General features: G+C 37.8%; 119 protein-coding genes, 1 other RNA gene and 1 pseudogene (1 of these 121 running past the window's edge). 39 read left to right on the top strand and 82 right to left on the bottom strand.

Annotated elements, in window-relative coordinates; genetic code table 11:
* The 9 genes from AC5KOD_RS21795 to AC5KOD_RS21755 all read right to left on the bottom strand — a co-directional run.
* Positions 1 to 905, bottom strand: partial view of an anti-CBASS protein Acb1 family protein gene (locus AC5KOD_RS21795; RefSeq protein WP_496916698.1) — the 5' portion only. The gene continues 481 nt to the left of window position 1, outside the view; the window shows 905 of its 1,386 coding nt (coding positions 1–905); it begins with the start codon at positions 903 to 905; the stop codon falls past the left edge of the window.
* Between the two features lie 28 nt (positions 906 to 933).
* Positions 934 to 1,827, bottom strand: coding sequence for a hypothetical protein (locus tag AC5KOD_RS21790; protein ID WP_496916697.1), 894 nt, complete (start codon positions 1,825 to 1,827; stop codon positions 934 to 936).
* 10 nt (positions 1,828 to 1,837) lie between these two features.
* Complete coding sequence (locus tag AC5KOD_RS21785; RefSeq protein ID WP_496916696.1) at positions 1,838 to 1,990, bottom strand: hypothetical protein; 153 nt, start codon at positions 1,988 to 1,990, stop codon at positions 1,838 to 1,840.
* Between the two features lie 12 nt (positions 1,991 to 2,002).
* Positions 2,003 to 3,442 (bottom strand): phage terminase large subunit, encoded by a 1,440-nt coding sequence (gene terL / locus AC5KOD_RS21780; protein ID WP_496916695.1) that lies wholly within the window; start codon positions 3,440 to 3,442, stop codon positions 2,003 to 2,005.
* On the bottom strand, positions 3,423 to 4,031 hold the full coding sequence (locus AC5KOD_RS21775) for a helix-turn-helix domain-containing protein (protein ID WP_496916694.1): 609 nt from the start codon (positions 4,029 to 4,031) through the stop codon (positions 3,423 to 3,425). The genes terL and AC5KOD_RS21775 overlap by 20 nt, the downstream gene beginning before the upstream one ends.
* A 142-nt stretch (positions 4,032 to 4,173) precedes the next feature.
* Positions 4,174 to 4,440, bottom strand: a complete 267-nt coding sequence (locus tag AC5KOD_RS21770; protein WP_496916693.1) for a hypothetical protein — start codon at positions 4,438 to 4,440, stop codon at positions 4,174 to 4,176.
* An 85-nt stretch (positions 4,441 to 4,525) separates the two neighbouring features.
* Entirely contained in the window at positions 4,526 to 4,771 is a 246-nt protein-coding gene (locus AC5KOD_RS21765) for a hypothetical protein (protein WP_496916692.1), read from the bottom strand.
* 110 nt (positions 4,772 to 4,881) lie between these two features.
* Positions 4,882 to 5,646 carry a Rha family transcriptional regulator gene (locus AC5KOD_RS21760; RefSeq protein WP_496916691.1) on the bottom strand — a complete coding sequence of 255 codons (765 nt, stop codon included), beginning with the start codon at positions 5,644 to 5,646 and terminating at the stop codon, positions 4,882 to 4,884.
* A 3-nt stretch (positions 5,647 to 5,649) separates the two neighbouring features.
* On the bottom strand, positions 5,650 to 5,838 hold the full coding sequence (locus AC5KOD_RS21755) for a helix-turn-helix domain-containing protein (protein WP_496916784.1): 189 nt from the start codon (positions 5,836 to 5,838) through the stop codon (positions 5,650 to 5,652).
* Between the two features lie 156 nt (positions 5,839 to 5,994).
* On the opposite strand from AC5KOD_RS21755, the gene AC5KOD_RS21750 reads away from it, so the two are divergent.
* A complete protein-coding gene (locus tag AC5KOD_RS21750; RefSeq protein WP_496916690.1) occupies positions 5,995 to 6,357 on the top strand; it encodes a helix-turn-helix domain-containing protein in 363 nt (120 codons plus the stop codon).
* 65 nt (positions 6,358 to 6,422) lie between these two features.
* On the opposite strand, the gene AC5KOD_RS21745 is transcribed toward AC5KOD_RS21750, so the two are convergent.
* The 4 genes from AC5KOD_RS21745 to AC5KOD_RS21730 all read right to left on the bottom strand — a co-directional run bounded on the left by AC5KOD_RS21745 (position 6,423) and on the right by AC5KOD_RS21730 (position 7,764).
* Entirely contained in the window at positions 6,423 to 7,007 is a 585-nt protein-coding gene (locus AC5KOD_RS21745) for a sigma factor-like helix-turn-helix DNA-binding protein (protein ID WP_496916689.1), read from the bottom strand.
* A gap of 98 nt (positions 7,008 to 7,105) precedes the next feature.
* Positions 7,106 to 7,294 (bottom strand): XtrA/YqaO family protein, encoded by a 189-nt coding sequence (locus AC5KOD_RS21740; protein ID WP_496916688.1) that lies wholly within the window; start codon positions 7,292 to 7,294, stop codon positions 7,106 to 7,108.
* Between the two features lie 72 nt (positions 7,295 to 7,366).
* Positions 7,367 to 7,600: a helix-turn-helix domain-containing protein gene (locus tag AC5KOD_RS21735; RefSeq protein WP_496916687.1), complete on the bottom strand. Its 234-nt coding sequence runs from the start codon at positions 7,598 to 7,600 to the stop codon at positions 7,367 to 7,369.
* 11 nt (positions 7,601 to 7,611) lie between these two features.
* A complete protein-coding gene (locus AC5KOD_RS21730) occupies positions 7,612 to 7,764 on the bottom strand; it encodes a hypothetical protein (protein WP_496916686.1) in 153 nt (50 codons plus the stop codon).
* Between the two features lie 119 nt (positions 7,765 to 7,883).
* Between AC5KOD_RS21730 and AC5KOD_RS21725 the strand changes: the two genes are divergently transcribed.
* Positions 7,884 to 8,396 (top strand): hypothetical protein, encoded by a 513-nt coding sequence (locus tag AC5KOD_RS21725; protein ID WP_496916685.1) that lies wholly within the window; start codon positions 7,884 to 7,886, stop codon positions 8,394 to 8,396.
* A 68-nt stretch (positions 8,397 to 8,464) separates the two neighbouring features.
* Here AC5KOD_RS21725 and AC5KOD_RS21720 read toward each other — a convergent pair whose 3' ends face one another.
* The 7 genes from AC5KOD_RS21720 to AC5KOD_RS21690 form a co-directional block, all read right to left on the bottom strand.
* Positions 8,465 to 8,830: a hypothetical protein gene (locus AC5KOD_RS21720; RefSeq protein ID WP_496916684.1), complete on the bottom strand. Its 366-nt coding sequence runs from the start codon at positions 8,828 to 8,830 to the stop codon at positions 8,465 to 8,467.
* Positions 8,831 to 8,885: 55 nt separating this feature from the next.
* Positions 8,886 to 9,200, bottom strand: coding sequence for a hypothetical protein (locus AC5KOD_RS21715; RefSeq protein ID WP_496916683.1), 315 nt, complete (start codon positions 9,198 to 9,200; stop codon positions 8,886 to 8,888).
* Complete coding sequence (locus tag AC5KOD_RS21710; RefSeq protein WP_496916682.1) at positions 9,200 to 9,373, bottom strand: hypothetical protein; 174 nt, start codon at positions 9,371 to 9,373, stop codon at positions 9,200 to 9,202. Before AC5KOD_RS21710 ends, AC5KOD_RS21715 begins: the two co-directional genes overlap by 1 nt.
* Positions 9,374 to 9,401: 28 nt before the next feature.
* Positions 9,402 to 9,695, bottom strand: a complete 294-nt coding sequence (locus AC5KOD_RS21705) for a hypothetical protein (protein ID WP_496916681.1) — start codon at positions 9,693 to 9,695, stop codon at positions 9,402 to 9,404.
* Positions 9,696 to 9,867: 172 nt separating this feature from the next.
* The gene (locus tag AC5KOD_RS21700) at positions 9,868 to 10,098 is read right to left on the bottom strand and encodes a hypothetical protein (protein WP_496916680.1); all 231 of its coding nucleotides are present in this window, start codon (positions 10,096 to 10,098) and stop codon (positions 9,868 to 9,870) included.
* Complete coding sequence (locus AC5KOD_RS21695; RefSeq protein ID WP_496916679.1) at positions 10,095 to 10,313, bottom strand: hypothetical protein; 219 nt, start codon at positions 10,311 to 10,313, stop codon at positions 10,095 to 10,097. The genes AC5KOD_RS21700 and AC5KOD_RS21695 overlap by 4 nt, the downstream gene beginning before the upstream one ends.
* Before the next feature lie 32 nt (positions 10,314 to 10,345).
* The gene (locus tag AC5KOD_RS21690; protein ID WP_496916678.1) at positions 10,346 to 10,531 is read right to left on the bottom strand and encodes a hypothetical protein; all 186 of its coding nucleotides are present in this window, start codon (positions 10,529 to 10,531) and stop codon (positions 10,346 to 10,348) included.
* Positions 10,532 to 10,647: 116 nt separating this feature from the next.
* On the opposite strand from AC5KOD_RS21690, the gene AC5KOD_RS21685 reads away from it, so the two are divergent.
* Complete coding sequence (locus tag AC5KOD_RS21685) at positions 10,648 to 11,064, top strand: Imm51 family immunity protein (protein WP_496916677.1); 417 nt, start codon at positions 10,648 to 10,650, stop codon at positions 11,062 to 11,064.
* 67 nt (positions 11,065 to 11,131) lie between these two features.
* Here AC5KOD_RS21685 and AC5KOD_RS21680 read toward each other — a convergent pair whose 3' ends face one another.
* The 16 genes from AC5KOD_RS21680 to AC5KOD_RS21605 all read right to left on the bottom strand — a co-directional run bounded on the left by AC5KOD_RS21680 (position 11,132) and on the right by AC5KOD_RS21605 (position 19,306).
* The gene (locus tag AC5KOD_RS21680) at positions 11,132 to 11,659 is read right to left on the bottom strand and encodes a hypothetical protein (RefSeq protein WP_496916676.1); all 528 of its coding nucleotides are present in this window, start codon (positions 11,657 to 11,659) and stop codon (positions 11,132 to 11,134) included.
* A gap of 48 nt (positions 11,660 to 11,707) precedes the next feature.
* The gene (locus AC5KOD_RS21675; RefSeq protein WP_496916675.1) at positions 11,708 to 12,181 is read right to left on the bottom strand and encodes a hypothetical protein; all 474 of its coding nucleotides are present in this window, start codon (positions 12,179 to 12,181) and stop codon (positions 11,708 to 11,710) included.
* A gap of 41 nt (positions 12,182 to 12,222) precedes the next feature.
* Complete coding sequence (locus AC5KOD_RS21670) at positions 12,223 to 12,444, bottom strand: hypothetical protein (RefSeq protein ID WP_496916674.1); 222 nt, start codon at positions 12,442 to 12,444, stop codon at positions 12,223 to 12,225.
* A 141-nt stretch (positions 12,445 to 12,585) separates the two neighbouring features.
* Positions 12,586 to 13,110, bottom strand: a complete 525-nt coding sequence (locus AC5KOD_RS21665; protein ID WP_496916673.1) for a hypothetical protein — start codon at positions 13,108 to 13,110, stop codon at positions 12,586 to 12,588.
* A gap of 29 nt (positions 13,111 to 13,139) precedes the next feature.
* Positions 13,140 to 13,973: a tyrosine-type recombinase/integrase gene (locus AC5KOD_RS21660; protein ID WP_496916672.1), complete on the bottom strand. Its 834-nt coding sequence runs from the start codon at positions 13,971 to 13,973 to the stop codon at positions 13,140 to 13,142.
* 64 nt (positions 13,974 to 14,037) lie between these two features.
* The gene (locus AC5KOD_RS21655) at positions 14,038 to 14,400 is read right to left on the bottom strand and encodes a RusA family crossover junction endodeoxyribonuclease (protein ID WP_496916671.1); all 363 of its coding nucleotides are present in this window, start codon (positions 14,398 to 14,400) and stop codon (positions 14,038 to 14,040) included.
* On the bottom strand, positions 14,393 to 15,313 hold the full coding sequence (locus AC5KOD_RS21650; RefSeq protein WP_496916670.1) for a DnaD domain-containing protein: 921 nt from the start codon (positions 15,311 to 15,313) through the stop codon (positions 14,393 to 14,395). Before AC5KOD_RS21650 ends, AC5KOD_RS21655 begins: the two co-directional genes overlap by 8 nt.
* 39 nt (positions 15,314 to 15,352) lie before the next feature.
* The gene (locus AC5KOD_RS21645) at positions 15,353 to 16,390 is read right to left on the bottom strand and encodes an exodeoxyribonuclease X C-terminal domain-containing protein (protein WP_496916669.1); all 1,038 of its coding nucleotides are present in this window, start codon (positions 16,388 to 16,390) and stop codon (positions 15,353 to 15,355) included.
* A gap of 1 nt (position 16,391) precedes the next feature.
* Complete coding sequence (locus tag AC5KOD_RS21640) at positions 16,392 to 16,946, bottom strand: host-nuclease inhibitor Gam family protein (protein WP_496916668.1); 555 nt, start codon at positions 16,944 to 16,946, stop codon at positions 16,392 to 16,394.
* Positions 16,943 to 17,131, bottom strand: a complete 189-nt coding sequence (locus AC5KOD_RS21635) for a YqaI family protein (protein ID WP_496916667.1) — start codon at positions 17,129 to 17,131, stop codon at positions 16,943 to 16,945. The genes AC5KOD_RS21640 and AC5KOD_RS21635 overlap by 4 nt, the downstream gene beginning before the upstream one ends.
* Positions 17,132 to 17,190: 59 nt before the next feature.
* Complete coding sequence (locus AC5KOD_RS21630; protein ID WP_496916666.1) at positions 17,191 to 17,325, bottom strand: hypothetical protein; 135 nt, start codon at positions 17,323 to 17,325, stop codon at positions 17,191 to 17,193.
* Complete coding sequence (locus AC5KOD_RS21625; protein WP_496916665.1) at positions 17,313 to 17,525, bottom strand: hypothetical protein; 213 nt, start codon at positions 17,523 to 17,525, stop codon at positions 17,313 to 17,315. The genes AC5KOD_RS21630 and AC5KOD_RS21625 overlap by 13 nt, the downstream gene beginning before the upstream one ends.
* Entirely contained in the window at positions 17,512 to 17,745 is a 234-nt protein-coding gene (locus AC5KOD_RS21620; protein WP_496916664.1) for a helix-turn-helix domain-containing protein, read from the bottom strand. Before AC5KOD_RS21620 ends, AC5KOD_RS21625 begins: the two co-directional genes overlap by 14 nt.
* 5 nt (positions 17,746 to 17,750) lie before the next feature.
* The gene (locus tag AC5KOD_RS21615) at positions 17,751 to 18,275 is read right to left on the bottom strand and encodes a hypothetical protein (RefSeq protein ID WP_496916663.1); all 525 of its coding nucleotides are present in this window, start codon (positions 18,273 to 18,275) and stop codon (positions 17,751 to 17,753) included.
* Positions 18,276 to 18,297: 22 nt separating this feature from the next.
* Complete coding sequence (locus AC5KOD_RS21610) at positions 18,298 to 18,552, bottom strand: hypothetical protein (protein WP_496916662.1); 255 nt, start codon at positions 18,550 to 18,552, stop codon at positions 18,298 to 18,300.
* Between the two features lie 52 nt (positions 18,553 to 18,604).
* Positions 18,605 to 19,306 carry a Rha family transcriptional regulator gene (locus AC5KOD_RS21605; RefSeq protein ID WP_496916661.1) on the bottom strand — a complete coding sequence of 234 codons (702 nt, stop codon included), beginning with the start codon at positions 19,304 to 19,306 and terminating at the stop codon, positions 18,605 to 18,607.
* 68 nt (positions 19,307 to 19,374) lie between these two features.
* On the opposite strand from AC5KOD_RS21605, the gene AC5KOD_RS21600 reads away from it, so the two are divergent.
* Positions 19,375 to 19,710 (top strand): hypothetical protein, encoded by a 336-nt coding sequence (locus AC5KOD_RS21600; protein ID WP_496916660.1) that lies wholly within the window; start codon positions 19,375 to 19,377, stop codon positions 19,708 to 19,710.
* 129 nt (positions 19,711 to 19,839) lie between these two features.
* Here the strand turns inward: AC5KOD_RS21600 and AC5KOD_RS21595 are convergent, their stop codons facing one another.
* A complete protein-coding gene (locus tag AC5KOD_RS21595; protein ID WP_496916659.1) occupies positions 19,840 to 20,076 on the bottom strand; it encodes a helix-turn-helix transcriptional regulator in 237 nt (78 codons plus the stop codon).
* Positions 20,077 to 20,239: 163 nt separating this feature from the next.
* Here AC5KOD_RS21595 and AC5KOD_RS21590 point away from each other — a divergent pair, with 163 nt between their 5' ends.
* The 6 genes from AC5KOD_RS21590 to AC5KOD_RS21565 all read left to right on the top strand — a co-directional run bounded on the left by AC5KOD_RS21590 (position 20,240) and on the right by AC5KOD_RS21565 (position 24,488).
* Positions 20,240 to 20,671: a helix-turn-helix domain-containing protein gene (locus AC5KOD_RS21590; RefSeq protein ID WP_496916658.1), complete on the top strand. Its 432-nt coding sequence runs from the start codon at positions 20,240 to 20,242 to the stop codon at positions 20,669 to 20,671.
* 8 nt (positions 20,672 to 20,679) lie between these two features.
* Positions 20,680 to 21,105, top strand: coding sequence for an ImmA/IrrE family metallo-endopeptidase (locus AC5KOD_RS21585; protein ID WP_496916657.1), 426 nt, complete (start codon positions 20,680 to 20,682; stop codon positions 21,103 to 21,105).
* Between the two features lie 20 nt (positions 21,106 to 21,125).
* Positions 21,126 to 22,181: a type I restriction endonuclease gene (locus tag AC5KOD_RS21580; protein WP_496916656.1), complete on the top strand. Its 1,056-nt coding sequence runs from the start codon at positions 21,126 to 21,128 to the stop codon at positions 22,179 to 22,181.
* 12 nt (positions 22,182 to 22,193) lie between these two features.
* Entirely contained in the window at positions 22,194 to 22,934 is a 741-nt protein-coding gene (locus AC5KOD_RS21575) for a hypothetical protein (protein WP_496916655.1), read from the top strand.
* A gap of 7 nt (positions 22,935 to 22,941) precedes the next feature.
* Entirely contained in the window at positions 22,942 to 23,139 is a 198-nt protein-coding gene (locus tag AC5KOD_RS21570) for a hypothetical protein (protein WP_496916654.1), read from the top strand.
* Positions 23,140 to 23,285: 146 nt separating this feature from the next.
* A complete protein-coding gene (locus AC5KOD_RS21565; protein ID WP_496916653.1) occupies positions 23,286 to 24,488 on the top strand; it encodes a tyrosine-type recombinase/integrase in 1,203 nt (400 codons plus the stop codon).
* Positions 24,489 to 24,616: 128 nt separating this feature from the next.
* On the opposite strand, the gene AC5KOD_RS21560 is transcribed toward AC5KOD_RS21565, so the two are convergent.
* Positions 24,617 to 25,963, bottom strand: coding sequence for a glucose-6-phosphate isomerase (locus AC5KOD_RS21560; protein ID WP_496916652.1), 1,347 nt, complete (start codon positions 25,961 to 25,963; stop codon positions 24,617 to 24,619).
* Between the two features lie 188 nt (positions 25,964 to 26,151).
* Positions 26,152 to 27,501 (bottom strand): NADP-specific glutamate dehydrogenase, encoded by a 1,350-nt coding sequence (gdhA, locus tag AC5KOD_RS21555; RefSeq protein WP_496916651.1) that lies wholly within the window; start codon positions 27,499 to 27,501, stop codon positions 26,152 to 26,154.
* Positions 27,502 to 27,656: 155 nt separating this feature from the next.
* Here gdhA and AC5KOD_RS21550 point away from each other — a divergent pair, with 155 nt between their 5' ends.
* Positions 27,657 to 28,925, top strand: coding sequence for a BaiN/RdsA family NAD(P)/FAD-dependent oxidoreductase (locus tag AC5KOD_RS21550; RefSeq protein ID WP_496916650.1), 1,269 nt, complete (start codon positions 27,657 to 27,659; stop codon positions 28,923 to 28,925).
* 72 nt (positions 28,926 to 28,997) lie between these two features.
* Entirely contained in the window at positions 28,998 to 29,534 is a 537-nt protein-coding gene (locus AC5KOD_RS21545; protein ID WP_496916649.1) for a hypothetical protein, read from the top strand.
* Positions 29,535 to 29,613: 79 nt separating this feature from the next.
* Here the strand turns inward: AC5KOD_RS21545 and AC5KOD_RS21540 are convergent.
* The 4 genes and pseudogenes from AC5KOD_RS21540 to AC5KOD_RS21525 form a co-directional block, all read right to left on the bottom strand.
* Positions 29,614 to 30,051, bottom strand: a pseudogene (locus AC5KOD_RS21540) (DUF2785 domain-containing protein); the annotation flags it as partial.
* A gap of 73 nt (positions 30,052 to 30,124) precedes the next feature.
* Positions 30,125 to 30,418, bottom strand: coding sequence for a hypothetical protein (locus AC5KOD_RS21535; protein WP_496916648.1), 294 nt, complete (start codon positions 30,416 to 30,418; stop codon positions 30,125 to 30,127).
* Between the two features lie 12 nt (positions 30,419 to 30,430).
* Positions 30,431 to 30,919, bottom strand: coding sequence for a Cys-tRNA(Pro) deacylase (gene ybaK, locus AC5KOD_RS21530; RefSeq protein ID WP_496916647.1), 489 nt, complete (start codon positions 30,917 to 30,919; stop codon positions 30,431 to 30,433).
* Between the two features lie 50 nt (positions 30,920 to 30,969).
* Positions 30,970 to 32,145 carry a class I SAM-dependent rRNA methyltransferase gene (locus AC5KOD_RS21525; protein ID WP_496916646.1) on the bottom strand — a complete coding sequence of 392 codons (1,176 nt, stop codon included), beginning with the start codon at positions 32,143 to 32,145 and terminating at the stop codon, positions 30,970 to 30,972.
* Positions 32,146 to 32,489: 344 nt separating this feature from the next.
* On the opposite strand from AC5KOD_RS21525, the gene AC5KOD_RS21520 reads away from it, so the two are divergent.
* The 3 genes from AC5KOD_RS21520 (at position 32,490) to AC5KOD_RS21510 (ending at position 36,180) form a co-directional block, all read left to right on the top strand.
* Positions 32,490 to 34,640 carry an LTA synthase family protein gene (locus tag AC5KOD_RS21520; RefSeq protein ID WP_496916645.1) on the top strand — a complete coding sequence of 717 codons (2,151 nt, stop codon included), beginning with the start codon at positions 32,490 to 32,492 and terminating at the stop codon, positions 34,638 to 34,640.
* Positions 34,641 to 34,771: 131 nt separating this feature from the next.
* A complete protein-coding gene (locus AC5KOD_RS21515) occupies positions 34,772 to 35,539 on the top strand; it encodes an FtsX-like permease family protein (protein WP_496916644.1) in 768 nt (255 codons plus the stop codon).
* Positions 35,540 to 35,637: 98 nt separating this feature from the next.
* Positions 35,638 to 36,180: a hypothetical protein gene (locus AC5KOD_RS21510; RefSeq protein WP_496916643.1), complete on the top strand. Its 543-nt coding sequence runs from the start codon at positions 35,638 to 35,640 to the stop codon at positions 36,178 to 36,180.
* Between the two features lie 46 nt (positions 36,181 to 36,226).
* On the opposite strand, the gene AC5KOD_RS21505 is transcribed toward AC5KOD_RS21510, so the two are convergent.
* From AC5KOD_RS21505 to AC5KOD_RS21430, 16 genes are all read right to left on the bottom strand, one after another.
* Positions 36,227 to 40,333 (bottom strand): SpaA isopeptide-forming pilin-related protein, encoded by a 4,107-nt coding sequence (locus AC5KOD_RS21505; RefSeq protein ID WP_496916642.1) that lies wholly within the window; start codon positions 40,331 to 40,333, stop codon positions 36,227 to 36,229.
* A gap of 108 nt (positions 40,334 to 40,441) precedes the next feature.
* Positions 40,442 to 43,066 (bottom strand): collagen binding domain-containing protein, encoded by a 2,625-nt coding sequence (locus AC5KOD_RS21500; RefSeq protein ID WP_496916641.1) that lies wholly within the window; start codon positions 43,064 to 43,066, stop codon positions 40,442 to 40,444.
* Positions 43,067 to 43,577: 511 nt separating this feature from the next.
* Positions 43,578 to 44,951: a 23S rRNA (uracil(1939)-C(5))-methyltransferase RlmD gene (gene rlmD, locus AC5KOD_RS21495; protein ID WP_496916640.1), complete on the bottom strand. Its 1,374-nt coding sequence runs from the start codon at positions 44,949 to 44,951 to the stop codon at positions 43,578 to 43,580.
* 145 nt (positions 44,952 to 45,096) lie between these two features.
* Entirely contained in the window at positions 45,097 to 46,119 is a 1,023-nt protein-coding gene (locus AC5KOD_RS21490; protein ID WP_496916639.1) for a diacylglycerol kinase, read from the bottom strand.
* Positions 46,120 to 46,197: 78 nt separating this feature from the next.
* Complete coding sequence (gene gatB, locus AC5KOD_RS21485; protein ID WP_496916638.1) at positions 46,198 to 47,628, bottom strand: Asp-tRNA(Asn)/Glu-tRNA(Gln) amidotransferase subunit GatB; 1,431 nt, start codon at positions 47,626 to 47,628, stop codon at positions 46,198 to 46,200.
* Entirely contained in the window at positions 47,628 to 49,097 is a 1,470-nt protein-coding gene (gene gatA, locus AC5KOD_RS21480) for an Asp-tRNA(Asn)/Glu-tRNA(Gln) amidotransferase subunit GatA (RefSeq protein ID WP_496916637.1), read from the bottom strand. Before gatA ends, gatB begins: the two co-directional genes overlap by 1 nt.
* Positions 49,097 to 49,402, bottom strand: a complete 306-nt coding sequence (gatC, locus tag AC5KOD_RS21475) for an Asp-tRNA(Asn)/Glu-tRNA(Gln) amidotransferase subunit GatC (protein ID WP_496916636.1) — start codon at positions 49,400 to 49,402, stop codon at positions 49,097 to 49,099. The genes gatA and gatC overlap by 1 nt, the downstream gene beginning before the upstream one ends.
* 105 nt (positions 49,403 to 49,507) lie before the next feature.
* Positions 49,508 to 50,602: a CamS family sex pheromone protein gene (locus AC5KOD_RS21470; RefSeq protein WP_496916635.1), complete on the bottom strand. Its 1,095-nt coding sequence runs from the start codon at positions 50,600 to 50,602 to the stop codon at positions 49,508 to 49,510.
* The gene (gene ligA / locus AC5KOD_RS21465) at positions 50,592 to 52,616 is read right to left on the bottom strand and encodes an NAD-dependent DNA ligase LigA (RefSeq protein ID WP_496916634.1); all 2,025 of its coding nucleotides are present in this window, start codon (positions 52,614 to 52,616) and stop codon (positions 50,592 to 50,594) included. The genes AC5KOD_RS21470 and ligA overlap by 11 nt, the downstream gene beginning before the upstream one ends.
* A gap of 48 nt (positions 52,617 to 52,664) precedes the next feature.
* Positions 52,665 to 54,881, bottom strand: a complete 2,217-nt coding sequence (pcrA, locus tag AC5KOD_RS21460) for a DNA helicase PcrA (protein WP_496916783.1) — start codon at positions 54,879 to 54,881, stop codon at positions 52,665 to 52,667.
* A 1,530-nt stretch (positions 54,882 to 56,411) separates the two neighbouring features.
* A complete protein-coding gene (locus tag AC5KOD_RS21455; protein WP_496916633.1) occupies positions 56,412 to 56,612 on the bottom strand; it encodes a cold-shock protein in 201 nt (66 codons plus the stop codon).
* A 269-nt stretch (positions 56,613 to 56,881) separates the two neighbouring features.
* Positions 56,882 to 58,720 carry a translational GTPase TypA gene (typA, locus tag AC5KOD_RS21450; protein WP_496916632.1) on the bottom strand — a complete coding sequence of 613 codons (1,839 nt, stop codon included), beginning with the start codon at positions 58,718 to 58,720 and terminating at the stop codon, positions 56,882 to 56,884.
* Between the two features lie 223 nt (positions 58,721 to 58,943).
* Positions 58,944 to 59,711, bottom strand: coding sequence for an inositol monophosphatase family protein (locus AC5KOD_RS21445; RefSeq protein ID WP_496916631.1), 768 nt, complete (start codon positions 59,709 to 59,711; stop codon positions 58,944 to 58,946).
* 4 nt (positions 59,712 to 59,715) lie between these two features.
* On the bottom strand, positions 59,716 to 59,997 hold the full coding sequence (locus AC5KOD_RS21440; protein ID WP_496916630.1) for a UPF0223 family protein: 282 nt from the start codon (positions 59,995 to 59,997) through the stop codon (positions 59,716 to 59,718).
* 156 nt (positions 59,998 to 60,153) lie between these two features.
* Positions 60,154 to 61,620: an ATP-binding protein gene (locus tag AC5KOD_RS21435; RefSeq protein WP_496916629.1), complete on the bottom strand. Its 1,467-nt coding sequence runs from the start codon at positions 61,618 to 61,620 to the stop codon at positions 60,154 to 60,156.
* Positions 61,617 to 62,339 (bottom strand): winged helix-turn-helix domain-containing protein, encoded by a 723-nt coding sequence (locus AC5KOD_RS21430; RefSeq protein WP_496916628.1) that lies wholly within the window; start codon positions 62,337 to 62,339, stop codon positions 61,617 to 61,619. Before AC5KOD_RS21430 ends, AC5KOD_RS21435 begins: the two co-directional genes overlap by 4 nt.
* Positions 62,340 to 62,618: 279 nt before the next feature.
* Here AC5KOD_RS21430 and AC5KOD_RS21425 point away from each other — a divergent pair, with 279 nt between their 5' ends.
* The 3 genes from AC5KOD_RS21425 (at position 62,619) to AC5KOD_RS21415 (ending at position 64,887) form a co-directional block, all read left to right on the top strand.
* The gene (locus AC5KOD_RS21425) at positions 62,619 to 63,395 is read left to right on the top strand and encodes a Cof-type HAD-IIB family hydrolase (protein WP_496916627.1); all 777 of its coding nucleotides are present in this window, start codon (positions 62,619 to 62,621) and stop codon (positions 63,393 to 63,395) included.
* A gap of 81 nt (positions 63,396 to 63,476) precedes the next feature.
* Positions 63,477 to 63,838: a transfer-messenger RNA gene (gene ssrA / locus AC5KOD_RS21420) on the top strand.
* Between the two features lie 629 nt (positions 63,839 to 64,467).
* Entirely contained in the window at positions 64,468 to 64,887 is a 420-nt protein-coding gene (locus AC5KOD_RS21415) for a hypothetical protein (RefSeq protein WP_496916626.1), read from the top strand.
* A gap of 44 nt (positions 64,888 to 64,931) precedes the next feature.
* Here the strand turns inward: AC5KOD_RS21415 and AC5KOD_RS21410 are convergent, their stop codons facing one another.
* From AC5KOD_RS21410 to AC5KOD_RS21400, 3 genes are all read right to left on the bottom strand, one after another.
* Positions 64,932 to 65,576, bottom strand: a complete 645-nt coding sequence (locus AC5KOD_RS21410; RefSeq protein WP_496916625.1) for a deoxynucleoside kinase — start codon at positions 65,574 to 65,576, stop codon at positions 64,932 to 64,934.
* 102 nt (positions 65,577 to 65,678) lie between these two features.
* Entirely contained in the window at positions 65,679 to 66,854 is a 1,176-nt protein-coding gene (locus AC5KOD_RS21405) for an MFS transporter (protein WP_496916624.1), read from the bottom strand.
* Positions 66,855 to 66,881: 27 nt separating this feature from the next.
* A complete protein-coding gene (locus AC5KOD_RS21400; protein ID WP_496916623.1) occupies positions 66,882 to 67,871 on the bottom strand; it encodes an ROK family protein in 990 nt (329 codons plus the stop codon).
* 358 nt (positions 67,872 to 68,229) lie between these two features.
* Here AC5KOD_RS21400 and AC5KOD_RS21395 point away from each other — a divergent pair, with 358 nt between their 5' ends.
* Together AC5KOD_RS21395 and AC5KOD_RS21390 are read left to right on the top strand one after the other, a co-directional pair.
* Positions 68,230 to 69,624 carry a PTS sugar transporter subunit IIC gene (locus AC5KOD_RS21395; protein ID WP_496916622.1) on the top strand — a complete coding sequence of 465 codons (1,395 nt, stop codon included), beginning with the start codon at positions 68,230 to 68,232 and terminating at the stop codon, positions 69,622 to 69,624.
* Between the two features lie 44 nt (positions 69,625 to 69,668).
* Positions 69,669 to 69,881, top strand: a complete 213-nt coding sequence (locus AC5KOD_RS21390; RefSeq protein WP_496916621.1) for a DUF3188 domain-containing protein — start codon at positions 69,669 to 69,671, stop codon at positions 69,879 to 69,881.
* Between the two features lie 79 nt (positions 69,882 to 69,960).
* Here the strand turns inward: AC5KOD_RS21390 and AC5KOD_RS21385 are convergent, their stop codons facing one another.
* On the bottom strand, positions 69,961 to 70,509 hold the full coding sequence (locus AC5KOD_RS21385) for a helix-turn-helix domain-containing protein (protein ID WP_496916620.1): 549 nt from the start codon (positions 70,507 to 70,509) through the stop codon (positions 69,961 to 69,963).
* A gap of 407 nt (positions 70,510 to 70,916) precedes the next feature.
* Between AC5KOD_RS21385 and hypD the strand changes: the two genes are divergently transcribed.
* The 4 genes from hypD (at position 70,917) to AC5KOD_RS21365 (ending at position 75,479) form a co-directional block, all read left to right on the top strand.
* The gene (gene hypD, locus AC5KOD_RS21380) at positions 70,917 to 73,370 is read left to right on the top strand and encodes a trans-4-hydroxy-L-proline dehydratase (protein WP_496916619.1); all 2,454 of its coding nucleotides are present in this window, start codon (positions 70,917 to 70,919) and stop codon (positions 73,368 to 73,370) included.
* Positions 73,371 to 73,419: 49 nt separating this feature from the next.
* Positions 73,420 to 74,655 (top strand): GGDEF domain-containing protein, encoded by a 1,236-nt coding sequence (locus AC5KOD_RS21375; RefSeq protein WP_496916618.1) that lies wholly within the window; start codon positions 73,420 to 73,422, stop codon positions 74,653 to 74,655.
* Positions 74,656 to 74,699: 44 nt separating this feature from the next.
* Positions 74,700 to 75,005, top strand: a complete 306-nt coding sequence (locus AC5KOD_RS21370) for a 4Fe-4S cluster-binding domain-containing protein (RefSeq protein WP_496916617.1) — start codon at positions 74,700 to 74,702, stop codon at positions 75,003 to 75,005.
* Between the two features lie 117 nt (positions 75,006 to 75,122).
* Entirely contained in the window at positions 75,123 to 75,479 is a 357-nt protein-coding gene (locus AC5KOD_RS21365; RefSeq protein WP_496916616.1) for a radical SAM protein, read from the top strand.
* A gap of 67 nt (positions 75,480 to 75,546) precedes the next feature.
* Here the strand turns inward: AC5KOD_RS21365 and AC5KOD_RS21360 are convergent, their stop codons facing one another.
* The 6 genes from AC5KOD_RS21360 to AC5KOD_RS21335 all read right to left on the bottom strand — a co-directional run bounded on the left by AC5KOD_RS21360 (position 75,547) and on the right by AC5KOD_RS21335 (position 82,133).
* On the bottom strand, positions 75,547 to 76,113 hold the full coding sequence (locus AC5KOD_RS21360; protein ID WP_496916615.1) for an NADPH-dependent FMN reductase: 567 nt from the start codon (positions 76,111 to 76,113) through the stop codon (positions 75,547 to 75,549).
* A 13-nt stretch (positions 76,114 to 76,126) separates the two neighbouring features.
* Positions 76,127 to 77,182 (bottom strand): LLM class flavin-dependent oxidoreductase, encoded by a 1,056-nt coding sequence (locus AC5KOD_RS21355; RefSeq protein WP_496916614.1) that lies wholly within the window; start codon positions 77,180 to 77,182, stop codon positions 76,127 to 76,129.
* Positions 77,183 to 77,197: 15 nt separating this feature from the next.
* Positions 77,198 to 78,136, bottom strand: a complete 939-nt coding sequence (locus AC5KOD_RS21350; RefSeq protein WP_496916613.1) for a ring-cleaving dioxygenase — start codon at positions 78,134 to 78,136, stop codon at positions 77,198 to 77,200.
* A 176-nt stretch (positions 78,137 to 78,312) separates the two neighbouring features.
* The gene (locus tag AC5KOD_RS21345; protein WP_496916612.1) at positions 78,313 to 78,978 is read right to left on the bottom strand and encodes a hypothetical protein; all 666 of its coding nucleotides are present in this window, start codon (positions 78,976 to 78,978) and stop codon (positions 78,313 to 78,315) included.
* A 230-nt stretch (positions 78,979 to 79,208) separates the two neighbouring features.
* Positions 79,209 to 80,546, bottom strand: coding sequence for a M20 family metallopeptidase (locus tag AC5KOD_RS21340; RefSeq protein ID WP_496916611.1), 1,338 nt, complete (start codon positions 80,544 to 80,546; stop codon positions 79,209 to 79,211).
* Between the two features lie 90 nt (positions 80,547 to 80,636).
* Complete coding sequence (locus tag AC5KOD_RS21335) at positions 80,637 to 82,133, bottom strand: YfcC family protein (protein WP_496916610.1); 1,497 nt, start codon at positions 82,131 to 82,133, stop codon at positions 80,637 to 80,639.
* A 354-nt stretch (positions 82,134 to 82,487) separates the two neighbouring features.
* Here AC5KOD_RS21335 and AC5KOD_RS21330 point away from each other — a divergent pair, with 354 nt between their 5' ends.
* The gene (locus tag AC5KOD_RS21330; RefSeq protein WP_496916609.1) at positions 82,488 to 82,805 is read left to right on the top strand and encodes a DUF1700 domain-containing protein; all 318 of its coding nucleotides are present in this window, start codon (positions 82,488 to 82,490) and stop codon (positions 82,803 to 82,805) included.
* 53 nt (positions 82,806 to 82,858) lie between these two features.
* Here AC5KOD_RS21330 and mmsB read toward each other — a convergent pair whose 3' ends face one another.
* The 7 genes from mmsB to ganS all read right to left on the bottom strand — a co-directional run bounded on the left by mmsB (position 82,859) and on the right by ganS (position 92,650).
* Complete coding sequence (gene mmsB, locus AC5KOD_RS21325; RefSeq protein ID WP_496916608.1) at positions 82,859 to 84,058, bottom strand: multiple monosaccharide ABC transporter permease; 1,200 nt, start codon at positions 84,056 to 84,058, stop codon at positions 82,859 to 82,861.
* A gap of 1 nt (position 84,059) precedes the next feature.
* Complete coding sequence (mmsA, locus tag AC5KOD_RS21320) at positions 84,060 to 85,592, bottom strand: multiple monosaccharide ABC transporter ATP-binding protein (protein WP_496916607.1); 1,533 nt, start codon at positions 85,590 to 85,592, stop codon at positions 84,060 to 84,062.
* Positions 85,593 to 85,669: 77 nt separating this feature from the next.
* The gene (gene chvE / locus AC5KOD_RS21315) at positions 85,670 to 86,746 is read right to left on the bottom strand and encodes a multiple monosaccharide ABC transporter substrate-binding protein (protein ID WP_496916606.1); all 1,077 of its coding nucleotides are present in this window, start codon (positions 86,744 to 86,746) and stop codon (positions 85,670 to 85,672) included.
* Positions 86,747 to 87,127: 381 nt separating this feature from the next.
* Positions 87,128 to 89,161, bottom strand: a complete 2,034-nt coding sequence (locus AC5KOD_RS21310) for a beta-galactosidase (RefSeq protein ID WP_496916605.1) — start codon at positions 89,159 to 89,161, stop codon at positions 87,128 to 87,130.
* A gap of 10 nt (positions 89,162 to 89,171) precedes the next feature.
* Positions 89,172 to 90,029 carry a galactooligosaccharide ABC transporter permease GanQ gene (gene ganQ, locus AC5KOD_RS21305; RefSeq protein ID WP_496916604.1) on the bottom strand — a complete coding sequence of 286 codons (858 nt, stop codon included), beginning with the start codon at positions 90,027 to 90,029 and terminating at the stop codon, positions 89,172 to 89,174.
* Position 90,030: 1 nt separating this feature from the next.
* On the bottom strand, positions 90,031 to 91,317 hold the full coding sequence (locus AC5KOD_RS21300) for a carbohydrate ABC transporter permease (protein ID WP_496916603.1): 1,287 nt from the start codon (positions 91,315 to 91,317) through the stop codon (positions 90,031 to 90,033).
* 61 nt (positions 91,318 to 91,378) lie between these two features.
* Positions 91,379 to 92,650: a galactooligosaccharide ABC transporter substrate-binding protein GanS gene (ganS, locus tag AC5KOD_RS21295; RefSeq protein WP_496916602.1), complete on the bottom strand. Its 1,272-nt coding sequence runs from the start codon at positions 92,648 to 92,650 to the stop codon at positions 91,379 to 91,381.
* Between the two features lie 273 nt (positions 92,651 to 92,923).
* On the opposite strand from ganS, the gene AC5KOD_RS21290 reads away from it, so the two are divergent.
* Entirely contained in the window at positions 92,924 to 93,928 is a 1,005-nt protein-coding gene (locus AC5KOD_RS21290) for a LacI family DNA-binding transcriptional regulator (protein ID WP_496916601.1), read from the top strand.
* A gap of 2,168 nt (positions 93,929 to 96,096) precedes the next feature.
* On the opposite strand, the gene AC5KOD_RS21285 is transcribed toward AC5KOD_RS21290, so the two are convergent.
* The 3 genes from AC5KOD_RS21285 to AC5KOD_RS21275 all read right to left on the bottom strand — a co-directional run bounded on the left by AC5KOD_RS21285 (position 96,097) and on the right by AC5KOD_RS21275 (position 100,080).
* Complete coding sequence (locus AC5KOD_RS21285; RefSeq protein WP_496916600.1) at positions 96,097 to 96,894, bottom strand: alpha/beta hydrolase; 798 nt, start codon at positions 96,892 to 96,894, stop codon at positions 96,097 to 96,099.
* A 115-nt stretch (positions 96,895 to 97,009) separates the two neighbouring features.
* The gene (locus AC5KOD_RS21280; RefSeq protein WP_496916599.1) at positions 97,010 to 97,588 is read right to left on the bottom strand and encodes a class I SAM-dependent methyltransferase; all 579 of its coding nucleotides are present in this window, start codon (positions 97,586 to 97,588) and stop codon (positions 97,010 to 97,012) included.
* A 137-nt stretch (positions 97,589 to 97,725) separates the two neighbouring features.
* Positions 97,726 to 100,080: an ABC transporter ATP-binding protein/permease gene (locus AC5KOD_RS21275; RefSeq protein ID WP_496916598.1), complete on the bottom strand. Its 2,355-nt coding sequence runs from the start codon at positions 100,078 to 100,080 to the stop codon at positions 97,726 to 97,728.
* Between the two features lie 187 nt (positions 100,081 to 100,267).
* On the opposite strand from AC5KOD_RS21275, the gene AC5KOD_RS21270 reads away from it, so the two are divergent.
* The 4 genes from AC5KOD_RS21270 (at position 100,268) to AC5KOD_RS21255 (ending at position 102,793) form a co-directional block, all read left to right on the top strand.
* The gene (locus AC5KOD_RS21270) at positions 100,268 to 100,939 is read left to right on the top strand and encodes a response regulator transcription factor (RefSeq protein WP_496916782.1); all 672 of its coding nucleotides are present in this window, start codon (positions 100,268 to 100,270) and stop codon (positions 100,937 to 100,939) included.
* A complete protein-coding gene (locus tag AC5KOD_RS21265) occupies positions 100,936 to 101,985 on the top strand; it encodes a HAMP domain-containing sensor histidine kinase (RefSeq protein WP_496916597.1) in 1,050 nt (349 codons plus the stop codon). The genes AC5KOD_RS21270 and AC5KOD_RS21265 overlap by 4 nt, the downstream gene beginning before the upstream one ends.
* A 105-nt stretch (positions 101,986 to 102,090) precedes the next feature.
* On the top strand, positions 102,091 to 102,378 hold the full coding sequence (locus AC5KOD_RS21260; protein ID WP_496916596.1) for a hypothetical protein: 288 nt from the start codon (positions 102,091 to 102,093) through the stop codon (positions 102,376 to 102,378).
* 142 nt (positions 102,379 to 102,520) lie between these two features.
* A complete protein-coding gene (locus tag AC5KOD_RS21255; protein ID WP_496916595.1) occupies positions 102,521 to 102,793 on the top strand; it encodes a hypothetical protein in 273 nt (90 codons plus the stop codon).
* Between the two features lie 72 nt (positions 102,794 to 102,865).
* On the opposite strand, the gene AC5KOD_RS21250 is transcribed toward AC5KOD_RS21255, so the two are convergent.
* A complete protein-coding gene (locus tag AC5KOD_RS21250) occupies positions 102,866 to 104,515 on the bottom strand; it encodes a peptide ABC transporter substrate-binding protein (RefSeq protein ID WP_496916594.1) in 1,650 nt (549 codons plus the stop codon).
* A gap of 313 nt (positions 104,516 to 104,828) precedes the next feature.
* On the opposite strand from AC5KOD_RS21250, the gene AC5KOD_RS21245 reads away from it, so the two are divergent.
* Complete coding sequence (locus AC5KOD_RS21245) at positions 104,829 to 105,008, top strand: HIT family protein (RefSeq protein ID WP_496916593.1); 180 nt, start codon at positions 104,829 to 104,831, stop codon at positions 105,006 to 105,008.
* A gap of 379 nt (positions 105,009 to 105,387) precedes the next feature.
* Here AC5KOD_RS21245 and AC5KOD_RS21240 read toward each other — a convergent pair whose 3' ends face one another.
* Together AC5KOD_RS21240 and deoC are read right to left on the bottom strand one after the other, a co-directional pair.
* Positions 105,388 to 105,951 carry a recombinase family protein gene (locus AC5KOD_RS21240; RefSeq protein WP_496916592.1) on the bottom strand — a complete coding sequence of 188 codons (564 nt, stop codon included), beginning with the start codon at positions 105,949 to 105,951 and terminating at the stop codon, positions 105,388 to 105,390.
* 622 nt (positions 105,952 to 106,573) lie between these two features.
* The gene (gene deoC, locus AC5KOD_RS21235; protein ID WP_496916591.1) at positions 106,574 to 107,242 is read right to left on the bottom strand and encodes a deoxyribose-phosphate aldolase; all 669 of its coding nucleotides are present in this window, start codon (positions 107,240 to 107,242) and stop codon (positions 106,574 to 106,576) included.
* 158 nt (positions 107,243 to 107,400) lie between these two features.
* Here deoC and AC5KOD_RS21230 point away from each other — a divergent pair, with 158 nt between their 5' ends.
* The 8 genes from AC5KOD_RS21230 to AC5KOD_RS21195 all read left to right on the top strand — a co-directional run bounded on the left by AC5KOD_RS21230 (position 107,401) and on the right by AC5KOD_RS21195 (position 115,097).
* The gene (locus AC5KOD_RS21230) at positions 107,401 to 108,141 is read left to right on the top strand and encodes a DeoR/GlpR family DNA-binding transcription regulator (RefSeq protein WP_496916590.1); all 741 of its coding nucleotides are present in this window, start codon (positions 107,401 to 107,403) and stop codon (positions 108,139 to 108,141) included.
* A 139-nt stretch (positions 108,142 to 108,280) separates the two neighbouring features.
* Entirely contained in the window at positions 108,281 to 108,718 is a 438-nt protein-coding gene (locus AC5KOD_RS21225; RefSeq protein WP_496916589.1) for a hypothetical protein, read from the top strand.
* A gap of 15 nt (positions 108,719 to 108,733) precedes the next feature.
* Positions 108,734 to 109,471 (top strand): DUF1003 domain-containing protein, encoded by a 738-nt coding sequence (locus AC5KOD_RS21220; protein ID WP_496916588.1) that lies wholly within the window; start codon positions 108,734 to 108,736, stop codon positions 109,469 to 109,471.
* Positions 109,472 to 109,779: 308 nt separating this feature from the next.
* Positions 109,780 to 111,138, top strand: a complete 1,359-nt coding sequence (locus AC5KOD_RS21215) for an isochorismate synthase (RefSeq protein ID WP_496916587.1) — start codon at positions 109,780 to 109,782, stop codon at positions 111,136 to 111,138.
* 1 nt (position 111,139) lies between these two features.
* Positions 111,140 to 112,867: a 2-succinyl-5-enolpyruvyl-6-hydroxy-3-cyclohexene-1-carboxylic-acid synthase gene (gene menD / locus AC5KOD_RS21210; RefSeq protein WP_496916586.1), complete on the top strand. Its 1,728-nt coding sequence runs from the start codon at positions 111,140 to 111,142 to the stop codon at positions 112,865 to 112,867.
* Positions 112,857 to 113,699 carry a 2-succinyl-6-hydroxy-2,4-cyclohexadiene-1-carboxylate synthase gene (gene menH / locus AC5KOD_RS21205; RefSeq protein ID WP_496916585.1) on the top strand — a complete coding sequence of 281 codons (843 nt, stop codon included), beginning with the start codon at positions 112,857 to 112,859 and terminating at the stop codon, positions 113,697 to 113,699. Before menD ends, menH begins: the two co-directional genes overlap by 11 nt.
* A complete protein-coding gene (menC, locus tag AC5KOD_RS21200; protein ID WP_496916584.1) occupies positions 113,680 to 114,795 on the top strand; it encodes an o-succinylbenzoate synthase in 1,116 nt (371 codons plus the stop codon). The genes menH and menC overlap by 20 nt, the downstream gene beginning before the upstream one ends.
* A gap of 74 nt (positions 114,796 to 114,869) precedes the next feature.
* Positions 114,870 to 115,097 (top strand): hypothetical protein, encoded by a 228-nt coding sequence (locus AC5KOD_RS21195; RefSeq protein WP_496916583.1) that lies wholly within the window; start codon positions 114,870 to 114,872, stop codon positions 115,095 to 115,097.
* The last annotated feature ends 246 nt before the right edge of the window (positions 115,098 to 115,343 follow it).

Below are 115,343 nucleotides of genomic sequence, written 5' to 3'. Positions count from 1 at the left end.
AAATCAAGCAATGAGTCAATACCTGTGGCCTGAGTGGCTTCTTTTGTTAATGACTCCTCACTCTCAATAATAGCGAGTGCTTCGGTACGGAACTTATAATCCATAATCATACCAAGTTGAGCTTTTTCTTCCGGTGACAAACTAGTGACATCTTTAGATTTAAATACCTTAAATACGTAATCATATAACATCTGACCAACTGACCATAAGCTCGTGTCAACAACAGTTAAAACATCATACAAGCTCTCAATCAATGACGTACCTTCTAGTTCATCCTCAAACCTCATGTCTTGTTGATGCAACACTCTTGAATGATGAATCTTTACATACTTATTTTTGTCTAACAGCTCAATTTTGCCATTTCGGGCATAATTATTAATGTAAAAAGTATCGATCAAACCATAACGAGGACTAAACACATCCTCGTCAATCAATCTATTATTAATTTTCTTTCCAGAGAATGAGTTTAAATATAAAATTTTCTTCACATTATCCAAGTTGATAGGTTCAGATAGTTCAAATTTCTTAATTTCTTCAGTGCCTATTGAGATAAAACCATCACCATATAAACGTTGATAAATGAATTGCTGTTTAATTCTTTCTTTAGCCTTTAACTGCCTGAGTCTTGATTCATAAAGAGCTTTTTTCTTATCGTCTTTCATTTTAAGCGTGAATCCTGCCCTAGTCATGTCCTCAGAAGGAATATCAACGATATTCTTGGCCATAGAGTTACTTGCATACATGTTTTCTAAGTCTGTATCAGTTAGCAACCGCCTTTGACCAGGCACTTGACGAGTTAAACTATCACGAGCATGCCCTTTACCATTACCAGCCATAAAATCCTGACGGATAACACCTTTACTGTCCGTTAAAATTAGTTTTTTCTTTGTTTCAAGCGATCCCAATCCCCCACCTACTTTCTGACTTGGTGTCTTACCATGCTTCTATGCCCATTCGCTTCCAAGTATTGTCAGCTACACAAACATATATATAACTATCATCCCAACACACAGTTCCCTGCTCACCAACGGCGGTTGAACTGACTGGCGTTTTCTTAGTTCTTACTCTTATAGCATCGCCAACCAAGTCTAGCGGTCTTGTTGGTGTCTTTGTCCCTATTCCAAGGTATCCATTCGATCGTTTTCCATAAATAAATGTCCCAATTGGTGTACCATCATCTTTATATCGAACAATTTCAAAGTCAGAGCCTTGATTCGATCCAGTTTCATCCGTACTATTAGCCCTGACACTCCAACGCTTAGAATATAATTTATCAGCGATTATGCGGCCATTCTCATCTAAAGAATCTACTTTTTTGTTTGCAGTTGCTAACACCAACTCTCGATTAGAGTTTTTAGAACCAGCAACTCTTGATGATCCATTAACAGTGAAATTAGCATCCCACGTTTGTATCTCACAAATATCTTTATCAAATGGAAATTCCATTCTTGTGTGAAGTGAGCCATCTAATTTAGTTGTCTCAATAGAACCATGCACATGATCGGGTTGTCCTGCGTCATTCGCTTTATAGTGTGCAATGATTGCAAATTTGTCATCGCCTAGTTCATCACACCACGATAAAGCAGGTTTAGCACGAGCAGCAGTCCATTGTAATCTGATAGCATCCGATAAGTGTCCTTCGCTTTGTACCCATTTTGTTGATACTGCAATATGGATGCGGTTATCTACAAGTTTTTTACCACCCCCTGGTAGCTCACTTGGTTCAAAATCCACTGCCGATTCAATCAATTGGTCAAAGTTTACTGATTTTAATTCTTTTTTATAGCCAAACAAACCTTTTAATCGCTCTTTTATCTCATTTAGCATACAATTCCTCCTATCCTATTACGTAATTATCATCTAATAAATTACCACTATCCAAGGACGCTATCTTAACTTCTGGTTCAGGCGGATTTTTAGAACCATCCTTTAATTGTTTGTCACCATATCTTAGTTTTACAGTTATATCCAAAATATCTTCTAGTTCCATACTTCACCTCCACTAAAGATTATAACGTTCTTTTAATGAGCCTCTACTATCCATTTGAACCAACGCTTGGGACATTGAATCAACGTCATCGTCGTGCGCACCATTAGGAAAAGAAATAAGTTCTTCAACATAATCATCTACCCATGGCTTCCACAAAGGATGAGGCAAATAGACATTGCCGGCTTCCCAAAGTGGTGCAATAGCATTAGCTCTTACTTCTTTACCACCTTTTGGTTCAACAGGTACAATTCCTGATAGCTTCTTACTTAGCATTTCTATAACAGCTGATCCGTTAGCTTTATCTTCAATATATTTTCCTGTTGCCTTAGGCCATCTATTAGTCATGACCTTAATAGCTTTCATAGTCTCTACAATCCCCATACGTTCGTTATGGCGATCAAGCAAGTAATAATCTGCCTTCTTTTTTGCCCACACTTGACCGGAAACAAAGTCTGATGTATCAGTATCTTTAAATGTACAATCCCATGATTGAGCTTGCTTGTCGAAAAGCCTAGGCATAATTACTACATCATCACCCAGCCCCAGTTTAATTTTCATTTCGATATTAGGAACATAGTAATTTATCCAACCACGTTTAAATACGTTACCACCAGCTGGTGTTGGTCTCTGTTGATAAAGAGAAGCCCACCCTCGACTTCCAGTTACCGCTTTTGTAGTTTCGGCCCACTTTACATCTTTACCAATCTCTGGAGCTAACGGTTCACCAATTTCACGACCAAGTAAATCATTTTCTTCGGCAATAGCCGGAATTTTTATTTCTTCCCAAGGTAGCTTTCGCTCTCTCAACAATCGACCTGCTAAATCATCCTCATGCCATCTTGTCATAATAATAATTACACTAGCATCTGCAGTTAATCGAGAATAAAAAGTATCCTGCCATTCAGCGTATATTTTATCTCTAATCGTTTTACTTTCTGCCTCTGCTCTATTCTTTATCGGGTCATCAATAACTAGTAGTCTAGCACCACGACCAGTAGCACCACCAAGAATAGATGTGCTATACAAAGAACCTAAATGATCTTTCACAGCCCATTCACTTACACTTGCCGTGTCGCTACTTATCTCTAAATCAAACAGTTCTTTAGCATGATTTCGGAACTTTTCACGATTCTTACGACCAAATTTTTTATATAACTCTTCCGAATACGAAACTACCATTGCCAAACTATCTGGATTCTTCATCAAGTAGTATGATGGAAAAGTTTCCGTAATAACAGTTGACTTACCATGTTGTGGTGGGATTTCAATTATTAGATAGCACTGCTCACCATCAATTATGCGCTGAAGATTGTTTGTAATATAACGTTGGTGGCGTAATAAATCGAATTGTTTCCCATGTGACAAATAGAAATAATCAGCATAGTTTCTTCTGGCTAGCTCTTTAGTAGCCTCATGCGCTATAACATCAATATCATGTTGTATTTTGAGCATTGGCTAATCGCCTCAATTCATCCTCAGAGAGACCTTTTAATGGATTGATAATAGACATGGCACCAGTATGGTCAATCGTTTGCTTATCCCGCCACTCATCTGGTTTTCTATTTTTAAGCCAAAAGATTTGTGCCGTTGTGTCAGGTATTACCTCTTTAGTTTTACTCTTTACCAAAGTTCTTTTATCCCTCGGAAATGCTAAACGTTTATATTCAATTTCAGCATCGTTAGCATCTGGATGCTCAAATTTATATATTTTGATAAATTTTTCTAGCTCATCGTAGTATTCTTCATCCTCCATTTGATAAACTAAAAATTCTTTTTCTTCATATTCGTATCCCAAAGCTCTCGTCAAGAGCTTGTTTTCAACTTGACGATCAACAACCTCTTTCCCCTTTTTTAGGGCCTCTAATATCTCTAAGTATCTTTTCTTATAATTATATAAAGTAGCTGTTGAAATCCCCATATTCTTAGCAATTTGTTCGTCAGTTAGTCCATCACGAGCCCAGCCTTCCAATTTGATAAGCCCTTCATCCGTCAGCCATTCTTGATATTTACCTTTAGAACCACCTTTAGACTTTTTGCTCATGATATTTCACCTCTTTCAGCTTCGTAATCTTTCCTTAATATAAACTTCACTCTATTGTTCAGTCTTTGTCATAGTAAATTCACATTTAAGCTGTATATTATAGACATACCAACAAACAACCCTAACAAAACTTTTTCATTATTTACTCCTCCAAAGTAAATAAAAAATCTCCTTTAGCTCTCAGTTTATCACTGAGGGCTATTCTTTTGCGGTGATGTTCATAGTTACTCTGGATATGCTCACAACTAAAAAAGCCTCGACCTAATTCAATCAACTTATGTTCGTTGAGTTCCATAGGACTAGCTTCATTATGCATTTCTATTAAACTATAAGATGACTTAAGCTCTACTTGGCGAACTTTGCCATTCTTAGGATAAGTATTTTCTAGACTTATATACCAATAGTTCACTTAAAATCACCTACTTTAATTTATCCAAAAACCCCTGTACAGAAATCCATACAGGGTCAAAGGAGGATTGAGAAGTTTTACCCTCTCATATATAGGTGGCAGCCGTATGACAAGAATTTGTTTTTGAAGACATTTTCTCGTTAAGAACATACATCGAAATTTTTACTATTTCTTCAGCAATAGAAAAACTCTCATTCTTAAATAGCTCAATAAACTCTATGATTTCGTCAGTATTCATAAAGTACAGCAAGGTAATTACTGATTTAATGTTAATTTTTCCTGTCTTTGAAAATTCATCGAACAAAAATTGATACATACTAATCATTTTCATATTTTTTCTCCTCTTTCCACATAATCTTTTTTATGGTAATATGAGGTAAATAGCAGTTCAAAACTATTTACCCTGATGTACAAGCGTTGCTGCGCTTTGTGCATCTTTTTTTATTTTTCATCTTGATCCATCAAAGCGACAATTCCTCTTTTTTCTAATAGCTCATGGATAAATAATCTACCTTTTTGAGTCCATTTCGTTTGCATCTGAACATCAGGCGTACCGTTACTTCTGGTAATGTTTATAGTATCAGACTTTGTATACCCATTATTCATGTAATTCTTGTATAGAATCCATTGGTCATTGACTTTCCGCTGAACCCGCTCTTCATTTAAAAGTTTGTTCAATCGAAAAGCAGACATCCCGTAATCAGCGCCTATTTGAGTTACAGTCAACGTTTTCTTAGAAGCAAGTATTTTATCTAAATAACTAATTCTCGGCTCATATTCAGCTATTCGTTGTGCTTGAATGACATTTTCAACCTTTAACTTTTCATTTTCTTCTGCAGTATCTGCTGCTAATCGTAATGCTTCAGCAAAAGTTGAAGGGATTTGATATTGAATAACTGTTTTTCGTTCTTTTCGTTCCATTTCATTAAATCTTTGAACATAAGTTGCTGTAAATCGTGTTCCCTTTTTACCAGTTAATTTATTTGCTACCATTTCACAGCCTTGTTTGGTCAGTTCAAAACATGGTCGTTCTTGCTGATTTGAATCTTTATATATAGATTCTATGAAGAAATCGCCCAATCCAATTTTGGCTTCGGCTAAATACTCACAATATTGACGAATATCTCGCATCAGCTTACTGTGCTCTTTTCCTACCATCTTAGCTATTTCTCTGCTATTAATAGTTCTCTCTAATAATTCATTCATCTTCTATTCCTCCTCTGTTCCGTAAAATAATGTCCAGTTGAAATCTAATACTTTAGCAATTTTCTTAGCAAATTTAACACTAGGCTGTCTCGTGCCATTTTCAATCATTGTATAATGTGGTCTTTTCATATCAGACAGTTCTGCTACTTGCTTTTGAGTCAAGCCTTTTTCTTTCCTTGCTTTTTTTAACATGTTATCCAAATAATTAACCTCCCTTCAAATTGTAACGATTAGCCACATCTACATAATACAGTAACAGTTAGACACTTGTCAATGAGAAAATGTAACGAAATGAAACTTTTATTTTTTGTGTCTTTATGCTACAATTGTCAAAAAGGAGTGGCTTCTATGTTTTCAGAAAAAATTAAAGCGCTGCGACGAAATAAAAAGGTCACTCAGGAAGAAGTTGCCAAACAAATTGGTGTTTCACGACCAGCATATACAGCTTACGAGATAGGTAAACGCGAACCTGGTTATGAAATTGTTGTTGCTCTAGCCAATTATTTTAATGTTTCAACAGATTACTTGCTTGGTAACAATAAAACACCCGAATGGGCCTCAGAGAGTGAAATACTTGAGCTTGATAAAATTCTAGAAAGCAACGTAAGTATGGCCTATAAAAATGGTGAAATAACTCCAAAAGATAGAGAAGCCATTAATAATATGGTTGCTGGCTATTTTTGGAATAAAAAAGAAAAAGAACGAAAATAGTAGCTTTTAGCCCGCCTTAAAACTAAGGTGGGCTATTTCATCTGCCAGCACAAAAATGTGTTTGCTCAAAACAAACTTGTTTGCGCTCCTGCAGATAAAGCATTATGAATTTTACTCATACCTCGGTTAACATGCGTTTGCGCTGTACTTTTACTTACACCTAAATAATTTGCCGTTTCCCCATAGCTATTTCCCTTACCAATAACGGAAACTACTGCATGTTTCTCTCGCTCTGTCAGTGTAGACATATAATCATCTAACTTCTGTAGCTCATCATAACTAAGTCCCTCATAATCTTCACGAAAATTATTAAATGTAGCTTGTTCAATATCTCCCCAGTACTCTGTTCTTTGATATCTAGAGCGTCTCCCAATCTCACGACGATTACCAGGTTCTTTTGCATTGTGTAACCAATCAATAGAATACTGACTACTGGATATGATTGAACCTAGCTTTGTCATTTGCAATCTTACTTCACTTAACTCTTTCGAAACCTCTGGTATTTCATCCCATTTCTTTTGATTCTCGCACTCTATTCTGTACTTTAATAGAAATGCCTTCTGGTTCTTCAATTCCTCATAGCGAGCCTTTAAGGGCTTTAAATCCTCACGATATTCATTTTCCAATTCGTCTGCATATTTCCAAGCCATGAAGGCACCTCCTTATAAAATACAAAAAGAGGACACAAACCAACGCTAAAATAGCATTAGTTCGTATCCTCTGGTTCTTCCTAGTAAGACACTAAATATTAAATTATCCAACCTGTTCGATCGTCACCTCTGACGACTTTTCCATTTTTAGTATGAATTTCAGTTACACCATAATCTGGTAGTTGCTTAACGTACGCCGTACCATTACTAATTATAACGATGGCGTTGTTGTATTCCTGTAAGTTAGGTTCGTTCATGTCAATCATTTTCGGCTGTTCACTTCCCATTATGCCTGCTCCTTGTTATAATAGTTTTGGACACTGTTATAAGGAGTGGCAAGGGAAACCTTGTCGCTTTTTTCATGTGCTCCAATCCTCAAAAAGAGAAATAGTGTTAACTCCTAGAATTGCTGCAAATTCTTGTAGTTTTGTTGGCCTTGATTGAATTAAGCCGCCAACTAGTTTGCCGTATCTACTGGTATCCAATCCCGTTAAATCGCAAAATTTACTGATTGTGATATTAGACTCTTTTCTGAATCTATCAATATTTTCACCAACCACTACCATAACTGGCCGTTCGCCTTCTGGAATCATCTTATTACCTCCTAAATTTTCAACATGTCCTCTTTGATCGAAAGACTAAGCTTTATTTGAGACCACTCTTCAAGCTCTTTTTTATGCTTTTCAGCGCTCTGTTTTGACGCATGAACACTAGTAAAAGATTCACCTTTTCCGTTGGTAATGACCCAAACTCTCATCTAAAAACCTCCTTTCTTGCTAATATCCGTGAGATTACTAATTTTCATATATTACAATTCAGTTCATTTAACATAACTTTATGGTACAATTGTTCTATCAAAATATTGGAGGTTTTTACATGAAAAAGAATCGTATTGTCTTTATGTTAGTTTTTTCTGTTCTACTACTGTTTAGTTTCTCAACCAAATCAGAAGCTACTATTACTCGAGCCACACCAGTTATGCAAAAGGTTACTTTAGAAAGTGGAGAATCAACTAGCATTACTTCATTCCTAGTAGCAAACAAATTTTATAGACATTTTACATCTGCTCAAATTAGAACAGCTAATAAAGAAAAAGAATCCTTTATGCTTTCCATAGTTGGAGATTCCCCAGATGGATCTTCTCGAGACAAGTTTTATTATGATGATGGTCTTACCTATGGTTCATTTGCAGGTGTTGGTGGTACACCACACAGTTTAATTGCTAGAAATGGATCAGGATACATTACCTATAAATTGACTAATCTATCAGCAGCGCCTATTACATACCTATTTGGTTTTAACTCTGCATTAATGTCTGATTCAGAAGGCTATCTAGAAGCAAATCCGATTTTACGATTCAGCTTCCCTTCGGATTGGTACACTAAATAAATTTAATATTCAATAAAAGACGACTTTTTTGTCGTTTTTTTTTGTACTTTCGTAAAGAATAGCAACATCTACTCTTTCAATTCACTTAACACATCTTCTAAAACTTTAACAATCGGCTTGTCAGTCAGTTCTCTACATTGCTCTGACCACTCTTCATAGTAAACAGCATTATTAATGAATGTCTGCATTTTATATGAACTTCTTCCAATACCGTCTGCTACTATTTCTAAAGCCATATCCATTTCATTTTTAGAAAAGTCATAATCATAAACCACAATATCCCATTCGCCCCAGTTTCTAAGTTCGTAAAAATCATCTGGTGGTAATTCATCGTGATAATCGGCTAAATAATTAATCATTGACTGTTTGATTTCACTATCATCATTCGAGATACATAGAACTTTCGCTTCATCTGTCCCTATTACTACTTTCATTTCATTACCTTCTTTCCTTTTTAGATTGTGATTATTCTAGGAATTAGAAAGACTATTAATATTTTGGTCTTTTCACCAGAGGCTCATTAAAAGCTTCTGAATTATACTCCCAAAAGTTAATAACAGCCTTCTCGTATTCCCTCTCATAATAATCACGTTCATGTTGTTCTGTTTCACTATTGAAATGCACAATCGCAGATTGACAATAAATTGCAGATTGTAAGTATTTAAATAGAGGTTCGTGCATAACCCACGAATTCCCCACCATGGCAGCAGTCTGGGTAGCGCTACCCATTCCGTTAATCGGTCGAATTTTACTTACCATTTGATTAATTTCCCAAGCCATTATTTTTTCTTTTTTATTTGCCATCAATCCCACCTACTTAATATTTTTTCTTTTTTTAACAGTTTTTCATCAGCTCTTACTTGTTTAGCAATTTCTGAGTAGTTTTTTAACCGACAACGTTTAGAACAATACATCTGATCGCTTCTAATGGGGCTATATTGATTCATGCAGTACCAACAATTTTTTAACTCTCCCATCGTTTACACCTTCTTATTCTTTCTGGAATTAAGAAACTTTTTCCCATTCATTTTTTTCTCTTATCGACCAAACTGGAAGTGATTTCCCGTAGTCCTTCCATTCGAGCCACCATCCCGCACATGGTTCGTTATCATCATTCCTACCAAATCTATATCTAACAAAAGCATCTTCAACCACATACGGGACATCTATACCAAACATTTCAGTTTTCCATGATTCTATAGCTTGTTCTTTTGTGTATTTTTGTTTACTGAATCCTCCCCAGTTTCGCCAGTCACCATAAAAAATCATTCTATCAAATTTACTTTTACCTTTGATCACGTTAAACCCTTCTTTCTTTGTAATCTTTTAAGGATTAATCACTTAACACGATCACACTTTTTACAAAGTTTGTAGTAGTGTGGCGGATGCGTATTAATGACTTTTTCCTTATAATCGTGTATACAAGTTTGCTGCTTAAATGCTAACTTGAGTGTAATAATGATATCGCCAATCATTCCGCCACCTCTTCCGAATATACTTCACTAAGTATCTGCTCACTAACATCCAAACATATGGCCCTTTCAAATGCTTCAATAGGACTATTAAGCAATGATGATAAAATGTACTGTTCTAATTTCTCTTGCTCTGGAAACTTTCTGTCGGCTACCTCTAAAATCGTATCAGTCATTGCCTCAGCAATATTTTTTGCAACCTTGTTTAAATCAATTGTTATTTCATTCATTCCACCACCTCTTTATGTTCCTTAACCCTGATCAACCTTATTTCACGCTGACCACTGTCAAAACTCCTTAACACGTTGAAAAAACTCTTACATATCAAAATCTCTCGAATTATTTCCGTGTCCGATTTACCTCTTGACCATTCTTCCAAAAGGCTGAGATTAACAATTAGACCGTCTGATTTAATACGGTACATATTCTTCTTTTTACGTCCCATTTCCTACCTCCTAGTTGGTAATTCAATAGCTATTAATCAGTTATTCCCTTTCTGATTTCGTTATCAGTTTTATCGACTTTTTCTACTACTTCTTGCGCTTGATCACGATTAAACCATGCGTCTTTAAAATAACTGTCCTGAGCATCCATCATTTTTAATCCTTCATAGGCTAACAAATATAAAATTTTCCATTCTTCTTTACTAAGCGAATCGCCCAATTTCTAAGCCCTCCTATCGGTTCTTCAATAGCTATCAAACACATACTGTTCAGTTCTAACCCTTTTTTGAGATTGAAATTTATTATTACTAACTTTAAAATAAAATTTAATCACACATGAAAGAGGTGTTTCATTTGCTTTTCAAATTTATAGCTGGATTTGTTTGTGCACTTATAGTTAGGTTAGTAATAAAAAAAATGGTAATAAAAGATCGACGGTTAGAAAACATCCATCCCTTTATATTTGTCGAACAAAAAAATGGAGCTTCCATAATATTGAACGCTGAAATGAAATCAAAATTGTTTGAAAAATACGATATTGAGCCAAATGGGTACAGTTGGCAAGATACAATTTCAACTTATCTTCAAGTGAATCATCCATCTATTTTGAATACTGTCTCCTTCGATCCAGAAGCTGACATGTTTGCATGTTATGGGAAAACGAAAGATATGAAAAACCTATTGCAGTATCTTGTCAACTTCTATCACAATGATCAGCAATTAGAAAATATCATTTCTAATTTATACAAATGATAACCTCATGATAACCTCACAATTTTTGTGAGGTTTGTGTATTTACTCCTTCTTATTCTTAAACCAATTAAACAGATTCCTTGTTAGGTTCATATGTCTCAGCCTTTAGCCGATAATAATCAGCCATGCTAATTTCTTCGACTTGATCCAAGTATTCAGAATCATCAGGTAATACCTTACTCACAACTAAAGCAGCTAACTCTTTGTAAATAAACCCACTTTCTACTACACCCCACCCAAATACATTCGCATACAAGAAACTATTTTCCTTTTTATAAATGGGGCCAATCATTTCCCTTGATCTTGTTGATAATTCTTTTGCAGGCTTATCTTTAGGATTTTTTCTAAAACTAAAACTGCCATGTTTGTTAGGTTTTGACAAAAGTGAGTCTTTATATTTTTCATACGACTCTGTTCTTGGTAAAACAAGGATTTCTGATCCCATCAAAGCTATGTCTTCCTCTTTTAGTTGGAACTCATCAAGAAAACCAGATTCTCTTAACATCTTAAAAGCTTCTTTTGACCAATTTTTATTCCACCAGATTTTTTCAAATAAATCCGTGCCTTTTATTACTTTATATGCCAATTCAGTCATTTATAAACCTCTTTTCTTTTGGTTGGTATTTCTAAATCTATTACCAAATTACGTAAATTCAACTGCGCCATTATCACTCGCAAACTCAAAAGCATTTTTCCAAGTGTTATACATTTCTAACCAATGCTTCCCACCTTCAAAAGTTTCGGAAAATTCACTAGCACGATTTGAATTATTATTGAAATCTTCTGCTAGCTTTTTGCTTACTTCTGGACCAATGACCCCTTCACAATCAGAAAAGTTAATTAGTTCAAAGAAATCAGTATCCACAGCAAAGTTACTTAATGTGCGCCTCCAAATTCCATAGCCAATATAGCCACCAGCCCTAAAACTGTCATTTTCTTCAAAAGAATAAACTTTGTTTGCGTCAATTCCTTTCGCTCTACCAGGAAAGTAAGGCTCTTGCCAGGTGTTAATATCACCTACTTCTAAATACTTTTCGAAATCAATTTCACCGTATTCATCCCGTTCTGGATCCTCAACCAATGTCAATTTTTTATAAAACCTAATATCTAGTCCCATTTATATAGCCTCTTTTCTTTTAGTTGGTATTTCCAAAAAATCTATTTACAATATTGATTGATACTTTCATGTTCAACTAACTGCTGCAATAACTCATCAGCCTGTATCATCAGCTCCTGCACATCCTTAAAAATTTCCGCATTCGTCTTATCTTCTGCAAAATTATCAGAATAGCTGTCCATTCGATCACTGTCACCCATCGAGATTAAACTATTGATAATTTCTTGTTTCAGCCTACGAAACTCTCTATACTGTGCATCCATCTTCCTCACTCCTTTAAATTTGTTGTTTTTAGTCGTTTTACTGCTGTTAGCACCCTTTTAGATACTTACACGACTATTTATATGTAACAGCCAAATGGATACCTTAAATCGGCTTAAATTAGGTTGTTATTCCTCCGCAAATTAATCGCTTTTTGTCAGAAATTGACTTATCCCTGGGTGTGCTTTTTCGATTTCGGTTAAAGTTTCTTTGTGCTTATCGAATAAGTCGGTCCCAATTAAATCTATAGTCTTTCTATCTGCATCCAAATCTCGTCCAGTTAACATTTCATAATGTCTTTGTTCTCCTCCATGAGTTCGCTCAGAACAACGTAATACAACACTTGCTGGTCTATCTTTAAATCTAACAATTACACTGAAATCTGCATCCCCAGTGTAATAGATACCTACTTGGTGATACTCCAAATTGTATGTTGTACTTTCTAATAAAGGATGATTAACCTTTACGGTTGATTCTGACTCACCGTACTCATCAAAAATCTTTTTAGCTTTATTTTGATCAAGTATTTCATACTCAACACAACGTACTTCTGTCATGAACTCTGCATTTAATTTCATAAACTTGTTGTCAGTTACACTGAAATAGTCGCAAAAATCATCACATTCCTTTTCGGTGTAAAAAGGGAAATCATAGTATTTAGTGTCCATGCTGTGCCTCCTTCTTAATCCGTGGTATATTAATCAGTTTTAGATTTTTTCTTTATCATAGAGTCCGCAAGTTCGCGGTTCGTAAATTTTAGGTAGCCGGATGTCGTGGACAAATCACTGTGACCTAGCAAGTCCTTTAGCATTACAAGGGCCCTCTCATCGTCAGAATTGCGGAGGTATTCTTTCGCAAAATAATGACGGAACGCGTGTGGAAACGCCTTCTTCTCTGGAATACCAGCCAAACGAGCAGCCTCCTTTATTCGGTTCCTGTACGTTGTCTTCGAAAAAGTAAACAGTGGTTCTGTTGGTTCTCTCTTCCCGAAAAACGACTTGATTTCAGCTTTGAACTCGTCGTCGATAGCCACAATACGCCACTTAGCTTTATTGTGAATCGTGATTATCTCTGGTTCTATTTGCTCATAAGTCGCGCCCACCGCCTCGCTTATCCGCATTCCCGTTAGTCTCATGAGCTTAATCAACACTTTAGTCTCTGGATGGCGACAAGCGTTATATAGCGCCTCATATTCTTCAGGGACTAAATATTCATGACTATTTGTCTTTTGAACTCTCTCAGTTTTTAGCTTGTATTTCCGTGTACGTCTCACCCGTTTTTCGTTCTTCAGGTAATTAAAATACGTGTTGATAATCGTAATGCAGTTATTAACGCTGGATATTTCTTTTTTATCAACCTTAATCATGTGTTTTTTGTACCCCTCAGATGCTTCTGCACAAAATCGATCATAGCCATTCTGGACCATGTAGTTATCAAATTGCCTTAGTTGTGTCATGTAATTAGTGATCGTACTCTCAGCCTTCTTAGTGTCCTTTAAATACTGCTTATACTCTTCTAGATTAATCATCATTTCAACCACTCTCCTATAAAAGTTTATGAATCTGACTCTTAAAAAATTAAGTATTGCTTAGTTATTAAATTACCTCTATTTCAACTCTCGGATACTCTTTATCAACTTCAAAACAATCTACAAAACCTAGAATTTGATTCCAACCATCATTATCAATAAAGCCAGCTTTTACCATGCCATCTAAAACGAATTTCTTTTGAAATGCTATATTATCAGGGTCTTGTCTTCGATTCGCACAAAACCATGTGAACTTTAGACAAAACGGCGGCTCAAATCTAACCCCTTGATTCATGGCATTTTTAACGTGCATCATGCAAATATATGTCTCATTTTTCTTAGCTTTGGCACCTTTAGACCAGTGAGTGCGCTGTTGATTGGTGTACTCATTCAAAGTCATTAACGGCAACGGAATGACGATCTTATTCACTGTTAGCCACACTACCTTCACGCATAGCAGCTAATTGTTGCATAAACTCCGCTTTTTCTTCCTCACTTACTGGTGTTTCAGAAACTATAGGCCAGTCTGGCATTGTCTCTTTTCTGATGGTTGGTTTGTTAGTAACTTTATTGCGGTTATTGAAAGAGACATCATCAGCAAGAATTTCAGCCATTGTTTTCAGATTCTTTTTAGCCCAGTTCCTCATGATTCCTTCTGCATACCTAAACCCTTTTTGATCAATAACAGACCTTCTCATAGCCTCTATAACAAGTTCTTCACCAATATCCTCAATCCAGTGAGCCACGGTTTCCATGACTGTCGGAGCCATGACACCAAAATTATTTTGATAAAAATCAAAAGCATTAGCAGCAGAAGCCGCTTCGGACTCATTTTGGTTCTGTTGCTGGTTATTATTATGTGTTGGTTCTGTTGTTGGTTCTGGTTGCGATATGCTATCGATAGGGTATCCATATGGTATAGATACTCTATTTATTTCCTCTAATGTAGTTTTTATAGGGTATTTATACTCTATACAGTTCTTGACAACTTCTAATTTGAATTCAACTGTTTTCAACTCTTTTAATTCCCGATCAATCACGACAGCAACTTTTGGTGATTTAGCTTTGTTATATTTAAGCCAATTTACTATAAAAATCTCACTATTTTCTCTGTTAAACTTGATCTTATTTTTCTTAACAAAGAAATCAATTAATTCATCAACTTTCTGGTTGTCAAGACTCAGCTCAAAGCAAGCGTATCGATAACTGAATTTATACGCTCCGCTTTGAGTCGTCTTATCATTCGAAAAAATATATAGGTAGAATAACTTTTGAAGTTGATTGCATTCCCCGATAAAATCATCTTTCCAAAAAGTTGTATGAAGTTGTCTGTATATAGCCACTTCCATACCCCTTTCGTTTATTTATTCGCTGTGCTACAACTAGAAAGGTAAATCATCATCCGATATATCTATTACTTTATCTCCTGCGCTAGCGATAGCCCCGATTTTCTTATCATTGAATAATTGTTCTTGTGTCGGCTCTTCAACCTCAACCTTTTCCATTGCAGATGAAACTTTCTTGTTTAATCGATTAATCAAGTCATTAGCTGTTGCCTGATTAATCTTTGACAAATCAGAGATACCAAAAGCTTCAATAATATTTTCTACTTCTATGTCATTAGCAGCTGCTATTACACCTGATAGAGTCTCAACCTCTTCTAGTTGTTCTTTGGTGATTAGGTCAGCTACTTCGTTATCATTTTGAACCTTACTTACTTGTTTACCATCTAAAAGCATCTGAGCACCTTTTTTAAGAACATCTGTAACAGCCCGTTCAGTTGGCTGCTTTACTAGCCACTCTAACCAACTCTTATCTTCTTTGAACACGATAGCTAATGTTTTACCTTTATGTTTCCCAAAAGTTAATTTAATTGATGATGCGTCACTGTCATTCATTGTTTGTATCTGCTCACGATTAGAAAAATCTTGCAGGTCTTCAATATCCTGTGTAAATACCTCCGATAGACTTGCAATAGTTAACGTAGCATCGACCTGAGCACGTTTCTTAGCCATTTTTAAGCATGTATTCGCTAGATCATAGGGGTTGGCCCCCTCATAACTATATTTTTTCTCTTTGGTGTTACAATGACCTAACCCTTCAGTAATTTTATTTCCCCCTTTGGACAATGTGCACCGAATCGTATAGGCGAAAAAGCCTTTGTCATAATCCTGAATGCGCTCGATTTCTTCATATTCACTGGTGACTCCAAATAGCATTTGAATTTTTTCGGCACCTGGCTTTAAAAGTGTCGGTTTACTTGTACCAGGTATCACCCCAAAGTCTTGACCTGATTTCAAATTAGTCTGAATGACTGCTTGATAATTAGCTATTGCTTGAAGTTTTTTCGTTACTTGTTCTAAATCAGCCCCCATTACTAAATCCATACTTGTAGTTTGTACAGCTATTTCATTACTCATATTAATCCGCCGCCTTTACGACTATATTTTCTGTTCCAGCATTGACAACTGCTGATTTTAAAAGCTCTCCATCTTCGGTGATTACTCTATAATCCTCAGTAATCGTAAGAACTTTCTTTAAATCAGTCTTATTAACTTCCTCTTTCACACGAATGTACTCAGTTAATCCAAGTTCTTTTAATTCTTGAATTGCTTCGCTACCATACGAAATACTAGCTCCAACTTTTCGACTACTAACAGTTCCATATGGCGTTTTAATTTTAGCTTTTGGATCACTTTTTCTTAATTCTCTTAAATACTCACTCAATTTTTCTTCAAAAAATCGAATACTATTACTGTCACTTTCAACCTCTTGTTGTTCCCATTTTTTAATCCGATCATGTTCTTCTTTTGCCAATCGTTTTGTATCATCTACCTTTTTTTGAAGAGCATTAATCTTTCTTAAAGCCCAATTTGCTCCATCCAGACTATCAATTTTCCAAGCTTCTCTTTCATCTGATTCAAGCTCAGTATCAATTTTTTCAATTTCGTATTGATCAAACGCCGATAAACTCATGCTGTCTGCACCTTCCCCCACCTAGTATCTAAAAACTCCTGTACATCGTCTTCTAGGACAATTTCACCATCGATAATACGAAACTCATCACCTTTGTAAACTTCGCCACCTTGCCAATCTGTCGCTTTTAGCAACGGTTCTGGCGCACTAGTGTTGTATCTGTCAATCGCTTCTGCAATACTCACTTTAAATTCCTCCTTTGTTGTGCTAAAATGGTAGTACCTTAATTTTTTTAAGCGTCTGACTAGCGACTGCCATCGCTGGTCTCTTTTTTTATCTTCTCACCACATATGAAGCAATAGTTATCTTCTGGTCTTGATCGCTCATTACTACAAGTTGGACAAACATAATTAAAATCGCCCTTTTCTATTTCTTCCATGATTGTTCCTCCTTTCTGCCATGTCTATAAGTCACCTCATCCCAAATCATGAACCACATAATCCCAACAGGAACAAAGATAAGTAGTACGCCTTTTATTCCCAATAGACCTAATAAAGAAGCTAACATTAAGATGAGAACGATTGAACCAACTGCTTTAACACGTTTAATATAAATACTTTGCGCTTTATTGCGTTCCATTTCTATCCCACCACTCTCTAGCTGCATTCATTTCGATTCGAACGACATTTCCATTCTTCTTTCTAGGTAACGGATCAACTGGTCTTTGTCCCCAACGGCAAACTGTCGCAATCGACACTTCAAAAAAATCAGCGACAAACTTAGGACTTCGCCATTCCTCTTTCTTCTTAACTACTTGATTGATCTCTCTTGGTTTAAAATCGACTAGTTCTAAACTCATAAAATTTACTCCTTTCTCATATAACCAATTTGTACCCAATAAGACATTCGTTGTTTAATAACCCACATCAGCGATACACCAACCTTTTTTAGCACCGCGATAATGTAAGAAAGCTCTACAATTATTTCATCTGAGAACTCAAAAACATGAGCTTTTAGCGCATCCTTGTCTTCCGAAGTTAGCTCCTTTGTTTCTTTGGCCAGAATTAACTGTATTTCTTCGGAATTAACTTTACGCTCATCTGATTCTTTCTTTTGTAAAACTGCCAAAGCTAAAGGATTTTTTTGATATAAAGTCCCATCCATCGCTTTAAACATTCCGAAAAATTCGAAGACCACACTTAAAGTAAATTCTGAATCATTCGCTACTTCGCACATTTTCTCAACTGTATCAATCGGAACTGGCTTTCCTCCTGTATAATCACTTAAACTCTGTGGCGATCGATTCACCTCTTTTGCAAAAACTTTGTTTTTCTTTCCACTTTCAAATAGATATTTGATAAGTATCTTGTTAATGACTTTTGAACTCATTGATTATAAATTCCTCCTTTGGTTAAACAATTTCCGCTTCTCTTGGCAACTCATAATTGCTATTAATAAATTCAAGTACTTCTTTCGCTGTATCCTCAGATGCAAGAAACATGATTTTTAAATCATTCATTGTATCTACAGGATAGTCATAACAATTCGGCACACTCTCAATACGAAACTGCTTACGAATATCTCGTTGTAAATCATTAGCGTATATACTTTGGAATAATCCGTTAACTAACAATTTAATCGTAATTGGTTGTTTAGGCTGATTCATCTATCCATATCCTCCTATCTATTAATATGGTGAATTTGTTAGTAAACTAAAGTTAAGCAATTTGAAGATTGTTTTGATTTACAGACTTTATTTCTAAAGCCAACTCAGCAGATGGATTCCAACATTCAGCCAACTCCATGGCTTCAGAAAATCGTAACTTAGGAATTTCTTCATAGCTAGCAACATCAAAATAATTTTTTAGCGATCTCCAATGCTCAGCAATTGCTACACGATACAATTGTTTATAAGCATGTGATTTCTTGCCTCCTACAGCTTTCATCACGTTAAGCTTAACTAAATCAGATAATTCTTTCTTTTGCTTACGAGTTAGATCAATCTCTTGTTTAAGGTCTACAATGTCAGATTTAACAGTTGTTATCTCTTGTTTGACAGTTTTAATATTTTGTAAAGTTGCAATCATTATGTCTTCTGGAGTTTGTTCTTGATTAGAAATATAATTCTCCATCTCATTGAATCGTTTAACATAAATCGCTGTAAAGTGGATACCTTTTTTCCCAATTAAGCGATTGGCAATCATTTCGCACCCTTGTTTTGTAACTAAATACATGGGACGTTCTTGATTGTTTGCATCCAGATAGTACGAACTTATGAAATAATCTCCGGGGACAAAGTTGGTCTCGGCTAAATACTCGATATACTTTCGAATATCTCTAAGTAAATACTTGTGTTCTTTTTCAACAATTTCAGCTACTTCTCGACTATCAAGTGTTTTACCAAGTAAATTATTAAACATAAATTTTTTCTCCGTTTCTTTTTCACTCACCCAACTGATATAATTTAGTTGAAAGTGAGGTGATAAATTTGTTTGATCCACTAAATGCAAGAGTGTACCTTTTTCGTGCAGACGAGCCATTGAACAAAAGTGATAAAGATACTCTTAGAGCCATATTTTCTTTGTTCTCTGATTCATCAGTTACTTTAAAAAGAGATATTATTGAAGATTGGCAACAAAACATTTATGAATATGATTCTGATACATGGTTCATTTTCATGGACGCTCATATAAAATCTATTCAGGATGACATTGCCGAAGCACTGCCTGACTTAGGATGGTACATAATCGAAATTGGAGATAATTACACTAGTGTCGGATTTGAGAGCTTCCACCGTTGGATGAAGTACCATCTTGGTTATTAGTGAGTCTCCCATGTTTACCGCAGTTAAAACACCACCATGTTTTTGTTGCGGTATTCTCTGTATAATAATCCCCATTACAATGTGGACATTTTCCAACTTGTACATCAGAATTTTCAATATCGGATTTCACTAGCTCACCTCCTGTTTTTGATTCACTGTAGAACTCTTTTCGCGTACCCTATCTTCAAAAAAAAGAGTCCATGAAACTCCCAAAATACTGGCAATAACTTTTGCATTCTCTACAGAAGGATTTCTTTGTCCTTGCTCATATGAAGCATATGTTGTTTTAGCAATACCTGCTAGATTTGCTATTGCTTCTTGTGTAAAGCCTTTTGAAATTCGCTTGTTTTTTAGCCACTCTTTCATAAATAACACTCCTCTCTATTTGTAATACGTATTGCGTACTTTCATAATAGTACACATAATGTCTTATGTCAACATTAAAATACTCTTTTTGTATCACTTTTTTATTTTATAATGAAAGTACGCATATTGTGTAGTAAAATACTCGTAATGGGGAGGTGGACGTATGTTCGCTCAAATTATTACAGAATTAAGAAAAAATAGAACCAGACTCACTCAAACTGATATGGCTAAAATTTTAGGCGTTGCTAAAACTACTTATTCATCCTATGAACAAGGCAAACGAATGCCTGACATGGAGATTCAAAAAAAATTAGCTGAGTATTATAATGTAAGTTTAGACTTTCTTCATGGATTAGAAGATGAAGAAAAAAAACCGTATTATGCGCTCACTGATAAAGAAAAGCTGGATATTGGGGAACTTTCAGAAAAAATGCTAGATGGTCTATACACGGATGAAGAAGTTGATTATTTCGGGGAGCCTATGACTGACGAGGATAAGGCAAGGATGAAAACCATTCTTGAAATGGGCTTACAGCTTAACAAAGAGAAGGCAAAGAAAAAATTTACAAACAAAAAATATCGCGATGATAAGTAGGTGATTCCATGTATCCTGATGATGAAGCAATCACAGAAATCGATAAATTGTTAGCAAAACACGATACAAGCGATCCTTACAAAATTGTAGAAAAGTGCGATTACGAATTAAGATATGTCGATATGCCTGAAGATACATGGGGCTGCATGGTTCGCTCAAATCGTTGCTGTACCATATTTGTTAGTATCAATTTGCCTGAGCATATTCAAAAATTTATAGTAGCCCACGAATTAGGTCACTGTCGCCTACACAAAGGCCATAGCACACCGTTCTATAGAAACGTGGCTACTGCTTCAATTTCAAAAAAGGAAAAACAAGCGAACGTTTTTGCACTTGATTTATTAACCAGGGAAATTGATGGTGTTAAAGATATGACCAATTATCAAATATTAGATTATTTGGGTTTATCATATGAGTTTGAGAGATTTTTATAAAACGATTGGAGGAAGTTTAAATGGATATGGAAAGATTTAAAGATGATTTAAAAGGCTTGAGCAAGAGGGTCACACTATTGAAAGAAAATATTGGTACTGAGGAAGCTACAAAAACCTCTCTTATTATGCCCTTTTTTCAAATTCTTGGTTACGATATTTTTAATCCAACCGAGTTTGTTCCAGAGTTTACAGCTGATGTTGGTATAAAAAAAGGGGAAAAAGTGGACTATGCAATTATTCTAGATAACAAACCTGTTATTTTAATTGAGGCTAAATCAATTACAGAGAAATTAACAAAACACGATTCTCAACTTTTTAGATACTTTGGAACAACAACTTCTAAATTTGGAATTCTTACGAATGGCGAAGAATATAAATTCTTTACTGATTTAGAAGAACCAAATAAAATGGATGCCAGTCCTTTTTTAACAGTTGATATTGCAAATATTAAAGATACACAAATACCAGAATTATCAAAATTCCATAAAGATAATTTTGATGTTGACGCTATTACCAGTAGTGCATCTGAATTAAAATATCTAAATAATCTTAAACTATTTTTCCATGAGCAGTTTTCTACCCCTAATGAGGAATTTGTAAAGTATCTTGTCGGAGAAATATACGATGGTGTTAAAACAAAACCTGTTATAGATAAATTTACTCCCATCATAAAAAAAGGACTGAACCAAATTATTAATGAACGAGTTAATGAAAAACTGAGCGCTGCATTAAATACTTCTGTAACAGTTAAAGAAGATACAGACGAAGTTCCCGTTAAAACCGAACAAGAAATTATCACAACTCCTGAAGAACTAGAGGCCTATACTACTGTCAAACTTATTTTGAAGGATACCGTTGTATTATCTAGAGTTTTTTATCGTGACAATAAAAGCTATTTTAATGTATTACTTGATGACAATATTAGAAAATGGATTTTACGATTCTATTCAACTGATTCAAGCATGAGAATAGAACTTAATAATGAAGACAAAGAAGTTTTCACAATTGATACGCCTCTCGACATCACCACTCATGCAAAAGAAATCACTAATATAGTCAACAAATTCATTCAATAACTGGAGGAAAAGATGAAAAAAAGGATTAGTTTAGGACTAATAATACTTATATCTGCGCTTTTAGCAGGTTGCGAAAACTCAAAAAATGGTGAAAAAGCTACAGGCAGTTCTTCTCAACTTAATAATAGTACATCGACTACTCTCTATTCTTCGGAGACTATTCAGCAATCCACTGAAACAAATTCTAAATTTGACAATGATTTACAAGTGAACTCTGTTGATGAATTAAAAACGACTGGTAACTTTTTTGAGAATACTGATTTGTCAGTATTTAGATTGCTTAAGCTCTATTCATTTAACGATTTTGAATATGGTTCTCTAAAAATTTCAAACGCTAAGTTTGGAATAATTGAAATCGAAAACATATCAAATAGTACTACATCCGAATTGAGTGGAACCTCCTTTCCTAATGGTGCTATAGAAACACCTGTTCCTGGAGATAATTTGTATTATTTAATTTTTGAAGGAGACATATACAATACAGCTAATGTAGAAGTATCTTTTAATGGATTTTTGAATACAGTTAAAACTCCAGATAAAGTTCAAATTGATATGAATATTGACAATATCTCTAATATGTCTACCGAAACTTTTTTGCCTGATTCTAAAAAAACTAATCTAAGAGATACAATGTATCTTGGGAAAAACTTAGATAGTTACACTGGCTTATATGAAGCACATCTAGGAGAAGTTTTTTCTGATGATGGTAGCGTAAATGATGGTAATAGAGTCCTAGAATTCGAAATAAAGTAGGCGCACGATGACAATAGAAGAATTGATTAAAGAGTTAGAAAAATACCCTAAAGATCATGAAGTGAGATTAAGAATTATCTCGATGAGCTCTAAAGCTTCTACCTATGTTAATGTAGACTCATATTTAAAAGAAGTTCTCAACCATAAACATTCCATAACGTTATCAGGTTTTAATGACCCTGACAATATTACCAATAAAAATTAAAGACCAGCCTTCGGGCTTTTCTTTTTAAACCAGAAAAGAACTGACGTTCGTACTTATTAACAAAAAATATGAGTTATTAACAGAAAATTGTTGATAACTCTTTAATCATATAGTTGTTTCGTAATTTCAAAGGAGGAATACGGAAAATGGCATCAATTAAAAGTTACATCTTAAAAGATGGATCTGTAAAATGGGAGTATTTCATTTCTAATGGAAAAAACAAAGGAACGGGTTTTCCAAATAAAATTCATAAAAAAGGTTTTCCAAATGAAACTGCAGCTAGAAATGCTGCAAAAATAATTGAAGGCGAAATAGCTTCTAACACATATAAAAGAAAAAATCCTAAAAAACTTACTGTCTCTTCCTATTTGGATGAGTGGATCACTAATTATAAACAATCCGTTAAAGAAGGAACAAGAATCGTTTATAAAGATACCATAAGGATGTACATAGATCCCTATATTGGAAAATATCAACTAAACGATTACGACCGAGAAGCTCATCAACAATTTATTAATAGACTATTCAGTGAAAAAGGAAAAGGTAAATCAAGAAATGGACTAGGATGGAACACTGTTAATGTGGTAAACGGATGTCTATCAAATGCTTTTAGAAAAGCCGTTCAACTTGGCTATATTTCGTCTAATCCAACTGATCACGTTGAATTTCCTCGTGATAAGAGACCTAAGAGAAACGAAGTACCAAAACATTTCAGCGTTAAAGAAGCTGAAAAATTCCTTGAATTTGCTAAAGAGGAGCGGGAACCATTTTGGTATATATTTTTTCTTTGTGTCTTTGATCTAGGTTTAAGAAAAGGTGAAGTCATGGCTCTTAAATGGAATGATTTTAACTTTAAAAGTAATAATGTCTCTATTAGTAGAGAACGGTTATATCGAAAAGAAAAATCTGGTGAAATTTATTTAGACGAAACCAAAACACCAGCTGGTGAACGTGAACTTATTGTTACGAATCGTCTTAAAAATGCTTTAATACAGTTTTACAACGAATCATATGAAACTAGCAACGTCCTTCCTTTAACCAGTACAAACAGCGATTTCCTATTCATCTATTCAAAAGGTAAAAATAAAGGGTACCCTGTCAGAGCGAGGTCTACTAACGGCGCCTGGGATAGAATCATCAAAAAGGCAGGCCTACCAAACATCCGACTACACGACGGACGACATACTCACGCCATCAGATTAAGACAAGCTGGGGTCGCATTAGAGGACATCAAAGACTTACTTGGACACAAAGAGGTAAAAACAACACAAGTATATGCTCAAGTTACGCCAGAAGTGAAAGAAAAAGCGATAAATAAATTAGAACTTTATTACTCAGAAAACAACTAAATAAGCACTCCAAAATAATTGGAGTGCTTATTTTTCCTATTAGGTACCACCAAAAGTACCACCAGAAAGTTCTTAATGCCTACATATTCATGGCACCGCAAACTAGAAAATCAGTCACAAACACTGATTTATAAACGAGCTTCAAGCTCTTTTTGAAGATCTTCAAAGCCAGGTTTACCTAAAAGAGCAAACATGTTTTTCTTGTACGCTTCAACCCCAGGCTGATCAAATGGATTCACACCATTTAAATAACCAGAGATAGCTACAGCAATCTCAAAGAAATACATTAAATAGCCAAGAGTAAAGGCGTCTGTTTCGGGAATTGTTACAACAAAGTTGGGAACATCTCCGTCTGTATGAGCTAATAACGTTCCTTCAAATGCTTTTGTATTAACAAAATCAATGTCTTTACCTTGTAGATAGCCTAAACCATCTAAATCTTGCTCCAACTCAGGAATCGTTAGATTATGACGAGGTTTGTCCACTTTAATTACTGTTTCAAAAATATTGCGACGTCCTTCTTGAATGTATTGACCTAGTGAGTGAAGGTCAGTCGAGAAGTTCGCACTTGATGGGTAAATTCCTTTTTGGTCTTTCCCTTCAGACTCGCCAAATAATTGTTTCCACCACTCAGAGAAGTACTGTAAGCCTGGTTCGTAATTAATTAATAACTCCGTTACTTTCCCTTTACGGTATAGAACATTTCTCAACGCAGCATATTGATACGCTTCATTTTCAGTTAATTTATCACTACTATACGCTGTACGCGCAGCGGCAGCCCCAGCCATTAACCCTTCGATGTCAGCACCACTTGCAGCAATTGGCAACAAGCCCACAGCTGTTAGTACTGAAAAACGTCCGCCTACATCATCAGGAATAACAAAAGTTTCCCAATTTTCTGCATCCGCTTCAACTTTTACAGCCCCTTTAGCTTTATCAGTTGTTGCGTAAATACGTTTATTAGCCTCAGCTTGCCCATATTTTTTTACAAGTAATTCTTTGAACACACGGAAAGCAATTGCAGGCTCAGTCGTTGTTCCAGATTTAGAAATTACATTAACTGAAAAATCACGATCGCCAATGATATGAATCAAGTCTGCTAAATAAGATGAACTTACACTGTTCCCAGCGAAAAATATTTGTGGTGCTTTTCTTTCTGAATTATCTAATAAATTGTAGAAAGAATGATTCAAGAAATCTAAAGCAGCCTTCGCGCCTAAATAAGAACCACCTATACCAATAACCACTAAAACCTCAGAATCACTTTGAATTTTTTTAGCCGCTTGTTGAATGCGAGCAAATTCTTCTTTGTCGTAATCGACAGGTAAATCAATCCAGCCTAAATACTCATTGCCGGCACCAGTTCCTTCTCTTAGCTCTTTGTGAGCGGCCGAAACTGCCGTCTGCATATACTCTAATTCGTGTTCCCCAATATAAGAACCGATTTTAGAATAGTCAAAATGAATGTGTGACATGTTACATCCTCCTTCAAGATTTTTAACTGATTGTTCATTACCTCTCTACTTTACGTTTTTTTCACCTATTTTTCAAGTAAACAAGCAAAGTTCTCTGTAAAAAGTTTGAAATAATGTAAAAAGAAGCCATAATTCAAAAAAAGAACAACTCTTAATAAATTTCAAGAGTCATTCTTATGATTTTTATTCTATACCAATCCTTGACTAATCATTGCTTCTGCTACTTTTGCAAAACCAGCAATATTGGCACCTGAAAGTAAATCACCTTCTTTGGCATATTCTTTTGCCGTATCACGACATGCTTCATAAATACGTTGCATAATCGCATCTAGCTCCGAATCAACCTTTTCAAATGTCCAAGGCAAACGTTGAGAATTTTGCGCCATCTCAAGAGCAGATACTGCAACTCCCCCTGCATTAGCAGCTTTACCTGGGCAATAGACAATGCCATTCTTTTCAAAAACAGCTACAGCCTCTAAAGTACTTGGCATATTAGCTCCTTCAGCAACAATTTTGACGCCACTTTTAGCAACGACTTCAGCGTATTCCGCACTTATCTCATTTTGAGTTGCACACGGTAAGGCAATATCATACGCATCAGAATAGCTCCAAACTGATTTCCCTTCGTAATAAGTTGCATTTGGTCGAGCTGCTGCATAAGCTGATAGACGTTCACGTTTAACTTCCTTGATTTCTTTTAATAACGCCACATCAATCCCATCTGCATCGAAGACATAGCCACTTGAATCAGAACAAGTAATTGCTGTTCCACCTAATTCTTGTAATTTCTCAATCGCATAGATTGCGACATTACCACTACCAGAAACTACTACATTTTTACCAGTAAATGAATCACCTTTATCCGCTAGTAAATGCTTAACATAGTAAACTAAACCATAACCAGTCGCTTCAGTCCGCGCCAAGCTTCCCCAATAAGATAAAGGCTTACCTGTTAAGATGCCCGATTGATGGCCATTAAGACGTTTATATTGACCAAATAAATAACCAATCTCACGCCCACCTACACCGATATCGCCGGCTGGCACATCAATACTTGGACCAATATATTTTTGCAACTCGGTCATGAAGCTTTGACAAAAGCGCATAATTTCTGGGTCTGATTTTCCTTTAGGATCAAAATCGCTTCCGCCTTTACCACCACCGATTGGTAGACCTGTTAGGCTGTTCTTAAAAATTTGCTCAAAAGCTAAAAATTTCATCACACTCTCAGTCACTGTTGGATGAAGTCTCAAGCCACCTTTGTAAGGACCAATTGCAGAATTGTACTGCACACGAAATCCACGATTAACTTGCCAATTGCCTTGATCGTCCTGCCACGGCACTCTAAATTGGATAATTCTTTCTGGCTCTAAAAGTAACTCAAGTACGTTAGAAGCCACAATCGCCGGGTGTTTCTCTAGAAATGGGGCAATTGTTGGTAGAAATTCATGGATTGCCTGTAGGTATTCTGTTTGACCTACATTCTTTTCTTCCATCTTCGCTGTTAATTTGTCCAAATATTTCCCGATATTTGTCATTCTAAACACCTCCATTTAATATGTCCCCTAGTATATAGCATTATTTTTCAAAAAAAAAGGGAAATCACCCTATTTTCAAAACTTTCTGAAAACCTTACATTTTTTAATTCTTTCTATTCTATGGTAAACTTAGGCTGAAATGGAGGAACTAGTTGATGACAAATGATGTAATTGTAATAGGGGCAGGGACCAGTGGAATGATGGCCGCCATTTCAGCTGCGGAAAATGGCGCCCGAACCTTATTAATTGAAAAAAATAAACGTGTGGGAAAAAAATTATTATTAACAGGTGGCGGACGTTGTAACGTCACAAATAATCGACCTGCCGAAGATATTATTCAGCATATTCCTGGTAATGGAAAATTTCTCTATAGCGCCTTCTCTCAATTTGATAATTTACAAATTATGGCCTTCTTTGAAGAAAATGGCGTATCATTAAAAGAGGAAGACCACGGTCGCATGTTTCCAGTCAGTAATCGCTCAAAAACAATTGTCGATTGCTTAGCACAAAAGCTAGAGGAATTGAATGTGCAAATTTTAACTGAAGAAACAGTCAAGCGACTATTGATTGAAGACAGCCGCATTGTGGGCGTTCAGCTAGCATCTGGGGACCGCCATGTCGCACCTTGTGTTGTTGTTTCAACTGGTGGTCAAACTTATTCTTATACCGGTTCGACTGGTGACGGTTACCGTTTTGCAAAAAAAGCCAATCACACTGTCACAGCACTTTACCCAACAGAGTCACCTTTAAAATCAACTGAAGCTTTTATACAACAAAAAACACTTCAAGGCCTTGCTTTACAGGATGTTGCCTTAAGTGTCTTAAATTCAAAAGGCAAAATCATCGTCAGCCATGAAATGGATCTACTTTTTACTCACTTTGGTGTTTCTGGTCCTGCCGCTTTGCGCTGTAGTATGTTTGTTAATCAGGAGCTCAGAACACGTAAGAGTGTGACTGTTTCTTTAGATGCTATGCCACAAAAAAGCCTCCAAGAGGTTTGCCAATTAATTAATACACGCAAAACAGAACAGGAACAAAAATCAATAAAAAATGGCCTAAAAAACCTTTTACCAGAACGCTATCTTGACTTTTTACTAGCACGATCTGAAATTGATACTAGTCTTCCACTTAAACAAATGGAACCCAAACAAATTGAGCGATTTGCCAAATTGATTAAACAGTTTCAAATGGAAATTAATGGAACCTATCCAATTGACAAATCCTTTGTCACTGGGGGAGGAATTTCACTAAAAGAAATCCAACCTAAGTCTCTTGAAAGCAAATTAATCAATGGGCTTTTCTTCACTGGGGAAGTTCTCGATGTCAATGGTTATACAGGTGGCTATAATATAACTGCCGCCTTTGTGACAGGCCATGTAGCAGGGAAACATGCTGCGGAAATCGCGAGCTATTACAACTACTAGCAAATTTTTGTAGTTAGACCCATCTTGTTATATAATGAAGGGGCATTAGACAATGAGCCTGGAGGGATAACTATGTTCCAACAAAAAAAAGTATATAAAACCTTAGAAAATCGGCACTTTACATCAGAAAGTCTCTTAAAAGAATTAGCAGACATGAAAGAATTTAAGTTTGATTCTGTTTCTTATACAGGGCTTAATTTAAATTTAGACATGCTCATGACACAAAATATTCGAGACGAGCATTTTCAACTAATCGAAGTAAAAAATGGCCTTGCTAAAAAACCGTATAGCGCTTGGCAAGCAGACTTAAGTCTCGCCATTCAGATTTTCAACGCCTTCGCTGACTATACCAAGGAACATTTTGATTCTTATTTAGTTGAATCTAAGAAATTTCAAGAAGAAACAGGCTATGCCAACTCTTCTTCTGAATACAAGGATTATTTTGAACAGGGGAATTCGATGTATTTTCACGATGTGTTACACAGTGTATTTAATATATCCCGTCGCCTTGACCTATCAATAGAAGACTTTGAAGAAGCTCTAATTGCTGATAATAAACAGTCGGCGGACTATCCTCTTCCTAGCAAAAATGTCTTTGAACATCATTAGATAAAAAAGAAGTTGGAAAACGACACATTCCAACTTCTTTTTTTACAAATTTTTCTAGTAATGTTGCCTTTAATAATCGTTAATAATTAGACATTATTAAATGTTTGATAGGCTCTGACAGGTTTAAAAACTCGCCATTCTCTAAAATCTGAAAATAAAGCGAGACCAGTAGCTGATTGTATTTTCTTTTCAATTGATAACTTGCATAGGTAGGCTCGTTCTGATTAATCAGCTCGAGCTGACTTTTCATTTCTATTAACCATTCTAACACCTTTTGCCCACTAGTTGGGAAACGCGTAACTAAAGCAACGATTACTCGACCCAAACGCCCTTCTTCATCTGCAATAAATGGTTCTGTTGTTCGTTTCAGCACACTTCCAATGGTAATCAGTAACTCCTCACCATCTACTTCGCCAAATTTAGGATGAGCTACCACACTCACCAATAAATCCGCCCCATGAGCTAGTCCGTGAGCCCAGCCTTTCCCCTCAACATAGCCTCTTGTGTCTTGTTCATCTCTTAAGTAGCGTTACGCTAAGTCAAAAACAGCAGTCACTTGCTCATCAGCCAAAAAGGAATTTTTACTGTCTTCAGCTATGATCAATGATAAAACTAAAGGTTCTGGTAAAAACAAGGTCGCCATGACCATGTTCCAATCCCTCTGTCACAAGATTTCGATTAATTATTTCCATGGCTAATCTGTTCTGTTGTTCGTGAGAAATGTTCCCAGTTAAAATTCCTTTATAAAATAAATGACAGACCATCTCATCGCGTAATTCACTATCCGTATCGCCGATATGATCCAACATTTTCGCTAATAATTCATCTGTAAAAATAGACGATCCTTCTAAAATAAAAGCTCGCAATTCTTTTTTTAACTCCATAATACCTCTTTTCTATTTTGCAACAATATCAGCAAAGACACCTTTGACAAGCCCAGCCAAATCATTGGCTTCAATCCCCAACTGAAGCCCTCGTTTTCCTGCTGAAACATGGATAAATCCCACTTCAAGAGCCTGATTAGCAATATAAGTAGGAAAAAGCTTCTTCATTCCAATTGGCGAACATCCTCCACGTATGTAACCAGTCGTCGTTTCTAACTCCTTAAGAGGCAACATTTCCATTTTTTTATTGCCACTCACTTTGGCCAAAGCTTTCAAATCTAATTCATCGTTCCCAGGAATAACCGCAACGACAAGACCTGTTTTGTTCCCAACTGTCACCAAGGTTTTGAATACCGCACTCGCTTCCATTCCCAGATTATGAGCAGCAGTGACCGCATCAATGTGTGCCTCACTCCACTCATATTCCCGCTCCTCATAAGCTATCTTATGCTGTTCTATCATTCTTATGGCATTCGTTTTTTGCTGTTTCTTTTTTGCCATGATTGTCACTTCCCACTCTAAACAATTTATGAGAGCCTATCGCTCTTTAATTAAATAAGTTTATAAATTAACACCTTCAAGTAATTTCCGTCTTTAAATTGTTGATTGATAGCAAAATCGGCAGGCAAACGATGGGTTTCCAAACGTTTAAATTTCTTTCCCTGCTGACTTAGTGCTTCTTCGACCATTTTTTGATACTTATCAAAACTAACATTCGCTGCATTAGTAGACGCAATCAAAATGCCTTGATCAGCTAATAACTCAACAATATCGCCAACTAATTCGCCATAATTTTTGGCTACAGAGAAATGACGCTTTTTACTTCGAGCAAAGCTAGGCGGGTCTAAAATAATCAGATCAAAACGTAAATTTTTACGTTTCGCATAATTGAAATACTCAAAGACATCCATAACAACTATCTTATTGGATTCAAGTGATAGCCCATTGACCTCAAACATCTCTTTCGTTTTCGGCAAGCTACGCTTCGCTAAATCAACACTAACAGTACTAGTGGCACCGCCCATGGCTGCTGCCACAGAAAAAGCCCCAGTATAGCTAAATGTATTCAAGACACTCTTCCCCAACGCTAGCCCCTCAACTAAGCGACCACGGACTTCTTTCTGATCTAAAAAAATCCCAGTCATCATGCCCTCATTTAAATAGGTCACGTAGGTGACTCCATTTTCTTTCACAAGTAAAGGAGCCGGCGCCTCATCGCCAAAAATGTGCTGTGTTTCAGGTAAACCAGCTAACTCAAAGCGATTTTTTTCATAAACCCCTGTGACAAACGACACCTCCGCTAGAAAGGCCTCTAAAATCAGCTGCTGCAAATCATAAATACTCGTATTGTACCAAGAGACAACTGCAAACTGATTGTAAAGATCAATGGTAACACCGCCTAGACCATCCCCTTCGCCATTAAATACTCTAAAAGCAGTAGTCAATGATTCATCTATTACCAGACGTTTTGCCAAAGCCTTGGCAAACAAGCGACGGAAAAAAGCAAAATCAATCTGTTCGTCTTGCTGCTGGCTCACTACCCACCCACACCCTTTATTTTGTTTGCCTAAATACCCTGTGCCGACATAGTGGCCAGTTGGCGAAAAGAACTGAACCCATTCACTCGTCAATGCTTCTTTTGGATTTGCCAGATCTTGCTGATTGATTAATGGATAGCCTGTTTGAATTTGTTGGGCAGCTCGTTGTGATACCGTTACTTTTTTCATTATTTTTCTCATTTCTTATATAAATTTCTTCACACTTTTTTTGTAAAATAGTCTTATTGACTATTCTATCATAATTTTCTCTCGTAGATAACAATCGGCCCGGCTCTTTTCTTAAAGCAATCTAGCTTTATCTAAAATTAAATCTGAATTTTTTATTAATAGTTGAAAGAAATGATTGAAAATTGACTTTTACCTAGTATACTTGGTAAAATGGAGAGTATGGGACAGTGTACCCATCACTTAAAGAAGTCTGCGATACAAGGAAGCAAGACTATTCCGTATACACAGCTAACATTAAACTCAAGCAAAATAGTAACCTTGAAAATTGAAAGGAAGTTTTTACATTGAAAAGATCGCATTACCCTAATTGGTTAAACACGCGTATGGGGTTCTTTGCTCTTCTAATTATTCTGACTTGGGCAAAAAGTATTTTTGCCTACTTGACGGATTTTAATCTCGGAGTCGAAGACGCGTTCCAATATTTTATTATGTTTATCAACCCCTTTGCGACAACCATCTTAATCTTGTCAGCCGCTCTTTATATTAAGAATACCAAGGGCTCTTACATTACGATGATGATACTCTATTCACTTTTGACTTTATTATTATTCTCAAACGTCATTTATTACCGTGAATTCACTGATTTTATCACGATTAATACCATGCTTGGTGCTGGTAAAGTCTCATCTGGTCTAGGCGAAAGTGCTTTGCGTTTATTCCGACCTTATGACTTTATTTATGTCGTTGATATCATCGTGCTGATCGCCTTATTGGCAACTAAGAAAATTAAAATGAGTGCGACCTCCATTCGAGCTCGTTGGGCCTTTGCGATGACTGCGATGTCGTTCCTATTATTTGCTGGTAACTTATCACTAGCTGAAATGAGCCGGACTGAGCTACTAAAACGGACCTTCTCTCGCAACCACATTGTTAAATATTTGGGCTTAAATGTTTTTACTGTCTATGATGGTGTTCAGACTTACAAGGCCAATCAAAATCGTGCCCAAGCCAGTGAAAATGATGTGGTTAGCATTAAAGAATATGTCGATCAACATCATGCTAAAGCTAATCCAGATAAGTTTGGGATTGCAAAGGGCCGTAATGTAATTTACGTCCACTTAGAGAGCTTGCAACAATTTATGATCGACTATAAACTAAAAGATGAAAATGGCGTTGAACATGAAGTAACGCCGTTCTTAAACAGCCTATACCATGGTAAAGATACCTTTAGTTTTGAAAATTCGTTCCACCAAGTTAAAGCTGGTAAAACCAGTGATGCGGAAACCCTTTTGGAAAATTCATTTTTTGGCTTAGAACAAGGGCCATTATTCACACAACTTGGCGACAAAAATACCTTCCAAGCAGCTCCTGCTATTTTGAACCAAGAAGCTGGTTATACTAGTGCAGTCTTCCACGGAAATGCAGGTACATTCTGGAACCGTAATGAAACTTACAAACGTTTTGGCTACAATTATTTCTTTGATGCTAGCTACTATGATGTGAATGAGAACAATTCATTCCAATATGGGCTACATGATAAACCATTCTTTGAACAGTCTGTTCAATACTTAGAACATTTACAGCAACCTTTCTACACTAAGATGATTGCTGTATCAAATCACTACCCGTATTCGGAATTTAAAGATGATGAAGGTGGCTTCCCGATTGCGGACACCAAAGATTCAACGATTAATGGCTACTTTGCGACTGCAAACTATCTTGATAAGGCCGTCGAAGAATTCTTCAACTACTTAAAAGCTAGTGGCTTATATGATAACTCAATGATAGTTTTATACGGTGATCATTACGGCGTTTCTGAATCACGTAATACTGAGCTAGCAGAACTACTTGGCGTTAATCCAACTGATTGGACTAACTTTGATAATGCGCAAATGCAGCGTGTACCATTAATGTTCCATATTCCAGGCAGAACTGATGGTGGCATTCAATCTACTTATGGTGGCCAAGTTGATGTTTTACCAACCTTACTTGGTTTACTGGGAATTGATAATTCTAAGTACTTGCAACTAGGACAAGATTTATTCTCTAAAGAAAATGAGCAAATTGTGGCCTTTAGAAATGGTAACTTTGTAACACCTAAATATACAGTTCTTGGTGATAACATTTATATTAACGAGACCAAAGAATTGGTAGTCGATCCTGGTGAAGAACTAACCCAAGAAATTGATGCCTTACGTGAAAAAGTTCAACTTCAGTTAAAAACCTCTGATGCCATGACAAACGGCGACTTACTACGCTACTACGATAGTGGGTTGAAGGAAGTTGTCCCAGAGGACTACAACTATAAGAATCAACTAGAACAAATTGAAAAAATCGAAAAAGAAAAAGGTGCCGGTTCGACTAGTGTCTATAGCCAGCATCAAAATAAATCGACTGTTGATTTGTATGAAACTAAAACTTACAAAGAGTATCACCCTGATGCAACTGATCAGACAGCAACCTCTTCGTCAGAATCAACTACTGAGAAAAAATAACTTAAAAAGCAACGAATCCACTGAAGATTCGTTGCTTTTTTGTGACTTTATCCTATATTTTTCATATATTTTTCACATGTTTTCTCTATACTGTTAGTATAAGGTTAACGTTTAATCTAGATGGGATGGAGATGAGCAAAATTAAAAATGTATTTTCTAGCATCACGTATTACAAAAAATACAACATTATTTTATTTATCTTTTTTTCACTCGCTCTTCTTACTTTAACCAGTATTACAGTTTTAGATGCCACACGAGAATTGAAAGTTAGTGAAATTTCTGCACGTTGGGACATTATTTACAAGTTCTTACCAGGCATGAAAGCTGATGGCTTCGAAACTTTCTCAGCCGCAAGCCATGCCTTACAATCTAAATACACACTCTTTGCTAAATTAGCAGTGGCGGGCATCACGTTATTGTTGATGATCCTAACAGGAACACTACTAATTAAGCGCAGACGTGATATCAAATCACTGTTGAGTTTAGGAATCAAAAAGTGGCGAGTTATTTTTCAATTAATCGTTGAAGCTCTTTTTCCGATTATCTTTAGTTTCTTTGCTAGTTTGGCGATTTTGCTAATCTTTCAGTCGCCTTTTAAATCGGCTACTATTTCAACAAATAATCAGCTTTTCAGCTCTGAATTGCCTTATGAGCTAGTCTTTACTCAGCAAACGAAAACAGATGCTCCTACTCAAGATACAGAAAAAGAGCAAGTTCTTTTACCTTTCAATGAACGTTCTTTTTATTCTGTTGACGCTAGTGATGCTAATTTTTCTTATCATTATTTATTTTCAACTGTTTCACTCAGTTTTATCTTTTTACTGATGTTAAGTTTATTAGCTGTAACCATCACGACGGCTTTTCTCGTAAATCTATTAGCTCAAAAGATGTATTACTAAATCGCTATTGAACTTAAATCCCTCAATCTACTTGGCTATCTAACCTAATTTTTTTATAGTGATTAGATTAGACTGCATTCAATAAGGTGGTGTTTTAAATGGAACAACAAGTTGACGATTACGAATGTGGATTACCTCCAGAACAACTTTTCACACTATTATATTTGGATTCCAACAACAAACATGGTACAGAGAAAAAGAAAAAACAATTATCATCTATGTTTGATACTTGTTATTACATTGGCCATGATAGCTCCTTCTTGCCTTTTTTGACAGTTAAGGAAAACATGTTATTAGGCATTTCTAAAAAAGAACTAAGCCAGTACCAACATCAACTGAACGTCTGGGGGCATTTTTTCAAGCTAAAAGAAACAATTAACGCCCTCAAACCTGATGCAATTTCCTCTGAAACTAGCTTACTAGTCCATTTAGTTAGAGCTTTCGCATTAGAACGTCCCTTAGTTTTCATAGATGAAACCAGCTTAGAATTATCTCAAGTGTTTATCGATAGTTTAATTCCAACCTTAATTCACTTGGCTAACGACCAACATATTTCGATTATCTTTGTGACCAATCGAAGAGCTCTCGTTGAAAAATATCCGCAACGCGCTCTGATTGTTGACGATGAACACCCACTCTAACATTAAAACCAGTCAGAGCACTGAATAGTGGCTCTGACTGGTTTTTTTAAGTTCTACGGCGGTTTAAAGTTACGATACCAACACTGATGATTAGACTTAATCCAATCAAAGTAAGCAATTCCCTTTGGCCTTCACCAGCCTTTGGTAAATTTCCTTGTGGCTTAACGTTAATCTTAATTGCCGTCTTAGTTGTCGTTTTACTTACAGTAATAGGTTGATTATACTTTGTCACTTCAACTGACTTCACTGTTTCTCCCGCTTTAAGTGGTTCCTCCGCTTGTTCTTTAATAACAAATCTTACAGGCTCAGCACTTAATTGGTAACCACTTGGAGCACTAGTTTCAATAAATGCGTAATCGCCTGGACCTAAATCCGTGACAGTTACTTGCCCTTTGGCATCTGTCACTAGTCCTTTCGCTACTAGTTGCCCTTGGTCATCGACTAATTTAAAGGTTGCATTAGCTAGGGCTTGCTCAGTAACTGAGGATTTTTTCGTCAATCTGGCCATCCCTTGATAATTGATTGCCTCTAGCTTAACTAGAGCAGGTTTTTTATCGGCCTGCTTTGGTACCTCAAACGCAAACTCATTAGCTGAACGAATGTAACCAGCTGGTGCTTTTGTTTCTTTGAAATAATAGTTACCTGGCGCTAGATCTTCAACCATCACCTTGCCTTTTTCATCGGAAACCACATCCTTGGCAATCAGCATGTCCTCTCCTTTTATTTTCAAATATAAATTGAAATGACTATTATTCAAAGGTCTCCCTTGAGCCGTTAACTTCGTTAATTCCACAGTTCCTTGGTAATTAACCAGACTCAATTGCTTCTCCACACGTCCCTCCAAGCTCTCAGCCTCAATTGAAAAAGCGACTTTTTCAGTGTTGATGAGATGACATAGGGGTGCTTTTGTCTCAATAAAATAGTAACTGCCTGGTGCTAAATCCGTTACTTTAACTTTCCCTGATTCATCCGACTCTAACTCTGATTGAACGGTCTTTCCCTGGGCATCAACTAGCTTGAAAACGGCCCCTTTTAAGCCTTCTCCTGCTTCATTTACTTTAAGTAGTTCGGCCGTTCCTTGATAGTTTTCAAATACTAATTCTTTATTTAATTTATAAGCATTTTCTGGCTCACCTTTAGCACTATCAGCAATCTCAAACTCGATCGGTTCAAGACGCTTAATGAAGCCCTTTGGTGCCTTAATTTCTTCTAACACATAATGCCCCGGTGCTAATCGGTCAAGTTCAATACTATCTCCTCTACTCGCCATCACCTCTTCACTCATAACCGTTTTAGTTAATCCCTCTAGCTTGCTCAACTTAAAGACCGCTTCAGTCAAGACTCGATTATCGCTACCAGATATTTTTTTAAATTTGATAGCCCCTTGATAATTAATAAATTTTCCAGCCATAATCGTTGTCGGCTTCCCTTTATTAGCAGTTGGAATGGTGACTGTTAGTTTCTCGGTATTCAGAAGATAGCCTGTCGGGGCCTTGGTTTCGATAAACTGATACTCTCCTGGAGCTAGATCCTTAACAGAAACAACGCCCTGCTGATTCGCTATAAGTTCTTCTCGGATAACTAAAGGTCGACCCGCTTGGTCCTTTTGTTCCAGACTAACAAGCTTGAAGATGGCACCAGCTAAAGAGTTACCTGCCTCATCCACTTTCATCAAATTCGCCGAGCCTTGATAGTTTACCGCAGATACGCTTACTTTTTCTGGTGCATTACGCGATGAATTAGTAATCTCAAAAGTAATTTTTTCTGTATTAAGTAGAAAACCAGCTGGGGCACTCACTTCTTCAAAATAATACTTACCTGGAGCTAACCCTTCTACCGCAACAAGTCCCGCCTCGTCAGAAACTAATTGACCGACCTGCTCACCAGTTTCCTTATGGAGAACAAATTTTGCTCCTGCTAAAGGCTGTCGGTTCTCAGCTACTTTCCTTAGCTCAACGCTTCCTTGATAATTGATTAATTGCCCAGCCCGCTCGACAACAGGCTTTTTCAGATAACTCGCTGAAATAGTAAAAGTTTGCGGCGTATCATCCAGAATAAACCCTGATGCTGCCTTTGTTTCGACAAAAGCATATGTGCCAGCTTCTAACCCAACAACTTCCACTATTCCCTGTTCATCAGACACTAAGCCCTCACGGATTGTTTGATTCAGCTGATTCACGACTTTAAATGTTGCTCCTGCTAATGGATTGCCTGTCGCATCCTTTTTCAACAGTTGCCCCTTACTTTCATAGTTTGTCATCACTCCTGCTTCTACCTGAACAGGCTCTCCATGACTTGACTCAGGGATCGTGAAAGCAATCTGTTGACTGTTGATGACATAGCCTTTGGGCGCTTTTGTTTCAACAAAGAAATAGCGTCCTGGAGCCATCCCCTGACTCATCACCACTCCTTCTTGATTGGCTATAAGATCCCATTTAATCACATCTCCCTGTTCATTCACCACATTAAATTCAGCCTTAGCAAGTCGGTTTCCCCACTCATCTTTTTTAATCAAACGGGCAGATCCTTGATAATTAAATGCCGTTCGAGCACTCACCACAACAGGTTCCGTTTTTGCTTCTTTAGCAATCGAAAATTCATATAGCTCAGTATTCAGAAGATACCCAACTGGTGCTTGTGTCTCCTGGAAATAGTAATCCCCACTTGCTAGCCCTGCTACTTTCACTTTACCATTACTATCAGATTCTAACCCTTCTTGAATTTTGATCCCCTCATTCGAATAAAGGCTAAAGATAGCCCCCTTCAACGGTTTCATGGCTGCAGACATTTTGTACAATTCAGCCGACCCTTGATAATTTTCCAAATCAGTTAGCCGAATCACATTTGGCTGACCTTCATTCTCTGGCTTAATGTCAAATTGACGGGGCGTTCTGTTTAATAAGAACCCAACAGGCGATTGTTTCTCAATAACCGTATAATGCCCTGGCGCAAGCCTTTCAATTTTTACTAGTCCCATCTGATCCGAAGTCACCTCTTGAACAGGCGTCAGTTCTTGATCAAAAACCGTGAAGATAGCACCTGCTAACCCTCGATTTTGCGAATCAGTTTTACGAAACTCTGCCATTCCTTGATAATTGACAACAGTCGTTAATGTCAGTTTTTTAGTTTCTTGGCCGGTAATAACAAAAGAAATTGGCCGAGTTTCTCTTATAAAGCCTGAAGGAGCAATCGTTTCTATCAATCGATACGTCCCTTTCAATAGACCTTCCAGTACTATTTTCCCCGATTCGTCGGTCTTAATCGCCTTGTATATCGGAAGTTCTTGATAATTCCCTTGGCCATCCTTTTTACTTAAACTAAAAGTTGCTCCTGCTAACGGCTGTCCCTCAGCATCCGTTTTTAGCAACTCTACTTGATTTAGCTGATTCTTAATAATAAGCGGAGTTGCGGCTCTAGCCTGCTCTTTTGTCACACTAAACAAGCGTCCTTGACGCAAGCCCTCATCCAAAAGATAGCCATCTTTTTGGGCCACTTCACGGAAGAGATAAGTCCCCGTCAGCATATTTTTCACCACGACTACCCCATCGTTATCGGTGGTCACCGTACGTAACAATTTACCTGTTTTACTATTTAAAATATCAAAGGTCACGCCGACTAAGGGCTTGCCGTGATTATCAACCTTCTTCAGATAAAAATCAAGCGCTTCACCCGTACCAGTTCCACCACCTTCTGAGGTTGCAACTCGCACGACACTCTCAGTATTCCTAGTTGTGGTCGTCACATTATGACCAGAAACCGAGACCTTATTCGTCATTTCTTTTTCACCTTTCGCAAGCATTAAATCCGCATTGTAATAGACTTCATACGCCTTATGAATAGATGACTTAAACTTAATGGTCATCATCTCTTCACCCGTTTGCTCATTTCTGGTGACAAAGGCTTCGTAGTCAACCCCCTTTATCAGCTGAGTATCAGTTAATGAAAAATCTCCTGCCTCATTGCTAACTAATTCAACGATCTTTAAAGTATCTAAATTAACTTGTTGATTAACAGACGGATAATCCTCTACCACTACTTGACTCAAATCGGACTGACTCGGATTCACTCGAATTCGCCAATGGATAACATCCGGATTATCTGGGTCTTGCCAGCCGCCCTTACTTGCATAGCTACCGCCATTCGCAATTGACACACTGCCAGTAATCTGGTCCTTTACTTGACCATCTTCTTCTAAAGTCGCCGTATTCTCATAGGTCTTTCCCTCTTCAACGACTTGGCCGACTAAACTGGTTTTAAAGACCTATCGATACCCGACTTTTTCACTATTTTCTGGTAAATCTAAGCTTAATGTCTTAACATTTTCTTTTGTTTGTAAGATAATATTAATGGGAGTTATTTCCTTCAGCTCTTTGATTTTGCCGTCAGAAGAAACTGTATAAGAATATAACTTTGCAGAATCAGGGATGTATTGTTGATTACCTCGGATAGGGTCTACAATACGTCCTTTCTTTAATGAATCCCGATTAAAATTAGCATTAATCGTCCACGTAATTTCTTTCGTAACGGCATTATATGAGCCGTACTTGCTACCATTGGCATAGGTTTCTGCTTTTGGCTTAAACTGATCCTGAGAAGTATTTGTCTTAGTCTCCCCTGTTTTATCTTGCCAAGTTGCTTTAGCATAATTGATAAAAGCTACATTTTCCTTACTCAATTCTCTTTTATCAAAAGCTGTTTGATAGTTAAGACTAAAAGATTGATCTGTGGTTAAATAATTGCCTATTAACTTAACTTTGAACCCTTCCTTAGGTTCGGTCACTTGTAATTCATAATCCGTTCCCTCTTTTAATTGCTTCCCTTCTTTATCCGTCATAATAAAACTATCACGTAAAAAAGTCAGCCCCTTATTAGGAAAAGTATCCACCAACTCCCAATTTTTCATCTCATACCGATTAGCATTTACCGTCATTCCCCAAGACAGCGTCTGCTTATCATAATCAACCCCTACAAAACGTTTTATAAGCCCCTGTTTAGTCGTCGTTCCTCTCGTACTAGACTTCACCTCATCAACCGTATGAATACTATTACTAACAGGCTGTTGAGTATCATCAATGATGATGCCATCTTTTATTTTCGTCTGATAAGTCAGCTTAATCGCCTTATCAACCTCTGTCAAAAAGACAACGCGGAACCCATTATTAACAGGGATCAAGGTGTAATCGCGATTCAACACCAGCTGTTCCCCCGGCACATACTGACCATTTGCTTGAGCCATCATTTTATACAGTCGAACCGACTCATCAACCAGAACCATATTCGAGGAAAAAGTATCCTCAAGATAAGCCTCTGCCTGTTTAATCTTCTTTTCACCATAGTTATACTTAACGGTCCAATCAAACGAATGATCTGCGGGATGATAGATAGGCTTTTCTTTTTCTAATAATTTACCATAGCTAGCCACAACCTCTGCCGAAGCGGTTAAAGTCTTCCCCGTTTTAGTTGTACTAGTAACCCCATTCGCAAATTTTAACTCACCACCAAGAATTGGCTTTTGCCCGTCATTAATAGCTGTTTCATAAACAATTCGATAAGCTTTAGTCGTTTCACCAGGAAATAAAACCTCTGTCCCAGACACCTGATACTCCGACGAAGAAAGTTCTCTAACCGACTCATTCGTCACCTCACCAGCCAGATTAACCGCTACTTCATAAACCTTAATCCCTGATAGTGTTAAGCCAGCTGGTAACTGATCCGTTACTTTTAAATCAACTAGCTTGGCTTTAGTTTTATTGACGTAGACATCCCAACTAATCGTCGTTGGGTTTAAAACTTTATCCAATCTCCCTTTCTTTTCAAGTCCTTCCTCGGCAGAAGAATTAATGGGAACCGTAATTACCTCATCTTTTCCTTTAACTGGAAAAATCAACTCAATCTCTTCTGGTGTTGTAATAATTTTGTCATTAAAAGACGTTTTAAACCAAAAATCACCAGAGATATTTTCTAGTTTCTCCACTTCCTCTGTAAACGTGAAGACTACTTTTCCATCAGTCGTAACCGTATATCGAGCAATAACTGCCCCAGCAGCATTTGTTAAATCCTTGTCAATAGCCGCCGCCGTCACCTTTAATTCTGGTGGTAAGTGAAACACATAGGTATCTCCCGCCTGCATCATTTCTCGCAATGCCTCTGACAACGACCACTGATACTTAACAATGATTTCCGACGTTATCGTCGGCTTTAGCGGATCAGGAGTGATCTCTATGGCAACACGATCAAAAATATTGTTTGCGATAACCCGACTTGCTCTAGCACTGATTTGACTCTTCTTTGGCTTTTCTACAACTTCTTGAGCCCCTTGACTAGTCGATGTTGTTTCCTCTGTTTGATTGGTCGTTTCAGTCGTCGATTCTGACAATTCCTCTTGTAAAATCGGAAAATCAATAACTTGCTCACCTAATGAACTAACAAGCTTAAATTGATCAGCGACTTTAGCGCCGCCAGTATATCTAACTGGCAACTCAAACTCGATCAGCTGACTGCCAGTCAACTCAGGTAACAAATGAATGGCCACGTTTTGTCCCCTAATCAAAACGTTCCCGATGTTCTGTCCCTCTGAATTAGCCAAAACCGTTGTTTCTGTCAGCACTTGAATAGTTGGACTTAATGTGAAATTAAGAGTTCCTTCCTCATCAAAGTTTTTTTGAACAGCTCCCGTCACTTTTAGCCAATAACTAGTGGCAGGATTTAGCGGTCGTTCCTGATTAACTGCTAGCTGCTCATCATCTACCAATTCTCCTCTCAAGTCATGCAACTCCACTGTATTAGCTGACTCAGTCCCTAAGATTTCCGCCACCGCTACGACTGGAATTAATAGACTTTGTAGCATCAAAACTAGTAACGCAATTACTGGTAGACACTTTCTCATACTCTCTCCTCCATCATTATCAATAAAAATAAACCCATACTCTCACTCATAACTTTTTATTCAACGTATTAATGAACAGCTCAAAAGTTAGTCTATTTAGTATAGGTTTGTAAAATCTGATAATCATGTCAAAAAATTCATATCAATGTCACATTTCTGAAATGTCTTACTTTTTATCCGTAACTACGCCAATCACTTACGCTCTAACTCCCACCACAATAAGCTTTTCGAAACAGATTTGTTAACAATTTCCGGTACTACTCATTCTCTTAGCATAAGACCAAAAAATTGACACCTCTATTTTTTTAATTATAATTTACTATCAGCTAATTTCATTTAACAATCTGAACAAGTTCGTAAAATAATGAACAAAAAATAAAGGGAGAATTCTCGATTTTCCCTTCGAAAATCCCAAACTATTAGCGAATAATTATTCAGTAAATAGCAGCTCTTATTCAAAAAAAGAGGATAAGACCCTTGTCTCACCCCCATTTTACTATTAATTTATCATTTATTTTTTGACAAGTTCCGCAACCACTTCAACGTGTGGTGTTTGTGGGAACATGTCAACCGGTTGAGCTTGCTTAACTACATAACCATGCTCGGCAAACAATTGGCAATCCCGAGCTAAACTCGCTGGATTACAAGAAACATAGACGATTCTTTTAGGCTCCATTTTAATAGCCGTTTCAATAAAGCTTTCAGCCAAACCTTTACGAGGCGGATCAACAATTAAAACATCTGCTACGATCTTCTCCTCAGCATCTAGCCACGCTGGCATAACATATTCAGCTTTCCCAACTTCAAATTTCACATTAGTAACTTCGTTCATTTGCGCATTGATTTTGGCATCAGAAATCGCGTCAGGATTGACTTCCATTCCATAAACCTTAGCCACCTTATCAGCTAAAGACAAACCAATCGTCCCAATCCCACAATAGGCATCAATCACGGTATCACTTGGTTTTAAGTGAGCAAAATCAATCGCCGTTTGATATAACACTTCCGCTTGAACCGTGTTAACTTGATAAAAAGACTGAGCAGAGATGCGGTAAGTTTTGCCTAATAACTGATCGGTAATATAATTTTTTCCAAAAAGCGTTTTATTAGTTTTACCCAAAATCACATTTGTTGCATCAGGATTGATATTTTGTACAATTGATACCACTTCTGGTAGAGCTAAATGAATCTCTTGTACCATTTTTTCATAGTTAAATAACTTAGGTGTACGTGTAACTAAAACCACCATCATCTCATGTGAATAATGACCTCGACGGATAATAATGTGACGAAGATTTCCTGTGTTCTCTTCTTCGATATAAGCTTTTACCCCATATTTTTCCATAACATCACGAACAACCACGATAGCCTCATCAATCTTTTTATCTTGAATATAAAAATCTTCAAGAGGCACTAAGTCATGGCTATTTTTACGGAAGAATCCCGTCGCAAGCTTGCCATTGACTTTTCTAACAGGAATTTGCGCCTTATTACGGTACTCCAAAGGGTTCGTCATTCCTTTTATCGGTAGAACCTTAACATCTGGCATCTTAGCAATACGCTGAAAGACATTCTTAACTTGCTGCTCTTTAAATGCTAATTGCGCCTCATACGTCATATGGTGTAGAGGTGCGATGCCCGTTCTAATCAAGGTTTCATTAATCGCTTCAACACGATTCGGGCTTTTTTTCGTTAAATTGATTACTTTGGCAAAGCCAAATTTCTTGTCAGCCTTTAAGACGAGAACCTCGGCCTCTTCTCCTGGTAAGGTATTCTCAATAAACAACGGATAGCCATCAACTTTAGCAACCCCAAGACCTTCATGTGACAAATCAATAATTTCCACAGTGATCGTTTGATTCTTTTCTACAGGTAAGTTTTTCATTTATTTGCTCTTTTCTTTTTTAATCTATTATCTATTCTAAGGGCTAAACAGCTAAAACACAATCTTTATCGTCGGATTTACTCAAAGAAAAGCCATCAGTCTGACTAATAGAACTGATGGCTCACTGTTTATCTCCTAATTTTCTTTAAGAAATCTTCCCATCACCGTCAATATCTTCATCCGTTAAATGCTCAACTTCCTTAATAAAGGCATCAGACGCTTCCAACATATCATGATTATCACCCGTTACGGCTTCCTCAGGAATTTTATCTAAATTAGCATACATTTCAATGTGTTGATGTAAATTAGTAAAGGTCATCGGCGCATCACCACCATACTCCCCATCCAAATTGATCATCATGCGAACCCCATCATCAAGGGTTTCAGCATAAAGCTTTGAGGTTTTTGCATAGATGATTCGAGGGTCCTTAACATGCTTCCCACCGTTAATCATCAAGGCAACAAGATGCATGATTTCCACAATATTAGCCGTCTTTACCACTATTAGCGAGAACTTTCCATCATCTAATTGGGCATTTGGCGCAATTTGCTCAAATCCACCAACCGAATTTGTCAGTCCCAAGAAAAACATTGAGGCCTTACCAACATACTCCCCCTCATCATACACCAATCGCATGTTGATTGGCTTGACTCGCGGCAGCATCTCTGCCCCTTTAACCAAATAAGCTAAGTAACCAAAAACACTCTTTAACTGAGATGGCACTTCATAGGTTAATTCAGTTAAGTTACCACCAGCGCCGATATTCATAAAATAAGTATCATTTGCTTTGCCAATATCCATACGGATGGTTTGTTTCTTCGCAATAACACGAGCTGCCTCAACAATATTGTCTCGTGGCACTTTCAAAGCTCTCGCATAATCATTGGTTGTACCCCCTGGAAGAATGGCCATTTTCGGTCGTTTTTCAAGAGGCGCAATTCCATTAATGACTTGATTAATCGTACCATCACCCCCGGCTGCAACAATTAGGTCAAACCCTGCAAGTGCCGCACGTTCAGCTTCTTTTTGAGCTGAATTTGGTTCGGGAGTCGTGGCAAAAGCACTGGCTTCATAGCCAGCACCTTCTAAAATATCCAAGACATCAGGTAAGCTTTTTTTAATCGTTTCTTTGCCTGACGTCGGGTTATAAATTACTCTAGCTTTCACGGAAATGTACTCCTTCTACTTAGTGATCCATTGCCTGGAAATGGGCGCGCCAATCAACTCAATTCCAAGCCTCACCGCTTATTTTTTGGCTAATTCTGCTTGTAATAATTGATTGACAACCCCTGGATTAGCTTTCCCCTTGGTCGCTTTCATAATTTGACCAACTAAGAACCCAACCGCACGGTCTTTCCCATTTTTAAAATCATCAACTGATTGCTGATTATTATCTAAAATCTCATTGATAATTGGCAATAATTGCGCAGGATCAGACAATTGTACCAAGCCTTTTTTCTCTACGACTTCTTTCGCATCTCCGCCATTTTCAATCAACTCTTTAAAGACTTTTTTAGCAATTTTAGAACTAATAGTCCCATCTGCAATCAAATTAATCATTCCCGCCAAGTTAGTTGGAGTTAACTTAGTTTCATGCAAGTCCACATGCTCACTATTTAAGAAAGCAGAAACTTCACCCATCAACCAGTTTGAAGCCTGCTTCGCATCCGCCCCATTTGCTAGGGTTGCTTCAAAGAAATCAGACATTTCTTTCGATAAAGTCAAGACCATCGCATCATATTCTGGTAGTTCCAGTTCACTCACATAACGAGCACGACGGACATTAGGCATCTCTGGTAAACTTTCACGAACCTCATCAATCCACGCTTGACTAATCTCAAAGATAGGTAAATCTGGCTCTGGGAAGTAACGATAATCACTTGCCCCTTCCTTGACACGCATTAAGATAGTATCTCCAGTTGCATCATCATAGCGACGAGTTTCTTGCTCAATCTTACCACCAGATAATAAAACTTTAGCTTGTCGTTTCTCTTCAAATGCAAGCCCCTTACGGACAAAATTAAGGGAGTTTAAGTTTTTAATTTCAGCCTTCGTCCCAAACTCATCTTGACCATAAGGACGTAACGAAATATTGGCATCACAACGCATAGAGCCCTCTTCCATCTTAACATCACTGACGCCTGTAAATTGAATGACTGAACGTACAGCTTCCAAATAAGCATAAGCTTCCTCTGGTGAACGCATATCAGCTTCCGACACGATTTCGATTAAAGGAGTCCCTTGACGGTTTAAATCAACATAAGAAAAACCTTCCGATCCGTGAATGTTCTTACCAGCATCCTCTTCCAGATGGACACGCTCAATACGAATCTTTTTCTTCTTGCCTTCAACTTCAATCTCAATCCAGCCATCGTGACCAATAGGATGTGTATCTTGAGAAATTTGGTAAGCTTTCGGGTTATCTGGATAAAAATAATTTTTACGATCAAAGTGAGTTTCTTTAGTAATGTCACAATTTAAGGCCAAAGCAGCTTTAATGGCAAATTCAACTGCCCTCTCATTTGCAACAGGTAAAACCCCAGGATAGCTCCAATCGACCACATTTGTATTCGTATTTTGCTCCGCACCAAAATGAGCAGGTGCTGAAGAAAAGATTTTAGACTCTGTTTTCAACTCAACGTGGATTTCTAATCCAATCACTGTTTCAAAGTTCATTATGCCTGTCCCCCTAAAATAGCTGGTTGTTGCTTGTGGAAATCTGTTGCTTGTTCAAAAGCATAAGCCGCCTTGTACATCGTTGCCTCATCGAAGTGTTTACCAATTAACTGTAACCCAACTGGTAAACCATCAGAAAACCCACATGGCACTGACATACCAGGTAGCCCCGCTAAGTTCACTGGAATCGTCAATACATCAGCTGTATACATTGTAATCGGGTCCTCAATATTTTCTCCTAAGCCATAAGCAACTGTTGGAGTACTTGGACCAATAATCAACTCATAATCAGCAAAAACTTTGTCAAAATCTTGTTTAATTAACGTTCTGACCTGTCCTGCCTTTTTGAAATAAGCATCGTAATAGCCCGCACTTAAAGAAAAAGTTCCTAACATGATGCGGCGCTTCACCTCTAACCCAAATCCTTCAGAACGAGAATTAACATACACATCCTCTAAATCTTTCACATTTTCAGAACGGTACCCATAACGAATTCCATCAAAGCGCTGCAAGTTAGACGACGCTTCTGATGACGCAATAATATAATAAACCTCAACCCCATATTTAGAATGAGGCAAGCTAACCTCATCAACCGTTGCTCCTAATTCTCTAAAAGTAGCCACCGCTTTTTCCACTGCTTGACGGATGTCTGGTGCTACTCCTTCTGTCATAAATTCTTTCGGCACCGCTATCTTCATGCCTTTAATATCTCCCGTTAATCCCGCTGTAAAATCAGGAACCTCAAGCTTCGCACTCGTGCTATCACGCTTGTCCCAGCCACTAATGGCATTTAAAATAAGGGCATTATCTTTGACATTGCGAGTCAAAGGTCCGATTTGATCCAAGCTTGAAGCAAAGGCAATCAACCCAAAGCGAGAAACACGGCCATAGGTTGGTTTCATTCCAACAATCCCGTTAAAAGCTGCCGGCTGACGAATACTTCCGCCAGTGTCACTTCCTAAAGAAGCGGCAATCTGTCCTGCAGCAACTGCGGCTGCTGAACCACCAGAAGAGCCTCCTGGTACTTTCGTCTGATCCCAAGCATTAGTTGTTTTCTTAAAATAAGACGTTTCCGTACTTCCACCCATCGCAAACTCATCCATGTTTAGCTTCCCTACTGGAATCATCCCAGCCACTTGAAGCTGCTCCATCACAGTTGCATCATAGATTGGGTCGAAGTTATGCAACATTTTACTCGCAGCAGTTGTCCGTAAATCTTTGGTAACGATGTTGTCTTTTATCCCTATTGGCAAACCAGCCAAAGGCTTCGAGCTATCAATACCTGCAGCATCTACTTCTGCCGCTAGCTCTAAAGCACGCTCCTCATTCAATGTGATAAAAGCCTCAATTTGCGGTTCAGTCGCTTTAATTCGGTCAAATGTCGCAGCCGTTACTTCTTTTGCTGTTACCTCTTTCGATACAAGTAGCTCATGTAATTCCGTTAAATCTTTATTATATAACGCCGTCATTATGCGCCAGCCTCCCCATTCTCAATGATTACTGGCACTTTGATGTAGCCATCTTCCTTTTCAGGAACATTTTTCATTAGTAAGTCGCGATCAGTTCCAGGAACCGCCACATCCTCACGCATGACACTCTTATTATAAATGACATTAGTCGTGACAGGTACTCCGTCAGTCTCAACCTCTCCTAATGTCTCAACCATTTCAATAATTTTTCCTAATTGTTCTGTAAATCCGTGTAGCTCTTCCTCAGGAAAAGCCAATTTGGATAGTTTTGCTACATGCTTGATTTGTTCTTCACTAATTGCCATGGGTTGCCTTCTTTCCATTCATTTTCATGAAACCATTTTACCACAAGTTTCAGTAAGTAGGTAGACACTCTGATGAGTCAGACTAGATTGACCTCTCTTATGTGCCTAATTAAAGATATGCCCGACTGATTTATCCGAGCCGACTTTCTTTTCTACAAAGCCTTGTGGGCCTTCTAAGGTATTTATTTGAACCTCGATATTAGCATTCATATTAAAAATCGTATCGACTGTCGTTGAAATAAACTGTGTAAAGTTCAATATTTCTGTCTCACTAAAATACTTCGTTTCAATCACGATTGTTAATTTTTGAAGCTCATTGTTTCGATAAGCTGCCACTCCAGATGTCCCACTAGAGTTAGGGAAAAAGCTTTGGACTGTGTTTTTAAAATCAACAAATTTATTTGACAAACCATCATTTGTCGCATTATTTTGCTCGCCCTCTTTTGCAGGCAACACAACGTATGCTTCGTTGATGTCCTCCCAATTTCCTAATTTATCGCCATTTTTGCTCGTTGCTTTCGCAAAATAATGGCCACCGCCTACATTGTCTTTAGTTGTTTGTTCAAACAGACCAATTGTTACTGGTATCTTATCAAGGCCTTCAATTCCACGGACCTTTGCCAAGATGACATCCGCTATCCGTTTTCCTTCCGATACCATCATAGTTGGGTCAACGTCGACCGCCTGTCCTCCGCTGTAATCCACCGAATTAAGCGCAATCCCCAAACTAATACCACCAATCTTTTCCGTTTCCTTGCTGATATAATTTTGCTCTAGCACTTGCTCGAAAACGACTGGAACTGCTGGATCAGCAGAATTGAGCCCATTCGGAAAACTGTCACTTTGGCGATTAATCAGTTGAACAATTTCATCTCGTCCTAAGTACTGCCCCTCTTGAAAATAAAAATTGTTAACAGGAAACTCACTTTTAGATAGCTCCATCAAGCCTTTTTCTAAATTAGCCAAATTATAATTACTGTTCATCGTGCTCGTGGATAACCCACGAGCTTTCCCTGTTTTATATTTGCCATCCACTAGCAGAGCTTGATAAGATGACTCATCAATTTGCCCTGTTGTGACCGTCTTATTATTACTTCCCTGATTAGGTGAAATATTGGACGTTCCTTTTTCTAATTTGCCACAGCCCGCTAAAAACAAAGCCGTCGCAAGTAAACCAACGATTATTTTTTTACGCTTCATGCGTCGTACTCCCTTCAATTGCGGCAACCATCTCAGCTTCATTCCACACCTCAATACCTAGCTCTTGTGCTTTAGTCAGCTTGCTACCTGCTTCTTCACCAGCCACAACAATATCTGTCTTTTTAGAGACACTGCCCGTCACCTTACCACCTAGGGCTTCAATCCGCGCTTTCGCTTCATTACGATTGAAATGTGTCAAACTTCCCGTCAAGACCACTGTTTTATCCTTAAACGGCGAAACAACCTCAGCTAACTCATCTGCAGTAACGCCAAGATACATCAAGTTAACTCCCGCTTCCCGTAATTCAGCAATCAATTGATGAACTTCTGCTTTTTCAAAGTAAGTGACTAAACTATCCGCAATTATTTCCCCCAAAGAATCAATTTGAGTAACTTCTTCCACAGTGGCCGCCATAACTCCCTCAATCGTCTTAAAATTTTCCGCTAAAATTTGACCAGCTTTCGCACCAACATGGCGAATTCCTAAGCCAAATAAAAGTTTTTCCAATGAATTTTCTTTACTATTCGCAATAGCCGTCAGTAAATTTTGAGCCGATTTTTCTTTAATTTTATCAAGGGTTAGCAACTGCTCCTCTGTCAACGAATATAGGTCAGCAACATCTGTCACTAACTCTTTATCATACATCTGCTCAATCACACGAGGACCTAAACCATCAATATTCATCGCATTGCGAGAAACAAAATGACTCAAGCCTTCCTTGATCTGCGCCGGACACATCGGATTAATACAACGCAAGGCTACCTCTTCATCAAGATGAACCAATTCACTCTCACAAATTGGACAAGTTGTCGGCGCCTCATAAGGAACACTTTCAGGTAGTCTCTTTGCCAGTACAACTCGGGTCACCTCAGGAATAATATCCCCAGCCTTATGAATCATCACCGTATCACCTAATCGAATATCACGCTCTTGAATCAAGTCCATATTGTGCAAACTGGCCCGCGCAACGGTCGTTCCTGCCAAACGAACCGGCGTCATAATTGCTGTCGGCGTCACCACTCCTGTCCGACCAATCGTCCATTCAATGTCATTCACCACCGTCTCAGCCTCCTCAGCAGGAAACTTGTAGGCTATCGCCCAACGTGGGGCCTTAACTGTAAACCCAATTTCACGTTGAGCCGCAAAATTATTAACCTTAATCACAATTCCATCAATTTCATAATCAAGGGTTGGACGTTTTTCTTGAAATTCTTCAATGTACATCCAGACCTCATCAATCGAATGACAAATGCGTCGCTCATGATTTGTCTTTAAGCCAAGTGTGTCAAGTTCGTCCAATGCCTCACTTTGAGTTGTAGCCGGCAATGCACCTAGATCAGCCACCGAATATAAGAATGTGCTTAAATTGCGCTGTGCCACTACTTTAGTGTCTAGTTGACGCAAACTGCCAGCAGCAGCATTCCGAGGATTGGCAAAAACTTCATGACCATTTTCCTCTCGAATACGATTTAACTCAGCAAAGGACTGTTTCGGCATATAGCACTCCCCACGAACTTCAATCGTCATTGGACTTGTTAACGTATGAGGAATGGATTTAACTGTCTTTAAATTGGCCGTAATTTCCTCACCAATTCGCCCATCACCACGGGTCGCCCCTTGGATCAAACGACCGTTCTCATACTTCAAAGAAATGGCTAAGCCATCAATTTTCAGTTCGCACATATACTCAATCGGCGTTTCCGTTAGCTTACGAATTCGGGTATCAAATGCCTCTAAATCATCTCGATTAAAGGCATTTCCTAAACTTAACATTGGACTGTCATGGGTAACCTTAGTAAAGCCTGTAGAAACTGTGCCACCCACTCGCTGTGTGATAGAATCTGCTGTCACTAACTCCGGGAACTCCGTTTCCAACGCGACTAATTCAGCATAGGCCTTATCAAATATATGATCCTCCACTAAGGGCTGATCTGCATCATTATAAGCCTCGTTCCATCTATCTAAGTTTTGTCGTAACTCTGCTATTCTTACTACCGCATCCTCTTGCTTCACGGTCTTTCCTCCTTAAATCCACTGTCAATCTAACGATATCCTATTACTTTATTTCTGAATTTTTTCAATTGGGGCAAACGCCGCTAATAACCGCTTAATGCCTTGAGCTGGGAAAGCAATATCCAACTCCACATCCTTCGCATTACCACTAACTTTAACCACTGTTCCTGGTCCCCATTTCTTATGTTGAACCTTATCACCTGGCTGCCACGCTTCTTGATCTCCACCTGTTGCAACCTTGCTAGAAACCTTTGTTTGCTGTGGCTGCGAATAGACTGGTTTACGAGTAGCCGCACCGACAGAAGTTGCCTGACGGTTTTGAAGTGATGTCGCACCGCCCTCTCCTGCTAATAAGTCCTGATTAATTTCATCAACAAACCGAGACGGTCGATTATACTGAGTACGGCCATAAAGTGTCCGCGAAAAAGCATTAGAGATGATGAGTTTCTGCTCCGCCCGTGTAATCCCAACGTAAGCCAGACGACGTTCCTCTTCCAACTCCGCTTCCTCCATCAACGCACGAGAAAGTGGAAAAATCCCCTCTTCCATCCCCAATAAAAAGACCACTGGAAACTCCAATCCTTTAGCAGCATGGAGTGTCATTAAGGTTACTTGAGACGTTTCTTCTTCCAATGAATCAATATCTGCTACTAATGCAAGATCATTTAAGAAAATTGTCAGCTTTTCAGCTGGATCTTCTAATTCTTCATCCGCTGCTGCTTGTTGCTTATCAAACTCTTGAGTTACCGAAATTAGCTCTTCCAAGTTTTCTAATCTATTTTGAGATTCTAGTGTATTTTGACGTTTCAAATCCTCTTCATAACCACTACGTTTCAAGGTTTCTTGGACAAGCTCCGTAATAGATAAATAAGGTACCATCTGCTGTAAGTCTTGAATCATCGCTCCGAAAGCTGCTAACTCTTTACCCGCTTTGCCAGAAATATTAGCTAAATCAACATTGATTGACGCCTCGAGCAACGACCACTCGTGCATTCCAGCAAACTCCCGTAATTTATCAACAGACGTATTACCAATCCCACGTTTAGGCTCATTAACCACCCGCGCAAAGCTAAGTGAGTCCATCGGATTGGCGATAACATTCAAATAAGCCAGAATATCCTTAATTTCTTTCCGATCGTAGAACTTGTGTCCGCCAACCATTTTGTAGGGAATGTTAGATTTAAGTAGCATTTCCTCCATGACCCGTGACAAGGCATTCGTACGGTATAAAATGGCAAAATCACCATATTTACGACCATTTTCCATCATTTCCTTTTGTATGGTCGACACGATGTATTGAGTTTCACCACGTTCTGTTTCGCCACGGTAATAAGTGATTTTTTCACCCTCGTGATTGTCTGTCCATAATTTTTTATCTCGACGCTGACTATTATTCTCGATGACATGATTAGCCGCCTTTAAAATAGTCTGAGTCGAACGGTAATTTTGCTCCAATAACACGACCTTAGCATTTTGATAATCTTTTTCAAAATCTAAAATATTCTGCATATCCGCCCCACGCCAACCATAGATACTCTGGTCTGCATCTCCGACCACGCAAAGATTTTTAAAGCGAGCTGCCAACATATTCACTAATGTGTACTGTGCATGGTTTGTATCTTGGTACTCATCCACATGAATGTAATGGAATTTATTTTGGTAGTACTCTAACGTATCTGGGTGCTCATTAAATAGACGAATAGTCAACATAATTAAATCATCAAAATCCATACACTGATTTTGACGCAATTCTTTTTGATAAGCAGCATAGCACTTGGCTACAATCGCTTCAAAAAAGCCATTGTTCATTTCTGCGTATTTTTCAGGTGTCTGCAATTCATTCTTTGCATTACTGATCATCCCAATAATGCTACGCGGATCGTATTTCTTAGGATCAATATTTTGTTCCTTAACAATCCGTTTCATCAATGTCAGCTGTTCACCACTATCAATGATGGTGAAGTTACGATTGTAGCCGATATGATCCACATCTCGACGTAGCATGCGCACACACATTGAGTGAAAAGTAGAGACCCAAACATCTTCTCCACCACGTTCAAGGAGACTATTAACCCGCTCCTTCATTTCTTTAGCTGCCTTATTTGTAAAGGTAATAGCTAAAATATTCCAAGGATTTACATCCTTCTCAGTAATTAAATAAGCAATACGGTGAGTCAGCACGCGGGTCTTACCACTCCCAGCCCCCGCCATAATTAACAAAGGGCCTTCTGTTTGAAGAACTGCCTCTTTTTGTTTTGGATTCATTCCACCTATTAAGGAATCTTTAGTTGACATCAATAACGTCCTCTCTAGTTGTTCTGTATCAAAAAAATGCTGACAAAATCATTGCCAACCCCATTTTCAATCTCTTCTATTATAGCAAATTTCACGCCAAACATCTCCTAAAAAAGTATTAAAGTATCAAAAGCTTTTCCCCCTACTTTATTATCTAAATCCAACGCAAAAAAATTTCTTGTCCTCTAGTGACAAGAAATTTGTAGTCTATCCAATTAAACGATATAAACTAATTCATTATTAAGCCTAACACCTGTCATATGCAGTATGACATGACTTCATTTTTTCTATTGAATATCTCTGAACTTAATTGAACCATGTCGCCTAAAAAATGTCACACCGCTTGTGACACGACTCGTTTTTTCTTCTATAATTTTTAACTGTTGAGCAGGCTTTTTCGTTTGCTATTTCGTTAACCAAACTGCCTAACCATTTACTCCATTGCTATCTTATCCCAACAATGTTTAAACTGACAGACTCTTAACTTCTTAAAATGTGTCACGCCACTTGTGACACGACTCGGTTTTTTTCTTCTATAATTTTTAACTGTTGAGATAAGCTTTTTCACTTGCTATCTCGTCAATCAGACTGTCTAACGCCTTATTCCTTCGCTATTTTTTCGCAACTTTTTTAAACTGACAGACTCTTAACTTCTTAAAAATGTGTCACGCCACTTGTGACACAACTCGGTTTTTTCTTCTATAATTTTTAACTGTTGAGATAGGCTTTTTCGTTTGCTATTTCGTTAACTGAACTGCCTAACCCTTTACTACCTTGCTTATCTTATCACAACAATATTTAAACTGATAGACTCTTAACTTCTTAAAATGTGTCACGCCACTTGTGACACAACTCGTTTTTTTCTTCTATAATTTTAACTGTTGAGATAGGCTTTTTCGTTTGCTATTTCGTTAACCAAACTGCCTAACCCTTTACTCCATTGCTATCTTATCCCAACAATCTTCAAACTGACAGACTCTTAGCTTCTTAAAATGTGTCACGTCACTTGTGACACAACTCGTTTTTTTCTTCTATAATTTTAACTGTTGAGATAGGCTTTTTCGTTTGCTATTTGGTTAACTAAACTGTCTAACCTTTAACTCCCTTATCTTATCCCAACTATCTTCAAACTGACAGACTCTTAGCTTCTTAAAATGTGTCACGCCACTTGCGACACAACTCATTTTTTTCTACAGTTTTTAGCCATTGAGAATTAACTCTGACTCATCTTTTAGCCACTTTAATGCTTAGTTTAGTTGAAAGTTCGCCTCTACAAAAAAACGAACATCCTAAATTTTTTTCACATCAAGCTGCTACATATAAAGCCTTTTCAATTCTATTATCGCCAGTGTAACACATTTCAACGATTAATTAAGCTTTTTTCATTTTTTATTTTTTTAACCTCATTTAAAATTTTTATATTTAGAACAAATAATCATGCAAAAAAAGTATCTTACCCTAAGATAAGATACTTTTTCGATAAGTGCATTAAAGATGTTTTTACAGTTTAGTTACTTCTGCAGCTTGAGGTCCTCTATCGCCTTCAACTACTGAAAACTCAACTTCTTGGCCTTCTTCTAACGATTTGAAACCGTCTCCTTGAATAGCTGAAAAATGTACAAATACGTCATCGTGGCCATCAACTTCAATAAATCCAAAACCTTTTTCATTGTTAAACCATTTCACTTTACCTTGTTCCATTAAATAGAGCCTCCATCAATTTTTACTTGTAACTAAACATTCTTACTCGGATTGTTCAAAAAATCAAATTAAGGGTTCTTTTTTGGAACAATTCGTAAAAACCTTTGATTACACTTAATATTATACGTCACAACTCTTAGAACTTCAATGATTATTTAAACGTTTTCTTTAAGAGCACAAAAGAACCTCAGCACTTTGTGATAAATTTATCAAGATTAACAAACATCAAAAAAACTCAGAGACACTCTAATCTCTGAGTTTTTTCTAATTTATTCAGCTTTTTTATTCTTTTTAGCAGCCTTTTCACGTTCGCTCTTATTCAAGATTTGTTTTCTCAAGCGAATGCTTTCAGGTGTTACTTCACAATATTCATCATCATTTAAGAATTCTAGTGACTCTTCAAGAGACATTACTTTTGGTTTCTTAATCACGTTAGTTTGGTCTTTATTAGCAGAACGCACGTTAGTTTGTTGTTTAGCTTTCGTCACATTAACACCCAAGTCATTTTCACGACTATTTGCGCCGACTACCATTCCTTCATAAACCTCAGTACCTGGCTCAACAAAGACCGTTCCACGCTCTTCAACACTCATAATACTATAAGTTGTCGCTTTTCCAGTATCAACAGACACAAGTGCCCCATTATGGCGACCACCAATAGTCCCTTGAATCATTGGTAAATACTGATCGAAGGTGTGGTGCATAATACCATAACCGCGTGTCATAGACATAAACTCGGTCGTATACCCAATTAAACCACGAGCAGGTGCCAAGAATATCAAACGAATTTGACCGTTTCCTGTATGAATCATGTCTTGCATTTCACCTTTACGTTGGCTCAATGACTCGATAATTCCACCCATATACTCTTCTGGTGTATCGATTTGAACACGTTCAAACGGCTCACATTTAACACCATCAAACTCTTTTACGATAACTTTAGGACGTGATACTTGTAATTCAAAGCCCTCACGACGCATATTTTCAATCAAGATCGACAAATGAAGTTCTCCACGACCAGATACAATCCAGGCATCTGGTGACTCAGTCGAATCAACTTTTAAAGATACATCTGTTTGAAGTTGATTTAGCAAACGTTCTTCAATTTTACGAGAGGTAACGTATTTCCCTTCGCGACCTGCGAACGGTGAATTATTTACTAAGAACGTCATTTGTAACGTTGGCTCATCAATATGCAGAATTGGCAAGGCATCTTGATGATCAGTTGGCGTCACGGTCTCTCCAACGAAGATGTCCTCCATTCCAGATACCGCAATTAAATCACCTGCTTTTGCTTCATTGATTTCAACTCTGTTTAGGCCGAAAAAACCAAATAATTTTGTTACGCGGAAGTTTTTAGCAGAACCATCAAGTTTCATTAATGACACTTGATCCCCAACTTTTATCTTGCCACGGAACACACGGCCAATTCCGATACGGCCTACATAATCATTGTAATCTAATAAAGATACTTGGAATTGCAACGGCTCATCGCTATTGTCAACAGGGGCAGGAATATGCTCCATAATAGTGTCAAATACTGGATCCATTGACGCTTCTTGATCCTCAGGATCTTCTGACAAGCTAGACGTCCCATTAATACCTGATGTATAAATAACTGGGAATTCTAATTGGTCATCATCAGCTCCTAATTCGATAAACAACTCAAGAACCTCATCAATAACCTCAGCAGGACGAGCAGAAGGTTTATCAATTTTATTAACTAAAACAATTGGAATCAACTTTTGCTCCAACGCTTTTTTCAAAACGAAACGAGTTTGTGGCATTGTCCCTTCATAAGCATCAACCACAAGTAACACACCATCAACCATTTTCATGATACGCTCAACTTCACCACCAAAGTCCGCATGGCCTGGTGTATCTAAAATGTTAATTTTTGTTCCTTTGTAACTAACCGCAGTATTTTTCGCTAAAATAGTAATACCACGTTCTTTTTCAATATCATTAGAATCCATTGCACGCTCTTCTAAACTTGCATGGCCATCTAATGTTTCTGATTGTTTTAATAATTCATCTACCATCGTTGTTTTCCCATGGTCAACGTGGGCAATAATGGCAACGTTACGGATATCTTCTCTTAATTTCACTGTTTTTATTCTCCTCACTATATCTAAAGCACTCTGACTAACTAGGAAAGTTTAATCACTTGTTCCCATAAAATTAGTGGGAAATAGGGATAAAACTCAACTAAAACGACTATCTCAAATTAACTCGACTGTTCATTATAGCAAAAAACTCTCATGAAAAACAATAAAAAGTTTTCAGAAAACGAAAAAAATTACAAGTTAATGAAGATTTGCTGACAAACCGCTAGTTTTGATGTATCTGACTCTCATGATACATGGCTAGTGTCGCTCCAATTATTGGGACTTTTTGCCTTAGATCTAAGGGTTCGCCGTTTAATGCAATAATCTTTAGTCCTAGTTCTTCAATTAGTACTTTAGCTGGAGCATAATCCCAAGGTTGCAGGTCGCTGATATACGCTGTCAAATTTCCTTTAATTAGTTCTTTAAAACCAATCCCAGCACAGCCGATCATTCTAACACCAATTGCCTTCATTGCAGTATCTTGAATGCCGTATGTATTTGTTAAAAACATGTGTGTATTAACACTAATTAAGCCATTCTCTAAACTAACATTAGGCGTTTCAGTCAATCGTGTCTCATTTAAAAAGACCCCCATTCCCTTGCCACCCCAAAGGAGCTCATCTCTCATTACTTCATAAATGAAACCTAGCTGACCGACACCCTCTTCATAAACAGCAATCATCGTACAAAAATTATCCTGTTGCTTAACAAAATTTAACGTCCCATCAATCGGATCAATCACCCAAACTCGGCCTCGAAAGTCCGTAATCTGATCTCCTAAGCCTTCTTCGCCTAAAATTTGATCCTCAGGATAATGCTGACGAATTTTATCAACGAAAAAAGCTTCAGTCTCTTTATCAACATTCGTAACTAAATCAGATTTATTGGCCTTCTCTTCAACGATTAAAGGGGAACGTAATTTAGCTTTAATACTCTCCCCAGCCTCGTAAACCCAGCCTTTAATTTCTTCAACCAGTTCTTGCTGACTCATGATCTCAAGCTCCTTTCATTTTAATAAACGATTCTGGCGCAGCCTTTGCCGCTTGTACAGCACGATATAAAGAATAGCCTGAAACTGCTTCAAACTCTCGTCCCAGCTTCCGCTCTTCCCCAATACTTTTAACTACAGCTTTAAACTGTCGGTATACCTCTAAAAATTGACTCCCAGGCAGCCCCTTTTCATACGCATCCTCTAAGGTTTGCCACATCGCCATGACGGCTAACATCTCATCTTGAGTCCACTCAATATCTAGTGGATAACTATAATTATCTTGCATTTTACCACCTTTACGTCCTTCTTTACTGGTCTTAGTGTATCAAAAAAAATCACTTACGTACATAATTAGAGCGATAACATTAGAGAAATTTCAAAAATCAACAACATATTCACCAAAAAAGCTAACAGACCGAATAAACAGTCTGCTAGCTTTTGATTAACTAGGCTCATTAGGTTCCTCAATTAATTCTCGCGCTTCTTCATCAGGAAATGTCACAACAAAGGTAGTTCCAACGTCTTTCTGACTCTCAACCTCAATTGTTCCCTTGTGTAGTTTCACTAACTGATGGACAATTGACAAGCCTAAGCCTGACTCGCCGTACTTAGTATTTTTCCTTGAAGGATCTACCTTATAGTACCGCTCCCAGATATTTTGAACTTCCTCTTCCGTCATGCCTATACCTGTGTCACTTATCTTCACAGTCGTTTCTAAATACCCACGCTCAACTGAAACCGTTATGGTACCATCCTGAGTAAATTGAATCGCATTTTGAATAATATTAACCATGATCTGTACAAAACGATCATAATCCGCATAAACATCAATCTCATCAGCAGTCGTTAACGTTAAAGTGTTTCCTGACGCTTCAGCCTTTCCTTGAAGCTGCTGAACCACTTGCTTCAACGTGTCTGTCGCGCTAAATTTTTGAATCACCATGCTAATTTGATTGGTTCTAATTTTTTCGTAATCCAAGTTTTCATTAACTAAACGAATAAGACGAGTCGTTTCATTCCGCATCAATTGGATACATTTTTCCTCTTGATCCTTAGGAATCGCATTATAAGCAATTCCTTCCAATAAGCCATTAATAGTCGTTAATGGCGTACGCATCTCATGAGCGGCATCTGCCATAAATTGACGCCGTCGATCTTCTTGGCGCTCAATTTCTTCATTGGATTCCTTAAGCGCTTGAGCCATTCGATTAAAGTCAATTGCTAGCTCATCCAGTTCATCGTTACTCTTAATTTCCAAATTAACATCGAAATTCCCCTCAGCAATTTGACGAGTCGCTTTTTTCATGCGATTAATCCGATTAACCTGAAATTGAGCAAGCATATAACTCGCTATTAACGAAATAATACTAGAAATCAAGAAGGCCTTAAAAAGATTCTCAGTCAGAACCTGCATGCTTTTCTCAACATTACTCGTTGGCTGTAATACAGCAATAGCACCAAAAAATTCACTAGATGTCCTGTCATTATTGGTAATAAATAAAGGCTGAATAATCATTGCCATTGAGACCTTTTTTTTACCAATTGTAAATTCTACTGGCGTTGAAATAGGTTCTTCATTTTGAACTTTTTTCCATTGCTCCTCGCTTATGAAGTTAACCTTCTGCTCCTCTTTGCCAACTGGATATTCAACCTTTTTATCGGCATTCAGAAAAAAGAAATTAATATTTTGATTTTTCAATGTCAATTCTGTCAATTGCAGACTACTTGATAAATTATCAGGATTTAACTGACTATTTTCCGTAATTGCATTGGCATAAGCAAACATTTGATCATAAGTGTTGTCCAGCATTGTTCGCTTAGTAAATTGGGTAAACGAGACCCCCACAACGATTAGGATAGTCAAAATGATTGCCCAAAAGGCAATCATTTGCTGAAAGAGATATCTCATTTAACATCGACTCCAGAGTCGTCGAATTTATAGCCGACACCCCAAACGGTCTGAATCACTTGTGGGCCAACTTTTTCAATTTTTTGACGTAATTTTTTGATATGAGCATCGACCGTCCGCTCATCGCCAAAATATTGATAGTCCCAGACCATTTCTAATAGCTGTTCACGGGAAAATACTTGCCGTGGTTTTTTCGCAAGTGTATAAAGTAAATCGAACTCTTTAGGAGTCAGACCTTCAATCAATTCATTATCTAGGTACGCTTCTCTAGTTTTTGTATTCATTCTAAAATGATCTGTCGCGATATCAAAATCACTACTTTCCCCCTCATCGCCACTTGTGCCATCAACTAATTCAGCTCTCCGGTGCAGAGCTTTAATTCGAGCAATAAGCGTAAGTGGACTGAATGGTTTCGTCACATAATCATCGGCTCCCATCTCTAATCCGATTACTTGGTCACTCTCAGAATCTCGCGCAGTCAGCATAATAATCGGCACCGTGCTTGACACCTTACGAATTTCTCGACAAACAGCTACTCCATCCATCGTTGGTAAATTTAAATCAAGGGTAATCATGTCCCAAGAGTCTGGTTCTTCAAGAAAGGCATCTAGCCCCTCTTTACCATCATACTTAAAGGTTGCATCCCAATTTTCATTTAAAAAAAACATCTGCATCATTTCTGATACGGATTCGTTATCTTCAATCATTAATACTTTCATTATTATTCTCTCCTCTCGCTCACTGTCACTTATCGCTTATTATACTATAGAACGTTTATTAAATGACAGGCTTCACACCTTTTTCAAAAAGCTTTCAACCATTTCCCTAATTTCCACCTAATTGTGTCTTTAGTATACTCTATTAACAAAGGTTTCAACAAACAAAAACTGTCGTTGTGAAAAACCTAGCACTGAACCTAATTTTTTGCTAATATTAAGAGTAGCAATTTTTCAGTGATTTTAAATCAGGCACTATTTATAGAAGGAGTATTTATACTAATGACAGATGTTAAAGGGTTAGCATTCTTTGATCTAGACGGAACACTTTTGAATGAACACTCAGATGTGACCATCGAAATTATTGAAGCCATGAATGAATTACAAGAGAACCAAATTATTCCAGTTATCGCCACTGGTCGAACAAATATTGAAGTCCGTGAGATTAGCCAACGAACCGGAATTGATTCACTCATTACGATGAATGGACAATACGTTCTATTTGAAGGGCAAGAAATTTACAGTGACATCATCTCACAAGAGAGCTGTGAGCGTCTCTATCATCAGACGCAGGCATTTGGACAAGAAATTGGCTTTTATACACCAGACTTAATCACTGTTTCAAACCATACTCCAATGGTTGAAAGCACCTATAATTATATTCATTCGCCACTTCCAACTATCAATAGTCAGCTCTACCGCGAACGCGCGCTGAACATGCTTTTAGTTATCGGACAAGAGCATGATGATTATTACAGGGAGGCGTTTCCCGAACTAACTTTTTTCCGCAATGGCCCCTATTCAATTGATGTAATAAATAATGGTGGCAATAAAGGAAAAGGTGTTAGAGAGTTAGTCAAAGCACTAGGCTTAGAGGGCGTACCAACTTATGGCTTTGGAGATGGGCTCAATGACATCGACTTGCTGAAAGCTTGCGATCATAGAATTGCTATGGGTAACGCTAGGCCAGAGCTGAAAGACATTGCTACATATGTTACAACCAAGAATACTGAGGGTGGCATTTTACGTGCATTAAGACAATATAATTTAATTTATTAAACAGACAGAGTGCGCTGTCTTCCCCTTTTACTGAACTTATGTTATACTAATTCAGTACAACACCGTACACCCTTATTTTAAGGGGGCGTTACGGATTCGACAGGTATAGTTCGAGCTTGAATTGCGTTTCGTAGGTTACGTCTACGTAAAAACGTTACAGTTAAATATAACTGCTAAAAACGAAAACACTTTCGCTCTAGCTGCCTAAAAACAGTTGGCGAAGATCCTCCCAGCATCTCCCATGTGCTGGATCAGGGTCTCAAACTAAGTGGGATACGCTAAATGTTTCCGTCTGGAATGTTTAGAAGAGATTATCAGACTAGCGAAGAGCAATGTTTGTTTAATGTCAGACCTCTAAGCGAAATTTAAGCATTAAACTATGAACGTAGATATTGAAGTGGCGATGTGCTTGGACGCGGGTTCGACTCCCGCCGCCTCCATAATGGAGACACAGGCTAATGAAGTAATTAGAAAAAGACTAGATTCTCTTTTGTGAGATGCTAGTCTTTTTTTAATTTCTACTATTATTATCACCATGAGAGGTAGCATACTTAAAGAACAACAAAACCTTTTCATTTTTTCACTCATGGTCTGTTCAGCTTTTTCTCCCTTAATAAATTAAGTAGCAGAGGAACTAGCTAATTCGACTATCATAAAGATTATAGCAATTAAGTATGTTAGAATATTAAAAAAGGGGTGTTTTTTATCAATCCATCAGATAGTTTTCTTACATTAAAAATTTCGCTACTCGCACTTGGTATATTGTTACTACCTTTACTACCTGCTCTACTGGGCTTTATTTTATCCAGAAAATATAAAGCTAATAAATCTATTTTTAGGTGGATTATTTTTTTTAGTACTATTTTGTTAATTATTGGACTGTTTATAGGTGTTTCTTTAGGTGGATTTACGTTGATGCTACTTGATTCAGTAGGCAGGAATTAAATTGCTAACTTTAATATCATCAGTTAACTATCATTTTCCCATCTTACTAGACAAGTTAATCACTACCTAAAAAAAATAAATTCATGATAAACTATCATTAGAAGCTAATAAAAAAGGAGCTTAACTCATGACCCTCACTAACATTTTTTCAGAGTTCTACAACCATCATGATTTAGAAGCAAGAGCCCATTTAGCACTTTTTATCAACTCAACACCACAAGCCACAAAGCAAATACAAGACTATTTGAATGAGCAACTTCAACAAATAACTCAAATAGAGATTCTTGAAACAATTGACATTTTTGCGCACTTCTCAGACTTAGAAATTATTTTAAAAGAAAACAAGCATTCTGTTGATGAGTTTCAATTAGTAGTGACCACTATTGAAGATAAGAACATCTACAATCGATGCGGTCGACGGTCGCTTACGCAGCAGCTAGACCAAAATACTCTTGCTTATTACGATACAATCACGGGTCAACGATTTGAAACTGATTTGCAGCAAATTGCGTCACTCTTTGAAGTTGACTCATTCTCAGCAAAATAAAACAGCTAAAACTCTTTTATTACAAAGCGTTTTAGCTGTTTTATTTAATCTCTCAATTCGGCTAACCTTTCCTCAACTAATTTTAATACGTATTCTCTAGCCAAAGGGTCTTCAACAAAGTCATGTCGATCGCCGTCAATCTGAATTTTCGGACTCTGATCATACTCTTCAAACCACTGATCGTACCGGTGATTTAACTCTTTATAATACTCGTAAAGTGTTGGATCATAGGAAAGCTGCTCATAATCACGGCCTCTTTTTTCAATTCGTTCCAGCATTTTTTCAAAGGAAATCTTAATATGCACCAACAAATCAGGGTGTTTTTTCTCCGCTGCATAAGGTAATTCCTCTAACATGTTTGCTAATAATTCATCGTATACCTTAACTTCTGTGTCTGACGCTCGACCAAGATCAGCATTTAAATGAAATAATAACGAATCTTCATAAATAGAACGGTCTAATACGTTGTCATCTTCTTGCATTGCTTCTTTAATACTGGCAAAACGCTTATTCAAAAAATAAATTTGCAACAAAAAAGCATATTTAGTAGGGTCAGCATAAAAGAGCGGCAATACCTCATTATTTTCAACCGACTCATAAAACGCCTGACTCCCCAATCTTTCTGCGATCATCTCTGTTAAACTTGATTTTCCTGCACCAATTGTGCCTGCTAATACAATCACGCTCATATCCCCCAACTTCCAATCAATATATAGTATCAATATTAGTACCTAACTATCTTAACATACCATATAGAGTATTTGTCAAAGAATAACCATCATCAAAAAATTCTATTCTTCTGCCTTAGAAATTAGTAAGCGATTCAACCATTCTGAAGCCACGTACATGATACCACCATAAATAATAAGAAAAATTGGTAAGACATGCATCCCTAAAACTGGTACTAAAAATCCGAATAAGGGAGGCAATACAACCGATCCTGTATAGGCAATAGCCATTTGAATCCCCATAATTTGTTGGGCAATTTTTTGACCAAAGCGTTCAGGTGTCTCATGTAACATCGCAGGATAGATTGGCGCACAGCCAAAACCAATTAAACACACAGAAACTAATAATAAAGGAAACTTAGTTGCGACTATTAGAAGCACACCGCCTAAAATAATCAACACCTGTCCGATTCGAATCAACTGGCGATTGGTTAATAGTAGTGATAAAAAACCAGAAAGTAAACGCCCAAACATAATAAAACCAAAAAAACCAGAAACAGCAATAGCTGCTTTTGAACTATCTACGCCTTTCACGTTAATCAAATAACTACTTGACCACAGTCCCATCGTAGCTTCTACACCGATATATAAGAAAAAAGCATAAAGGGCTAAGCGAACCTTCTTCATTTTGACTAACTCAGTTATGCCAATCTCCGACTCTTTTGCAGATCCCCCCTCTTTCTTTGGCTTTTCCCGACTACGCCACAACGGTAAGGTTAGAAATAGAACGATCACTAACGCAAACTGGACAAGTGATACGACAAGATAGCCCATCCGCCAAGATCGATCATGAGACAGTACTTGAGACATAATCAAAGGACTAGTCAATGCTCCGATTCCCCAAAAGCTGTGAAGCCAATTCATATGATGAGCCTGATAGTTTTCAGCTACATACTCATTTAGCGCCGCATCAACAGCCCCTGCACCCAATCCGAGTGGGATAGCTGCGACAATAACCCACCCAAAATTAGGAGCTAAACTAAACCCTAGCAACGCCATTGCAGTACCAAGTACACTGACCGCCGTTAGCTTTCCTGTCCCAAATTTACGAATTAATTTGCCACTAAAGAAACTTGAGGTAATAGTTCCAAAGGAAATCGTCATCGAGACCAGACCAGCGTAGCTTTGAGGAACCCCAAATTCACGGTACATCTCAGGCCAGCCGACACCTAATAACGAGTCAGGTAACCCCAAACTAATAAACGTTATATAAATAATACTCAAAAATAATGTTGCCACTTCATCCCTACTTTCTCATAGTTACCACTAATTAGAGACTAGCGCTTGAATGGCTAATCTTTTTACCCCTTTAACGAAGTCTTGATTGAAACTTGTCAAAAAACTAATATCCGGCAAATCAATTTCACTAAACTGCTGTCTAATATACTGCTTAACACTCACTAACGCCTCTTCCTGCCAATGATTATTATAAATAATAATTCGATGTGGATCATATAGTATCAGCATGGTCACAAGTGTTTGAATCAACTCTACCAGCAATTTATCCGTCGCTTTTTCCATTTCAACCCCTTCAATCAATAACGGAAGTCGATTTATTTCACCCACCAGCCCATTTGCTCCATAATAAATTTGATTATGGAGATAGACCGCACTGCCAGGCGGATAATTATCAGGATAGTACAATGCGATAACCGTTTCATCTTTGACTTGTTGCGCTTGGCAAAATCCAAATAAGACACTGTTAACATCATTTTCAATGACAACTGGCACATCGCAGGTTTCTTCAAGGTAATGTCTTAAAGAAATTCCCTTAAGAAACTCAATATCACTCACTTTCACTTCTCCCTTAATTTCAACACCAGGTATTCCAATTGCTACTTGCTGAATAGCAGGATATTGCAGCTTAGTTTCTTGAATTAAAGTAGCAAAAAAAGGCATAGTGACATCCTTAAGAGATAGCTGCCATTGATTTTTTACCTCCCCAGCTAAATTACAGACTAATAGCTCTGCTCGATCGGTTATTCCTTGCTGAAATAAGCATATTGCCAGTACTAACTGGGCATCATTATTATAAGAAAAGCGACTCGCGGGCCTGCCCCCAGTCGATAATCTTTTTTCGAGTTGAATCACTTCTCCACATTCAGCTAGTTGATTCATCAAGGAGTTAACCGTCACAACACTAAGACCACTCTTAATGGCTAATTCGGCTTTACTAAGACTTTTATGACCACGAAGCAATTGTCGGATTGTTTGTAAATTCATTTCACGCATGAGATTTGGTTTATCAATCGTCATCTCCCCCTTAATTAAGACCCTTTATAAAGGTTCTTAATTAAGATAATATCTTTTCATTTTATATCTGTCAATTTAAATTGTATATAGGCCCTTTAAAAAAAAAATTGTTTAGTGTGTATTTAAATAAGCAATCGTGTAATCTATTTTACACACTTCAATAAAAATTGATAACATTATAACGTTATATTTAATAAGGAAACATAATATTAACATTGGCACAGTTCTTGCTTATATTAAGGTTAGTGCAACCGTTTTATATAACGCGGTTAACTTATTTTATGTCACATTAATATAGGAGGCTAATCAGAAAGTTAGAATCGGACTAACTCATATATTTAACTATCTAGGAGGAAGATAAATGAATGGTTTAATGAATTGGATGGAAAGGTACATATTACCTACTGCTACAAAGATTGGTTCGCAAAAACACTTAGTTGCTTTGCGTGATGCGTTTATCGCTACTATGCCTGCTACTATGGCGGGCGCTATCGCTACATTGCTTAACGCATTTTTACGTGACTTTCCACGTGACTGGGGTTACGACGGCTTCGTCGAAGCAATGGCACCAATCATCGGCGTCAATGGCTTTGTTTGGACAGGTACACTTGCAATTATGGCGGTTATATTTTCAATGACGTTGGGCTCTAATCTAGCAAAAGCATATGATGTCGATCGATTATCTGGTTCTGTCGTTTCATTAGCGGCTTTCTTTATGGGGCTTACTGACTCAGCACAAGCAGTCTTAACTTTACCAAAAGAGCTTGGCAAAGAGGCAGTTACTATTATTTCTGAGGCTGGCGGAGTCGTAGCTGTTAACGACGGTGTCCAAACAATAACTACTGGTGCTTGGGGTTACTTCAACTTTGGCAAGCATATGGGGGGATCGGGTCTATTTACAGCGATTATTTTTGGCTTTATTGCAACCATTATTTTTGCTAAATTAATGCAAAAAAATATTACAATTAAAATGCCCGATTCTGTACCACCTGCCGTTGCTAAAGCATTTGCAGCTATAATTCCAGCTGCTGTCGCTCTATATGTTGTCGGAATTATTAACTTTACCTTTACAAAAGTGACTGATCAACGCTTGATTGACTGGATCACAGAAACAATTCAAGCGCCAATGATCAATTTATCTCAAGGTTTCGGTGCTGTTATTATTATCGTTTTCATGGTTCACTTGCTTTGGTTCTTTGGGATTCACGGAACAAATGTAATGTCTCCTGTTCTACAAACCTTATATGGAACTGCCATGACTGAAAATACTAATGCGTTTCAAAGAGGCGATGCGATTCCATACAAATGGGTAGCAGGTAGTTTTGAAGCCTTTGTTTGGCCTGGTGGCGCGGGAGTTACCCTTGTTTTGATTGTCTGTGTACTGCTATTATCTAAACGTGCGGATTATCTGACAGTTGGGAAACTTTCTTTAGGACCTGGAATTTTTAACATCAACGAACCTATTATGTTTGGGATGCCAGTGGTTCTGAATCCACTCTTCATGATTCCCTTTATCTTAGCACCGATGGCAACAGCTTCAATCGCTTACGCTGCCACAATTGCCGGTTTAGTTAAACCAGTTGTGGTTAATGTGATTTGGGTTATGCCTGCTATTATTAGCGGATTTTTAGCCACAGCTGGGGACTGGCGCGCGATTGTTCTAACACTAGTCAATTTAGCTGTTGCCTTTGTCATTTGGGCACCATTTATTATTGCTGCCAACAAAATGGACCCATCATTGGGTGAAAAAGACTAAAAATAACATAATCGTTTGAAAATGAGAAAGGAGATATCTAAGAAATGATGGCAAAAAATGGATTATGTCTTATCAGCCTTGGGCTTATTCTTATTATGCTAAGCGCCAATGCAAAAACTGGCGTTTATGATGGACTAAGTCTCGTGACCGCTACCTTTCTCATTGTGTCAGGTGGTGCGCTAATGCTTTGGGATAAACGCCGAAATAAACTATCGGTTAAAACAACCACTACACAAGAAAATAAGCCTACCACTTAAAACTTATCAAAAAACAAACAAGCTTGAGGACAATTCCCCTCAAACTTGTTTGTTTTTTCGTGTGTTTATGAATTATTGGTTATAGATCGCTCGGTGTATGGACTGCAATAAATTTAACCATCTTATTCGTATAGTTGCCCCAATTATGAGGACGTGATGACAAGTAATGAGCTGAATCTCCTGGATAGAGCTGTTGCTCTGCACCATCAATAATCAAAGTCAAAATCCCTTCCAAAATATAGATAAACTCTTCTCCTTCATGTGGCGCAGCGGTTACTCGCTCTGCACTAGCACTAGGCAAAAGCTCAACTAACTTCGGCATCATCTCTTTATTATCTGGATTCGTGCTTAATGACTTATAAATATTTTGATTAATAATTCGCAAAACACTCTGATCGTAACTACGAGTAACAACTTCTTCTCTTGTCGTAGTATCATCAAAAAAATAATTAATTGAGACTCCTAAAATATCAGCAATCTTTGCCAACTGCTCAACAGCAATCGTTGTAATTCCTCGTTCAAATTGAGATAAATACCCAATAGACAAATTCGCCTGTTTACTTATATCCTTAAGAGTGTATCCACGATCTTTTCTTAATTTTTTTACTGCTTCTCCAATTGACTCCATAGCTTGCCAATACTCCTCTCGCTAATTAATTACTTTTAACGATTTAAATAATCACAAAATTTCACGCTTATAAATAAAACTATAAATGACTTTGACAAAATGTCAACTTTTGTTTAAAAATTATCAAAATTTTTCATATTAATGAAACTAAATATTGATTTTTTTTAATGATACGCTATAATAGAGCTATACAAATCAAAAAAACAAATTCCCCCTCTTAATTTATTTCACAATAATGAAATATTAATTTTAGCTTTTATTTTCTATGATGAAATTTATTTACAGACTTGCGAGGATTTAATTAGTTTCTTGACATTATTCTTAACTTTTTCACTAAACGGTTATATAATGGGGGTGACTATGCCTTTTATGACCATTTATAACCTGTTGAAGGAGGAAAATATATTATGTCACTCACACTTGAACCAGTTTTAAGGGGCTCCACTGATAGAATTAAAGCGTTGCGCCATGCAAGCGAAAATGAGTATCAAGCGTCTATTTCAACGGAGAGAGCTGTTATCATTACCGATGTTTACAAAAAGCATGAAGGAACCTGCGATATTGAAATTCTCAGAGGCCTAGCATTTAAGCAATTGATGGAGAAGCGAACACTTTTTTTCAATAAAAGGTCTTTAATTATTGGTGAAAAAGGGCATCAACCATGGGCGGCTCCAACCTTTCCTGAGCTTGCTTGCCACTCACTGGCAGACTTTGACACAATGACTGCTCGTAAAAAAGTTTCCTTTAGTGTCTCGGCTGATGACCGCCGTGTACAAGAACAGATCATCATTCCTTATTGGCAAGAACGCTCAATGATGACCCGAATTTCTAATGCACTCCCAAAAGAATGGCATCAATTACATCAAGCGGGATTATTTACAGAACCACTTTTGCAATTTGCACTAGGCCAAACTGTTGCAGATGGCAAAATTTACCAAAAAGGCTATCGCGAATTTATTTATGATATTGATCAACAGCTCCAGCAGCTTGATTTTGCCCATGATAAAAATGCCCTGACTAAACAATCGACCTTATCTAGTATGAGATTGGCTTGTGAAGGAATGATTATTATGGGACAGCGTTATGCGAGTCTGGCGAGAGAAATGGCAGCCAAAGAAAGTGATCCTACTATCAGCAAAGAGTTAACTGAGTTAGCGGATATTTGTGAGGTGGTTCCTGCTAATAAACCTCAAACCTTTAGACAAGCGATTCAAATGTATTGGTTTACTCATCTTGGAGTGACCTTAGAAACAAACAATTGGGATGCTTTTTCACCAGGTAAGCTCGATCAATATTTGGAGCCTTTTTATAAAAAAGAATTAGCTGAAGGCACGCTAAGCCGAGCAGAAGCAAAAGAACTGATTGAAAATTTGTGGATTCAGTTTAATAATCAGCCTGCCCCACCTGGCGTCAACTTAACACTCGACGGAACAGCGACTTATACTAATTTTAGCAACATCAACTCAGGGGCTTTACGAGCAGATGGCTCATCTGGTGTGAGTGAGTTGAGTTTTCTTATTTTGGAAGTCACTGATGAACTAAAACTACTTCAACCAAGTTCTAATATCCAAGTCTCTCGTAAAACACCTGAACACTTTTTATTAGAAGCAGTCAAAATCTCTCGCAAAGGATGGGGTCAACCGGCCTTTTTCAATGCCGATACTATTGTCCAACAACTTCTTAGTATGGGGATGTCACTCGATGATGCCCGCGCAAACGGTGTTGCAACTGGCTGTGTTGAAACTGGAACAGCTGGCATGGAAGCCTATACTCTAACTGGTCACCTAAACGTGCCAAAAATTCTTGAACTCGTTTTAAATGCTGGGTACGACACTTACAGTGAGTGTCAGGTAGGGTTAAATTTGGGTAATCCTCAAACTTATAAATCCTATCAGCAAGTTTACGAGGCCTTTTGCCAACAACTACAATACGTTGCAGACGTTAAACTTGCCGGAACCAACATTATCGAACGAATTCATATGACCAATATGCCAGTTCCCCTACAATCAGTTCTAACAGATGACTGTATTAGTCGAGCAACTGATTACACTCGTGGTGGTGCTCGTTATAATACAACTTCTATTCCCTGTGTCGGTATTTCAACGATTGTTGATTCCCTAGCAGTCATAAAGAAGCATCATTTTGAGGAAAAACGTTTGACGATTGCTGAACTATTAATTGCTAGTAAAGATAATTTTGAAGGGTACGATGATATTCTAGATATCGTTCGACATCATACACCAAAATATGGCAATGATGATGAGTACGCCGATGATATTTTAACCCAAGTTAATGAAAGTCTTCAAACTGCTCTTGCGAATCAAAAAACGGTCAAAGGCGCAACAACGACGGTCAGTTATATTCCGACAGTTAATCATATTCCATTTGGTCAAGCAATGGAAGCTAGTTTAAATGGGCGTTTAGCCCATGTGCCATTGCCTGATGGGATTTCTCCAGAAAAAGGCGCCGATCAATTAGGACCAACAGCAGTCATTAAATCCGCCGCTAAATTGGATCATCTAAAAACAGGCGGAACCTTACTTAACCAGAAATTTAGCCCAGCTGTAGTTGCTGGTGAAGCGGGACTTGCTCACATCTCAGCACTGATCCGTTCTTACTTTGCTATGGATGGGCATCACATTCAATTCAATGTCCTTGATAGAGAGACCTTGATTCAAGCGCAGCAGCGACCTGAAGATTATGAAAATTTGATTATTCGAGTGGCTGGCTATAGTGATTATTTCAACAATTTAGACCGATCCCTTCAAGACGAAATTATCAATCGAACAGAACAAGGCTTTCACTCAGCTAGCTCACAACCCAACTCTCAAAAAAAATTCCCTAGCATCTGGTCACTGTAAAAACAGTGACTTGAGCTAGTTTGAAATAAATCAGAAAGGAGACAGGACTATGTATAATCTATCAATCGTCAGCATTGCGCTAACCAACTTGTCTTTAATAATTGGGACTTATCTAACCTTTTACTTTGGTTTTCTCTATCTCTCTACTAAAAAAAAGGACATGACTCCCTCCTTTATGACCTACTTAGTTTTTAAACGATCCTCACTCTCAATTCTCATACCAATGGGAACCATCTTTGGATTCGTCAGCTTCATTTTATCCCTTGATCTCATTCCAATTTTTGGGGAAAATAGTGGCGTCGATATGAGCTTCGTTCTGATTTACTTTGCTGTCATTTTTGGCTCTAAACAATTGGGGTTTGTGGCATCACTTAATGTTATTAGTCTATCTATTCTTCATCAGTTATTCGGATTAAATCAAAAATTTTCTTACGAAACTATTTTACAGATTAGTGCCATACTGGTTCTTTTTACTTTAGCTTGTTTCATCAAGGATCGTCAGCTAACACTTTGGCATGCTCATCTACTATTTTTAAGTGGCTATTTTCTGATTAAACTTTTGACTTTTTCTTTTATAATGGGAACACTCGTTCAAGTACGAAGCTTTGCTGATTATTTTACTTATATCCTCATTTACAGCACTATTTTTTGCAGCTCAGCTTTTGTTATTCAGAGTGCTACAATCGTCTCCAAGGTTATGCAGAGCTATAAAGAAGCCGCAACTTTTGATAGTTTAACGAAAGTTTATAATAAGGAATCCTTTGATTTTTTATTAGACCATGTCGCTAATTCTAGCCAAAATAAGAGTAAGACCCTTTCACTTTCTATTTTAGACATTGACAACTTCAAAAGTATTAATGATACATACGGTCATCCTATTGGAAATCTAACTTTACAGTATTTGTCCAAAATTTTAACTTCTGTTGACAGCGATAAAATTCACTACGTCTGCCGACTTGGCGGAGACGAATTTGCAGTCATTCATGATCAATGTCCAGAAGATTCTGAAGCATATTTCGAAAAAGTCTTTGACTGCTTACAAAATGAACCCGTTGTTTTAGACGATCATGCCTTTTTACTAAAGATTTCAGTTGGGCTCACTCATTTTGTTCAAAGTCCAACTTTCGATATGACGACTGCTCTAAAAAAAGCAGATAGTGCCTTGTATCAAGCGAAAAAAAATGGTAAAAATCAATTAGTTGTCACCGCAAGTCAAGCTTATAATAAACGTTTCCCAAATTTTTCATTCAAAAAAAAGCTTGTAGCAGATAGACTTGCAAGTTAGCCAACGTCTAACTGCTACAATGCTTGTAAAAACGAGGTGACTAAGTGGCTACTCCTTTAATCGTAAATATTCAAAAATTTTCTGTTCATGATGGTCCAGGCATTCGCACAACTGTCTTCTTTAAGAGCTGTCCTATTCGTTGCGCTTGGTGTCACAATCCAGAAAGCCAATCCTTTCAAAACGAAACGATTTTAACAAAAGATGGCCACGAAGAAACTGTCGCCAGGGGCTATTCAATTGAAGAGCTGGTTAAAGAAATTGAAAAAGACCGAATGTTCTATGAACAATCCGGTGGCGGTGTCACCTTATCTGGCGGTGAGGTTTTGAGTCAAAATATGGTGTATCTTTAAGAGCTCGTAAAAACTCTTAAAAGTCGCGGAATTTCAGTCATTATTGACACTTGCGGCGTTGTTCCTTTTATTCATTTTGAACGACTTCTTCCTTATATCGATAGATTTCTCTATGATTTGAAATTTATTCGTTCTGCCCTACATACAAACTATACAGGAACCTCTAATCGTCTGGTTTTAGAGAATTTGAAAAAGTTAAGTGATGCTGGCGCTGCTATTGATCTGCGCCTAATTATGTTGGCTGGACTTAACGATGACGAAGAGACGATTAAGGAAACACTTAACTGGCTCCAACAAGAGGCTATCCAGTTGGTATCTGTCCACCTACTGCCCTATCACAAATTCGGTAAAGATAAATATCCGCGACTAAACAGAGCTGTGCCTCACTCTTTCTCAGCTCCCAGTTCTGAAAGATTAGCACTAATTCGCGAACGGATCAGTCACCACTATCCAGATACTTTTATTAATGAATAATCCCCATTAGTCAACGACTATTTTGCCCGTTGACTAATGGAGATTTTCACTTTTTTAGATACCTTGCTTAGAAATCATAACTTGCTTCTTTCACGGCACGCATATGTTGATACGCCTCAACTAATAAGACAGTGTCCTCTGCTAATCGTTCCAATCTAAAGACTACATCATCATTGATAATATCCTGTCTTAAAAAGTCTTTCTCTTCTATAAATACATAGGTGGGAACTAAATTCCCTTTCATATAAGATATAATAGGTTTCAACTGCTGATCGACCATTAAATAATGCTTAGCTGAGCCTGCTGTTGCAATCAAGCTAACAACCTTATCTCTAAAAGCATTAATTGGCAACAAATCAAACACATTCTTCAATGTCGCCGGAATCGACGCTTGAAAGGTCGGTGTTCCGATAATCAATGCCTCTGCTGACATAATCGTTTCTAAAACTTCTTTCGTATCCCCTTCGTACTCCCAATAATTACGACCATCACTAAATACCATGTCATAGGCTTTTAAATCAATTAGGGTTACCTCATACAATGGGTATTGTCTTTTTACTTCTGCTAGAGCCCTTTCTACAGCTATACGCGTTTTACTGCCTAATGTAGACCCCGATATTCCAACTAGTTTCATCTTGATCACCTACTTATTTTTTTGTATATTTCTTCACTTCTGGCATAATTTTTGTGGCGATCAATTCAATATTCTTTTTCAATTTATCCATAGGCACACCACCAAAATCAATTTGTGCTAAGAATCGTTGTTGACCATATAATTCATACTGATACAACAATTTTTCAATAATTTGATCGGGACTTCCTACCATCAACGCATCACGGTAATCTGTTGATTGAGCAAATTGTTGTTTTGGATAACCTCCTCCTCGAATTCGCTGCATGCCAACATTTAAATGAGGATACATCTCTCTCAACGCTTCTTGGGTGGTATCTGCAGTATAAAATAAACTAGTTGTCGCAACTGGCATCTCATTCGGTTCAAATCCACTACGCTGCAACGCCTCACGATAAGCTTCCACAGCAACTTGAAAGTTTACAGCAGGCCCTCCAAGCGTCGTCAAGGTCATTGGGATACCTGCATATCCTGCCTTAATTGCACTAGCTGGCGGCCCTCCTACAGCCCGCCAAATTGGTAAGCTACCATTCTTAGGTTGAGGAATGATTTCAGCATTAGACAACGGTGCCCGAAACTTACCTTCCCAAGTAATTTTTTCTTGCTCATTAATTAAAGCCAATAACTCCAGCTTTTCTTCAAATAATTCTTCATAATCATCTACATCATACCCAAGTAAATAATAAGCCCCGACACGAGAACCACGTCCAGCAACAATCTCCATTCGACCATCGCTAATTAAATCCAATGTAGCAAAATCTTCATAAACTCTAACAGGGTCGTGAACACTTAGAACTGTCGCTGAACTCGCTAGCTTTATCTTGCTAGTCGCCTGAGCAATCGCACCTAAAATAACCGTATGTGCTTGGCTCGTAAAGTATTCCTGATGACTTTCTCCTAAAGAAAAAACGTCTAAGCCTGCCTCTTCCGAAAATTTAGCTAACTCAATAATTTCTTCAATCCGTTGCTGATTGCTGATCCGTTGGTTAGTTAATGGGTTGGCCATATGATCTCCCAATGAGTACAGGCCAATTTCCATCCCTTTTGACTGATCAATTCTATATTTTTCCATCTCATTACCTTCTCTCTATGTTAGTGGCGCCAGCTTCGCTTCAATCTCTTGTCGTTGTGGCTCCAAAAATGGCGGTAGATCCAATTTTTTTCCTAAATCTGCTACTGTCGAATCAGCTGTAAAACCCGGTCCATCTGTTGCCAATTCAAATAAAATACTATTATGATCTCTGAAATAGAGACTCTCAAAATAAAAGCGATCTTTAATACCACTGTGGCGATAGCCAGCATCGTCAAGTAGCTGAAGCCATGTAGTCATCTCTTCAGCTTCTTTTACCCGCAAAGCTAAGTGATGAATACTTCCTGTTCCTTGCTTTTCTCGTTGCCCGCTCTGCTGCTTAATGATAATTTCACCACTCGCCTCACCTGTCACTGCTTGATAAACCGACTCAGTTGCGGTTTCTCTAACTGCTGTATAACCAAGAAGCTCCACTAACATTCTTCCAGTTAGAGCTGGCTCACGCACAGTTAATACAGCTGGTCCCATTCCTAAAATCCGGTACTCTTCTGGAACAGCTGGATGATGATAGCTTTGCCAAAAATCTGGAATAGCCTGCCCCTCATGATTCATTAAATACAAAGGCAATCCATCAGGGTCTTCAAAATAAAGTGACTCTCGGCCATTGATATACTCTAATTGACCATGCTTAACACCTAACTGATTAAAACGCTCTAGCCAAAAAACTAAACTATCATGAGAATTAACAAGTAACCCTACATGAGATATTGCATTTGACCCTGTGCGCTTTGGCTGTTGGTTCATTTCAAAAAAAGTCAGTTCAGTCCCCGGACTGCCTACTTGATCGCCATAAAAAAGATGGTACATACTTGGATCATCTTGATTAACTGATTTTTTCACACGACGCATCCCAAGTACATTTGTATAAAATTGATTATTGCGCTCTCCATCCTCAGTAAACATCGAAATATGATGATGACCTAATATTTTAGCCATTTAACTCTCTCCTCACCCTAATTACTTTACTTCTTAATGATCACTTTACTAGTAAAGTGAAAACTTTGCAATTAATATGCTTACTAAAAAGAAGTAACTAAAAAAACTTACAGTCTATACTCTAGACTGTAAGTTCCTATTACAATTAATTACTTGAAATTAGATGAGCTAAGTAATTATTTGTTTTTCTTTAATTGTTTGATTTCTTTTTCGATAGCATCGATTGCTTTACCTAAAGCTTTTTGCTCATTTTTATCACGAGATGCTTTCTTTTGGTTAACTAATTCTACCTTTTTAGCAATTAGTTCTTGGATTTTAGCTTCGTTAGAAGTTTCACTTGGTTTTGTTTCTGGAGCAGGAGTAGTTGTTGATCCACCTTGGTTTCCAGCTTTTAATGCAGCGATTTCGCGTTCGATTTCGCCAATGCGAATACCTAGAGCTTGTTGCTCACGCCAGTCAGTTGAAACTTTTTTCTTAGCAATTACTTCTTGTTTTTCTTTGATTAATGCTTCAATTTGTTGAGCAACTGTTAATTCACCAGCGTTTTCTGAACTTGAGTTTCCAGTGTTACCTGTGTTAACACCAGCTTTAAGTGCAGCAATTTCACGTTCGATTTCGCCGATACGAATTCCTAAAGCTTTTTGCTCGCGCCAGTCAGTTGAAACTTTTTTCTTAGCAATTACTTCTTGTTTTTCTTTAATTAACGCATTGATTTTATCTGCATTGCTTGAAGAACTAACTTTAACTGCTGCATCAGCTTCAACTGAACCAGCTACTGCTCCTGCACTTGCGATTGATAAAACTGCTCCTGCCACTAATAAACCTTTAAGTACTTTATTCATTTTATATAGCCTCCATAAATGTTTGTTTTTCCCTCTTACTATTATTCTATTGAGTATTCTCTTATGAACAATAGCAGCTGGTACCCTTACTATAAACGCTCTAACTAAATAAGTCAACTACTATTTTATTAACAATAGTAAATTATTTTTAACGACCCTTATTTATCAACGTTTTAAGAAAAAAAAGAGAGAAACTTTTTTTCGTCTCTCTCTATTTTTTATATAATGACTTACTTCTTACCACATAATCTATAAATTGCTTCCGCGTATATTTCCATCGTTTTTTCCATTTCTGCTAACTGCCAAGTTTCATTCGGTTGATGCATCGTATCCTTAGTTGATTCAAACATCGCTCCAAACGCTACACAGTTAGTCATCGTCCGAGCAAAAGTCGCGCCTCCTGAAATTTGTGGGTCACGCATATCCCCTGTCATATCACGATAAGCACTTAACAAGGTCGTCACCAGTTCAGAATCAACTGGAACATATAAAGAATCTAAAAAGTCATGCTGCTCGTAAACTAGTCCGTAAGTTTCGCTGGCTTCTTTTAATTTCTCCTCAACCTCAATTTTTTTAATTGTAACTGGAATCCGAATATCAATCCCAATTTTTGTTTCAGCCTCATTAATCTCAACTGTAGCCGCATTAAATGTCAAAGCACCTGAAGCTTCATCTCTCATTTCACCTAAAACACTTGTCCCATTAGCATCAGCCTTAACTAGCTTCCCTAAGAAATTCACTCCCTGATGATCATAACAGGCGCTCATGGCCTCAGCTAATCGTGTATTAGCATTTATCCCTTGAGGAGCATCTTTTGAATGAATAGACTTGCCCTTAACAAATAATTGGTTATCCTGTTCGACAAAATCATAGCCTAATCGACTTAACTCCGTACTTACTTCAGCTACTTTATCACCTGAATAGACTGCTGTATCTGCCACTACATTTAAAGCTGAGCCGCCTTTAAATGTAAAATCGCTACTGCCTTTACCAGTCAAATACACTTGTAAAAGTCCTTTTTCAGCATAGATCACTGGAAATTGAGCATCAGGGGCAATTCCCATATCGATCCCTTTTTCTTTTTTATGGTACTGTTCCATACAGCGCCATAAATTCTCCTCATCTGTCCCAAAAATAAACCGAATTTTTTTATCAAACTCAACACCCGCATCCATCAACGCCTTAACCGCGTAAAGAGCTGCAACCGTCGGCCCTTTATCATCCTGAACCCCACGACCAACAATTGCTTCATTTCTGATCGTGGCCTCAAAAGCCGGAGTTTCCCATAGACTTTCATCGCCTGCAGGTACAACATCCATGTGACAAAGAACACCGAAAACTTCTGTTCCCGCGCCAACTTCAGCGTAGCCATAATAACCATCAGGATCAATATAGGTTGAGAATCCTTGTTCTGTGAAAATTGCTAAGCACTCTTTCAAGCTATCTAATACATCTTGCCCAAATGGTGCTCCTGCAACAGCCTCTTGCAAATAAGAAGGCACGCTCACAAGTCGTTGCAAATCTTTAATTGCCTGTTCCTTATGTGCTTCTGTAATAAATTGTTTCATCAGTCTCACCTTTCTTCAGATCGCCAATACATCACTAAGCAATCTCATTTAGCAAATTTTTATTTTTACAAACCATTCATTCTTACTTAACTATATTAGCGCTAAAATAGCAAGATAGACACATGTTATGACAAAAATAATTGCCATTAACTTGGTCACAAATTTAAACCAGACTCTTAAATCAGTGTGAGCAATAGTAACTGCCCCCATCACAATCGCTGAGGTTGGCGTAATTAAATTCGCCCAACCAGAGGCAGCTTGATAAGCAGTAATAATCACATTTTTTGACACACCCGCAAAATCTCCCATCGGTCCGATTATTCCCATCGTTGCCGCTGCTAAACCAGAAGTCGAAGGGATAAGAAAAGACATTGGGATGTAGAATATATAAGCTAAAACAGCAAAAACACCTGAGGAAAGGTTTTTCAAGCCCGACTCACCTAAGTGTAAAATTGTCGCAGTAATAGCACCATCGTTCATAACAACTTGAATCCCTTTAGCAACTGCTACCACAATCGCCACCCCAACAAATTCACCTGTCCCCTCTAAAAACGTACCGATAAATTCTTTTTCTGACATGCCATAAAAAAAGGCAATGACAATCGACATGGCTAACATAAGCATCGTAATTTCACCAAAATACCATGTTCCTAGTGGTGCCATGTCTTTCCCTAAAAAAGCACCAAGGACAGGGATGTTAGTCAACCAATCTGCAAGTGACTCAAAAATGGTCCAATTTGGATTGATTGTTGACCATGGAACCAAGCCGACAATTAAGATAACAAAGGTCGTCACAAATAATAATAAAACTTGTTTTTGTTTCTTGCTAATATCTTGAATATCATCCATATCAATTTTGAATCGCTCTAAATCTGTTTCCCGTTGCTCATATAAAAGCGAATTTTTCGGATCTGCTTCAACTTTCTGAGCATAACGATACACATAAATAATACTAACCGTTAATAAGATGACCAATAGGATAATCCGTGACAGAAGCCCCTCACCCGGACTGATTCCTAAGATACCTGAAGCCACACCTGTTGAAAACGGATTGACCGTTGATGCTAGACACCCAATTTGTGAGCCAATCAAAGGCACTGCGATCGCCACCACTGAGTCAAATCCAACAGCTAGCATAACTGGAATTAGAAGTGGATAGAACGCCAACGTCTCCTCGGCTAAACCAAATGTCGTGCCACCAATCGCAAAAATTATCATCAAAATTGGAATCAATGATTTTTCTTTCCCTTTACGACTTTTAATAACTGAAGCGACTCCTGCATCGAAGGCGCCTGTTTTATTAACAATTCCTAGCAAGCCACCAATAAATAAAATAAATAACGAAATTTCAATTGCCCCACCAGTGGTTTCATTTCCCACCATACCTATGATAGGTGCCATAAACACATCCCATAGCCCCTGTGGCTGACTGGCAATCCGCTCATAAGTTCCAGCGATGTAATTACCTGTTTCTTCGTTAACTTGATACTGTCCAGCTGGAACAATCCAAGTTAAAATAGCAATAACTGCAATAATAATAAATAACACCGTGTACGCAGAGGGCATTTCAAACTTTTTCTTACTCATTACACACTCTCCTCTATCCTCGATTGACACTCCCTAATTTAGTCACACATTAACTAGAAAAAGGGAACTGCTTGAAGCACTTACATAACACGCTACTGATACATAACCCCTAATTCTCGTTCACCTCTTTTCTTATCTATAGTTTATCATCTCTCTCAGATAGAGAACGCTTGAATGGTAAAACTATCATAAATCAGCTGTTATCTTTAATTGTGATTTAATCTGTCTATGACGTCGCTGAGATTACTCCCTGACTAAAAGACTAGGTTCAACTCCGACCTCAGTCTGATGCCACGCTCTCATTCCCATGATAAACTTAGTTCATAAGTTAATAACACATTGGAGGAAACACCTATGAGAAAAGTAAATATTTTTGCCGCAATCGGATTGTTCTTTTTTAATTTAGTCGTAATGTTGGGAGCTATTATCACAGTTTATGCCGTCCTTGCGAGTGCTTGGATTAGCTTCATCGCCTTTATAGCGTCACCAGCCTTGATTGTCGGAGCATCATTGATGGGCTTACAAGCTATAACGCCGTTTAATCTTGTATTATCAATCGTTTTGGCGAGTGTCGCTTTTATCAGCTATCCATTATTAAAAAGCATTTCAGCAGTTATATTTACCCTTTCAAAACACTATATTGATTTCAATAGAAACGCAATTTATTATTAAACAGGAAAAAAAGAGCCGAAAACCATATGCTGGTTTTTGGCTCTTTTTTTGTTTTAACTTGCTTTATTCTTATTATAAATATCAAATGCTACTGCAAAAAGTAAGACTAATCCTTTAATGGCTTGCTGCCAGTCAACACCAATTCCCATTAAAGACATACCATTATTGAGGATCCCCATAACTAACCCACCAACAATAGCGCCTAAAACAGTACCAACGCCTCCATAAGCAGATGCCCCACCAATGTAACAAGCCGCAATCGCATCCAACTCAAACCCATTACCCGCTGTTGCTGTCGCGGCGTTCAATCTTGCCGAAAAGATCAGACCTGCGATTGCTGATAGAACGCCCATATTGATAAACATCCAAAACTTCATTTTTTTAGTTTTTATCCCAGACAACCCCGCCGCTTTTTCATTACCACCAGTTGCATAGACATAACGCCCAATTGTCGTTTTATTCGTCACAAACCGGTAAATCATGATTAACACAGCTAAAATAATTAATACATTTGGAAACCCTTCATATGATGCCATTATGTAAGTGAACCATCCTAGAATTGCTAATACTAAAATATTCTTTACTACAAATAAACTCATTGACTCTGTCTCAAATCCATAGGTTAGTTTCTTTTGACGATCCTTAAAATTAAAGAAAATAAACACAACCCCAATAAGTACACCCACAAGTAGAGAAAACAAGTGAATCGTACTACCACCAAATAAATCTGGAATAAAGCCAGAACTAATCATCTGAAAATTCTTAGGAAACGGTGCTAACGATTTTCCATCTAACACAACAATCGTTAAGCCTCTAAAAATCAGCATTCCCGCTAATGTTGCGATAAATGCTGGCACTTTCACATAAGCTACCCAAAACCCTTGAAACGCGCCAATCGCTGCTCCAACAAGTAGGCATAAAAAGATTGCTAATGATGTTGGCAAACCCATTTTTATCGTAAAGATAGCTGATAACGCCCCAACAAAGGCCGTGATGGAACCGACTGATAAGTCAATGTCACCAAGTATAATCAGTAAAACCATCCCAATTGCCAAAATTAAAATGTAACTATTTTGTAAAATAATGTTTGTAATGTTCAAGGGACGAAGCAATACGCCATCTGTCATCACTTGAAAAGCAATCATAATTACAACTAAAAAGAAATACATACTATATTTTTGGAAACTGCCTTTTACCAATTCCCAGATATTTTCATTTCCCTGTTTCTTTTTCGCGACACTTTTTTCTGCCATGTTAAACCCCTACCTTACTTGTCATATATGCCATTAATTTTTCTTGATCGGCCTCTTCTTTAGTAAATTCACTCGTCAATCGTCCTTCATTCATTGTATAAATGCGATCGCACATTCCTAAAATTTCCGGTAATTCCGATGAAATAATACAAACCGCTTTGCCTTCCTTAGCTAATTCTTGAATTAGCATGTAGATCTCATACTTAGCCCCCACATCAATTCCCCGTGTTGGCTCATCTAAAAATAAGACATCTGGTTGCGATAACATCCATTTAGCTAAAACGACTTTCTGCTGATTTCCCCCACTTAAACTTTCAACTGGTTGAAAAATGCTGTTACTTTTAATGTTGATTTTCTTCTTATAATATTCCGCATTTTTAATCTCTTCATTTTGATTAATCACTGTGTGTTTAGCAATTTTATCTAAGCTGGCCATCGATATATTCTGATTAATACTTTCCATTAAAACAAGACCATTTCCTTTGCGGTCTTCGGTAACATAGGCTAATCCACTATCAATAGCCTGCCTTACATTGTTCAACTTGACTTCTACTCCAGATTTAATCACTTTTCCTGATATTCTAGCCCCATAGGATTTTCCAAAAATACTCATCGCCAGTTCTGTTCGGCCTGCGCCCATTAGCCCTGCAATGCCAATAATTTCTCCTTTTTTGATATGAAAGTTTACATTATCTACTACTTTTCTATCTTGATGAAGTGGATGGTAGACGGACCAATCCTTAACCTCAAAATAAGTCTCACCAATTTGCGGGAGATAATCAGGGTATCGATTATCCAAGTCACGGCCAACCATTCCCTTAATTATCCGATTTTCATCCACTTGATTCGTTACTTTATCCAATGTCTCAATCGTTTGTCCATCTCGAAGAATTGTAACCGAGTTAGCTATCTCCATAATTTCATTTAATTTATGGGAAATGATGATGCATGTGATGCCTTGTTTTTGAAATTCTAACAATAAGTGCAATAAATTTTGGCTGTCATCTTCATTTAAAGCGGCTGTTGGTTCATCTAAAATCAATATCTTAACGTCCTTCGCAATTGCTTTAGCAATCTCAACTAGCTGCTGTTTACCAACGCCTATATCTGTTACTAAGGTCTCAGGATTTTCTGATAAGCCAACAATATCCATCAGATTTTTAGCTTTTTGTTTTGTCGCAGACCAATCAATAATTCCTCTAGATGCCATTTCATTTCCTAAAAAAATATTTTCTGCAATAGATAAATAGGGAATCAACGCAAGCTCTTGATGAATAATAACGATTCCTTGATTTTCACTATCCTTGATTGTTTTGAAATCACATTGTTGATCCTCAAAAATAATGTCACCTGTATACTCACCTTTTGGATAGACCCCACTTAACACTTTCATTAGGGTCGATTTTCCCGCACCATTTTCTCCACATAAAGCATGAATTTCTCCGCGTTTCACCTTGAAATTAACATTATTCAGTGCTTTTACACCAGAAAATTCCTTAACAATTCCTTTCATCTCTAGAATCGTTTCGTTCATCCTATACACCCTCTCACTAGCAACAATTAACAGAGAAGCAAACCACATTACTTCTCTGTCTACTTTTTAACGTATGATTACTTCACGTCTGCCTCTTTCAAATAACCACCATCAATTAGCAACTCTTGGTACGTATCTTTCGTCACCACTTCTGGTGTTAACATATATGTTGGAACTACTTTCGAGTTATTATCGTACGTTTCTTTGTCATTTACCTCTACTTCTTCACCTTTCAAGATTTGATTTACCATATCAGCTGCGACTTCCGCTAGTTTTTGAGTATTCTTGAAGACCGTCATCGTTTGCTCGCCAGTAATAATTGATTTGACTGAAGCTGCTTCTGCATCTTGCCCAGTTATAATTGGCATTGGACGATCTGTCGCTCCATATCCCACGCCTTTCAGCGAAGAAATAATTCCCATCGCAACTGCATCATTCGGTGCTAATACAGCATCTACAACTTCCTTTGTATAATGAGCACTTAACAAATTGTCCATCCGTGACTGAGCTGTTGCTCCGTCCCAGTTCTTAGTTGCAACCTTGTTAAACTCTAATTGTTTACTTTGAACGACTAACTTCCCTTCTTCAATAAAGGGATTTAAAATGGACATTGCACCATCATAAAAGAAGCGAGAGTTGTTATCGTCAGGTGCCCCACCAAAAATTTCAATATTGAATGGCCCTTTTTGATTAGCTAAATCTAAGCTTTCAGCAATAAATTCTCCCTGTAAAACCCCAACTTGAAAATTATCAAATGTTGCATAATAATCAATACCATCTGCATTCATAATCAAGCGATCATAGGCGATTACAGGAATTTCTTGCTTTTTGGCCTTATCTACTACATCAGTCAGCGCCTCGCCATCTATCGAAGCGATTACAATAACATCCACACCTTTAGTAATCATATTCTCAATTTGAGATACTTGCGTTGGTACGCTATCTTGGGCATACTGAATGTCAATTTTATAGCCCTTATCTTCTAATTGCTTGACCATGTAGTTCCCATCTTTTTCCCATCTCTCCAACGCTTTAGACGGCATGGCAATACCAACTGTTTTACCAGCCCCTTTGTCTTTACTTGATCCACAGGCCGCTAATAGAAAAACCGCCATAACCATAACCACTGTGACTAGTAATTTCTTAACTCTCATTTTCTTTTCCCCTTTTCTACTTTGCTTATTTTTACTTGTATTAAGTAACTCGTTATATGAGGTAATACCTAGCTTTCTACCTCACATTTTCCACTTCAACTCCACTCTCACTTTCCATCTTCCTGTGTGACTAAAATCCACCACAGGTTAAATAGTACGTTAAACTAACTATGAATTATCATAAACTATCAACTGAAAACTGTCAAGCGCTTTCAATCATTTAATTTGTTATTTTAACGGACAGATTTAAAATAACAGTGTAACGCTTTCATTAACCTCAGTTTCAGCGCATAAATAAAAACCAACATAAGAAGATAATTTCTCCTAAAGAAATCTCAGCTTTACGTTGGTTTTAGTGATTATCAAATAACTATTCAACCTTTACACTTTTAACACACGTACACCATATGGCGCCAACAACAAGTTACCAGAAAGCCTGCCGCCAGTTATTAAATCAGTATAGCTCTCTTTCAATACTAACGTCTGACTAGTTTCAGAGAAATTCATCACAAAATAATAGGTGTGCGTCGCATCTTGACGACTTTGAATTGAAATCTCAGGATGAGGCTCTACAGCAATACTTTCAGATACATTCAGAGTGGCCATTATCTCCTCGTAAACCTGTTCAAGTAGCGCGTCACTACGAGCTCCGATAAAGTAAGCCTCTCCTGCGCCCCACTTGTTTCGAGTAACTGCTGGCGTTCCCTGATAAAATTCGCTGGTATAAACACCTTGTGACTCGGCCGAACCTAAAGTCACCCTTGAACAATAATCTCGAGCAAGAAACAGATTCTCACCATAGCTGAACGTCACTTGATCTTTCGGATAAAGAACATCGGTTTCTACCATATTGATCCCAAATAGCTCTTGCAGCTCTGACGGCCAGCCACCTAAATAAGCTAGATCAGATTGATCTACATAGCCTGTTAAATAAGTCGAAACGAGTCGCCCTCCCCCTTCAACAAACTCTTTAAATTTCAGCATTGTTTCCTCGCGTATCAAGTACATCATTGGAGCAATCAGTAACTCATACTTACTAAAATCTTGATCAGGTGTTATCACGTCAACGCTAATATCATGATTCCAAAAAAAGCGATAGTGTTCCTGTAGAGTTTGCGGATACCGCTTGGATGCTTGAGAAAAGCCTTGAGCATCATTTAACGCCCAGTTAGTTTCCCAGTCATAAATAATCGCTACCTTCGCTTCTTTTTGCGTCCCTCGAACCTCTTTAATATCTGTTAAGACTGCGCCAACCTCTTGAACATCTTGAAAAACACGATTCGTCGTAGCATTATCATGATCGATGACCGCTCCGTGGAATTTCTCTGAAGAACCACGAGATTTGCGCCACTGAAAATAAAGATTACTATCTGAGCCATGGGCGATAAACTGCAACGAAGATAATAAGTGCATACCTGGACGTTTTGTCTTATTTACATCATGCCAATTCACCCCACTAGGTGTTGACTCCATAATTAAAAATGGCTGCTGCTTCAAGCTACGATACAAGTCATTGATAAACCCTACCTTACTTGCTAAATCAGCCGTAGTTTCCCAGTCATTGTGCCAAGCTGGATAACAATCCCAGCTAACAACATCTACGTGCCGAGCAAATTTACTATAATCCAAGCTTTGAAAAGGAATCAAATCATGGGTGTCTGCCATAAAATTGGTTGTAATGGGTACTTCTGGTGTTAGTTTTCTTAAAGGCGCTGCTTCTGTTTCAAAAAAATCAATTGTTTGATCCGTTACAAATCGTTTCCAATCCAGATTCAAGCCATGAACCATCGATTCACCAATCGATGACGGTGACTCAATTTGCTCCCATGCCGTCAGTGTGTGACTCCAAAATGGCCCCCACCAAGCATGATTCAAAGCATCTAATGTCTGATACTTCGCCTTAAGCCAGATTCTAAAATTCGCCTGACACAGCTCACAATGGCACTCCCCTGAGTATTCATTGGAAACATGCCACATCAGTAAGGCAGGATGATTCCCATAACGCTCGGCCAATTTTTGATTAATTGCCGCACTTTTCTCTCTGTATACAGGTGATGAAAAACAATGATTATGGCGACCACCATGCCTTTGCTTTTCGCGTCGTTCATTCGTTCTTAAAACCTCTGGATATGCCTTTGATAACCAGGCTGGTCTAGCTGCACTCGGTGTCGCTAAAATAACATTACCACCATTGGCCGCGATATCATCAATAACCTTATCTAACCACTCAAACTGATACTGTCCTTCTGCTGGCTCAAGGGCACTCCAAGCAAATATTCCCACAGAGAAAGTATTGGTATTCGCCTGCTTCATTAGCTTCAAATCATCAGCTAAAATTTCTGGATACGCCAACCACTGATCAGGATTATAATCACCTCCGTGGAAAAAATAGTTTTGCTGTTCATATCTGTTCATCTAACTCATCCTATCCTTTAGTTCCACCGGCTGTCAGCCCTGAAACAAAATGTTTTTGTAATAATAAAAAGACAAAAGCCACAGGAATACTGATTAAAATTGCGCCTGCTGCAAAGGTTGTATAGCTTGCTCCCATCTTATCCGTAACTAACTTATACAGACCGATTGGCAACGTATAATACTCAGGATTTCTCAACAATACCGAAGACAAGGCAAAGTCACCTAAGGGCCCTGTAAATCCGTTCATTGCGACAACTGCTAACATTGGTCGCGATAATGGTAAGAGGATTTGCAAAAAAATCCGTGTATTGCTCGCACCATCAATCTTCGCACTCTCATCTAAATCAAGGGGAATCGAATCAAAATACCCCTTCATCAAATACGTATTCATCGGAATTTGTCCACCAACATAAATTAAAATTAGTAACCAGTGGCTATTAATCAAACCTAACATTTGCGCCAAAACAAAAATGGCGATCAATGCTGAAAATTGAGGTATCATCTGTAAAAGTAAAAATAGCATTAGACCATTTTTACGCCCTGTAAAGCGAAAACGAGAAAAAGCATAGGCTGTAAATGACACACAAATCAGCGATAAGCCCATCGTCAGCACACTAATTTTTAAGGAATTCAAATACCACTGCTTATACAACAAGGTGCCCTCCCCAGCAAACAACCGAGAATAGTGTCCCATAGTTGGATTTTTGGGAATTAAACTAGTGCTAACTAAACTATTTCCCGGATTAAAGCTTGCCCCAACAGTCCATAAAAGAGGATAAATTATCACCACACACATAACCACTAGCAATAAATAAGTAAAAAACAATCTAACCTGTCGCTGTCTTTTTATACTTGATCCGTGTGACATACTATACCTCCTCCTTAAATGAATTAGTCCGTCTAAACTGCCATAAGGCAATACCGATAACCACGACAGATAATAAAATAGTTAAAGCAGCCGCTAGCGCGTACTGACTGTTTTGCATGGTTAATTTGTAGATCCATGACACCAAAATATCCGTTCCTCCCGCTGTAGAGCCTGGTACTGCGGGCCCACCTGCATTAAATAAGTATATAATATTAAAGTTATTAAAATTAAAGGTATATTGAGTGATAATAATTGGTGCCATTGCATAAAGAATCAACGGTAGTGTAATCGACTTAAATTTCTGAAACGCCGAAGCACCATCAATTGTAGCCGCCTCATACAAATCGTCAGGAATAGACTGCAACGTTCCCGTCGTGACGATAAAAATATAAGGGAAACCAAGCCAAGTCTGAATCATCAATAATGCTAGTCTAGTCCAATTAACACTTGTCAACCACGGAATTGACTTAATACCTAAAAAAGCCAAAATCGAGTTATTTATCGCACCAAAACTATCATTAAACATCCCAGCAAAGATTAAAATAGTCACAAATCCTGGCACGGCCCACGGCAATACTAAAATCGTCCGAAAAAACTTTTTAAAACGAAGCTCTTTTTGATGAACAACCACCGCCAAAAAAACACCAACTGACACTTGTAAGGTGGAGGCCACTAAAGTCCAAATAACCGTCCAGCCCAAAACATTGAAAAAGGTGGTTCGCCAAATATCGACAGTAAAAATCTTTTTAAACGTTGCCAAACCTACCCAATTAGCCAGATTAGCTGGCGCCGAATGATACAAATCATAATTAGTAAATGCCAAGCTAATACTAAACAATATCGGAAAAATAACCGAAAAAACAAGTAAAATAAACGCTGGGCTTGTAATTAAATAAGGGTACCCTTCTGTCAACAAAGCCTGATAGGTTTCTTTTATTGAACTAACTTGAAGCCCTTGGTCCCGTTGTTGACCATTTCGATAAGCATCCCTTAAGTTTAAGTAATAAAAAAATAAACCAAAACTGATCACAATCAATGCAATTAGCCCTTCAGCAAGCAAAAAAATCGAGTTATCACGAGGGACTTTCACCCCTAATGTCACAATTCCCCACAGCCCCATATTGATGATATCCTTAAAGACAATCACATACATCACAAAAAAGAAAAGAAATAGCAGTCCCTTTACCTTTTGTCGATTATAAATCTGACCGCCCCCTGGAATGAGTGACAATAACATGGCTTTTTTGGCATGCTCCGTTGATAGTTTACTACTCGTCTTATTCTCCATCCTTCTGTTCCTCGTTCTTTCTTAAAAGAATAGGCGGTTGTCAATAAACCGCCCTTTCTGCTTAATTTTCAGTTGCTTCAATGGCTGATTTAATTTGATCTACTGCTGAAGTCAACGCTTCTTTAGGTTTACCTTTACCTGTCGCTATTGTTTGTAAAGCAGCATCAACAGGCTTCCAAACAGAATTCATTGCCGTAATTCCTGGTGTTAATTCAGCATGTTGTGACTGAGTAGCGATTGCCATAGCTGTTTCGCTTTCCATCACAACTGGATCTTCCGAGAGAGCTTTAACAGCTGGAACTTCTTGAGTTTTTTCATATCTTACCTTGGAATTTTCTTCATTGGCAATAAACTCAACAAATTTTTGAGCCAACTCTGGCTCCTTACTATAAGAGCTGACATTATAACTCTTTACACCAATGAAAGAGCTCATTGGTTTGCCATTACTTAAGGTTGGTAGAGCCATTACGCCATAATCAATCCCCGCTTCTTTATAAGGCTCTATGTTCCATGGTCCAGAGATAACAGCCGCAGCTTTGCCTTCTGTAAACAACGAATCTAGTACGTTAATTCCCTGCTCGCCAATAAGTCCTGTCGGGAAAACTCCTGCTTCATAAAAAGATTGAATATACTCAGCTCCTTCTATTGCCCCTTTGTTAGCAAGTCCAATATCAGATGGGTCATAATTTCCTTTAGCATCCTGCTTAAATACATAACCACCATACCCACTCATAACCCCTTGGGCATAGTAAATTTGATCCCATAAAGCAAGTAGTCCATAACGATCTTTCGTCGTTACTTCCTTCGAATAAGCCAACCATTCATCTGTATTTTTAGGTAATTTGTCTTCCGTAATCAATGCCTTGTTGTAATACAAAATAGTTGTCTCAACTGCTTTTGGTAAACCATAAACTTTGTCGTCTACTACTTGAGAATTCATCGCTGACTCAGTATAAATATCTGTGATATCTTTTCCAACCGTCAACTCTTTCAACAGCCCCTCGGTCACAGATGTCCCAATCTGGTCGCCAGGAATCGTAATCACATCTGGCCCTGTCCCAGCAGGTCCATCTAAACGTAAATCTTCAATTTGTTTTCCATAGGCCTTTTCAACCACTTTTATCGTCACATCATTTTTTTCTTCAAACGCTTTAACAGCGTCTTTGATTCCCTCTGATTTACTTTGGTCTTCCCACACAAGTAAATCGTACTCCTTACTCGAGCCTTTTTTTGTCGCTGAATCGGCTTTTCCGCTACTATCTTCACTTGGCCCACATCCTGCTAGTCCTAAAACTAGCCCACTTAATAACAACAAACTTGAAATTTTTTTCATTTCCTTTTCCACCCTTCCATTTTTGAAACCGTTATCCATGAATACAGAATACACTATTAAAAATAGTTTGTAAATATATTTATCTAATTATATTTAATTTTTAGTAAATGTATTTCCTTTTAATTTTATTGATTATAATAGAAAACTGAAGGTTTAAAGATATTATTACACTTAAAATCAGTAAATTTATTTACTAAATCACCACACTGTACTATAATAAACTAAGCATAATACTGTGATGCAGATTAATAAAACTAACTAGGGGGCCATGTTGTGGTAACAATTAAGGAAATAGCGAAACAATCAGGCTATTCATCTTCTACCGTTTCAAGATTATTAAAAGATGATCCGACTTTATCTATTACGAATGAGACAAAACAAAAAATTCTTAAAACCGCGCTTAAGCTCGGTTATCAACGGGCAAAAATTCAGACAGTTATGGAAAAAGTGGCCTTACTTTTCTGGATTAGTGACCGAGAAGAGTTGGAAGATGTTTATTTCAAACAGATGAGACTTGCAATCGAAACTTACGGGCAACATAATAACATGGAAATCTGTCTTATTAGGCACGAAGACGGCTTAGCTGCTATTCCTAAAGATATTAACGGTTTTGTCGCAATTGGTGCCTACTCAACTAAGGAAGTTGCTTATCTTCATGACCTATGCCCTTATGGCGTTTTCGTTGATATGAATCCTGATCCAGATTTGTTCGATTCTGTTCAACCAGATACGAACCGGATTACGCAAAAAGCGATTGATTATTTTATTAGAAATGGCCACCAAAAAATCGGCTTTATTGGTGGAACCTATCATAATCCTAATACTGATAATGATGAGATGGACAATCGAGAAATTGCCTTTAGAGAATATATGACGAAAAAAAGGTTGTTAGATGATGCTTATATTTTTGGCGAAAAACATTTTTCAGTTCAAGATGGCTATGATGTCGCCACGCAAGCGATTCAACAACTAGCTGGAAAATTCCCCACTGCTTTTTTTGTCGCTTCTGATCCAATTGCTGTCGGAGTTCTCCAAGCATTAAACGAGCACAATATCTCTATCCCAACGGATGTTGCCATTATTAGTGTCAACAACATTGATGTCGCAAAGTATGTCTCTCCTCCTTTGACCACCTTTCACATTGATTTGGATGAATTATGTCGAACTGCGATTGACTTATTGGCAGACCAATTAATCTCTTTACGAGCAACAAAAAAACAAGTCTTTATCAGCTCAGAGTTAGTCATCCGCAAAAGCTTTGTTCCTATTGAAATCTAACTCAATAAAAATCACACGATTCCAGTAGTGCCCTCTAAAAATCTAACTTAGGGGGTTTTTATAATGGCAAAATATGATTCTCATTTAAAGAAATCAGTCGTTGAATCATATCAGAAAGGCGAAGGGGGATTCAAATAACTAGCTGATCAATTCGGTCTATCAGCTAAGTCAATAGTCGTGAAATGAGTAAAATCTGTCGAAAAATCACCAAACTTATTCTTCCCAATTCAAGCAAGATGTCATACACTATTATTTAACTAATGGTGAATCTTACCTAGATGTTGCTCTGAAATATGGACTGTCAGAAGGAATTCTACTTCAACACTGGCACCAAATATTTCTACGTCATAGCATTGAAGGTCTTTCACAGAAATCGAAAGGACAGCCTTCAATGACTAAGATGGTGAAATTTTATCTTATCGACTATCAAAAAAACCAAACGCAAAGGCCATTCTTGACGCCCAAAAAGAAGCGATTGACCAAACATCCAACTACCTTTATCGCCGAACCTTCCACTCTGATCAAGGCCGGGTTTAATTAATTCACATTTACACTCATTCAAAATAAAGAGTAAATGGAGCCTTAAGCGTGAGTTTTATTGGAAAATAAGTAAAAACCATGCTATAATAAAGACAATAAAAAGAGGACATGCGTCAACATGTCCCCTAAAAGTAACACCGTTAAAGACGGTAACAAGAATAATTATTTTATCGAAAAATAACCGACCTCGCAAAAGTGACGGTTATTTTTTTCGCTTTGTTTTAGCTCCTACTATAGCGGTCACAAGTTTAACAATTGCGGTAATTAAACCAACAACTGCCACTGTCACTGCTAGAATAGTCTCAAGCAAAAGGCTGGCTCCTTTCTCCAGATTTTGGTTGTACACCCATGCGCACCACCTCACTTTCAATTGAATCCCGCCACCGTCATTAACTTTTCTACTTCATCAATTATAACACAACATTCTTTCTCAAATACTCAAATCATACACCTGAAATTCAATAGTATCAATACTAATCCAGTATGTCTCCTAGGTACACCTAACCGTACATATTAACTTTTATAATTGTATTCCCTGATTTTCAATTTTCATTAGAATCGTTGGTTGCTTTTTTCAGCAAAAGTACAGTCCAAATTGCCGAACACCTTTAACACCTAAATTACCTCTTTTCCTTTGTCATTACCTCAAAATAAAGTGATAACTTCATGAAAAGGTTGAATCTCCGCTAATCCAATAGATTTAGAAGCTGCCTAATTAAACAATTAAGGATAGTTAGCTTCTTTCGAGGTAGTATCGTGATTAGACAACTCCTATCTCTTTGTGGTATAACAAGATAAATACCACTATGTCAAAACTCATTAACAACTAACTTCTATTAGATGAAATAGATTTTATTGAGTAGTTGAAATTGACCAACATGAGTCTCTTAGAATGGCTTTTTATAACATTTTTTTCTACTTTACAAATAAAAAGTAACGAAATAGCGGACAGGTTTGAAACAACCGGTCAATTGACTTATTTTTTATCTGAAAGGTAGCTATTATCAACTGTTATAAAGATTATTACGTTCCATAAGATAACATTATCCATCAAACCGATGTACGCTTTTAGCGTTTTGAACAGGTCGAGATTTTTTATTGCATAACAACCGTTCAATTTCGTGTCAAAATAAACCTGTAGTCAATAGAATAACAGATTTTCGCTTTTATTTTAATTCGATGTAACGAAATAACGGGCAGGTTTGAAACAACCGCTTAATTGACTTATTTCCATCTGAAAGGTAGCTATTATCAACAGTTGTAAAGATTATTACGTTCCATAAGATAACATTATCCGTCGAACCGATGTACGCTTTTAGCGTTTTGAACAGGTCGAGATTTTTCTGTTGAATAACAACTGTTCAGTTCAGTGTCAAAATAAACCCGTAGTCAATAGAATAACAGATTTTCGCTTTTATTTTAACTCGATGTAACGAAATAACGGGCAGGTTTGAAACAACCGGTCAATTGACTAATTTTTATCTGAAAGGTAGCTATTATCAACTGTTATAAAGATTATTACGTTCCATAAGATAACATAATGCATCGAACCGATGTACGCTTTTAGCGTTTTAAACAGGTTGAGATTTTTCTGTTGAATAACACTTTTGACCCTTTGTTGCACCAAGTCAAAATAAATAATCACTCAGTATAGAGACTACCTCTGAATGAGTCACTAACCCACTATGGGTGGCCTCTTTCCCATTAACAATAATAGCTTGATAATCTGCTGTCCCATAACTATAAATTTTTTCACCCATCGTTGCACTACTGAGTGGCACAATACCATCTCCATCTTGCTCCGATCTTCCTGCAATGGCTCTCACACTATCAATAGTTGGTAACTCCTTGGATTTTTTAATCATCTCGGTTAATTCTGCAGTCAGCGAAGACGTCTCCACCACTCCATTAAAAGGTGTGCCAATTGTCATCAATTTAGTTAACTTAGGATCACTCTCTTGATAATAGTCTTCCAAATAACTTGTCATGACTAACCCACCATTAGAATGGCCTACCGCTTGATAGGTAGAAAATTGATACCTCTCGTTTATTTTTACTAGAACCTGTTGAAACCACTCCCCTTGTAAATCCACGGCCTCTTCACTGTTGTCCTCAAAACCTATGACAATAAGTGGTGACCTTTCTTGCTCACTCAATTTGCCACTCACATTTATCTCACCCGTTTTCTCAACGTAAACCTTCAATACATTCTGGTTGTCTACGCCCAATGCTCTTAATTCTGAAATTAGCGAATCAAATCGCTTATTTGTTGCATTCGTTCCCGGTATGAAAATAGTGGGAGTGTTAATCTTAGTTGCTTTGGAACTCGTTGCTAATACATGATGAGCAAGTGTCATTGAACTAACAATTAGGCCTATCCCCATTACTCGTAGTATCACTTGAAATAATCGCTTCAGCTCTATCATCCATTATCTTCCCTTCTACTGGCTTTATCCGTTTGTAGAAGAATAACTCGATGACCTTAAACTTAACTTAAATGAATGATAATAAAACAGAGTGGACAAAAGTCTCACTCTGCTTTTATTTACTCGCAATTAAAATAACCGACATACTTCCCGTTCTTGTCTCTCGCAGTTCTTCTATCTTCAATCCGTGTTCTTTCATAATTAATTCGTATGCTTCCGCTGACCATAAGCGATAGTTCACCATCTGCATTGCCAACTTAGTTACAATCGAAACAAATTGTTGCTCCTTAAAGGTGGGAATTTGAGCAATCAGTTGGCCGCCACTTTTCAAAACACGCACACACTGCTCAATAATAGCGTCTATATTCGATACCTCATGTAAAACATTCATTGCAACGATGACGTCAAAACGTTCCGCGCTAAACTCCCAGTTATCCTCCCCTTGAACAGAAAAAATAATAGATGGCGAGCTTGCTGTTTCTTTAGCTTTAATAATTAATTCCTCAGACGCATCACACACGTCTAACGACTGACAGCCTGACTCTAATTGAACTGCCAGCTCAGCATTACTTGCACCGAGGACTAACACGCTTGAATCTGGTGTTACCTGCTCCTTAACCGCCTTAAAATATACAGGATCGATAACTGATGTCTCTTTTTTCCCCATGATGCGACTAAAAAAACTCCCTGCCATATCATCACCTTCTTTTGTCGATTAATAATTAAACCATTCTTATCTTAATTATATGCTACTCTCACTAAAAATGATAATGTAAACACAAAAGAAGAAGGAGCTGCAACTTTTGCCACAGCTTCTTCTTCATCACACATTTATTCTGATCGTAAGGCCTCAACTGGATCTTTCTTCGCTGCCATCCGTGCTGGAATACTACCCCCAATTAATGTCAGTACCACACTAATAAGAACTAAGGACAACGCGTGTAACGGTTGAAGTTGGGCAATATTAGCCAAGCCTGTCAAATCTTCTAAGACAATATTAGTCGGAATCGTTAATAAATAGGCAATGAGGATTCCCAAAAAGCCAGAGAAAGCCCCAATAATTAAGGTCTCAGCATTAAAGACGCGGGTAATATCTTTCTTGCGAGCACCTAGAGCACGTAAAACGCCAATTTCCTTCGTTCTTTCAAGTACCGAAATATAAGTAATGATCCCTACCATTATCAATGATACTACCAGTGAAATCGAAGCAAAGGCAATCAATACCATCGTAATAGCATCCATTATCCCTCCCGTCATTTCAGTCATTGAGCTAGCTAAATCCGAATAAACAATCGTATCTTTTGTTTCTTTTCCTTTATTATAATCATCTAAATAATCAATGATTTTATCTTTAGATTCAAAGTCAACTGGGTAAATATAAATCATCATCGGCGTAGAATCCCCACCTAGATAAGTCACAAAGGTTTCCTTTTCATCTGCTTTAAACGGCTCCATCGTCATAACATTAGTATCAGAGTCCCTTTGAGCTTTTACAATATCAGACTCTTTTTCCTTCGCTAAAATCAAATCAACCAAAGCGTCGCTATAGGCAATGCCATTAGCTAAAATAGCTACTTGAACGTCTTCTTTTTGACGAACAACTGCCGAAATTTTGACGGCCGTATTGGTCGTTGCCTCATAAACCTTATCCAAGTCCTGAACAGGCATAAAATTCCCCATATCAGATTTTTCATAAAAATCATTGTTGCTAACTAATTTTAATTCAGTTCCAACAATATCAGAAAATTTAAGCAACTTAACCTTTTCTGTATCAAAACCTAAGTTCTTCATTGTTTCTATATCAACTCGGTTTTTATTGTCGACAACCAAGACCATCTCAGTTTCATCTTTTGGATAATTTCCCTCAAGAATATCATAATTTTTTTTGAGATAATCGCTTCCTTTTCCATCAATTGACACAGGGTACGAAGACAAGCCGACACCGCTCATACTAGAAATCCCACCTGCTGAACCAGAACTGGCCATCCCTGAAATTCCAATATTAACCGATACAGGGGTCACCTTATCGTCTACTTTACGTAATAAATTCATCCCAACCATTCGCGTAAAGCCGATACTTCTGACTAAATCTGGATTGACCTCTTCAAGATAATCCACATACTCTTCTGTAATATTATTAGTATGAGTCACGTTGCTGTCTTCTGGGTTATATAAAAAAACTTCGTCTGACTTAACAAACTCCTTTTTTGCCATCGGTCCTTGAGATTGCATTTCCTTCATAGCCTCTTCATCCATGTTGACCGCTTGCCGTGACACTGTAATTGGAAACTCTGATAACGCATCGCTCTGAAACTCATCAATCTGAATTTGAAAACCAGAAGACAAACTTAAAATTAGGGCAATACCAATAATCCCAATACTTGCTGCGAAAGCTGTCAGCCCTGTTCGCCATTTTTTTGTGGCAATATTTTTTCCAGATAATTTCAACGCTGTCAGATAGTTCATACTGGTCCGCTTCAGTTGATAGTCATTATTAGTTGTCGTTTCAATATAAGGATTACTGTCCTTTTCTATATGGCCATCTTTAAAATTAACAATTCGGTCGGCGTATTGCTCCGCCAACTCTGGGTTATGAGTCACCATGATGACTAGTTTATCATCGGCTATTTCTTTAATTAAATCCATTATTTGTTCACTAGTAGTAGAATCCAAAGCTCCTGTCGGCTCATCAGCTAAAATAATATCAGGATCATTAGCCAACGCCCGGGCAATCGCCACTCGCTGCATCTGTCCACCAGATAATTGATTGGGCTTCTTGTGTAAATGCTCCTTTAATCCCACTCGTTCCAAAACTTGAGCTGCCCGTTGTTTCTTTTCCGCACTGCCAACACCACTCAGCGTCATGCCCATTTCAACGTTATCCAAAATGCTTAGATGAGTAATTAAGTTATAGCTTTGAAAAACAAACCCGACACTATTATTGCGATAAGCATCCCATTCGCCATCTTTAAATTGCTTGGTCGATTTTCCATTGATAACCAAATCCCCACTATCGTATTGATCCAATCCACCAATAATATTTAATAGCGTGGTTTTACCCGAACCACTTTGCCCAAGAATCGCCACAAATTCATTTTCTCTAAAATTGACACTCACACCATTTAGAGCTATCTGGGTAAAATCTCCCGTCGTATAACTCTTTTTGACATCCGTTAATTGTAACATCCTCTTCCTCCATTCATTTTGGTGATAGACAAATCTCAAAATCTGTCACGCTCTGTCCTCATCATTTCCAAAAGCTCTCGCAACTATAACATAGGAATGTGTCTTCATTATGAACACGCAGATTGCTTTTTTTAGAACGGATCTTGTGCTATAGTATAGTCAATAATTAGACAAGAAGGTGAGATAGATAGCCACAATATTAGTCGCAGAAGATGAAAAAAACATCCAAAAGCTCTATGTAAGATTACTCAAACAAGCAAATTTCCAGTCTGAAACAGCCGCTAATGGGTTAGAAGCATTAGCAATTATTGAAGAAAAGCAAATTGATTTATTAATTTTAGATGTTATGATGCCTGAGATGAATGGTTTTGAAGTAATAGACATGGTTCGACGATGGAATCCTGATTTACCTATTATGATGGTGACGGCCAAAGAGGCTGTGGCAGATAAAAAACGCGGCTTCCTCTCTGGTGCTGATGACTATCTTGTCAAACCAGTTGATGAAACTGAATTTATTCTTCGGGTTCAAGCTTTATTGCGACGTTCTAAAATCTATAGTGAAAAACGCTTAGTCATTAATCAAACGACACTCAACTCAGATGCTTTTACGATCGACGTCAATGGCAACACCTCCGAATTACCAAAAAAAGAATTCATGTTACTTTTCAAGCTGCTCTCATATCCCAACAAAATATTCACGCGACAGCAATTAATGGATGAATTGTGGGAACGAGATAGCGAAACAGATGAACGAACGATTGATACCCATATTAAAAAACTAAGGAAAAAAATAGCTGAAAATCCTGATTTTTATATTGTTACCGTTAGAGGTCTGGGCTACAAGGCGGTGAAAAAGTGAAGCGTATTTGGACTCTTCGTTGGCATTTTGTTGCCAGTACGATGTTTATCATGCTTTTAGCCGGTATTATTTCCGTTATTCTTTTCGTTATTCTAAGCAAGCTAAGCTTACCTGGTTTTAATAGTTCACCGCTAATTCGACTAATCAGTCTTAGCCTCGCCAGCTTTATCATTGGTACCGTTTTGTCTATCGCAGTTAGTAACAGCTTATTGAAAACGTCTCAACAGCTTATTAAAGGCACCCAACAAATTGCCAAGGGAGACTATAAAGTAAAAATCCCCCTCGCGAATCGTCAGCAAACTGAAATCAATGAATTAATTGGAAACTTCAATAAAATGGCCCAAGCCCTTGATAATGTGGAGCTCATTCACAATGATTTTATCAACAATTTTTCTCACGAATTTAAAACGCCAATTGTCTCAATCAAAGGGTTTGCCAAACAGCTTCAAGATTCCTCCTTATCTGAAGAAGAGCAACAAGAGTCTATCCAAATCATAATTAACGAGTCGGAACGCCTAGCACGCTTATCTTCTAATATACTGCAGCTGTCTAATTTAGAAAATCACGAAATTGTCAACTTACAAATGACCTCTTATCGATTAGACGAACAGCTACGTCATTGCCTGCTACTTTTACAGCAAGAATGGGAAGAAAAAGACTTATCCTTAGAGCTAAGCTTGGAGCCACTTACATTCTTTGGTGATCAAGAAATGATGACTTCCTTATGGCTCAACCTTTTAAGTAATGCCGTTAAATTTAATCGGCCGAGGGGATCTCTAACTGTCAAGTGTTACCGAGTAGGCGATCAGCTGAAAGTAAAAATAAGTGACACTGGTATCGGCATGGAAGATCACGTCAGACAGCATGTCTTTGACAAATTCTATCAAGGCGACCCTGCTCATCAAGAAATTGGCAGCGGATTGGGGCTCGCTATAGCCCAAAAAATTACGGTCCTTCATCAAGGAAAAATTAGTGTCAGGTCAACCATTAACACAGGAACAACGTTTACCTTAAAATTTGACGATCATCCCTTAGCTCACACTTAGATATGAGAGTGCGATAATTTCATATTTTTCGAACTTTCATTTTGTTTTCACGGGATTTTCATATCGACAGTGTATTGTATTAGGATGGAAAGGAGTGTTATGTGTATGAAACAAACGGTCTTTTTAGTTAGTCTCAATATCCAATCTAACCCTGTTGAAAAGTTAGCTAAGTTCAAAGAACTCGCTAAACAACAACAGTGGGTAGGAAAAAATTTGTTCGATACCTCTATAATCATTAAATGCTCAATCGAAGTTGACGATCTTCTAGAAATATTGCAAACCTTTATTTTTGATGAAGGGGACTATTTATTTATTTCTGAATTAACTAGTAATTACATAGGTTATCTACCAGAAGAAAAATGGAAAAGAATTAATCACGATATTTTTGGTTAATCACTGACTATTAGGATAGCCCATACACCAAACTCCAATTAAACAGTCTAGACCATGTGATAAGGTTCTTCCTTGCCACACGCTCAAAACTGACTCACTTTCCGATTTAGTAGCGTTAAACTTATGTCGTGAAGGGAGAAAAATGATCGATTATCAAATCACACATATTAGACGGCGAAGTCATAATCGCGAATCGACTGAAAGCATTTGCGAAGTTCAACTAAGTAATGGGGATACGCTCACTATAGCTACCTTAATCAGCTACATCGATATGGGGTTTAGCTATTATTATCGTGACCATCATAATCATATCATCACAATTGAATCCTTTCACCCCTTTTACAAACAATCCTTTGTTCGTTCAAGTAGCCATTTAGGTGTGATTGATTGCTTATTACTCTTACCAACTTTTTAATAAGCCAAAAAAACTCAGAATGTTCGACAGTCTAAGCACTGTCAAAATATTCTGAGTTTCTTAGTTTAGGAACTATTCAGCTAAATACATCGTTTTATACTCAAAACGGGGGCCAACATTGTGGAAAATCAATTCTTGCAGCTTCGGATTACGTAAATAAGTTGGTGCACTAAAGTAAATGGGAGTAATTCCTTGATCATCCATTAATGTCTTTTCTGCATCCAATAAATCTTGCCAACGTTTGTCTGCATCGAGAGCATCTTCATTATTTGCCTTTTTCAAGAAATTATCATAAGCTTCACTTTTATACTTGCCCCAATTATACGAAACATCTGATTGGAATAACTGGAACAAACTACTTGGATCTGGATAATCAGCTCCCCAGCTTACAAGGTACAAATCAAATTCTTGGTTGGAAGCATTTTTCATAAATACTGACACTGGATAGACAGCTGGCTCCATCTTTGCGCCAGCAAGATTATCTGCAAAAAGACCTTGTAAGTATTCAGATACTTTTTTCATGTCCTCATTTTCAAAGGTAATCAATTGAATTGGCACCTCTGCATCGGCATCTAACCCAACCTCTTTTTTACCTTCTAACCACAATTTCTTCGCTTCTTCCACATCTGTTTTCAAATGATTGCCACTCGCTTGAGAGAACTCTTCTTTGGTGTCTGGATTGACAAATAAATCGTTAAAAATTAAACCTGTCGCCGGCTTAACACCATTTCCTAAGACACTATTAGCAATACTATCTCGGTCAATTAATAATGAAATAGCTTGGCGTATTTTTTTATTTTGATACAATTTTTTTGTTTGATTGTAACCTAAAAAAATAGTTTGAGCAGGCTTTTCAGCTACAAAAGCTGGATCATCTATTTTACTCTTAGCGTATTCACCAGAAATACTGACATCATCCGCTTCACCACTTTCAAACAGACTCACATTAGTCGCTGTTTCTTTTACCACTTCAACATTAATCGTCTCCATCTTAACAGCAGAAGCATCCCAATAATCAGAATTTTTTTGATAGGTCCAGTTACTTCCTATTCCCGGGCCATCAAAGTTTGTCATTGTAAATGGACCGTTATAAATTGCATGGTCACTGTCTGAGGCAAACTTTTCACCTTGCTTCGATACGTAAGCTTCATTTAATGGGAAATAGGCAGGAATCGCCAACATCATCGTAAAATGAGGCGTTGGTTTTGTCAATTTGATTGTCAAGACATCCCCCTCAGCAGATACACCAAGCTCTTTTTTGTCCTTGTCTCCTTTAATAATTTCATCTGCATTAAGAATACTCGTGTACAGGTAAGTATTTTCGGCCGCCACAGCTCGCTTCCAAGCAAAAACGTAATCTGCGGCTGTTACTGCATCACCATTAGACCATTTAGCATTTTTTCTTACTTTTATGGTATATTCTAGGCCATCCTCACTGATTTCGGGTAAGTCTTCCGCACCAGCTGGCTCTGGTTGGTTCCCCTCGCCTAAGCGATATAACCCTTCATAAATATTATTTAACGCAATGTTACTATTGGCATCCACGGTGTTAGCCGGATCAATCGAGTTTAACTCTTGTGTGACATTTATCGTTGCAACCTGTGAAGTTTCTGCTTTTTTTGACGGATCAGGCGACTTCGATGTCTCTTTTCCACCTGAACATGCACTTAATAATGCTACTGTAAAAAACGACAAAACAATCAATCTAGCTCTCTTTTTCATGAGTCTCTCCTTCTGGTTTCCACTTTTTGAATGAGGGTATTCTTTCATTTAACTGATTGCTCACTTTTTCACTATTATGATCAAAAAAGAAATAATCCTCTTAAATCTAATATCCCTTAAACAAACGACAATTAACTGCTTATTGATAACCATAACTCATTTAAAGTTTAACACGAATTAGGCTTATCTTCTATCGTTAACTCTCTTCTTTTATGATTAAACACGATTTAATTAGATTTGGACACTTTCGACTTAGCTAACTATCAATAATAAAATAGGGCTAATAATGTTTCAACTAAAAGGAGATTGGCCAATGACTAACTGTATCTTTTGCCACAGAATCACACCCGAAACAAAGTTATTAGAAACTCCCCACTTTTTCTTGATTCTAGATCATCAACCTATTCAGACAGGTCACCTATTATTGATATCAAAGGAACATGTAAAAACGATGACTGACTTACCTGATGAACACCTTTTCGAACTGGTTTAATTAGAAAAAAAGATCATTTTCTTATTAGAGCAACAACTAGATATTGAAGGTATAACAGTTGTTCAAAACAATGGGAAATTAATGAACGAGGGAACTCATTTCCATCTTCATTTAATACCAAGGTATCAACAAGATGCTTTTTGGGATAACCATTCAGTCACACCCCATCCTCTTGATATTGAGTTGCTGAAAAAATTAGTATCAAGCCTTTCAACACAAACTTAAAAAGAACCACTTCCATCTCGCCCCCGATGTTCGTTTGTTAATTAACCACATCGGGAAGGATAAAGGTACCTTCTTCTTTCTCCTGACTGTCATTTTATTGTCAAAAAAACTCTTGATTAAAGTCGATTAGACCTTAATCAAGAGTATCTAGTTATTATTTAATGCTTTCTTGCGTATATTTGTACGCAGTTCCTAAAGAGATGTTACATTCTTCAGCAATTTGACGTAACGTATACTTATTGTTGTGGTACAAGAATTGAACACGTTCAACCGTTTCTTCAGAAATTCTTGGGCGACCGCCAATACGTCCATTACGACGAGCTTCTTCCAAACCACGAGACGTTCTTTCACGAATAATCGCTTTTTCCATTTGAGCCATGTTAATAATCATCGCTGTAAACACATTGTTATCTAACTCTTTTAAGGCTTCTTCTTTTTCTAAAACGATTAACTCGATTCCTTTTTCATCTAGCTCAGTCACAAAATCAGCTAATTGGATCACTGATTTACCTAAACATACTAGTTCAAATACAATTAATTTATCGCCAGCTTCCATTGTTTCAACAGTTGCTTCTAATTCCATATGTGGATGAGTGGTTGTTTTTTGGTCGTCAGTTTCTAAAACAATACGGTCACACCCATATTTCCCTAAACCTTCTAATTGAGATGATAAGTAACCTTGGTCTTCACTCTTATATGCATATCCGATCGTTGTCATAATAACTTCCTCCTATTAATTTAATAATTAGCGTTTTTTATAAAGATTCTTCTTTAGTAGCTCTTCTACACTTATTAGTATATGCATTATCCAACATCATTACTACATCAAGCTTTGCACATGTTTATGTAATATCTGAAAATACTGACCCTTAAATAAACAAAAAGCCTGTACTACGGGCTTTTTGTTATTTAATGTCAATTTTTACATATCTATATGCAACTATTAAATACTCGTATTTTATAAAACAATTATGACTTTTTGATTCGCTTTTCCCCACTAATTAAGCAGCAACTTACTCTTAAAAGGGAAGTTAAACAGATTGACTCAAATTAGCAATTATTAATATCTCGACCTAAAATCGATCCGCTAATCAAAACGATTAAAATTGAATTATTTCAATATATAAAAGGTGTTATTAAATAACGACTCTCATCTATTAGCTCTTCTCAAAATGACACTTAATTATTCTTCATCCTTTTATCCTCACCTATGAGAAACGTTGCTTTAATCAAAAAGTAGAGGGGGACAAAAGTCCTCCCTCTACTGATTTCAACACTATTAGGTGAAACACACACACTTAAAATTTAACTAAAGTAATTCGTTTCTTCTATTTATAAGCCTAATAACCACCGCTCGCTTGATTACCTTCATACGCACCAATTGCACTACTTGCACCTATTCGATCTACGCCCGCTTCAACAAAGGCCTCGAAATCTGCTTTGCTCCTAATCCCACCTGAGGCCTTAATTTTCACATGATCACTCAAGCATTCTTTGAAAAGTGCAATATCTGCTAAATCAGCACCAGCATCAGAAAAACTAGTCGACGTTTTGATAAAATCAGCACCAGAATCACTAACAATTTTACATAATGATATTTTTTCTTCTTTTGTTAGATAGCTAGTTTCGATGATTACTTTAAGAATGTGAGATCCAATAGCTTCTTTGATCTGTTCAATCTCATGTTGAACCTTAGTAAATTCCTTACTTTTAACAGCTGATACATTGATAACCATATCAATTTCATCTGCTCCGTCTTCAACGGCTTGCTTAGCTTCAGCCACTTTGGCAGCAGTTGCCGCGTAACCTAAAGGAAAGCCAATCACTGTTGTAATCGTTAATTTCTCACCAAACTTAGATGCCATATCTTTGACATAGCACGGTGGAATACACGCTGACGCTGTTTGATAGGTAACACTTTCTTGGCAAATTCTTTCTACATCAGCTCTCGTTGCAGTTGGAGAAAGGATCGTATGATCCACTTTACTTAAAACCTCATTTTTAGTCATTAGAGCACCTCTTTGTTATTTTTTTATAACATTTGTTAAATCAATACTAACATTTCAACTCGAAACAGTCAATTATGATCAAATTAATCACAAAACTCCTTTATCAACTGCTATAATGAAATAAAGCCCCGTCGCTAATCCAAAGGAGTAAATATTATATGAAGAAAAAAATGAGACAAGAAAAAATCTATCATTATATCAAGCAAACAGGTGAAGTTTCTGTAAAGAAATTGGCCCAACTACTCGCTGTCTCTGAAATGACCATTCGTCGTGACCTACTAGACTTAGAAACTTTCCATGAAACAGAACCTCAAAAAAAAAGTCAAACAGATTACGATTTACTAACCGCTTTAAAGAAAGAACATCAAAAAAAGTTTCGAATTGGGGAGAAAGCAGCCTCTTTAATTGATGATCATGAAACAATTATCATTGATACTGGCAGCACAACCTCAAAAATTATTCCCTATTTAGACTCGGATAAACAGCCGACAATCTTAACTTTTAACTCGCATATCTTGGCCGAGCTACTCACTAACAGTCAGATCGAATTAAAATTCTGTGGCGGAAATTATCACCCCGAAACAGGTATGTTTGAATCGACTGAGGGGATTAATTTTCTGAAACAACATCGCGCAACCAAATACTTTGCTTCCGCTTCTGGTATTCATGAAACATTAGGTGTCACCTGCATCAATACTTATGAAACGGCCATCAAACAAGCCAGTATTGATAGTTCTTTAGAAATTATCTTAATGGTTGATTCTAGCAAGTTTGGTATTTTATCCCCTGCTGTTTTCTGCAACCTGTCCCAAATACACACAATTATTACAGACAAAAATATCTCAAATCAATGGCTCTCCTCACTTGAAAAACAAGGTATTACTGTCCACATCGTTTAAACTTAATAGGTAGACTTAAAACGCCCGAAACCATTGGTTTACCTACCTATTATCGTACTGATCACCAATCACAAGAAAGCGTTCTTTATTTAAGATATGCTATAATTAGGGCACATAATATAAATGATGAGGTGAGAAAATGACAGAATATTCAAGGCTTGAACAAATACAGCAGATCAAGGAATGGAATGAACTATATGAAACACTACTATTAGGTGTTATTTTCGGTGAAATTGAAACGAAAAACACGACCGTCACAACAACGAATGTCCAATTAGATTTCAGTGGTGTCGCCCTTGCCAGCCTGCCTCATGCTAAAAATTTGTTAACTTTTCCAACCATACCACCAAGTTCGTTCAAAGTAGTCTATGAAAACCCCATAATAGCTGATTTTATTCGCAGTTTATTTCCAACGCTGACGATAGATTTTGAGAAAGTCGTCACTCATCTCGGTCACGAAATACTGATTGATCAATCTAACCTCAATGATCATCCCTGGCTAAACGCCATTGCCAGCGGCATCAACGAAATGTCTCTCAATTTCGTTCATATTCGCGTTTTCATTATTTTGAATTAATTGGAGGAATAATCAATGACAAGCACTCAAAAAAAATGCCCTATTTGTTCAACACCAATGGCTTCAGCCGTTTTACTTAAACATATTGAACCTGAGATAAAAGCACTGATTCTGGCCGACTATCCTGATTTGACAGATCATGCAGAAATCTGCTTTTCCCATGTAATGGACTATCGTTTAGCCAATATTCAAAGTAAAATAAAAAGTGATTCTGACGATATGGCAGCTATTAATAAATCTGTTATTCAAAGTATTCAATCTGGAACACCTATTTCGACCAATACCAATAATGCAATCGATGAGCATTTAACAGCTGGTCAAAAAACGGCTGACGCGATTGCCAAGTTTGGTGGGAGTTGGCCATTCATTTTTACCTTTATTGGGGTCCTCATCGTTTGGATAACCATTAACGCCATTTCTCTGTTTGCCAAACCCTTCGACCCTTACCCTTTTATCTTACTTAATCTAGTTCTTTCTTGTTTAGCCGCCGTCCAAGCCCCAGTCATTATGATGAGTCAAAATCGCCAAGGGGATCGTGACCGCATGCAAACAGCTAATGACTATCAAACAAATCTAAAAGCAGAAATCGAAATCCGCTTACTCCATCAGAAAATGGATCATCTCCTTAATAACGAATGGCAACATTTAGTTGAAATTCAGACTATTCAACTCTCTTTATTAGAGGAATTACAAAAACAGCTTGATGACCTCAAAGCATCCCCTTCTAATAATTCAACCATCAAAAACAACTGATAAAAATGGAGCTGCGATTTATATCACAGCTCCATTTTCCTATCATTAGTCAAATCACTTCAGATAATTGTTTCTTTTTAGTCATTGATGCTAGCTGGTCTTGAATTTTCTTTTTGAAAATAAAGCTAATAACTAATTAACGCCCTAAAATAGTTCATTATTATTTGAGATTTATCAGACTCCCCTCTGCAATAGATAGCCAAATCAAATAGTTGACTTTATGACAAATTCTATATGATAATTGGGAGTTGAAAACAGCCAGTAATTGTTTCTTCATCATTGGCTATGGAAAGGAAGTAACACACTACATGAATCTCCCAAATGCTTTAGTTTCAGCTTTCGAGGCTGGCTACCGTGAATTTAGTTGGGTCACAAAACTCCCTCATATATCTGAGCCCTTGACGCTTTTTCGAAAAAGTCAAACTCATTATCAAGGCCAACGTTTTTATTGGCAACCCCCCTCTCAGGATCTCATTTTAATTGGTTGCGGTGAGTATGACAGCTTGATTCCCAGTTCATTATCCGCTCAAGAAATGACCGTTTGGGTCAATCAAAAACAAGGAGCTATCTATCATAATCACACTCTTTATGGCACAGGCGCTGTATTATTTGGCGGACTTCCTTTTAATGATAACCACTCGGCACCAGAGATTTGGGGAGAACTGGATCATGGGCTCTTTTATCTCCCAGCTCTTCTTGTTAGTTATCTTGGTGAAGAGACCTATTTGACAATTACTTTCGCCGCGACTTCCTTACAGGAACTAAAAAATAACTGGTTTGAAAGACAAGAACAACTTAATAAGTGGCTTAAGGCAGTCCCTATCGACCAATCAGAGGGCCCAATTGACACAACCGAAATAGCTGTCGACAGTTGGCTTGGTATAGTAGATAAAACAGTTGACGCGATAAAAAAAGACGCTTCGTTACAAAAAGTAGTTCTTGCTCGGCAACTAAAAGTATCCAGCCAAAAGGCTTGGCAAGTAGAGATGATTTTACAACGTCTAATCGAGCAACAACCCGATACCTATGTCTACATCTTAGAACGACATGATTCCTTGTTCATTGGCGCTAGTCCTGAAAGACTACTCCAAAGCACTAAAACAGAGTACATTACAGCTTGTATTGCAGGTTCAATCGCTCGAGGCAAAACTGCTCAAGAAGATTATCGCTTGGGTCAAGACTTGCTTAATGATCTAAAAAATCAACATGAACATCAAATCGTAGTGGATCAAATTGCCACAGACTTTCAGACGATGATTGCTAATGAATTACTGATTCAGCCAGCTAGTCTTTTAAAAAATCGTGACATACAGCATCTTCATGTGCCTTTACGTGGTCAACGAAAAGCTGCTTCGACACTTTTAGCTGGTGTCAAAAAACTTCATCCAACTCCTGCTCTAGGCGGTCAACCACAAGCGTTAGCGCGAGAATTCATCGCAAATCATGAGCCTCTTGGACGAGGAATGTACGGAGCACCTATCGGTTGGGTCTCCTTACAAGATGATCAGGGGGAGTTTGCTGTTGGGATTCGCTCAGCAGTATTAACAAAGAAAACCGGTTATTTGTATGCCGGGTGTGGCATTGTTACTAATTCGATCGCTGAATTAGAACGACACGAAACAGCTATTAAATTTCAGCCCATCTTGCGGGCACTAGGAGGAATCTAAGATGTCTCATCAACGAACAATGACTGTGTATTTACAACATTTTGTCCAAGGTCTTATTGCAAGTCAACTTGAGACAGTAGTCATCAGTCCTGGATCACGTTCCACCCCTTTAGCTTTATTGCTACATAGAGAAACAGCCATCAAAACTTATATTGCAGTCGATGAACGTTCTGCTGCTTTTTTTGCTTTAGGTTTAAGTAAAACCCAAGGTAAGCCTGTCGCTCTCCTTTGTACCTCTGGAACTGCGGCCGCTAACTATTATCCAGCGATTTGTGAGGCTCAGGAAAGTCATGTACCATTGGTTGTTTTGACCACCGATCGGCCTCATGAACTACGTCAGGTCGGCGCTCCCCAAACAATGGATCAACTGAATTTATTTCAAGGGCATGTTAAGCAGTTTATTGAAATGGCCTTACCAGAGGAGACTCCAACTTTACTAAATTATGCTTATTGGCAAAGCGTTCGGTCAGTTCAAACAGCTAATCAAGTCCCAGCTGGCCCTGTCCATTTGAATTTCCCTTTAAGAGAACCTCTATTACCTGATTTAGCTCTTAAAGTGACACCTCCTCAAGGGAAACAAGTCCTTCAAGGTCGGCAACAACTGTCTCAAACTGATGTCGGGCAGCTAATCTCCTCCTGGTCTAATAAAAAAGGCGTCATCCTTGTCGGCGGCAGTCACACTAACAATGAAGCAGAGTCTTTTATTCGCTTGGCAGAGGCTCTTAATTGGCCCCTTTTAAGCGATCCATTGGCTAATATCATGACAAGTGGCTCTAATAGTTCAAGCATTATGGCTCATAGCGATTTATTCATTCAAGAACTACCTAACTGTCGACCAGAAATAATCGTTCAATTTGGTCCTTTGCTACTTTCAAAAAATATTATGAATTGGCTCTCTGATCTGAACCCAATTCAGACAGAGTGTTACTTTATCGACGAGACTGGCCAGTGGCTAGAACCACTTAAACAAGCTCAAACCATTATCCAAGCAGATGAACAAGTCCTGATCCACTCTCTATTATCTCATCCTGCCCTGATGCCTTGCTCTAAGGAATGGCTTGATTCTTGGAACATCTTCCAAGAATTAGTCGACACTTTGATCCTAGAAGACCTGCAATCTGCTGAACTAAACGAGGCCACTGCAAGTCTAGCCGTTCATCAAGCTATGGACGAAGATGGTCAATTGTTTGTCTCAAATAGCATGCCAATTCGCTATTTAGACCGCTATATGACCAAGCGTGACACCTCTTACACACTTTACGGCAATCGAGGCATTAACGGAATTGATGGAATAATCTCAACTGCACTCGGCATGACTGCGAGTCACCCAGAGCGGCAAAATGTGTTATTAGTGGGGGACTTAACACTCTACCACGATATGAACGGCTTACTGCTGGCTAAAAAATATGAGTTGCCTTTAACTATTGTCCTGCTTAACAATAATGGTGGTGGCATCTTTTCATTTCTATCGCAAAATCAATTGGACGAAGCAGATTTTGAACCCCTTTTCGGCACGCCATTGGAAATGGATTTCTCATTAGTAGCCCAACTTTATGAAGGGCACTATCGCTCCGTTACAAGCTTAAGTCAGCTTAAACAGTTATTAGCAACACCAACGAGTGGCTTGCGAGTCCTAGAAATACAAACAAAGCGTGACGATAATGTCAAAGAGTTGCAGCGCGTAACAGCTAGAATCAAACAAGTCTTTGGTAATCTCAATGAAGCGTGAGATTAGAGGGGTAAGCTATTATTACAATTGGCTCACTGACTACCATCCTGAGCTACCAACGCTGGTTTGTCTCCACGGCTTCACTGGAACAAATGAGACCTTTAAAGGTTTAGCCGCTTATCTATCAGAGTTTAATCTCTTAGGCATTGATTTAATCGGACATGGTCAAACGGATAGCTTCGTCCATCCTTACCGTTATCAGATGACCTCCTTAACTTCAGATATCAAATTACTGACTGAAGCACTTAACCTAACTCACTTTGGACTGTTAGGCTACTCGATGGGAGCTCGTGTTGCATTAAGCTTCACTCTGACTTATCCAGACTCAGTCAGCCATTTATTACTAGAAAGTGGCTCACCTGGCCTAACTACAGCCACCGATCGCCAGGCACGCCGAAATAGTGATCGCCATCTAGCACAGCGACTCTTAGCTGAACCACTTGTGGATTTCGTCAATAACTGGGAACAGCTCCCTTTATTTGCCAGTCAACAGCGTTTAGCCAAACAGCAACAACACATCATTAGACAGGAAAGACTCAGTCAAACCTCTTTTGGCTTAGCTGCCAGCCTCTGGGGAATGGGAACCGGCAGTCAACCCAATTATTGGTCCGCCCTAACTAAGTTAAATCAACCCACTCTTGTGTTAACTGGAAGTAACGATCTTAAATTTCAAGCGATCGCTCACCAAATGACTCTTATTCATCCAAAAATTAAGAGTGAAGTCATTCCTGATGCAGGCCACGCCGTCCATTTAGAGCAAGAAAAACGAATGGCGCAACTCGTACTAAATTGGTTGAAAGGAGCTGATATTATTGAGACTAACCAAAATTGAACGTTATGAAGTCCGTTTGCCACTTGTCAGCCCTTTTACAACAAGTTACGGACAGCTAACCACCAAAGCTTTTGACCTAATCATCGTGACTGATGAAAAAGGCTATCAAGGCTACGGTGAGCTACTTCCTTTTGAGCAACCAGATTATCTAGAAGAAACATTAGCGACGGCACGGATTATATTAACGGAACATATCATGCCATTATTGATCAACAGAGAAATTGAACAGCCACAGGAAGTCAGTCAGCTCTTATCATCTATTCAAGGCAATCATATGGCAAAAGCGAGTATAGAAACAGCTATCTGGGATCTATACGCTAAGCGACAAGGTCACTCTCTCAGCCATTATTTTCAGGAAACCCGATCAGCTATTCCAGTTGGGATTAGCTTAGGGATTGATACTGATTTATCTCGGTTAGCTACGACTGTTGAAACAGCACTTAACCAAGGCTATCAACGAGTTAAACTAAAAATCAAACCTGGCTACGATCTGCAGCCCATTAGTTTTTTACGTCAACGGTTTCCAGACCTAGTTCTCATGGTCGATGCCAATTCTGCTTATAGTTTAGCGGACATCCCTCACTTAAAAAAGCTGGATGATTATCAGCTGGCTATGATTGAACAGCCTTTTGCTAGCAATGATTTTCTTGACCATCAAGCACTTCAAAAAATTTATCAAACAAGGCTTTGCCTTGATGAAAATATTAGAAGCTTAAAAGATTGTCAATTAGCTCATCGCCTAGATAGCTGTCGCAGTATAAACCTCAAAATACCACGAGTCGGTGGGTTAACAGAAGCCTTAAAAATTGTCGACTATTGTCAGCAGCATCAACTGTTGGTTTGGCTTGGCGGTATGTTTGAATCGGGAATCGGACGAGCTTTAAATCTACAATTCGCTTCTCAAGCATATATGAGCTTCCCTGGTGATCTTTCCGCCTCCGAGCGCTATTTTCATCAAGATATTATTACTGAGCCTTTTCATCTGGAACAAGGGCTGATGACAATTCCAGAGGGGACGGGGATTGGGGTTTCGTTGGATTTCCAATATTTACAAAAAGTTGGTCATTATCAGCTAATGTATCAAGAGAAGCAATAGTTTCAAAACTCTACATATCATCTACATAACACTCTGCTAAACTGGGGTTATCAATTAAAATAGAGGTGAAACGTATGAGAAAAGGAATCGTTTTAGGTATTATTGTATTAGCGGCAATGGCACTATTGTTAACGCCACTCAAAGCTTCTGCGAAAAGTCACAGACAACAGGGGAACTGTTTAACAAATCAGGAGGCTCGCCCTCATAGGATGAGAACACAAGTACCTACCACAGCTGACACAGTTGAAAATCATCATCACAATTGGACTGGTCTGAATACCCGAGCTTGTCTAGCTCAATAGAAATTGACGCTCTAAAAGACGAAACGCATCAAGAGGGTGGGACAAAAAACCTCACCCTTCTACTATTTCACGTATATTGTGTAATAAACGCGCTCCAAAAGTCTGCTCACTACGTTTTACTACGCTACGCTTCGTTGTCCTAAACTTCTAAGCAACTAAAGTTGCAAGAGTTAAGGCTCTTCAATCTCAACAACTTCTAAATGCTAAAGCATTAAGAGTTGCCATTATTCTTAGTGCTTTAGCACT

The organism is Vagococcus sp. WN80Y (assembly GCF_059621045.1).
The sequence above is the reverse complement of the archived record's forward strand: the minus strand, read 5'-3'. Positions and strand labels throughout refer to the sequence as shown.

What these genes read in the sequence shown, in the direction of transcription:
- AC5KOD_RS21740 (WP_496916688.1), bottom strand. Translation starts at nt 7,294, where the DNA reads ATGGGAAGTGAACAGCCGAAAATGATTGACATGAACGAACCTAACTTA.
- AC5KOD_RS21415 (WP_496916626.1), top strand. Translation starts at nt 64,468, where the DNA reads ATGACCCTCACTAACATTTTTTCAGAGTTCTACAACCATCATGATTTA.
- AC5KOD_RS21430 (WP_496916628.1), bottom strand. Translation starts at nt 62,339, where the DNA reads ATGAAAGTATTAATGATTGAAGATAACGAATCCGTATCAGAAATGATG.
- AC5KOD_RS21470 (WP_496916635.1), bottom strand. Translation starts at nt 50,602, where the DNA reads ATGAAGCGTAAAAAAATAATCGTTGGTTTACTTGCGACGGCTTTGTTT.
- AC5KOD_RS21260 (WP_496916596.1), top strand. Translation starts at nt 102,091, where the DNA reads ATGAAACAAACGGTCTTTTTAGTTAGTCTCAATATCCAATCTAACCCT.
- gatA (WP_496916637.1), bottom strand. Translation starts at nt 49,097, where the DNA reads ATGACGGCGTTATATAATAAAGATTTAACGGAATTACATGAGCTACTT.
- AC5KOD_RS21545 (WP_496916649.1), top strand. Translation starts at nt 28,998, where the DNA reads ATGTTCCAACAAAAAAAAGTATATAAAACCTTAGAAAATCGGCACTTT.
- AC5KOD_RS21385 (WP_496916620.1), bottom strand. Translation starts at nt 70,509, where the DNA reads ATGGAGTCAATTGGAGAAGCAGTAAAAAAATTAAGAAAAGATCGTGGA.
- AC5KOD_RS21735 (WP_496916687.1), bottom strand. Translation starts at nt 7,600, where the DNA reads ATGATTCCAGAAGGCGAACGGCCAGTTATGGTAGTGGTTGGTGAAAAT.
- AC5KOD_RS21350 (WP_496916613.1), bottom strand. Translation starts at nt 78,136, where the DNA reads ATGGCTAAAATATTAGGTCATCATCATATTTCGATGTTTACTGAGGAT.
- AC5KOD_RS21280 (WP_496916599.1), bottom strand. Translation starts at nt 97,588, where the DNA reads ATGGCAGGGAGTTTTTTTAGTCGCATCATGGGGAAAAAAGAGACATCA.
- AC5KOD_RS21335 (WP_496916610.1), bottom strand. Translation starts at nt 82,133, where the DNA reads ATGAGTAAGAAAAAGTTTGAAATGCCCTCTGCGTACACGGTGTTATTT.
- AC5KOD_RS21680 (WP_496916676.1), bottom strand. Translation starts at nt 11,659, where the DNA reads ATGACTGAATTGGCATATAAAGTAATAAAAGGCACGGATTTATTTGAA.
- AC5KOD_RS21275 (WP_496916598.1), bottom strand. Translation starts at nt 100,080, where the DNA reads ATGTTACAATTAACGGATGTCAAAAAGAGTTATACGACGGGAGATTTT.
- AC5KOD_RS21760 (WP_496916691.1), bottom strand. Translation starts at nt 5,646, where the DNA reads ATGAATGAATTATTAGAGAGAACTATTAATAGCAGAGAAATAGCTAAG.
- AC5KOD_RS21640 (WP_496916668.1), bottom strand. Translation starts at nt 16,946, where the DNA reads ATGAGTTTATCGGCGTTTGATCAATACGAAATTGAAAAAATTGATACT.
- AC5KOD_RS21750 (WP_496916690.1), top strand. Translation starts at nt 5,995, where the DNA reads ATGTTTTCAGAAAAAATTAAAGCGCTGCGACGAAATAAAAAGGTCACT.
- AC5KOD_RS21645 (WP_496916669.1), bottom strand. Translation starts at nt 16,390, where the DNA reads ATGAGTAATGAAATAGCTGTACAAACTACAAGTATGGATTTAGTAATG.
- AC5KOD_RS21755 (WP_496916784.1), bottom strand. Translation starts at nt 5,838, where the DNA reads ATGTTAAAAAAAGCAAGGAAAGAAAAAGGCTTGACTCAAAAGCAAGTA.
- AC5KOD_RS21725 (WP_496916685.1), top strand. Translation starts at nt 7,884, where the DNA reads ATGAAAAAGAATCGTATTGTCTTTATGTTAGTTTTTTCTGTTCTACTA.
- AC5KOD_RS21565 (WP_496916653.1), top strand. Translation starts at nt 23,286, where the DNA reads ATGGCATCAATTAAAAGTTACATCTTAAAAGATGGATCTGTAAAATGG.
- AC5KOD_RS21340 (WP_496916611.1), bottom strand. Translation starts at nt 80,546, where the DNA reads ATGAAACAATTTATTACAGAAGCACATAAGGAACAGGCAATTAAAGAT.
- AC5KOD_RS21355 (WP_496916614.1), bottom strand. Translation starts at nt 77,182, where the DNA reads ATGGAAAAATATAGAATTGATCAGTCAAAAGGGATGGAAATTGGCCTG.
- pcrA (WP_496916783.1), bottom strand. Translation starts at nt 54,881, where the DNA reads ATGAATCCAAAACAAAAAGAGGCAGTTCTTCAAACAGAAGGCCCTTTG.
- hypD (WP_496916619.1), top strand. Translation starts at nt 70,917, where the DNA reads ATGTCACTCACACTTGAACCAGTTTTAAGGGGCTCCACTGATAGAATT.
- AC5KOD_RS21445 (WP_496916631.1), bottom strand. Translation starts at nt 59,711, where the DNA reads ATGAGTCAGCAAGAACTGGTTGAAGAAATTAAAGGCTGGGTTTACGAG.
- terL (WP_496916695.1), bottom strand. Translation starts at nt 3,442, where the DNA reads ATGCTCAAAATACAACATGATATTGATGTTATAGCGCATGAGGCTACT.
- AC5KOD_RS21745 (WP_496916689.1), bottom strand. Translation starts at nt 7,007, where the DNA reads ATGGCTTGGAAATATGCAGACGAATTGGAAAATGAATATCGTGAGGAT.
- gdhA (WP_496916651.1), bottom strand. Translation starts at nt 27,501, where the DNA reads ATGACAAATATCGGGAAATATTTGGACAAATTAACAGCGAAGATGGAA.
- AC5KOD_RS21665 (WP_496916673.1), bottom strand. Translation starts at nt 13,110, where the DNA reads ATGGACACTAAATACTATGATTTCCCTTTTTACACCGAAAAGGAATGT.
- deoC (WP_496916591.1), bottom strand. Translation starts at nt 107,242, where the DNA reads ATGACTAAAAATGAGGTTTTAAGTAAAGTGGATCATACGATCCTTTCT.
- AC5KOD_RS21500 (WP_496916641.1), bottom strand. Translation starts at nt 43,066, where the DNA reads ATGAGAAAGTGTCTACCAGTAATTGCGTTACTAGTTTTGATGCTACAA.
- AC5KOD_RS21195 (WP_496916583.1), top strand. Translation starts at nt 114,870, where the DNA reads ATGAGAAAAGGAATCGTTTTAGGTATTATTGTATTAGCGGCAATGGCA.
- ganS (WP_496916602.1), bottom strand. Translation starts at nt 92,650, where the DNA reads ATGAAAAAAATTTCAAGTTTGTTGTTATTAAGTGGGCTAGTTTTAGGA.
- AC5KOD_RS21575 (WP_496916655.1), top strand. Translation starts at nt 22,194, where the DNA reads ATGAAAAAAAGGATTAGTTTAGGACTAATAATACTTATATCTGCGCTT.
- AC5KOD_RS21660 (WP_496916672.1), bottom strand. Translation starts at nt 13,973, where the DNA reads ATGATGATTAATCTAGAAGAGTATAAGCAGTATTTAAAGGACACTAAG.
- AC5KOD_RS21390 (WP_496916621.1), top strand. Translation starts at nt 69,669, where the DNA reads ATGATGGCAAAAAATGGATTATGTCTTATCAGCCTTGGGCTTATTCTT.
- AC5KOD_RS21625 (WP_496916665.1), bottom strand. Translation starts at nt 17,525, where the DNA reads ATGGAACGCAATAAAGCGCAAAGTATTTATATTAAACGTGTTAAAGCA.
- AC5KOD_RS21240 (WP_496916592.1), bottom strand. Translation starts at nt 105,951, where the DNA reads ATGACAACGATCGGATATGCATATAAGAGTGAAGACCAAGGTTACTTA.
- AC5KOD_RS21375 (WP_496916618.1), top strand. Translation starts at nt 73,420, where the DNA reads ATGTATAATCTATCAATCGTCAGCATTGCGCTAACCAACTTGTCTTTA.
- AC5KOD_RS21360 (WP_496916615.1), bottom strand. Translation starts at nt 76,113, where the DNA reads ATGAAACTAGTTGGAATATCGGGGTCTACATTAGGCAGTAAAACGCGT.
- AC5KOD_RS21225 (WP_496916589.1), top strand. Translation starts at nt 108,281, where the DNA reads ATGACAGAATATTCAAGGCTTGAACAAATACAGCAGATCAAGGAATGG.
- AC5KOD_RS21560 (WP_496916652.1), bottom strand. Translation starts at nt 25,963, where the DNA reads ATGTCACACATTCATTTTGACTATTCTAAAATCGGTTCTTATATTGGG.
- ybaK (WP_496916647.1), bottom strand. Translation starts at nt 30,919, where the DNA reads ATGGCAAAAAAGAAACAGCAAAAAACGAATGCCATAAGAATGATAGAA.
- AC5KOD_RS21700 (WP_496916680.1), bottom strand. Translation starts at nt 10,098, where the DNA reads ATGAATGAAATAACAATTGATTTAAACAAGGTTGCAAAAAATATTGCT.
- AC5KOD_RS21630 (WP_496916666.1), bottom strand. Translation starts at nt 17,325, where the DNA reads ATGGAAGAAATAGAAAAGGGCGATTTTAATTATGTTTGTCCAACTTGT.
- AC5KOD_RS21230 (WP_496916590.1), top strand. Translation starts at nt 107,401, where the DNA reads ATGAAGAAAAAAATGAGACAAGAAAAAATCTATCATTATATCAAGCAA.
- chvE (WP_496916606.1), bottom strand. Translation starts at nt 86,746, where the DNA reads ATGAGAGTTAAGAAATTACTAGTCACAGTGGTTATGGTTATGGCGGTT.
- ganQ (WP_496916604.1), bottom strand. Translation starts at nt 90,029, where the DNA reads ATGTCACACGGATCAAGTATAAAAAGACAGCGACAGGTTAGATTGTTT.
- mmsB (WP_496916608.1), bottom strand. Translation starts at nt 84,058, where the DNA reads ATGGCAGAAAAAAGTGTCGCGAAAAAGAAACAGGGAAATGAAAATATC.
- AC5KOD_RS21610 (WP_496916662.1), bottom strand. Translation starts at nt 18,552, where the DNA reads ATGAATCAGCCTAAACAACCAATTACGATTAAATTGTTAGTTAACGGA.
- AC5KOD_RS21720 (WP_496916684.1), bottom strand. Translation starts at nt 8,830, where the DNA reads ATGAAAGTAGTAATAGGGACAGATGAAGCGAAAGTTCTATGTATCTCG.
- AC5KOD_RS21400 (WP_496916623.1), bottom strand. Translation starts at nt 67,871, where the DNA reads ATGACGATTGATAAACCAAATCTCATGCGTGAAATGAATTTACAAACA.
- AC5KOD_RS21790 (WP_496916697.1), bottom strand. Translation starts at nt 1,827, where the DNA reads ATGCTAAATGAGATAAAAGAGCGATTAAAAGGTTTGTTTGGCTATAAA.
- AC5KOD_RS21765 (WP_496916692.1), bottom strand. Translation starts at nt 4,771, where the DNA reads ATGAAAATGATTAGTATGTATCAATTTTTGTTCGATGAATTTTCAAAG.
- AC5KOD_RS21550 (WP_496916650.1), top strand. Translation starts at nt 27,657, where the DNA reads ATGACAAATGATGTAATTGTAATAGGGGCAGGGACCAGTGGAATGATG.
- AC5KOD_RS21515 (WP_496916644.1), top strand. Translation starts at nt 34,772, where the DNA reads ATGAGCAAAATTAAAAATGTATTTTCTAGCATCACGTATTACAAAAAA.
- AC5KOD_RS21220 (WP_496916588.1), top strand. Translation starts at nt 108,734, where the DNA reads ATGACAAGCACTCAAAAAAAATGCCCTATTTGTTCAACACCAATGGCT.
- AC5KOD_RS21685 (WP_496916677.1), top strand. Translation starts at nt 10,648, where the DNA reads ATGAAAGAGGTGTTTCATTTGCTTTTCAAATTTATAGCTGGATTTGTT.
- AC5KOD_RS21585 (WP_496916657.1), top strand. Translation starts at nt 20,680, where the DNA reads ATGTATCCTGATGATGAAGCAATCACAGAAATCGATAAATTGTTAGCA.
- AC5KOD_RS21730 (WP_496916686.1), bottom strand. Translation starts at nt 7,764, where the DNA reads ATGAGAGTTTGGGTCATTACCAACGGAAAAGGTGAATCTTTTACTAGT.
- AC5KOD_RS21345 (WP_496916612.1), bottom strand. Translation starts at nt 78,978, where the DNA reads ATGAATAAAGTACTTAAAGGTTTATTAGTGGCAGGAGCAGTTTTATCA.
- AC5KOD_RS21245 (WP_496916593.1), top strand. Translation starts at nt 104,829, where the DNA reads ATGACTAACTGTATCTTTTGCCACAGAATCACACCCGAAACAAAGTTA.
- AC5KOD_RS21785 (WP_496916696.1), bottom strand. Translation starts at nt 1,990, where the DNA reads ATGGAACTAGAAGATATTTTGGATATAACTGTAAAACTAAGATATGGT.
- AC5KOD_RS21525 (WP_496916646.1), bottom strand. Translation starts at nt 32,145, where the DNA reads ATGAAAAAAGTAACGGTATCACAACGAGCTGCCCAACAAATTCAAACA.
- gatB (WP_496916638.1), bottom strand. Translation starts at nt 47,628, where the DNA reads ATGAACTTTGAAACAGTGATTGGATTAGAAATCCACGTTGAGTTGAAA.
- AC5KOD_RS21425 (WP_496916627.1), top strand. Translation starts at nt 62,619, where the DNA reads ATGACAGATGTTAAAGGGTTAGCATTCTTTGATCTAGACGGAACACTT.
- AC5KOD_RS21570 (WP_496916654.1), top strand. Translation starts at nt 22,942, where the DNA reads ATGACAATAGAAGAATTGATTAAAGAGTTAGAAAAATACCCTAAAGAT.
- AC5KOD_RS21435 (WP_496916629.1), bottom strand. Translation starts at nt 61,620, where the DNA reads ATGAGATATCTCTTTCAGCAAATGATTGCCTTTTGGGCAATCATTTTG.
- AC5KOD_RS21330 (WP_496916609.1), top strand. Translation starts at nt 82,488, where the DNA reads ATGAGAAAAGTAAATATTTTTGCCGCAATCGGATTGTTCTTTTTTAAT.
- AC5KOD_RS21590 (WP_496916658.1), top strand. Translation starts at nt 20,240, where the DNA reads ATGTTCGCTCAAATTATTACAGAATTAAGAAAAAATAGAACCAGACTC.
- AC5KOD_RS21410 (WP_496916625.1), bottom strand. Translation starts at nt 65,576, where the DNA reads ATGAGCGTGATTGTATTAGCAGGCACAATTGGTGCAGGAAAATCAAGT.
- AC5KOD_RS21580 (WP_496916656.1), top strand. Translation starts at nt 21,126, where the DNA reads ATGGATATGGAAAGATTTAAAGATGATTTAAAAGGCTTGAGCAAGAGG.
- AC5KOD_RS21775 (WP_496916694.1), bottom strand. Translation starts at nt 4,031, where the DNA reads ATGAGCAAAAAGTCTAAAGGTGGTTCTAAAGGTAAATATCAAGAATGG.
- AC5KOD_RS21620 (WP_496916664.1), bottom strand. Translation starts at nt 17,745, where the DNA reads ATGAGTTTAGAACTAGTCGATTTTAAACCAAGAGAGATCAATCAAGTA.
- AC5KOD_RS21455 (WP_496916633.1), bottom strand. Translation starts at nt 56,612, where the DNA reads ATGGAACAAGGTAAAGTGAAATGGTTTAACAATGAAAAAGGTTTTGGA.
- AC5KOD_RS21300 (WP_496916603.1), bottom strand. Translation starts at nt 91,317, where the DNA reads ATGGAGAATAAGACGAGTAGTAAACTATCAACGGAGCATGCCAAAAAA.
- AC5KOD_RS21285 (WP_496916600.1), bottom strand. Translation starts at nt 96,894, where the DNA reads ATGATAGAGCTGAAGCGATTATTTCAAGTGATACTACGAGTAATGGGG.
- AC5KOD_RS21215 (WP_496916587.1), top strand. Translation starts at nt 109,780, where the DNA reads ATGAATCTCCCAAATGCTTTAGTTTCAGCTTTCGAGGCTGGCTACCGT.
- AC5KOD_RS21255 (WP_496916595.1), top strand. Translation starts at nt 102,521, where the DNA reads ATGATCGATTATCAAATCACACATATTAGACGGCGAAGTCATAATCGC.
- AC5KOD_RS21675 (WP_496916675.1), bottom strand. Translation starts at nt 12,181, where the DNA reads ATGGGACTAGATATTAGGTTTTATAAAAAATTGACATTGGTTGAGGAT.
- AC5KOD_RS21310 (WP_496916605.1), bottom strand. Translation starts at nt 89,161, where the DNA reads ATGAACAGATATGAACAGCAAAACTATTTTTTCCACGGAGGTGATTAT.
- AC5KOD_RS21710 (WP_496916682.1), bottom strand. Translation starts at nt 9,373, where the DNA reads ATGGGAGAGTTAAAAAATTGTTGGTACTGCATGAATCAATATAGCCCC.
- AC5KOD_RS21670 (WP_496916674.1), bottom strand. Translation starts at nt 12,444, where the DNA reads ATGGATGCACAGTATAGAGAGTTTCGTAGGCTGAAACAAGAAATTATC.
- AC5KOD_RS21695 (WP_496916679.1), bottom strand. Translation starts at nt 10,313, where the DNA reads ATGGGACGTAAAAAGAAGAATATGTACCGTATTAAATCAGACGGTCTA.
- AC5KOD_RS21535 (WP_496916648.1), bottom strand. Translation starts at nt 30,418, where the DNA reads ATGGAGTTAAAAAAAGAATTGCGAGCTTTTATTTTAGAAGGATCGTCT.
- menD (WP_496916586.1), top strand. Translation starts at nt 111,140, where the DNA reads ATGTCTCATCAACGAACAATGACTGTGTATTTACAACATTTTGTCCAA.
- mmsA (WP_496916607.1), bottom strand. Translation starts at nt 85,592, where the DNA reads ATGAACGAAACGATTCTAGAGATGAAAGGAATTGTTAAGGAATTTTCT.
- AC5KOD_RS21510 (WP_496916643.1), top strand. Translation starts at nt 35,638, where the DNA reads ATGGAACAACAAGTTGACGATTACGAATGTGGATTACCTCCAGAACAA.
- AC5KOD_RS21250 (WP_496916594.1), bottom strand. Translation starts at nt 104,515, where the DNA reads ATGAAAAAGAGAGCTAGATTGATTGTTTTGTCGTTTTTTACAGTAGCA.
- AC5KOD_RS21615 (WP_496916663.1), bottom strand. Translation starts at nt 18,275, where the DNA reads ATGAGTTCAAAAGTCATTAACAAGATACTTATCAAATATCTATTTGAA.
- gatC (WP_496916636.1), bottom strand. Translation starts at nt 49,402, where the DNA reads ATGGCAATTAGTGAAGAACAAATCAAGCATGTAGCAAAACTATCCAAA.
- AC5KOD_RS21605 (WP_496916661.1), bottom strand. Translation starts at nt 19,306, where the DNA reads ATGTTTAATAATTTACTTGGTAAAACACTTGATAGTCGAGAAGTAGCT.
- AC5KOD_RS21440 (WP_496916630.1), bottom strand. Translation starts at nt 59,997, where the DNA reads ATGCAAGATAATTATAGTTATCCACTAGATATTGAGTGGACTCAAGAT.
- rlmD (WP_496916640.1), bottom strand. Translation starts at nt 44,951, where the DNA reads ATGAAAAACTTACCTGTAGAAAAGAATCAAACGATCACTGTGGAAATT.
- menH (WP_496916585.1), top strand. Translation starts at nt 112,857, where the DNA reads ATGAAGCGTGAGATTAGAGGGGTAAGCTATTATTACAATTGGCTCACT.
- AC5KOD_RS21395 (WP_496916622.1), top strand. Translation starts at nt 68,230, where the DNA reads ATGAATGGTTTAATGAATTGGATGGAAAGGTACATATTACCTACTGCT.
- AC5KOD_RS21715 (WP_496916683.1), bottom strand. Translation starts at nt 9,200, where the DNA reads ATGGCAAATAAAAAAGAAAAAATAATGGCTTGGGAAATTAATCAAATG.
- AC5KOD_RS21595 (WP_496916659.1), bottom strand. Translation starts at nt 20,076, where the DNA reads ATGAAAGAGTGGCTAAAAAACAAGCGAATTTCAAAAGGCTTTACACAA.